Source organism: Eisenbergiella sp. OF01-20 (genome assembly GCF_003478085.1).
Taxonomy (GTDB): Bacteria; Bacillota; Clostridia; order Lachnospirales; family Lachnospiraceae; genus Eisenbergiella.
Window position 1 is genome coordinate 1 of the sequence record NZ_QUES01000012.1, and the last position, 115343, is coordinate 115343.

111 protein-coding genes, 1 tRNA gene and 3 pseudogenes are annotated in these 115343 nt (G+C 49.1%); 95 read left to right on the forward strand and 20 right to left on the reverse strand.

What is annotated here, in order from left to right; translation table 11 throughout:
• The 3 genes from mobV to DXA36_RS15010 all read right to left on the reverse strand — a co-directional run.
• The coding region (mobV, locus tag DXA36_RS15000) for a MobV family relaxase (protein WP_118680483.1) at positions 1-854 on the reverse strand (854 nt) is incomplete at its 3' end.
• Between the two features lie 183 nt (positions 855-1037).
• Positions 1038-1433: a replication initiator protein A gene (locus DXA36_RS15005; RefSeq protein ID WP_118680341.1), complete on the reverse strand. Its 396-nt coding sequence runs from the start codon at positions 1431-1433 to the stop codon at positions 1038-1040.
• Between the two features lie 111 nt (positions 1434-1544).
• Complete coding sequence (locus DXA36_RS15010; protein WP_118680484.1) at positions 1545-1958, reverse strand: cysteine-rich VLP protein; 414 nt, start codon at positions 1956-1958, stop codon at positions 1545-1547.
• A 129-nt stretch (positions 1959-2087) separates the two neighbouring features.
• Between DXA36_RS15010 and DXA36_RS32945 the strand changes: the two genes are divergently transcribed.
• The 8 genes from DXA36_RS32945 (at position 2088) to DXA36_RS15050 (ending at position 8125) form a co-directional block, all read left to right on the forward strand.
• Complete coding sequence (locus tag DXA36_RS32945; protein WP_182479090.1) at positions 2088-2267, forward strand: hypothetical protein; 180 nt, start codon at positions 2088-2090, stop codon at positions 2265-2267.
• Positions 2268-2462: 195 nt separating this feature from the next.
• A complete protein-coding gene (locus DXA36_RS15015; RefSeq protein ID WP_002566029.1) occupies positions 2463-2852 on the forward strand; it encodes a hypothetical protein in 390 nt (129 codons plus the stop codon).
• Positions 2853-2935: 83 nt separating this feature from the next.
• Positions 2936-3736: a helix-turn-helix domain-containing protein gene (locus DXA36_RS15020; protein WP_118680342.1), complete on the forward strand. Its 801-nt coding sequence runs from the start codon at positions 2936-2938 to the stop codon at positions 3734-3736.
• Positions 3737-3774: 38 nt separating this feature from the next.
• Positions 3775-4188: a hypothetical protein gene (locus DXA36_RS15025; protein ID WP_002566031.1), complete on the forward strand. Its 414-nt coding sequence runs from the start codon at positions 3775-3777 to the stop codon at positions 4186-4188.
• Between the two features lie 266 nt (positions 4189-4454).
• Positions 4455-4841 (forward strand): hypothetical protein, encoded by a 387-nt coding sequence (locus DXA36_RS15030; protein ID WP_055080834.1) that lies wholly within the window; start codon positions 4455-4457, stop codon positions 4839-4841.
• A gap of 478 nt (positions 4842-5319) precedes the next feature.
• A complete protein-coding gene (locus DXA36_RS15040; RefSeq protein ID WP_118680343.1) occupies positions 5320-6195 on the forward strand; it encodes a carbohydrate ABC transporter permease in 876 nt (291 codons plus the stop codon).
• 35 nt (positions 6196-6230) lie between these two features.
• A complete protein-coding gene (locus tag DXA36_RS15045) occupies positions 6231-7088 on the forward strand; it encodes a carbohydrate ABC transporter permease (protein ID WP_118680344.1) in 858 nt (285 codons plus the stop codon).
• A gap of 191 nt (positions 7089-7279) precedes the next feature.
• The gene (locus DXA36_RS15050; RefSeq protein WP_118680485.1) at positions 7280-8125 is read left to right on the forward strand and encodes a response regulator transcription factor; all 846 of its coding nucleotides are present in this window, start codon (positions 7280-7282) and stop codon (positions 8123-8125) included.
• A 58-nt stretch (positions 8126-8183) separates the two neighbouring features.
• Here the strand turns inward: DXA36_RS15050 and ftsH are convergent, their stop codons facing one another.
• Positions 8184-10037, reverse strand: coding sequence for an ATP-dependent zinc metalloprotease FtsH (gene ftsH / locus DXA36_RS15055; RefSeq protein ID WP_118680345.1), 1854 nt, complete (start codon positions 10035-10037; stop codon positions 8184-8186).
• Positions 10038-10462: 425 nt separating this feature from the next.
• Between ftsH and DXA36_RS15065 the strand changes: the two genes are divergently transcribed.
• The 25 genes from DXA36_RS15065 to DXA36_RS15195 all read left to right on the forward strand — a co-directional run bounded on the left by DXA36_RS15065 (position 10463) and on the right by DXA36_RS15195 (position 38445).
• Positions 10463-10717 (forward strand): hypothetical protein, encoded by a 255-nt coding sequence (locus DXA36_RS15065; RefSeq protein WP_118680347.1) that lies wholly within the window; start codon positions 10463-10465, stop codon positions 10715-10717.
• 2 nt (positions 10718-10719) lie between these two features.
• Positions 10720-12669: a threonine--tRNA ligase gene (gene thrS / locus DXA36_RS15070; protein ID WP_118680348.1), complete on the forward strand. Its 1950-nt coding sequence runs from the start codon at positions 10720-10722 to the stop codon at positions 12667-12669.
• On the forward strand, positions 12659-14224 hold the full coding sequence (locus tag DXA36_RS15075; RefSeq protein WP_118680349.1) for a glycosyltransferase family 39 protein: 1566 nt from the start codon (positions 12659-12661) through the stop codon (positions 14222-14224). The genes thrS and DXA36_RS15075 overlap by 11 nt, the downstream gene beginning before the upstream one ends.
• A 98-nt stretch (positions 14225-14322) precedes the next feature.
• Positions 14323-14634 carry a DUF1540 domain-containing protein gene (locus DXA36_RS15080; protein WP_118680350.1) on the forward strand — a complete coding sequence of 104 codons (312 nt, stop codon included), beginning with the start codon at positions 14323-14325 and terminating at the stop codon, positions 14632-14634.
• 278 nt (positions 14635-14912) lie between these two features.
• Entirely contained in the window at positions 14913-16271 is a 1359-nt protein-coding gene (locus DXA36_RS15085; protein ID WP_118680351.1) for a substrate-binding domain-containing protein, read from the forward strand.
• 102 nt (positions 16272-16373) lie between these two features.
• Positions 16374-17882: a sugar ABC transporter ATP-binding protein gene (locus DXA36_RS15090; protein ID WP_118680352.1), complete on the forward strand. Its 1509-nt coding sequence runs from the start codon at positions 16374-16376 to the stop codon at positions 17880-17882.
• Between the two features lie 16 nt (positions 17883-17898).
• Positions 17899-19554: a galactose/methyl galactoside ABC transporter permease MglC gene (locus tag DXA36_RS15095; protein WP_118680353.1), complete on the forward strand. Its 1656-nt coding sequence runs from the start codon at positions 17899-17901 to the stop codon at positions 19552-19554.
• Between the two features lie 214 nt (positions 19555-19768).
• Complete coding sequence (locus DXA36_RS15100) at positions 19769-21376, forward strand: response regulator (protein ID WP_118680486.1); 1608 nt, start codon at positions 19769-19771, stop codon at positions 21374-21376.
• Between the two features lie 55 nt (positions 21377-21431).
• Positions 21432-23213: a histidine kinase gene (locus DXA36_RS15105; protein ID WP_243114672.1), complete on the forward strand. Its 1782-nt coding sequence runs from the start codon at positions 21432-21434 to the stop codon at positions 23211-23213.
• A gap of 32 nt (positions 23214-23245) precedes the next feature.
• A complete protein-coding gene (locus DXA36_RS15110) occupies positions 23246-24217 on the forward strand; it encodes a sugar ABC transporter substrate-binding protein (protein WP_118680487.1) in 972 nt (323 codons plus the stop codon).
• 19 nt (positions 24218-24236) lie between these two features.
• Entirely contained in the window at positions 24237-25268 is a 1032-nt protein-coding gene (locus tag DXA36_RS15115) for a galactose ABC transporter substrate-binding protein (protein WP_118680355.1), read from the forward strand.
• 283 nt (positions 25269-25551) lie between these two features.
• A complete protein-coding gene (infC, locus tag DXA36_RS15120; protein WP_118680356.1) occupies positions 25552-26058 on the forward strand; it encodes a translation initiation factor IF-3 in 507 nt (168 codons plus the stop codon).
• A 52-nt stretch (positions 26059-26110) separates the two neighbouring features.
• On the forward strand, positions 26111-26308 hold the full coding sequence (rpmI, locus tag DXA36_RS15125; RefSeq protein WP_118680357.1) for a 50S ribosomal protein L35: 198 nt from the start codon (positions 26111-26113) through the stop codon (positions 26306-26308).
• A gap of 23 nt (positions 26309-26331) precedes the next feature.
• Positions 26332-26688, forward strand: coding sequence for a 50S ribosomal protein L20 (rplT, locus tag DXA36_RS15130; protein WP_009250698.1), 357 nt, complete (start codon positions 26332-26334; stop codon positions 26686-26688).
• Positions 26689-27776: 1088 nt separating this feature from the next.
• Positions 27777-28055 (forward strand): CD3324 family protein, encoded by a 279-nt coding sequence (locus tag DXA36_RS15135; protein WP_118680358.1) that lies wholly within the window; start codon positions 27777-27779, stop codon positions 28053-28055.
• Positions 28056-28242: 187 nt separating this feature from the next.
• Positions 28243-29655 (forward strand): RNHCP domain-containing protein, encoded by a 1413-nt coding sequence (locus tag DXA36_RS15145; protein WP_118680360.1) that lies wholly within the window; start codon positions 28243-28245, stop codon positions 29653-29655.
• Between the two features lie 105 nt (positions 29656-29760).
• Positions 29761-29832 (forward strand) — tRNA-Asn (locus DXA36_RS15150).
• Positions 29833-29989: 157 nt separating this feature from the next.
• Positions 29990-31438 (forward strand): aminoacyl-histidine dipeptidase, encoded by a 1449-nt coding sequence (locus DXA36_RS15155; RefSeq protein WP_118680361.1) that lies wholly within the window; start codon positions 29990-29992, stop codon positions 31436-31438.
• Positions 31439-31492: 54 nt separating this feature from the next.
• Entirely contained in the window at positions 31493-32527 is a 1035-nt protein-coding gene (locus DXA36_RS15160) for a threonine aldolase family protein (RefSeq protein ID WP_118680362.1), read from the forward strand.
• Between the two features lie 360 nt (positions 32528-32887).
• Positions 32888-33442 (forward strand): RNA polymerase sigma factor, encoded by a 555-nt coding sequence (locus DXA36_RS15170; protein WP_118680364.1) that lies wholly within the window; start codon positions 32888-32890, stop codon positions 33440-33442.
• Positions 33439-34305 carry a hypothetical protein gene (locus DXA36_RS15175; RefSeq protein WP_118680365.1) on the forward strand — a complete coding sequence of 289 codons (867 nt, stop codon included), beginning with the start codon at positions 33439-33441 and terminating at the stop codon, positions 34303-34305. Before DXA36_RS15170 ends, DXA36_RS15175 begins: the two co-directional genes overlap by 4 nt.
• Positions 34306-34461: 156 nt before the next feature.
• Positions 34462-34947, forward strand: coding sequence for a hypothetical protein (locus DXA36_RS15180; RefSeq protein WP_118680366.1), 486 nt, complete (start codon positions 34462-34464; stop codon positions 34945-34947).
• A 137-nt stretch (positions 34948-35084) separates the two neighbouring features.
• On the forward strand, positions 35085-35795 hold the full coding sequence (locus tag DXA36_RS15185; RefSeq protein WP_118680367.1) for a 3'-5' exonuclease: 711 nt from the start codon (positions 35085-35087) through the stop codon (positions 35793-35795).
• A 74-nt stretch (positions 35796-35869) separates the two neighbouring features.
• The gene (locus DXA36_RS15190; RefSeq protein ID WP_118680368.1) at positions 35870-36232 is read left to right on the forward strand and encodes a BlaI/MecI/CopY family transcriptional regulator; all 363 of its coding nucleotides are present in this window, start codon (positions 35870-35872) and stop codon (positions 36230-36232) included.
• Positions 36233-36234: 2 nt separating this feature from the next.
• A complete protein-coding gene (locus DXA36_RS15195) occupies positions 36235-38445 on the forward strand; it encodes a M56 family metallopeptidase (protein ID WP_182479091.1) in 2211 nt (736 codons plus the stop codon).
• Here the strand turns inward: DXA36_RS15195 and DXA36_RS15200 are convergent.
• A complete protein-coding gene (locus DXA36_RS15200; RefSeq protein ID WP_182479092.1) occupies positions 38438-40513 on the reverse strand; it encodes a sensor domain-containing diguanylate cyclase in 2076 nt (691 codons plus the stop codon). The genes DXA36_RS15195 and DXA36_RS15200 overlap by 8 nt on opposite strands.
• Before the next feature lie 225 nt (positions 40514-40738).
• On the opposite strand from DXA36_RS15200, the gene DXA36_RS15205 reads away from it, so the two are divergent.
• The 6 genes and pseudogenes from DXA36_RS15205 (at position 40739) to DXA36_RS15230 (ending at position 48191) form a co-directional block, all read left to right on the forward strand.
• Positions 40739-41782, forward strand: a complete 1044-nt coding sequence (locus DXA36_RS15205; protein WP_118680371.1) for a DUF6033 family protein — start codon at positions 40739-40741, stop codon at positions 41780-41782.
• Between the two features lie 72 nt (positions 41783-41854).
• Positions 41855-43162: an EAL and HDOD domain-containing protein gene (locus tag DXA36_RS15210; RefSeq protein ID WP_118680372.1), complete on the forward strand. Its 1308-nt coding sequence runs from the start codon at positions 41855-41857 to the stop codon at positions 43160-43162.
• Between the two features lie 94 nt (positions 43163-43256).
• Entirely contained in the window at positions 43257-43766 is a 510-nt protein-coding gene (locus tag DXA36_RS15215) for a chemotaxis protein CheW (RefSeq protein ID WP_118680373.1), read from the forward strand.
• 17 nt (positions 43767-43783) lie between these two features.
• Entirely contained in the window at positions 43784-45679 is a 1896-nt protein-coding gene (locus DXA36_RS15220; RefSeq protein ID WP_118680488.1) for a methyl-accepting chemotaxis protein, read from the forward strand.
• A gap of 85 nt (positions 45680-45764) precedes the next feature.
• Complete coding sequence (locus tag DXA36_RS15225) at positions 45765-47729, forward strand: methyl-accepting chemotaxis protein (RefSeq protein ID WP_118680374.1); 1965 nt, start codon at positions 45765-45767, stop codon at positions 47727-47729.
• Positions 47730-47991: 262 nt separating this feature from the next.
• Positions 47992-48191: pseudogene (locus tag DXA36_RS15230) on the forward strand (TnpV protein).
• Here the strand turns inward: DXA36_RS15230 and DXA36_RS15235 are convergent.
• The gene (locus DXA36_RS15235) at positions 48115-48414 is read right to left on the reverse strand and encodes a winged helix-turn-helix domain-containing protein (RefSeq protein WP_243114670.1); all 300 of its coding nucleotides are present in this window, start codon (positions 48412-48414) and stop codon (positions 48115-48117) included. The pseudogene DXA36_RS15230 and the gene DXA36_RS15235 overlap by 77 nt on opposite strands.
• 311 nt (positions 48415-48725) lie before the next feature.
• Here DXA36_RS15235 and DXA36_RS34425 point away from each other — a divergent pair.
• The 4 genes and pseudogenes from DXA36_RS34425 to DXA36_RS15255 all read left to right on the forward strand — a co-directional run.
• Positions 48726-48866 (forward strand): annotated as a pseudogene (locus tag DXA36_RS34425) (hypothetical protein); the annotation flags it as partial.
• An 84-nt stretch (positions 48867-48950) separates the two neighbouring features.
• A complete protein-coding gene (locus DXA36_RS15245; protein WP_147366605.1) occupies positions 48951-49631 on the forward strand; it encodes a hypothetical protein in 681 nt (226 codons plus the stop codon).
• Positions 49632-49702: 71 nt separating this feature from the next.
• Positions 49703-50049, forward strand: a pseudogene (locus DXA36_RS34250) (recombinase); the annotation flags it as partial.
• A 227-nt stretch (positions 50050-50276) separates the two neighbouring features.
• On the forward strand, positions 50277-51233 hold the full coding sequence (locus DXA36_RS15255) for a hypothetical protein (protein ID WP_118680378.1): 957 nt from the start codon (positions 50277-50279) through the stop codon (positions 51231-51233).
• A 257-nt stretch (positions 51234-51490) separates the two neighbouring features.
• On the opposite strand, the gene DXA36_RS15260 is transcribed toward DXA36_RS15255, so the two are convergent.
• Positions 51491-53149, reverse strand: a complete 1659-nt coding sequence (locus DXA36_RS15260; protein ID WP_118680379.1) for a flagellin N-terminal helical domain-containing protein — start codon at positions 53147-53149, stop codon at positions 51491-51493.
• A gap of 219 nt (positions 53150-53368) precedes the next feature.
• Here DXA36_RS15260 and DXA36_RS15265 point away from each other — a divergent pair, with 219 nt between their 5' ends.
• Positions 53369-55048: an AAA family ATPase gene (locus DXA36_RS15265; RefSeq protein WP_118680380.1), complete on the forward strand. Its 1680-nt coding sequence runs from the start codon at positions 53369-53371 to the stop codon at positions 55046-55048.
• A gap of 70 nt (positions 55049-55118) precedes the next feature.
• On the opposite strand, the gene DXA36_RS15270 is transcribed toward DXA36_RS15265, so the two are convergent.
• Both DXA36_RS15270 and DXA36_RS15275 read right to left on the reverse strand, forming a co-directional pair.
• A complete protein-coding gene (locus DXA36_RS15270; RefSeq protein WP_118680381.1) occupies positions 55119-56624 on the reverse strand; it encodes a flagellin N-terminal helical domain-containing protein in 1506 nt (501 codons plus the stop codon).
• 91 nt (positions 56625-56715) lie between these two features.
• On the reverse strand, positions 56716-57804 hold the full coding sequence (locus tag DXA36_RS15275) for a site-specific integrase (RefSeq protein ID WP_118680382.1): 1089 nt from the start codon (positions 57802-57804) through the stop codon (positions 56716-56718).
• Positions 57805-58315: 511 nt separating this feature from the next.
• Here DXA36_RS15275 and DXA36_RS15280 point away from each other — a divergent pair.
• A complete protein-coding gene (locus DXA36_RS15280) occupies positions 58316-60013 on the forward strand; it encodes a flagellin N-terminal helical domain-containing protein (protein WP_118680383.1) in 1698 nt (565 codons plus the stop codon).
• Between the two features lie 71 nt (positions 60014-60084).
• Here the strand turns inward: DXA36_RS15280 and DXA36_RS15285 are convergent, their stop codons facing one another.
• Together DXA36_RS15285 and DXA36_RS15290 are read right to left on the reverse strand one after the other, a co-directional pair.
• Entirely contained in the window at positions 60085-60588 is a 504-nt protein-coding gene (locus DXA36_RS15285; protein WP_182479093.1) for a bactofilin family protein, read from the reverse strand.
• 28 nt (positions 60589-60616) lie between these two features.
• Positions 60617-61381, reverse strand: coding sequence for a M23 family metallopeptidase (locus tag DXA36_RS15290; RefSeq protein ID WP_118680385.1), 765 nt, complete (start codon positions 61379-61381; stop codon positions 60617-60619).
• Positions 61382-61559: 178 nt separating this feature from the next.
• Here DXA36_RS15290 and DXA36_RS15295 point away from each other — a divergent pair, with 178 nt between their 5' ends.
• The 38 genes from DXA36_RS15295 to DXA36_RS15480 all read left to right on the forward strand — a co-directional run bounded on the left by DXA36_RS15295 (position 61560) and on the right by DXA36_RS15480 (position 95227).
• Positions 61560-62543 carry a hypothetical protein gene (locus DXA36_RS15295; protein WP_147366606.1) on the forward strand — a complete coding sequence of 328 codons (984 nt, stop codon included), beginning with the start codon at positions 61560-61562 and terminating at the stop codon, positions 62541-62543.
• A 33-nt stretch (positions 62544-62576) separates the two neighbouring features.
• Entirely contained in the window at positions 62577-64391 is a 1815-nt protein-coding gene (locus tag DXA36_RS15300) for a cell division protein FtsA (RefSeq protein ID WP_118680387.1), read from the forward strand.
• A 78-nt stretch (positions 64392-64469) separates the two neighbouring features.
• Positions 64470-64853: a flagellar basal body rod protein FlgB gene (gene flgB, locus DXA36_RS15305; RefSeq protein ID WP_118680388.1), complete on the forward strand. Its 384-nt coding sequence runs from the start codon at positions 64470-64472 to the stop codon at positions 64851-64853.
• Between the two features lie 199 nt (positions 64854-65052).
• Entirely contained in the window at positions 65053-65907 is an 855-nt protein-coding gene (locus DXA36_RS15310) for a tyrosine-type recombinase/integrase (RefSeq protein ID WP_118680389.1), read from the forward strand.
• A gap of 362 nt (positions 65908-66269) precedes the next feature.
• Positions 66270-66584, forward strand: coding sequence for a flagellar hook-basal body complex protein FliE (locus tag DXA36_RS15315; protein WP_118680390.1), 315 nt, complete (start codon positions 66270-66272; stop codon positions 66582-66584).
• A 38-nt stretch (positions 66585-66622) separates the two neighbouring features.
• Positions 66623-68212 (forward strand): flagellar basal-body MS-ring/collar protein FliF, encoded by a 1590-nt coding sequence (gene fliF, locus DXA36_RS15320; protein WP_118680391.1) that lies wholly within the window; start codon positions 66623-66625, stop codon positions 68210-68212.
• Positions 68202-69218, forward strand: coding sequence for a flagellar motor switch protein FliG (fliG, locus tag DXA36_RS15325; protein WP_118680392.1), 1017 nt, complete (start codon positions 68202-68204; stop codon positions 69216-69218). Before fliF ends, fliG begins: the two co-directional genes overlap by 11 nt.
• On the forward strand, positions 69202-69966 hold the full coding sequence (locus DXA36_RS15330) for a FliH/SctL family protein (protein ID WP_182479094.1): 765 nt from the start codon (positions 69202-69204) through the stop codon (positions 69964-69966). The genes fliG and DXA36_RS15330 overlap by 17 nt, the downstream gene beginning before the upstream one ends.
• Before the next feature lie 18 nt (positions 69967-69984).
• Positions 69985-71298 carry a FliI/YscN family ATPase gene (locus tag DXA36_RS15335; protein ID WP_118680394.1) on the forward strand — a complete coding sequence of 438 codons (1314 nt, stop codon included), beginning with the start codon at positions 69985-69987 and terminating at the stop codon, positions 71296-71298.
• 47 nt (positions 71299-71345) lie between these two features.
• Positions 71346-71819 carry a flagellar export protein FliJ gene (gene fliJ / locus DXA36_RS15340; protein ID WP_118680395.1) on the forward strand — a complete coding sequence of 158 codons (474 nt, stop codon included), beginning with the start codon at positions 71346-71348 and terminating at the stop codon, positions 71817-71819.
• A 65-nt stretch (positions 71820-71884) separates the two neighbouring features.
• Entirely contained in the window at positions 71885-73069 is a 1185-nt protein-coding gene (locus DXA36_RS15345; RefSeq protein WP_118680396.1) for a flagellar hook-length control protein FliK, read from the forward strand.
• Between the two features lie 27 nt (positions 73070-73096).
• Positions 73097-73804: a flagellar hook capping FlgD N-terminal domain-containing protein gene (locus DXA36_RS15350; RefSeq protein WP_118680397.1), complete on the forward strand. Its 708-nt coding sequence runs from the start codon at positions 73097-73099 to the stop codon at positions 73802-73804.
• Positions 73801-74181: a TIGR02530 family flagellar biosynthesis protein gene (locus tag DXA36_RS15355; RefSeq protein WP_118680398.1), complete on the forward strand. Its 381-nt coding sequence runs from the start codon at positions 73801-73803 to the stop codon at positions 74179-74181. Before DXA36_RS15350 ends, DXA36_RS15355 begins: the two co-directional genes overlap by 4 nt.
• An 87-nt stretch (positions 74182-74268) precedes the next feature.
• Complete coding sequence (locus DXA36_RS15360) at positions 74269-75120, forward strand: flagellar hook-basal body protein (RefSeq protein ID WP_118680489.1); 852 nt, start codon at positions 74269-74271, stop codon at positions 75118-75120.
• A 53-nt stretch (positions 75121-75173) separates the two neighbouring features.
• A complete protein-coding gene (locus tag DXA36_RS15365) occupies positions 75174-75449 on the forward strand; it encodes a flagellar FlbD family protein (RefSeq protein WP_118680399.1) in 276 nt (91 codons plus the stop codon).
• Positions 75450-75452: 3 nt separating this feature from the next.
• On the forward strand, positions 75453-76265 hold the full coding sequence (locus DXA36_RS15370; RefSeq protein WP_118680400.1) for a motility protein A: 813 nt from the start codon (positions 75453-75455) through the stop codon (positions 76263-76265).
• 45 nt (positions 76266-76310) lie between these two features.
• On the forward strand, positions 76311-77111 hold the full coding sequence (locus DXA36_RS15375) for a flagellar motor protein MotB (RefSeq protein ID WP_118680490.1): 801 nt from the start codon (positions 76311-76313) through the stop codon (positions 77109-77111).
• Positions 77112-77129: 18 nt separating this feature from the next.
• Complete coding sequence (locus DXA36_RS15380) at positions 77130-78176, forward strand: flagellar motor switch protein FliM (RefSeq protein ID WP_118680401.1); 1047 nt, start codon at positions 77130-77132, stop codon at positions 78174-78176.
• A gap of 49 nt (positions 78177-78225) precedes the next feature.
• Positions 78226-78588, forward strand: coding sequence for a response regulator (locus DXA36_RS15385; protein WP_118680491.1), 363 nt, complete (start codon positions 78226-78228; stop codon positions 78586-78588).
• Between the two features lie 12 nt (positions 78589-78600).
• Positions 78601-79035, forward strand: a complete 435-nt coding sequence (flgC, locus tag DXA36_RS15390) for a flagellar basal body rod protein FlgC (RefSeq protein ID WP_118680402.1) — start codon at positions 78601-78603, stop codon at positions 79033-79035.
• Between the two features lie 32 nt (positions 79036-79067).
• The gene (gene fliN, locus DXA36_RS15395; RefSeq protein WP_118680403.1) at positions 79068-80504 is read left to right on the forward strand and encodes a flagellar motor switch protein FliN; all 1437 of its coding nucleotides are present in this window, start codon (positions 79068-79070) and stop codon (positions 80502-80504) included.
• Positions 80505-80516: 12 nt separating this feature from the next.
• The gene (gene fliO, locus DXA36_RS15400; RefSeq protein ID WP_118680404.1) at positions 80517-80858 is read left to right on the forward strand and encodes a flagellar biosynthetic protein FliO; all 342 of its coding nucleotides are present in this window, start codon (positions 80517-80519) and stop codon (positions 80856-80858) included.
• A 2-nt stretch (positions 80859-80860) separates the two neighbouring features.
• Entirely contained in the window at positions 80861-81523 is a 663-nt protein-coding gene (gene fliP / locus DXA36_RS15405) for a flagellar type III secretion system pore protein FliP (RefSeq protein ID WP_118680405.1), read from the forward strand.
• Between the two features lie 15 nt (positions 81524-81538).
• Positions 81539-81802, forward strand: coding sequence for a flagellar biosynthesis protein FliQ (gene fliQ, locus DXA36_RS15410; RefSeq protein WP_118680406.1), 264 nt, complete (start codon positions 81539-81541; stop codon positions 81800-81802).
• 13 nt (positions 81803-81815) lie between these two features.
• The gene (gene fliR, locus DXA36_RS15415) at positions 81816-82589 is read left to right on the forward strand and encodes a flagellar biosynthetic protein FliR (RefSeq protein WP_118680407.1); all 774 of its coding nucleotides are present in this window, start codon (positions 81816-81818) and stop codon (positions 82587-82589) included.
• Between the two features lie 13 nt (positions 82590-82602).
• The gene (gene flhB, locus DXA36_RS15420) at positions 82603-83676 is read left to right on the forward strand and encodes a flagellar biosynthesis protein FlhB (RefSeq protein WP_118680408.1); all 1074 of its coding nucleotides are present in this window, start codon (positions 82603-82605) and stop codon (positions 83674-83676) included.
• On the forward strand, positions 83673-85739 hold the full coding sequence (gene flhA, locus DXA36_RS15425; RefSeq protein ID WP_118680409.1) for a flagellar biosynthesis protein FlhA: 2067 nt from the start codon (positions 83673-83675) through the stop codon (positions 85737-85739). Before flhB ends, flhA begins: the two co-directional genes overlap by 4 nt.
• 15 nt (positions 85740-85754) lie before the next feature.
• Positions 85755-86552 (forward strand): sigma-70 family RNA polymerase sigma factor, encoded by a 798-nt coding sequence (locus DXA36_RS15430; protein WP_118680410.1) that lies wholly within the window; start codon positions 85755-85757, stop codon positions 86550-86552.
• A gap of 19 nt (positions 86553-86571) precedes the next feature.
• Positions 86572-87324, forward strand: a complete 753-nt coding sequence (locus tag DXA36_RS15435) for a flagellar hook-basal body protein (RefSeq protein WP_118680411.1) — start codon at positions 86572-86574, stop codon at positions 87322-87324.
• Positions 87325-87343: 19 nt separating this feature from the next.
• Entirely contained in the window at positions 87344-88057 is a 714-nt protein-coding gene (locus DXA36_RS15440) for a flagellar hook-basal body protein (protein ID WP_118680412.1), read from the forward strand.
• A 14-nt stretch (positions 88058-88071) separates the two neighbouring features.
• The gene (locus DXA36_RS15445) at positions 88072-88692 is read left to right on the forward strand and encodes a chemotaxis protein CheC (protein WP_321012129.1); all 621 of its coding nucleotides are present in this window, start codon (positions 88072-88074) and stop codon (positions 88690-88692) included.
• The gene (locus tag DXA36_RS15450) at positions 88685-89161 is read left to right on the forward strand and encodes a chemotaxis protein CheD (protein WP_118680414.1); all 477 of its coding nucleotides are present in this window, start codon (positions 88685-88687) and stop codon (positions 89159-89161) included. Before DXA36_RS15445 ends, DXA36_RS15450 begins: the two co-directional genes overlap by 8 nt.
• Before the next feature lie 20 nt (positions 89162-89181).
• Positions 89182-90456, forward strand: a complete 1275-nt coding sequence (locus tag DXA36_RS15455; protein ID WP_118680415.1) for an EAL and HDOD domain-containing protein — start codon at positions 89182-89184, stop codon at positions 90454-90456.
• A gap of 3 nt (positions 90457-90459) precedes the next feature.
• Positions 90460-91221, forward strand: a complete 762-nt coding sequence (locus DXA36_RS15460; protein WP_118680416.1) for a ParA family protein — start codon at positions 90460-90462, stop codon at positions 91219-91221.
• A 10-nt stretch (positions 91222-91231) separates the two neighbouring features.
• Positions 91232-91912 carry a late competence development ComFB family protein gene (locus DXA36_RS15465; RefSeq protein ID WP_118680417.1) on the forward strand — a complete coding sequence of 227 codons (681 nt, stop codon included), beginning with the start codon at positions 91232-91234 and terminating at the stop codon, positions 91910-91912.
• A gap of 88 nt (positions 91913-92000) precedes the next feature.
• Positions 92001-94382: a flagellar filament capping protein FliD gene (gene fliD, locus DXA36_RS15470; RefSeq protein ID WP_118680418.1), complete on the forward strand. Its 2382-nt coding sequence runs from the start codon at positions 92001-92003 to the stop codon at positions 94380-94382.
• Between the two features lie 35 nt (positions 94383-94417).
• Positions 94418-94789 carry a flagellar export chaperone FliS gene (locus DXA36_RS15475; RefSeq protein ID WP_118680419.1) on the forward strand — a complete coding sequence of 124 codons (372 nt, stop codon included), beginning with the start codon at positions 94418-94420 and terminating at the stop codon, positions 94787-94789.
• Between the two features lie 15 nt (positions 94790-94804).
• A complete protein-coding gene (locus DXA36_RS15480; RefSeq protein WP_118680420.1) occupies positions 94805-95227 on the forward strand; it encodes a hypothetical protein in 423 nt (140 codons plus the stop codon).
• Here DXA36_RS15480 and DXA36_RS15485 read toward each other — a convergent pair.
• Positions 95215-95922, reverse strand: coding sequence for a C39 family peptidase (locus DXA36_RS15485; RefSeq protein WP_118680421.1), 708 nt, complete (start codon positions 95920-95922; stop codon positions 95215-95217). The genes DXA36_RS15480 and DXA36_RS15485 overlap by 13 nt on opposite strands.
• Positions 95923-96013: 91 nt before the next feature.
• Here DXA36_RS15485 and DXA36_RS15490 point away from each other — a divergent pair, with 91 nt between their 5' ends.
• The 10 genes from DXA36_RS15490 to DXA36_RS15535 are packed head-to-tail and all read left to right on the forward strand — an operon-like array spanning position 96014 to position 104684.
• A complete protein-coding gene (locus DXA36_RS15490) occupies positions 96014-96793 on the forward strand; it encodes a cell division ATP-binding protein FtsE (protein ID WP_118680422.1) in 780 nt (259 codons plus the stop codon).
• The gene (locus DXA36_RS15495; protein ID WP_182479095.1) at positions 96735-97880 is read left to right on the forward strand and encodes a nucleotidyltransferase family protein; all 1146 of its coding nucleotides are present in this window, start codon (positions 96735-96737) and stop codon (positions 97878-97880) included. The genes DXA36_RS15490 and DXA36_RS15495 overlap by 59 nt, the downstream gene beginning before the upstream one ends.
• 45 nt (positions 97881-97925) lie before the next feature.
• Positions 97926-98261: a flagellar biosynthesis anti-sigma factor FlgM gene (locus DXA36_RS15500; protein WP_182479096.1), complete on the forward strand. Its 336-nt coding sequence runs from the start codon at positions 97926-97928 to the stop codon at positions 98259-98261.
• Positions 98248-98691: a flagellar export chaperone FlgN gene (gene flgN / locus DXA36_RS15505; RefSeq protein WP_118680425.1), complete on the forward strand. Its 444-nt coding sequence runs from the start codon at positions 98248-98250 to the stop codon at positions 98689-98691. The genes DXA36_RS15500 and flgN overlap by 14 nt, the downstream gene beginning before the upstream one ends.
• A gap of 15 nt (positions 98692-98706) precedes the next feature.
• Positions 98707-100275: a flagellar hook-associated protein FlgK gene (flgK, locus tag DXA36_RS15510; RefSeq protein ID WP_118680426.1), complete on the forward strand. Its 1569-nt coding sequence runs from the start codon at positions 98707-98709 to the stop codon at positions 100273-100275.
• Positions 100276-100291: 16 nt separating this feature from the next.
• A complete protein-coding gene (locus DXA36_RS15515) occupies positions 100292-101293 on the forward strand; it encodes a flagellin N-terminal helical domain-containing protein (protein WP_118680427.1) in 1002 nt (333 codons plus the stop codon).
• 24 nt (positions 101294-101317) lie between these two features.
• Positions 101318-101935: a DUF6470 family protein gene (locus DXA36_RS15520; protein ID WP_118680428.1), complete on the forward strand. Its 618-nt coding sequence runs from the start codon at positions 101318-101320 to the stop codon at positions 101933-101935.
• Between the two features lie 31 nt (positions 101936-101966).
• The gene (gene fliW, locus DXA36_RS15525) at positions 101967-102410 is read left to right on the forward strand and encodes a flagellar assembly protein FliW (protein ID WP_118680429.1); all 444 of its coding nucleotides are present in this window, start codon (positions 101967-101969) and stop codon (positions 102408-102410) included.
• 1 nt (position 102411) lies between these two features.
• A complete protein-coding gene (locus DXA36_RS15530; RefSeq protein WP_118680430.1) occupies positions 102412-102657 on the forward strand; it encodes a carbon storage regulator in 246 nt (81 codons plus the stop codon).
• On the forward strand, positions 102654-104684 hold the full coding sequence (locus DXA36_RS15535; protein WP_118680431.1) for a hypothetical protein: 2031 nt from the start codon (positions 102654-102656) through the stop codon (positions 104682-104684). The genes DXA36_RS15530 and DXA36_RS15535 overlap by 4 nt, the downstream gene beginning before the upstream one ends.
• A gap of 131 nt (positions 104685-104815) precedes the next feature.
• On the opposite strand, the gene DXA36_RS15540 is transcribed toward DXA36_RS15535, so the two are convergent.
• Genes DXA36_RS15540 through DXA36_RS15560 form a run of 5 tightly spaced genes read right to left on the reverse strand, consistent with a single transcriptional unit; the run spans position 104816 to position 109857 of the window.
• A complete protein-coding gene (locus DXA36_RS15540; RefSeq protein WP_118680432.1) occupies positions 104816-105370 on the reverse strand; it encodes a rubrerythrin family protein in 555 nt (184 codons plus the stop codon).
• 17 nt (positions 105371-105387) lie between these two features.
• A complete protein-coding gene (locus DXA36_RS15545; RefSeq protein WP_118680433.1) occupies positions 105388-106449 on the reverse strand; it encodes a protein-glutamate methylesterase/protein-glutamine glutaminase in 1062 nt (353 codons plus the stop codon).
• A 17-nt stretch (positions 106450-106466) separates the two neighbouring features.
• A complete protein-coding gene (locus tag DXA36_RS15550; RefSeq protein ID WP_118680434.1) occupies positions 106467-107285 on the reverse strand; it encodes a CheR family methyltransferase in 819 nt (272 codons plus the stop codon).
• A 21-nt stretch (positions 107286-107306) separates the two neighbouring features.
• Positions 107307-107744 carry a chemotaxis protein CheW gene (locus DXA36_RS15555; RefSeq protein ID WP_118680435.1) on the reverse strand — a complete coding sequence of 146 codons (438 nt, stop codon included), beginning with the start codon at positions 107742-107744 and terminating at the stop codon, positions 107307-107309.
• 34 nt (positions 107745-107778) lie between these two features.
• Entirely contained in the window at positions 107779-109857 is a 2079-nt protein-coding gene (locus tag DXA36_RS15560) for a chemotaxis protein CheA (RefSeq protein ID WP_118680436.1), read from the reverse strand.
• Between the two features lie 98 nt (positions 109858-109955).
• Between DXA36_RS15560 and DXA36_RS15565 the strand changes: the two genes are divergently transcribed.
• Positions 109956-111377 carry a hypothetical protein gene (locus DXA36_RS15565; protein WP_118680437.1) on the forward strand — a complete coding sequence of 474 codons (1422 nt, stop codon included), beginning with the start codon at positions 109956-109958 and terminating at the stop codon, positions 111375-111377.
• Positions 111364-111669 (forward strand): EscU/YscU/HrcU family type III secretion system export apparatus switch protein, encoded by a 306-nt coding sequence (locus DXA36_RS15570; RefSeq protein WP_118680438.1) that lies wholly within the window; start codon positions 111364-111366, stop codon positions 111667-111669. Before DXA36_RS15565 ends, DXA36_RS15570 begins: the two co-directional genes overlap by 14 nt.
• Position 111670: 1 nt before the next feature.
• On the opposite strand, the gene DXA36_RS15575 is transcribed toward DXA36_RS15570, so the two are convergent.
• The 3 genes from DXA36_RS15575 to DXA36_RS15585 all read right to left on the reverse strand — a co-directional run bounded on the left by DXA36_RS15575 (position 111671) and on the right by DXA36_RS15585 (position 115297).
• Positions 111671-112294, reverse strand: a complete 624-nt coding sequence (locus tag DXA36_RS15575) for a PilZ domain-containing protein (protein ID WP_182479097.1) — start codon at positions 112292-112294, stop codon at positions 111671-111673.
• 146 nt (positions 112295-112440) lie between these two features.
• Positions 112441-113262, reverse strand: coding sequence for an exosortase K (gene xrtK / locus DXA36_RS15580; protein WP_118680440.1), 822 nt, complete (start codon positions 113260-113262; stop codon positions 112441-112443).
• Entirely contained in the window at positions 113249-115297 is a 2049-nt protein-coding gene (locus DXA36_RS15585; RefSeq protein ID WP_243114671.1) for a VIT and vWA domain-containing protein, read from the reverse strand. Before DXA36_RS15585 ends, xrtK begins: the two co-directional genes overlap by 14 nt.
• Positions 115298-115343: the final 46 nt, after the last annotated feature.

The following is a 115343-nucleotide window of genomic DNA, read 5'->3' on the forward strand; positions in this document are numbered from 1 at the left end:
AGCTCGCTTTCCAGCTTTGCCCGTTCCATCGTATCTTTCATCTTGCCTTTTTCACTGGCTTTTGCTCTGGCTTCCAACTGTTCATTTTCTGCTAAAAGGTCGTTTATTGTGGCCTTGTATTTTTTGAGCTGACCGGAGAAATTCTCCATCTGCGGAAACCACTTTTTCAGCAGGGAGAGGGCTTCCTCTTTCTTCTTTCCGGCGTTGAACGGGGTAATACCGTCCAGCGTGGCTTCAATGGCTCTTGCCTGTTTGGAGAGATTGACCGCCTGCTTGAACAAACGGGTGGGGATATGCTTCCTGCCTGTCTTGCTGGCACTTTCCCCACGCTCCAAGTCGGGATATTTCTCCACCATACAGGCGTGGAAATCGTCCTGCCACTTCGTCAGGTTCGCCCGGTTGCCGATGATTTCTTTGGCGCACAGGCGGTTGTCCTTTGTCAGCGGAACAAAGGTCAAATGCAGGTGGGGCGTTTTCTCGTCCATGTGTACCACCGCCGACACGATGTTTTCTTTCCCTACCCGCCCGATTAAGAAATCAGCCGCCCTCTGGAAAAATTCCTGTATCTCCTTTGGGGACTTCTTCTTAAAAAATTCCGGACTGGCGGTAATCAGCGTATCCACAAACCGGGTGCTGTCCCTGCGTGTCCGGCAGCCTGCCTGTTCAATGCGGCTTTGAATGAAGTGGTAATACCGTCCCTCCGGCTTGACGATATGGAAGTTGTACTTGCTCCGGCTGGTGTCAATGTCGGGATTGCTGGCATACTGTTCCTTTTGCCGTTCGTGATGGGCTTCCAACGGTCTTGCCGGATTGCCCTTGTGCTTTTCAAATCGCAAAATTGCGTGTTGTGCCATGAAACTCCTTTCCCCATTCCGTTCCTTTCCGGGACTTCTCCACAGGAAAATCCCGCAGAAAATATCTCGGATAGGAAGGAAATGGATAGAATATAAATCAATATTTTTATCTTTGTATTTCTATATACCGTCTGGTTTTCGTACTTCAAGAGGATTGATTATCGTACTTGTGGAGTGCGGTTTTCAGTCCTCCGGCGTTCCATAACCGGATTTCTTGAAGTCGGTGTTTGGAACCGCTTCGTAGGATTTTGGGTAAATGCAGTTGGGTTTTCCACAGCCCTGCTTCTGGATCTCCACCAGCCCCGCATACTGCAATTCCCGTAGGGTATTGACGGCTTTCTGCCGCCCACAGTGGAGCAGGGCGACCACCTCGCAGATTGGATAATACAGGAAAATGCGCCCGTATTCGTCCGCCCAGCCGTTCTTGCGGGATAGTTCTGTCCGGCGCAGGATAAAGGCGTACAGTATCTTCGCTTCGTTGGACAGTGGCGTGAATGTGGGGGCTTCAAAAAGGAAATTGGGAAGCCGGGTAAAGCTGACCGCCTTTTCCGGCTGATGGATATAAATAGTGTTTGTCATATCGTGTTTTGTGGACGGTTAGAAGCCCGTTTCCGGGGGCAGACGGTAGTTTCTATTGCCTGCCCCTGTTCTGTGCTTGCAAAGCCTTGTAAATCAAGGACTTTTCAGCCCCTAACTGTCCACACAAGACCTCCTTTTCCGTTCACTTTCTGTTTTCTGCCGCCTGTGAACTCTGGCTGCGCAGTCGGGACAGTATTTTGCCCGGTTGGACTTTGGGACGAACACTCTGCCGCAGACCGCACAGCGTTTTAGCTCCTTATCCCGGAAAATCTCCGCTTCCAGCGTTCCGTCCAGCGGCAAGACCGACCAGCGGAACCACTTACAGCAGACCGAGAAAGAAACCGTCTGCGGGCAGGTGCAGGTGTCCCCATCGTCAAGGGAAATGCAGTTGCCGCCCTCACAACAGCAGCACTCCCGGCGTATCAGGCTGTTTGCCTGTTTCCTCTGCGCCGGCGTCATACGGTAGAGGGAGCCGTCCGGTTTGCGCTCTATGGGCGGCAGTCGTTTATATGGGTTCTCTCTCATGTGTTCCCTCCATTTTTCTGTTGCCGTTCTCCCCAAAAAGGCTTCCTGCCCCATTCCTGCGGCGTGTTCCCAACGGGGGCCCCCAAAAAGTCGTTGGACTTTGTGGGGAGAGGAGCCACAGCGGAGCGAGTGAGCTTTCGCCATTTGGCGGAAGCGAATGATACGCAGCTTGTGGCGACGAGGCACGCTCCCCGGACTTCGGGACATTTTGTCCCGAAGTGGCTCGTAGCGGTGCTTCCCCTGCCGGGGTATTCCTTTTCGGACGGTCATTCATTTTTCAAGGTGCGGCTCATCGATGAACTAAGATAAGTCTACACCTAAATGACCGCCCGCCCCGTATATCCATAAAGTCGGAAATCAGCCCGGAAAACTTTCTATTTCCACGCTCTCGGAATTGTGGTAGAATAGAAATAATGAGTGATAAATAGGAGATAGGAAAGCCTTTATAAATGGATATTTGAAAAGATATATTCATTTTCACGATGGAAAAATGGAGGAGGCACAATGAACTTTAACGAAGCAATGCAAATGCTTGGAAACAAGTTGCAAGGAAAGTACGGACATTTAGGCTTTAAGTATAAAAAATCTGACAAAACACTTACGAGGCACAGTAAAAATTTCACCTATATGATTGCGTTTTCCTCATTCGGCGGGAACACAAAGGATAGCATAAGTATAGAGGTTTGCTATATAATCAACACTCGTCCATACGACCCTTATGGTTATGCCAAACCAGACCTCAACACACAACCGCTGTTTTACAGTTTAAGAGACAATGAAATATATCTTGACATAGGAAATGAAGAAAAAATTGATAATACCTTTGAGATTGTTTGTCAGTGGATGGATAAATTACTGATTCCAAAAATGAATGAGCTTTGTGCTACCGAGTAAAATGAGCAGTTGACAATATCAGTGAATTATCTGCGAGAAAATTAGAAATATTTTTGACTATCAAGCAGACAAGGAGGGGGAGCATGGAACTATCCATACAAGAACGATTGAAAGACCTGCGTGTGGAGCGTGGGCTGACGCTGGAGCAGCTTGAGGAACAGGTAAATCTCTCCAAGTCTGCACTGGGCAGTTATGAAGCAAAGGACTTCAAGGACATCAGCCACTATGCCATTATCAAGCTGGCGAAGTTTTACGGCGTGACTGCCGATTATCTGCTGGGGCTGTCCCAAACAAGAAATCACCCAAACGCCGATCTTGCAGACCTGCGTTTGAGTGATGATATGATTGAACTATTGAAAAGTGGGCGGGTGGATAATTCCCTCTTGTGTGAGCTGGCGGTACACCCGGATTTCCCCCGGCTGATGGCTGACCTTGAAATCTATGTGAACGGCGTGGCGGTGAAGCAGGTGCAGGCCGCAAACGCCATAGTGGATGCCATGAGCGCAACCATTATGAAGCAGCACAATCCCGGCTTGTCTGACCCGCAGTTAAGGCAGCTTGTCGCCGCCCATATTGACGATGACAGCTTTTGCCGCTATGTGATACAGCAAGACATAAACAAGATAGCCCTTGACCTGCGGGAAGCCCATAAGGACGATTTTTTCAGCGTTCCGGAGGACAATCCGCTGGAAGATTTCTTGCAGACCGCCGAGGAAACTGCCAGTCCAGACAGCGACCCGGAGCAAGCGGCTTTGGCGTTTATCTGTAAGCGGCTCAAGCTGAATTTGAAAAAGCTGTCCGAGGAAGAAAAGAAGTGGCTGAAAAAGATTGCACAGAAGTCGGACTTGCTGAAAAATCCAAACCCGCAGCGGGGGAGAAAATAAGAGAGCGATAAACAAGAAATCTGAAAGGAGTTATCAATATGAGTTATGATTTGATGGTTTTTGAGAGAACAAAAGCACCTACCACAAAAAAAGAGTTTATGGCATGGTATGAAAAGCAAATGGAATGGGAGGAAGAACATGATTACCAAACGATTAGTGTTTCTTCTCCGGCTTTACAAAACTGGTTTATGGAAATGAAAGAAAAATTCCCGCCCATGAATGGGGAATATGCACCGAATGACGATGCTCTTGATGACGATGAAAATTTGGAGTTGCATATGGTTGATTACAGTATTGGGTATAATGTAATTTACGCTGCGTTTTCTTGGTCGGTGGCAGACGAGGCGTATGAACTTATGCGTAGTTTAGCTCAAAAACACAAGGTTGGATTTTTTGATGTGAGTGGAGATGATGGCGATATTATTTTGCCAGATGGAATTATGATAAAATAATATGATACATACCTATTCCCATTCTCACTTACCGGGAAAATAGCAAAGCCAGCCGAGCCAGTCAACGGTCAAGATGAACGGCGCACAAATGCGCCGCCATTGACAGCCCCGCCCGCCTTTGCTGATGGGCAATCAAGGCGGGAAAGCCCTAAAATGGCTTCCCGCCCATTTCTAAGAACTGATAAGTCAGATTTGCTGAAAAATCCAAATCCACAGCGGGGACGGAAGTAGAGAACAATAAATAAGAATTTACAGGAGGAAAATCAATGGAGAACTTGATTAAGTTTTTAGAAGATAAGATAACGGATAAAATGTCTGTGGAAGAAATAGTTGATGTTTTTGAGCAGATGTGCAGCACACCGCTTGAAGAAGATATGGTTTTATTTGAAACCGGAACATTTACTGCTTTTTCAAAAGAACCATTTTTTCAAATTTCATTAGTTCGACAGTTTTCAAATGATGATGAAGAGTTTTATCAAATCCATGTAGTCATCTTGTATAAGCCAACCGCTGAAAATAAAATTTTCAGCGAAACAACATGGGACGAAGATTTAGACGAAAATATATTTGACTATATCAGAAAATCAGCGTCGTTTGCTTATGCAAGAAATCATGAATACATCGAGGTAAAAATATATATGGACGAAACTTAACTTCTCATTTATCAGGGAGATAGCAAAGCCCTAAAATGGCTTCCCCGCCCATTCCAATTTTGAGAGAAAAATCTGTTTGCTTTTTTGTGAGTGTGTCCACAAGTTCGGGACATTTTGTCCCGAAGTCCGGCGTGGGACGAGGACCGGGGGCTTTCATATACGCCCTGTCTGCTGACGAAACCAGCCCTGCGCTTGCGGCTCCACGACACGCAATCACAGCCCTGTTTTTCTGCTGCTTCAAATGCCCTTGCCCGACCCGGCGGCAACCTCATTTTCGCAGCAACGCCGACAGAGCGTATAACACACTACACTTTGCAAGCAAAGTCGTGTGCCAAGGGGCAAGCCCCTTTGGAAACCCCAGACAACAAAACAGGCTGAATATCTCGCACTTCCCCGGTGCTTGATATTCAGCCTTTATTTGTTGTCAGCAGCCCCCGTTTCGTGGTCTGCGTGTAGTTCCTTGTAAACTGACCTAAATATCTATAAAAATAAAAAACCTGTCTTTTTCTTCCTTTTCCCGGCTTTTCTTTTTCTGGCGCTGTATCTGTTTTACCCGTTTCTCAGAAACATCTTGAACAGCTTCCAGATTATCAAGGATTTGGGAGCGCCTGCAAAAGGATGGAATGACCCGATTTATAAGAATTATGCAAAGCTGTTTACCGATAAAAACATGGGAATCGCCATGAAAAACACGCTTATTATGATAGTGGTAACGCTTTTAGGCCAGGTGGGGATAGCCTTGGTTCTTTCCCTCATGGTGGATAATATCAAAAGGGGAGCCAAGTTTTTCCGAATCGTTTACTTCTTCCCTATTGTGGTATCCGCTACGGCCCTCGGCCTTTTGTTCAACCTGATTTTCCTGTACGACAAAGGAATGCTGAATCAGTTTCTGGAAATGTTCGGAGCAACGAAGTTAACGGACTGGAAGGATTCGGCCCATGCGATGGTGACTATGATGGTTCCGGTAATGTGGCAGTATGTGGGATTTTACTTTATTATCCTGCTGACGGGACTTAACAATATTTCGGATGAATTATATGAATCGGCGGCGATTGACGGCGCCACAACCTGGCAGAAGGTGAGATACATATCCCTGCCCCTGCTGCATAACGTTATCTGTACCTGCAGCATTCTGGCTGTAACAGGCGCGCTGAAGGTATTCGACCTGCCCTGGGTTATGCTTCCCAACGGTATGCCGATGGGTGAGACCTGGCTGACCGGCACCTACATGTACTATTGGGCTTTCCAGGGAAAAGATATTGACTATAGCTGTACGGTAGCGATTGTTATCGTAATCCTGGGGATTATTCTTTCCAAGGTGGTCAATATGATTTTCAGGGAAAAAGATTATTAAGAGTAAGGCGCTGTGACGCGCAGATGGGAGCATAGATGAAAAAGAAGAAGTTTTCCATAGGAATGCCTTTTGTGTATCTGCTTCTTGTTATATGGGCATTGACTACGATTTATCCGCTGGTATGGGTGGTAATGAATTCCTTCAAGGATAAAAAACAGATTGTCTCCAATTCCTTTGCCTTTCCGCTGGGCAGCCTGTTCACACTGGATAATTACGAAAAGGCAATCAATAAATTCAGTATTTTTACGGCGTACCGGAACAGCCTGCTCATTTCCTGTACGGTGGCGGTGGTGGTTATCCTCTTTGCAGGTTTGGCTTCCTATGCGCTGGTACGTTACAAATTCAGAGGCAGTGACCTGATGAACAGCCTCGTGATAGCCGCAATGATGTTTCCCGTATTCGCAACCATCATCCCGGTGTTCCGTATGGAATCCGGTTGGGGAATCGTGAATACCAATAATCTCTGGCTCGCCCTGCTGTCCTGTGCGCTGCCGCAGATAGCCGGGAACCTGGCCTTTGCCATAGTGGTGCTGTCCGGCTATATCAAGGGACTGCCGGTGGAACTGGAAGAGGCCGCCTACATGGAAGGCTGCAACGCCTATCAGATTTTTTTCAAGGTGATCATGCCGCTGACAAAGCCCTCCTTTGCCACGGTTGGTATTTTCAGCTTCCTGTGGAGCTATAACGACCTGTTTACCCAGACCTTCTTCCTGCGTTTCCCCAATCATTGGGCGATAACCAGGCTGCTGAATGAGATTTCCGGCAGGCAGGGTACGGATTACGGCCTGATGGCCGCGGCAGTTTCCCTTATCGTGGTGCCGCTGATTGTGGTTTACGTCTGTCTGCAGAAGTACATCATCAAAGGAATGACGGCGGGTGCTATCAAAGGCTGATGAATGTACATGTGTCAGGACCGGCAGGTCTGTACGGTTAATAAATAAGAAAAATGCGGAAAGTGTTTCTTGTCGGAGCACTTTCCGTTTTTGGCCGTTTATGGTATAATGATAAAGCGTATGGCATGGAACAGTCCAAAACAAAGGCCCGCGGCGGGGCACGGAGCAGAAAGGCTCCGGGGGGAGAAATTATGTATAAGGTTGCAATTGTGGATGATGAACCGGTTATTGTCAGAGGGCTTACCAGGACAATTCCGTGGGAAAACTATAACTGCCGGGTGGTGGGGACAGCCGGGGACGGGCAGGAGGGGATGATGCTGATCCGGGAACAGAAGCCGGATATCCTGATTTCGGATATCTGTATGCCCGGCATCGACGGTCTAACGATGATCGCCGGCATGAAATCGGAATTCGGGCATATGCAGATTACCATACTTACCGGCTTCCGGGATTTTGATTATGCCCAGCAGGCTATCCGTCTGGGGGTGACCCGTTTCCTGTTAAAGCCATCTAAAATGGATGAGCTGGAGGAAGCGATCCGTGTTATGATTGAGAACCTGGAAAGGCAGGGGATTACGGGGCACGAAGAAGAGGCGGACGCGGCAAAGGGAGAGATTCCGAAAACGCAGCCTGTACATACGCCGGAGGAAAACGGCAGGGAAGAAGACGCTTCCGGGGAAGGCAGAGAGGGGGAGGAGACGGACAGCCCGGCCAGCTGTTTTATCGTCAAGAATGCCCTGGCATATATTGAGGCCAATTATACGGAGAAGCTGAAGCTTTCGGATGTGGCGGATCAAATTTATGTGAGCCAGTGGCATCTGAGCAAGCTGCTGAATAAGCATACGGGACAGAATTTTTCCGAAATCCTGAACAATGTCAGGATTGAAAAAGCAAAGGAGCTGCTCAAGGAGCCTGCTTTGCGTATCGGGGATATTGCGGAGGAGGTGGGTTTTCTGGATATGGCCCATTTTTCCAGGGTATTCAAAAAGCAGGTGGGGATATCGGCAAATGAATACCGGAATACGAAGCTGGGATGAGGATATAGAAAGGGCGGCCTGTTTTTTGGTACCATAAAAACAGGCCGCCCTCTCTTTTTTATCCGGGTATTGTTCCGTTGGTTTCAGCAGGGATCCGCCGGGGCGCATTGAGGATTTCCATAAATTCATCCCCGGTAATGGTTTCCTTTTCATACAGGAATTTTGCCAGCTCATGCAGCTTTCCGATATTGCTGTTCAGGATGTCACAGGCTTTGGCATGTTCTTTTTTCACCATACCTACCACCAGCCGGTCGATCTCAGCGGCGGTCTGCTGGGAACAGGCGAGGGAGGAGTCGCCTCCCAGATACTGGTTGGTGACGGTTTCCAGGGCCACCATATCGAAGTCCTCCGACATGCCGTAGCGTGTGATGCAGGCCCTGGCCAGCTTGGTGGCTTGTTCGATGTCGTTGCTTGCACCGGTGGTGATGCTGTGGAAAATAAGCTCCTCCGCGGCACGGCCGCCGCAGAAGGTGGCGATTTTGTTTTCCAGCTCTTCCTTACTCAGCAGGTACTGATCCCCCTGATCCACCTGCATGGTATAACCCAGGGCGCCGGAGGTACGGGGGATGATGGTAATCTTGGTAACCGGGGCGGAATCGGTCTGCTTGGCCGCAACAAGGGCGTGGCCGATCTCATGGTAGGAAACGATCATTTTTTCTTTGTCGTTTAGCAGCCGGTCCTTTTTCTGGTAGCCGGCGATGACCACCTCCACACTTTCTTCCAGATCCGTCTGTGTGACGAATTTACGTCCGGCGCGCACGGCACTCAGGGCGGCTTCATTAACCATATTTGCCAGTTCCGCACCGGAAGCGCCGGCAGCCATACGGGCAATCGCTTTGAAATCCACATTATCTCCCAGTTTTACCTTCTGGGCATGTACCTTCAGGATAGATATGCGGCCGTTCAGATCCGGAAGCTCCACCGGCACGCGGCGGTCAAAACGGCCCGGGCGCAGCAGCGCGGGATCCAGCGATTCCGGACGGTTGGTGGCAGCCAGGATCAGCACGCCGTTGTTACTGGAAAAACCGTCCATTTCCGTCAGCAGCTGGTTCAATGTCTGTTCCCGTTCATCATTTCCGGAAAAACCGCTGCCGTCACGTTTTTTCCCGATGGTATCGATTTCGTCGATAAATACGATACAAGGCGCTTTTTCATTGGCCTGCTTAAACAGATCCCGCACCTTGGCGGCGCCGGCTCCCACGAACATTTCCACGAATTCCGAACCGGATATGGAAAAGAAGGGGACGTTTGCCTCCCCGGCAACTGCCTTTGCCAGCAGGGTTTTACCGGTTCCGGGAGGGCCGACAAGCAAGGCCCCTTTGGGCATAGACGCGCCGATTTCCTGATATTTATTAGGATCGTGGAGATAATCAACCAGCTCGGAAAGCACCTCCTTCGCTTCATCCTCCCCGGCCACGTCCGCGAATTTAATCCCTGTTTCGGACTGGACGTACACCTTGGCATTGCTCTTGCCGAAGGACATGGAATTCATCCCGCCGCCGCTCTTCATCATTTTGCGCATCACGAACTGCCCGATGGCAACCATGACAATAATAGGAAGGATCCAGGTCAGCAGGAAGGTGACGAGGAAGGGCTGCTGCTTTACGATTTCCGTTCCAAAGGTGGCTCCGGATGCATAAAGACGGTCCACAAGGGCAGGATCTTCCATAGGGCCTGTCTTATAATAGCCGGTCGGTGAATTTTTATCCGAAAAGATAATTTGGCTGCTTTCGATCTGCACCTGTGCAATCTCTTTGTTTTCCATCATTTCCATGAACGTGTTATAGCCCACTTCCTCTACCTGGGCCGACATCAGCCGGGGAAAAAGAAAGGCGTTCAGGACCAGCAGGACAAGCATTGCGATGCAGTAATAATATAGCAGTGGTTTCTTGGGAGGTTTTACTTCTTGCATGATATTTCCGCTCCTTTTCGACTGGTAGTATCCGTATATGACAATTATATATACCCTTTTTTGGGGAAGTCAACACGGCACAGGATTATTTCATATAATTTATTCTTTTTTCATATCCGAAGGGGCGCAGGAGGCCGTCTGAACGGTTACCGGCCGCGGGCGCGGGCAAAAAAGTACTTTACATCCGGCAGTAAGTAGACTAAAATACAGCTATATGGCGCTTTTTGTGCCGGAGTTGGAAAGCAATGTAGCGGTTCAGGCATAACGGAACGGTTACGGAACAAAAGGACAATCAGGGCGGAAATGCGGAGTTCGTCCCTTGTATCCCAGCCGGACTGGATAAGATATGGGGGGCGCTTTTTTTAGCCGCCTGCAGCAGGCCGGCGGGAAACAGAGCCGCCTGAAACAAAAAAAGGAGTCGGAATATGCGTGGAATCGGTGAATATGATTGGAACGAAATCAAGAATGTGACAAAGGATGGTGCACAGAAGGTAAAGGAGAAGCTGGATTCTTCCAATGGCCTGTCCAATATGGAGCTGGGACTTCTTCTGGGAATCAGCCTTTTGCTGGGAATCATTATCGGCTTCATCTGGGCGCCCATTAAAAAAGGCCTGGTCATTGCGGGGAATGATGTGTATACCGGAATGGATGAGGAGCAAAGCAAAGGAGAAGAAGCGTAAAAATGAAAATCACTTTAAAGGACGGATCGTTTAAGGAATATACGGAAGGCAGAAGCATTATTGATATCGCAGGAGATATCAGCGAAGGACTTGCCAGGGCAGCCTGCGCCGGAATGGTGAACGGGAAGGTGGAGGATCTGCGTACGGTGCTTACGGAGGATTGTGAGCTTTCTATCCTCACGGCAAGGGATAAAGAGGGGCTTACTGTTGTGCGCCACACAACTTCCCATGTGCTGGCCCAGGCGATGAAGCATGTTTTCCCGGAGGCAAAGCTGGCAATCGGGCCAAGCATTGAAAACGGATTCTATTACGATTTCGGGCACGAACCTTTTTCCAGGGAGGATCTGGACAAGCTGGAAGCGGAGATGAAGAAAATCATCAAAAAGGGAGAAAAGCTGGAACGTTTTACCCTTCCCCGGCAGGAAGCCATTTCTTTTATGGAAGAAAAAGGGGAGCCTTATAAAGTGGAGCTGATCCGGGATCTGCCCGAGGATGCGGAAATCTCCTTTTACAGACAGGGCGATTTCACGGATCTGTGTGCAGGCCCTCATCTGATGAGTACGAAAGGAATCAAGGCATTCAAGCTCACTTCCTCCTCCGGCGCTTACTGGAGAGGCGATTCCAACAAGGACATGCTGCAGAGGATATACGGTACCGCTTTCAACTCCAAGGAGGAGCTGGCGGATTATCTGGAATATCTGGATAATATCAAAAACCGGGATCACAATAAGCTGGGACGGGAGATGGAGCTGTTCGCAACGGTTGATGTTATCGGACAGGGACTTCCCCTGCTGATGCCCAAGGGAGCCAAAATGATCCAGACGCTGCAGCGCTGGATTGAGGATGAGGAAGAGAAGAGAGGTTATATGAGGACCAAAACCCCTCTGATGGCTAAAAAAGATCTGTATATTATTTCGGATCACTGGAATCATTATAAGGAAGGCATGTTCGTGCTGGGTGACGAGGAAAAGGAAGAGGAAGAGGTATTCGCCCTGCGTCCCATGACGTGTCCGTTCCAGTATTATGTCTATAAGCAGAGCCAGAAATCCTACCGGGATCTGCCCTGCCGTTACGGGGAGACCTCCACACTTTTCCGGAATGAGGAATCCGGGGAAATGCACGGGCTTACCCGGGTACGCCAGTTCACCATTTCCGAAGGCCATCTGATCGTCAGGCCGGATCAGATCGAAGAGGAATTCCGGGGCTGTGTGGATCTGGCAAAATACTGCCTGACTACGCTGGGGCTGGAGGAGGATGTGACCTACCGCCTTTCCAAATGGGATCCCAACAATAAGGAAAAGTATCTGGGAGATGCGCAAACCTGGGATTACGTCCAGAATATGATGCGTGACATCCTGAACCATATCGGCATCGAATTTACCGAGGAGGACGGCGAAGCCGCTTTCTACGGCCCGAAGCTGGATATCCAGGCGAAGAATGTGTACGGCAAGGAAGATACCATGATCACCATCCAGCTGGATATGTTCCTGGCGGAGAGGTTTGACATGACTTACATTGATGCCGACGGGGAAAAGAAGCGCCCTTATATCATCCACAGGACCTCCATGGGCTGTTATGAGAGGACGCTGGCCTGGCTGATTGAAAAATACGAGGGCAAGTTCCCCACCTGGCTGTGCCCGGAACAGGTGCGCGTGCTTCCTATTTCCGAGAAATATGAGGCGTATGCACAGAAAGTAAACGCAGCGCTTACAGGTAACGGTATCCTGAGCACGGTGGACAGTCGTTCCGAAAAGATCGGCTATAAAATCCGCCAGGCCAGACTGGATAAGCTTCCTTACATGCTGGTTGTGGGACAGAAGGAAGAGGAAGACGGCACGGTATCGGTAAGGAGCCGTTTTGCAGGAGACGAAGGCGTAAAAGCTCTGGATGTGTTTATCAATGATATTAGTAAAGAGATCAGAACCAGGGAAATCCGGAAAAATGAAGAATGAAGGAAAACAAGGAAGGCAGATAGCAGGGATCTTGCTGTCTGCACTCGCCTGCGGAATGATACTATACAGCCTGTATCTGTGTCTGGGCAGTGATATCTGGTATGATGAGCTTTTTACGGAGGGCTTTATCAGCCAGCCTGTGGGGCGTATGATATCCCTGGCAGCCAGGGATGTGCACCCGCCGCTTTATTATTTTCTGGTAAAAATGGCGGTGGATTTCTGTCAGCTTTTTGTACCCTCCGCCAATGCGGTAATCATAAGCAAGGTGGTGTCGGTTCTTCCCTATATGGGGATTCTGGGGTATTCCTTTGTATTCCTGCGTAAAAAAGGTTGGCTGTGTTCAGGCCTGTTTTCCTTCTGCATTCTTGCCATGCCGCAGATGGCCAATTATACGACGGAAGTGCGGATGTACGGGTTCGCCCTGTTTTTTGTCACCGCTGCTTTCCTGCATGGGGGAGCCATTCTGGAAAACGGCGGGAAAAAGCACTGGGCGGCTTTAACCGTGTATGGGATCTGTGCGGCTTATACCCATTATTTTGCCGCGGTATCCGCTGTGGTGCTGTATCTGGGTCTGGCCGTGCTTCTGTATATAAGAAAAGAGGAAACCCGGGTGAAGTGCCTGCTGACATGGCTGCTGTGCGCGGGGATTTCTGTCCTGGCCTATCTGCCCTGGCTGCCGGCGGCGGTGGAGCAGGTGTCCCAGGTCCGTGAAAATTATTGGATCCTTCCCCTCACCTTAAGCTGCTTCGGAGGCTGCGTGAAGTTTGTACTGAAGCCTTCCACCGGGTATCAATGGATGGATTATGCCGTGGCGGTGCTTCTTTTTGCCCTGCTTGCCGGTATGCTTGCGGCTGCGTTTATCAAAAGAAAAGAAGATGACGGACGGACGGAGGAGGATGCGTATGCCTTTTACGGCCTGTGTATCTTAGCGGGAACCGCCCTGTTCGGAATTTCGGTATCCTTCCTGATGCGTCCGGTTTTTATTTACCGGTATATGCTGCCGTCCATGGGCTGCTTCTGGTACTGCTTCGCTTCCTTACTGAGCAGGCAGAAAAAAAATGCGGTGCTGGTTCCGGCGCTGGCCCTGCTTCTGTTTACAGGGGCGGCGGATTACTCTGCCTTTGCCAGGGGAGAGCTTGTAAAAAAGGACCAGATGGACAGGACGCTGGAGGAGCTTTCCCGGCTGGGAGAGGAGGACGCCGTTTTATTTAATTTTGATCAGGTCCAGGCGGTTGCGGGCTATTATATGGATCAGGAAAGCTATCTGTATGGAAAAGAACCGGAGACTCTGATCAAGGAAATGTTTCCGGACATCCGTGGCATGCAGGATACGGAATGGATCCGCCGGAGGCTTCAGGAAGGGCAGCGGGTATGGTTTATCGGCAGCGGCCTCGCAAGAGAGGATATCCTGAAGGAATGGGCGCAGGAAGGGATTGTTTCGGTGGAAACCGCAGACAGCTGTTTGCTGGAGCGGTATTGGTTTAATATATACCGTTTGGAGCTGGAAGGAAGCGCCGGAACTGCGGAACGCTCAATCAGCCGTGTATTGGATTGAAATCAGCCGTGTATGAATATTTTCCTGAAAATCAGACAAAATAATTCTGGAACCATGTAACAGGGTTAATTTGATATGATTTCAGGAGGCGACCAGAAATGGCAGAATTGAAGTGCGGAGTAGATAATTGTACCTATAACAATGATAAGTGCTGCTGCAAGGGCGATATCATGGTTGGCGGTAAAAGTGCACAGAAGGAAGACGATACTTGTTGTGACAGCTTCAAACAAAGAAGCGGTGACAGTGCATCCAATTCCATGAACCCCTGCAGGACTATCAGCATTGACTGTGAAGCGGTAAAATGTGTGTTCAACACAAATTACAAATGCTATGCGGAGCATGTTGATATTAAGGGCTGCGGCGCATGTGACTGCAGAGAAACTGCATGTGCTACCTTTAAGGAAAGATAAGACTGCATCAAGAGGCAGGTAAAAGCTTCGGAAAGCGGCGGAAAAGTCTGGAAAATAACAGACTTTTCCGCTGCTTTTTTTGTGTGCTTATAAGGGATATTGGAAAAAATGCTGATAAAGTGACCGCAAAAATGTTGTAATTGCAGCATGAATTATTGGAAAAAATAGAAAATTCAATGAAAATCAAAAAATATTCTATATAACATTGCAAAAATATTGTATAAACTATCGATATTAACAAACAACACTGAATTGCGTTAAACAGAAGGGAGAAAAACATGAAAAGAAAATTAGGTAGCATAACAATGGCATTGCTGCTCAGCCTTTCCCTGGCCGCCTGCGGCTCCGGGGAGAAGCCTGCGGATGCGGGGGCATCGGCTGCAGGTTCTGAAACAACGGCTTCAGGGGCGGAAACAACAGCAGCGGCGGAGTCATCGGCTCCGGCGGAAGAAGCAGCGCCGGCTGACGGAGGAACCGTGGCAAATAAGGAGAAACCGCTGGTATGGTTTAACCGCCAGCCCTCCAGCAGTGCCACCGGACAGCTTGATATGACGGCTTTGAATTATAACAAGGATACCTATTATGTGGGCTTCGATGCTAACCAGGGGGCGGAGCTGCAGGGTACCATGGTAAAGGATTATATTGAGCAGAATATAGATGCCATTGACCGCAATGGTGACGGCATCATCGGCTATGTCCTCGCTATCGGCGATATCGGGCATAACGATTCCATCGCACGTACAAGAGGTGTCCGCAAGGCTCTGGGTACAGGCATTGAGAAAGACGGCAATGTTAACAGCGAACCGGTGGGAACCAATACAGACGGAACGGCATCCGCCGTACAGGACGGCACTCTTGAAATAAACGGAAAGAAATATATTGTCCGTGAGCTGGCTTCCCAGGAAATGAAGAACTCGGCAGGAGCCACATGGGATGCGGCTACGGCAGGAAATGCCATAGGCACATGGTCCTCCTCCTTCGGCGATCAGATTGATGTTGTCGTATCCAATAACGATGGTATGGGCATGTCCATGTTTAACGCATGGTCCAAGGACAACGAAGTCCCCACCTTTGGTTATGATGCCAACAGCGACGCGGTGGCCGCTATCGCAGAGGGCTACGGCGGAACCATCAGCCAGCATGCGGATGTACAGGCATACCTGACCCTGCGTGTTCTGCGTAACGCCCTTGACGGAGTGGATATTAACACAGGTATCGCCACGGCAGATGCGGCGGGAAATGTCCTCAGTGATGACGTATATGTTTACAGAGAAGAAGAGCGTTCCTACTATGCACTGAATGTTGCGGTTACTGCAGACAACTATAAGGATTTCACAGATTCCACCATGGTTTTCGCGCCGGTATCCAATCAGCTGGACGAGAGCACAAGCCCTGTAAAGAAGGTATGGCTGAATATTTACAATTCCTCCGATAACTTCCTGGGATCCACCTATCAGCCGCTTCTCCAGAAATATGATAAGCTCCTCAACCTTGATGTGGATTACATAGGCGGCGACGGACAGACGGAGTCCAATATTACCAACCGTCTCGGCAACCCCAGCCAGTATGATGCATTTGCCATCAACATGGTTAAGACAGATAATGCAGCATCTTATACATCCTTGCTTGATCAGTAATATTCATGGAAAGGAAAGCCGGGCAGGTTATCAGGGAGAAGAAATTCTCCCTGATAATCTCTGTTGGGAAGCAGGTATTTTTATAGCAGAGGAGTAAAGAATATGGCAGATAAGAAAGATGATATCGTCTTATCCATACGCGGCATGAGCAAGTCCTTTGGCCGAAACAGGGTTCTGGACCGCATCAGCCTGGATGTAAAAAGCGGAACCGTCATGGGCCTTATGGGAGAAAACGGAGCCGGTAAGTCGACCATGATGAAGTGCCTTTTCGGTACATACCAGAAGGATGAGGGAACGATATTCCTGAATGGTAAGGAAGTGAGCTTTTCCGGTCCCAAGGACGCGCTTGAGAACGGCATTGCCATGGTCCATCAGGAACTGAATCAGTGCCTGGAACGGAATGTGGTCGATAATCTGTTCCTCGGACGTTACCCTGTGAATTCCATGGGGATCGTTGACGAAGGCAGAATGAAAAAAGAAGCCTCCGAGCTATTCCGGAAACTGGGCATGACGGTTAACCTCACCCAGCCCATGCGGAATATGTCCGTATCACAGAGGCAGATGTGCGAAATAGCCAAAGCTATTTCCTATAATTCCAGAGTGATTGTCCTGGATGAACCAACATCCTCATTGACGGTACAGGAGGTTGATAAGCTCTTCGAAATGATGCGGATGCTGAAAAAGCAGGGAATCGCCCTGATATATATATCCCATAAAATGGATGAAATATTTGAGATCTGCGATGAGATATCCGTTCTCCGGGACGGAAACCTGGTAATGACCAAAAGTACCGGTGATGCGAACATGAACGAGCTGATTGCTGCCATGGTGGGCCGTTCCCTGGATAACCGTTTCCCTCCGGTGGACAACGTTCCCCAAGGTGTGATTCTGTCCGTCCAGAACCTGTCTACCAAGTTTGAGCCTCATCTGCAGGATGTTTCCTTTGATGTAAGAGAGGGGGAAATATTCGGGCTGTACGGCCTGGTGGGAGCGGGCAGGACGGAGCTTCTGGAGACAATCTTCGGCGTCCGGACCAGAGCCGCAGGACGGGTATATTTCAACAACCGCCTTATGAATTTCAACAGTGCCAGGGAGGCCATGGAACATGGTTTCGCCATGATTACGGAAGAACGTAAGGCCAACGGGCTGTTCCTGAAGGGGGATCTTACTTTTAATACCACGATTGCTAATCTGGAACAGTATAAGACCGGTCCGGCGCTTTCGGATGCAAAGATGATTAAGGCCACCGGAAAAGAGATCAAAATCATGCATACCAAATGTATGGGGCCGGATGACATGATTTCCAGCCTTTCCGGCGGCAATCAGCAGAAGGTTATCTTCGGGAAATGGCTGGAGCGCGAACCCCGGGTATTCATGATGGATGAACCTACAAGAGGAATCGATGTGGGTGCGAAATACGAAATATATGAACTGATCATCAATATGGCGAAGCAGGGAAAGACGGTCCTTGTTGTTTCTTCTGAAATGCCGGAAATCCTGGGAATTACCAACCGTATTGGAGTTATGTCAAACGGCCGGCTGTCCGGAATTGTCAATACAAAAGAGACAAACCAGGAAGAGCTGTTGAGACTCAGTGCAAAATACCTATAATGGGGGAGATTGTGATATGGATAATATAAATAGTAAAACCCTTACGGCGGAACAGGAAATGCAGCTGCGCAAGCCTATTGAGGACTATGTGGGCGGGATTCAGGAAGAAATAGACAGCCTCAGAGCGGACGGATCAAACATGGTGGTTTCCCTTCAAAATGAAATGGATGCAGTAAAGAGGGACCACGCCCTTACGAAGGAAGAAAAGGCGGTAAGGACTGCCAATATCAGGACATCCCTGAATAAAGCGAAGGCGGTGGAGGATAAGAATAAAGAAAAGATATCCGGGCTGACGGCAAAGGCTGAGGCTTATCTGAAGGCGCATTTTGACAAGGACTATTACCAGGCGGTGAAAGGAAGCTGCGCGCAGGAAAAAGAGCTTGCCCGGAGAAAATATGCGGATAATATGGCGATGCTGGAGCAGGAGCATAGGAATACACTTACAAAGCTATCCGATCGCAAGGAGATAAAAAACGAAAAATATGTGTATAAGAACCGCCGCTTTGATGCCAAAATGGAGCTGGAAAAGGAGCTGGCGCAGATCAAGGACAGAAGGCATGCAGCATATGTCTGGAAATATCATCTGATCGATATGCTGCGTATGTCAAAATTCACGTTTCTGGACAGAAGGGCGCAGAAATGGGAGAATTATAAGTATACCTTTAACCGCAGGACATTTCTGCTGCAGAATGGGCTGTATATCGCAATCATCCTGATTTTTATCGCGTTATGCGTGGCGACACCCATCGTAAAGCACGTTCCTCTGCTTACCTATAATAATATTTTAAATATTCTCCAGCAGGCTTCCCCGAGAATGTTTCTTGCCCTTGGCGTGGCAGGCCTCATCCTCCTTACCGGTACGGATCTTTCTATCGGGCGTATGGTTGGTATGGGTATGACCACCGCAACCATCATCATGCATCAGGGAATCAATACGGGTGCGGTTTTCGGCCATGTGTTTGACTTTACAGCCATGCCTGTCGGCCTGCGGGTGATATTTGCGCTGGTGATGTGTATACTTCTGTGTACCTTCTTTACAGCCATCGGCGGCTTTTTTACCGCTAAATTTAAAATGCATCCTTTTATCTCCACGATGTCAAATATGCTGGTGATATTCGGCCTCGTCACCTATGCGACAAAAGGGGTGTCCTTCGGTGCCATTGAACCGTCAATCCCCAAAATGATAATCCCCAGACTCAATGGGTTCCCCACAATCATTCTCTGGGCGGTAGCGGCTATCGTCATTGTATGGTTTATCTGGAATAAAACCACCTTCGGCAAAAACCTGTATGCAGTGGGCGGGAACCCGGAAGCCGCGGCCGTATCCGGTATTTCCGTATTCGGCGTAACCATGGGGGCATTCATCCTGGCCGGTATTCTGTACGGCTTCGGCTCATGGCTTGAGTGTGCCAGAATGGTTGGCTCCGGATCGGCAGCCTATGGGCAGGGCTGGGAAATGGACGCCATTGCAGCCTGTGTGGTGGGCGGCGTATCCTTCACCGGCGGCATCGGCAAGATATCGGGCGTGGTAGTCGGTGTCCTGATTTTTACCGTGCTCATCTATTCCCTCACCATCCTTGGCATCGACACAAACCTTCAGTTCGTATTTGAGGGCATTATCATCATTACGGCGGTAACCCTTGACTGTCTGAAGTATGTGCAGAAAAAATAGTGGTTTATGCTGCAAAAAGAGCCGGAAGAAGTTCTGGCTCTTTTCGTGCATGACCGGCCAGGGGTATAGATAAAAAAGCGGGTACCGCCTGGCCGGCTCTGACATTTACATAACTTGGGGCATTTGCTATAATCAAGAAAGAAGCGGTACCCGAAATGGGAATTGTTCCGTTTCGTCTGAGCGGTTACCGGATACTAGCATATGGAGAATGGATATGGATACATATACGGTGCTTCTGGTGGATGATGAGGAAGAGGTAATCCAGGCTATCAGGAGGAAAATTAATTGGGAAGGACTGGGCTTCTCCGTGATTGGATTTGCCAATAACGGTGTCAAGGCGCTGGAAATGGTGGAGGAATTCCAGCCGGACGTGGTATTGACGGATATTAAAATGCCATATATGGATGGCATGGAGCTGGCTAAGAACATAAAAGCGGAATTTACCACAACCAAGCTTCTGTTTCTCACAGGTTTTGATGAATTTGAATATGCGAAGGAGGCCGTTCATCTGGAGGTGGAGGAATATATTCTGAAGCCGGTAAATGCGGCGGAGCTCATCAATGTATTCACGCAGCTGAAAATAAAACTGGATCAGGAAATCAGTGAAAAACGGAATGCGGCGGTGCTGCAGAAATACTATATGGAGTCACTGCCGTTTCTGCAGGCCAATTTTTATTCCACGTTAATCGAAGGGCGGCTTAGAGAAGAGGAAATTCCCGGATATCTGTCGGATTATCAGATCGCTTTGGAAGGGCCGTTTTATTGCTGTCTTGTGATCCATACCTCCTCCAGCAGGGTGCCGGAGAATATGAATCCCCTGCTGCTTGCTGCGTCCGTCCAGAAGCAGGCCAGGGAGCATCTGGGAGAAAAGTGGCAGGCGAAATATTTTTCCTATCTTGGGAATACCGTCTTAATCGCGCAGCTGACGAGTGAAAATGAGGTTCCGGAGCTGACGGATGAATGTGACCGTTTCTGCAGATATGCCCAGCGTATCATCGGCGCTGTCGTTACCGTGGGAATCGGACAGGTCTGTGAACAGCTTACCGGGCTGTCCCAGTCCTACAGCAGCGCCAGGGAAGCGGTTTCTTACCGGGTTATCTACGGCGTTTCCAGGGCCATTAACATGAAGGAAATCGCTCCCCAGGAAATAAGCAAGTCCGACGGGACGCAGGATACGGAGCTGTTTACCCTGTTCGGCATGATCCGCCTCAACCCCAGGGAAGATATCATAGAAGCGGTCAAACGGTATCTGAACCACATATCCTATCCGGCCAAATCCCTGCAGCAGTATCATATCGACCTTATGGATCTGATAAGCGCATTGTACCGGTTTGCGGTCAATAATGATATTGATGTCCCGGATTTTTCGGGAAATATCAGGAATCTGTACTTACGGATCCTGGATTTGGAGCCGGAGGGACTTCTGGCCTGGCTTACGCAGGTCTGCCTTCTGTTCCGGGAAACCTTAATCAGCGCGCGGAGCAAATCAACCCAGTCCTTTGTCTTCAGGGCAAAGGAGTATGTGGCCAGCCACTATTCGGATGAGGAATTTTCGCTGGATAATATCTGCGAGATACTGGGGGTGTCCAATTCCTACTTTTCCACTATTTTCAAAAAGGAGACAGGCAACTCCTTTATCGGCTACCTGACGGAATACCGCATGGAGCGGGCATCACGGATGCTGATGGAAACCAATGAAAAAAGTTATATCATAGCCAGGAACGTAGGGTATACCGATCCCAATTATTTCAGCTATGTCTTTAAGAGGCGGTTCGGCGTATCCCCTTCCAAATACAGAATGGAGCATGGCTCATGTGAATAAGAAAAGTTTACGGCATTTTACAAAATTAAAACCCCGCGGGATCCAATCCACGATTATGTTCGTGTTTTCCGTCATATCCATCTCCATCATGCTGATTCTGGGTATCGTTATGTATTCCAGATTTTCCACCCTGTCACGGGAAAAAACGATACAAAGTACGGAAAAACTGATGGAACAGGCCGGGGAAAATCTGGAGGATTATCTGGTCAGCATGCGCCAGATATCCGATGCGGTCTATTATAATGTCATAAAAGAGAATGATTTTTCGGATCAGAGTGATGTCATACAGAGAGGGATGGATCTTCTGTACGAAGCCAACAAAAGTAATCTGCGCAGCATTGCCATATATAACGGCAGCGGGAGCCTGATTGCGGCGGAGCCGGTTGCGCGGCAGAAGGAGGATCCGAACGTCACCAGACAGGACTGGTATATACAGGCCATGGGTGAAATGGAGAATATGCATTTTTCCACGCCTCATATCCAGAATCTGTTTGATGACGGCACCCTGCGGTATTACTGGGTGATTTCCCTGAGCCGGGTTGCGGAGTTCACCAACCATGGGGATCCCCAGATAGGGGTGCTGCTCGTGGATATGGATTATTTCAGCATTTCCCGTATGATGAAGCAGATCAATACCCTGAATAACGGACAGTATTACTATCTGTGTGACAGCAACGGGCAGATTATTTACCACCCGCGCCAGATACAGATCAGCGACGGGATCGCAAGTGAAAACAGTGCGGCCGCTGCAAAGTACCGGGACGGTGTCTGTGAAGAGATTTTTGAAGGGGATCGCAGGACGGTGATTGTTAACACCATCAGCTATACCGGATGGAAGCTGGTGGGGGTGATACCTGACTCCACATTCACCCACGGCATGATTAATGTCCGGTATTTTATTGTGATGCTCATGCTGCTGATGGTAATGACCCTGGTGATTATTTACCGCGTGGTCTCGGTCAGGATATCCAGCCCTATCTGCAGGCTGAACGATTCGGTTATGGGATATGAAGCGGGAGGAAAGCCGGAAATTTATATTGGCGGTTCCTCAGAAATCAGGTATCTGGGGCACTCCATCCAAAACTCTTATGAAAAGATAGAAATCCTGATGATGACAATTGTCCAGGAGCAGACGGAGAGAAGGAAAAGTGAGCTGGATGTGCTGCAGAGCCAGATTAACCCTCATTTTTTATATAACACCCTGGATTCGATCACCTGGATGGTGGAAGGCGGGCGGAATGACGAGGCCGTATTCATGATTTCCCAGCTGGCAAAGCTCTTTAGGATCAGTCTGTCCCAGGGACGTACGGTGATCTGTGTGAGGGACGAGCTGCAGCATGCGGAAAGCTATATGAACATACAGAAGGTGCGGTATAAAAATTCCTTTTCCATCGTATTTGATATCGATCCTGATGTCTGTTCCTATTGTACGGTTAAACTGGTTTTACAGCCGATCCTGGAAAATGCCATTCAGTACGGAGTCAGCGGCATGGATGACTGCGGGGAGATAAAGGTGACCGCAAGATGCCGGGAAGGCAATATCATTCTCGCGGTGGCGGATAACGGAATCGGGATGTCGCAGGAGGAGGTACGCTTCCTGTTTACCGACAGCGGCAGGGTCCGCAAGCACGGCTCCGGGGTGGGGCTTGTGAATGTAAATAACCGGATTCAAATCCTGTTCGGAAAGGAATATGGCCTCCGGGTGGAAAGTGAGCCGGATGAGGGAACCACCATTTCCGTCTTTCTTCCTGCGGTTCCGTATACGGAAGAAAACCGGAAAATTCTGGAGAAGGGGTATTTATTCAACCGTGAGGAAATGAGCGGCAAAGACAGGTAAGGCAACTTCAAATATATATGGGGCAGGTGGAGATGAAGAACAGCAAAAAAATGTTTATCCTGACAGAAACCCTTCTGGCAATTATGGTAATTGCCGTGGCGATTATTATGGTCCGGGAGAATAACGGAAAAGAGCAGGATAAGATATCCGTGATAATCCAGGATTCGGAGGATAATCAATGGGCGGCTTTTCAATATGGGCTTAAAATGGCGGCGGAGGATCTGGAAATCAGAATGTTCCTTGTCAGTACAAGCGGCGCCTTAACGGCGGAAGAGGAAAAGATACTGATAGAGAGGGAGATTGAGAACGGGGCGGATGCGGTCATCGTACAGCCCGCTCCGGGTTCGGAAGAAATGCTCAGGAAGATAGCGGCCCGGATTCCCGTGATACTGATTGAGCATACCGGGGCCAAAGACGGGGAGGAATCCAGGCTCCCTGCCGTGGAACCGGATAACTATGCCATGGGCGCCGCTTTGGCGGAAGAGCTGCTGAGAGATTATAACGGGAAACTGGGCGGTAAGACGCTTGGCATATTTTCAAAAACAGGGGATTCCCGGGCGGTTCTTGAGCGCAGAAAAGGCTTCACGGACACCGTTGCGGACACGGATGCCAATATCAGCTGGTCGGTTGCGGCCCCTTTTTCGGAAGAGGAAGGGGAAGCTCTTCTGGAAACCCAGCCTGCGGTGGATTTTGTGATTGCCCTGGACGACAACAGCCTTACTATGGCGGGAGAATATGCGGCGGCGAATAATCTGCATGGTGCACTGGTATATGGAATCGGGAATTCCACGGAAGCGGTCTATTACCTGGATACAGGGATTGCGGCCTGTCTGGTGGTGCCCGATGGATTTAATATAGGCTATCAGAGTCTGGCGGAGGCGGCGCAGAGCCTTACGCGCTATCTGCATAAAAGGAAGGACAGGACGGTTACCTATCATGTCATCCGCAGGGATACGCTGTTTTCCAAAGAAAACCAGGAAATTATTTTTACAATGAGCCAGTAACAAAGTATGAGGGGGTTACATGAAGATAAAAAAATATATGGCGGGGATGCTTATCCTTTCAGGCGCACTTCTTCTCGGAGCCTGCGGAAAGCGGACGGACGAACCTGAGGAAATCTACGTGGGAGTGGCGTGTTATAATGAAAGTGATGTATTTATCGGGGAATTGATTGACTGCCTCCGGGAACAGCTGAACGGGCTTTCGGAGGACGGTCTGCAAACAACGGTGACGATCCGGGATGCCGCCGGTTCCCAGCGAACCCAGAACGATCAGGTAAAGGCGCTGATAGAGGAGGGAAGCAACATCCTCTGCATCAACCTGGTGGATCGGGCCGATCCGTCGGAGATCATTGATCTGGCCAGGGAAAATAATATCCCTGTCATATTCTTTAACAGGGAGCCTGTTGCAGAGGATATGATGCAATGGGAGCAGCTTTATTACGTGGGTGCGAAAGCGAAGCAGTCAGGGGTGATGCAGGGGGAGCTGGCGGCTGAACGGATACGTGCGGACAGCCGGGTGGACCGCAACCGGGACGGAAAAATTCAGTATGTGGTGCTGGAAGGGGAGCCGGGGCATCAGGATTCCATTATCCGTACGGAGAATGCGGTGGATACCCTGAAAAATGAGGGAATTGAGCTTGAAAAATTGAGTTACGGCATCGCCAACTGGAACCGGGCACAGGCACAGAACCGGATGATGCAGATGATCGGCCAGCATTCCAATGAGATTGAGCTTGTCCTGGCCAACAATGATGATATGGCGCTGGGGGCCATTGACGCCTATGCGAAGCTGAACATTACGGAATCCGCTTTACCTGTATTTTTTGGAATAGACGGCACGGATGCGGGTCTGAAGGCAGTGATGGAATCCCAATTGGCCGGAACCGTGTATAATGATAAGGAAGGACAGGCGGCTGCTATGGCAAAGCTGGCGGTAGCGCTTGTTTCCGGGGAAGGGCTGGAGAAAATGGAGTTTGAGAACGGAAGATATATTTATCTGCCCTATTATAAAGTTACTATTGATAATGCGGCTGATTTCCTGAATTTTTTTTAGGTATTGACATGACAGAAGGGATGTGATAGAGTAATCAAGTACGTAAGTACATTACATGCAAGCAGAGTATCCACTCTCACCCTATAGCAATCGGGCTCATAGGTGTTCATAGGTTCAGTAAACCGGCGGAGAACCGTCCGGATTTAGGGAATTTAGGTGGATAGTCTGACTATTCACTTTTTTTATGTCCGGCGCACAGTGAGCGGCCGGCAGAAGTCATTTATCTTTTAATTGAGGACGCACGGAAAGTGCGGATCCGTTTGTTTCTTAGGAGGGCAAAACAATTAGCGATTTATTAATTAACGAACAGATCAGAGACAGGGAGGTACGTTTAATCGGAGAGGACGGCTCTCAGATGGGCGTCATGACGGCCAAAGAGGCCATGAAGTTAGCAGAAGAGGCGGGCCTTGATTTGGTTAAGATTGCACCTACGGCAAAACCGCCCGTGTGCAAAATTGTTGATTACGGTAAGTATAGGTATGAGCTTGCGCGCAAGGATAAAGAAGCAAAGAAAAAGCAGAGAACGATTGAAATCAAAGAGATCCGTATGTCACCGAATATCGACACCAATGATATGAACACAAAGGTTACAGCGGCGAAGAAGTTTATTACCAAGGGAAATAAGGTAAAAGTCACCCTGCGTTTCCGTGGACGTGAAATGGCCCATATGCAGAAGAGCAGACATATTCTGGATGATTTTGCCGAGATGCTGGCAGATATAGCGGTAATTGAAAAGGCACCTAAGGTGGAAGGCCGTACCATGACTATGTTTTTAACTGAAAAGCGTTAATTCGTACAGTTAAAATAGATTTTCAGGATAATGAGTATAGGAGGATTTTGTTATGCCCAAAATGAAGACAAGCAGATCAGCTGCAAAACGTTTTAAAGTTACCGGAACCGGTAAATTAAAAAGATCCAAAGCTTACAAGAGCCATATCTTAACGAAGAAATCCACAAAGAGAAAAAGAAATCTCAGACAGCCGGCTATTACGGACGCAACCAATGTTAAGAATATGAAGAAGATTTTACCGTATTTATAAGTCGTAAGGAGGAAAATTAAGAGATGGCAAGAATTAAAGGCGGCATGAATGCCAGAAGAAAACATAACAAGGTATTAAAACTTGCGAAAGGTTACAGAGGAGCCAGATCCAAACAGTACAGAGTAGCAAAACAGTCTGTTATGAGAGCTCTTACCTCTTCTTACGCAGGACGTAAAGAGAGAAAGCGTCAGTTCAGACAGCTGTGGATCGCACGTATCAATGCGGCGGCAAGAATGAATGGTTTATCCTACAGCAAATTTATGTATGGCCTGAAGCTGGCCGGTATCGATATGAACAGAAAGATGCTGGCAGAGATGGCTGTTAATGATGCAGAAGGATTCACGACTCTTGCAGAAGTGGCAAAATCCAAAATTGCATAAGACGGAAAACCTGTTTCCGCATAAAAGTAATTGAGGCTCCGGGTAAAACCGGAGTCTTTTTGCTTGTGGGAAAGCCTGGCATATGCTATAATAACAAAAGCGGACAGGCTTACAGGAAACGCCGCAGGCCTGTATCATAGGAATGGATATGGAGGATGTCGATAGATGGAAGTATTGCTTTTAATGGGCGGTATGTTATTGATTATTATTGTTGCAGTAGTTGTTGCAGCGGTTTCTTCCGTTGTTTCGGCTGTTGCGGCAAGCGAGGATGAAGAAGAATTCTGAACAGGAAAACGGTAACGGGGCGGCCATTGCAGGCCGCCCCGATTTTTTCCTTCAGGAGTCTTTTCCGGTTGAAAGGGAATTTTTGTAGATAGTAATAAAAGTCAAAAGAAATTTTCCGCAAACAATTGCTATAATGGCTCCTATGAGAATGCCTGCTGTCATAGTAACCCTCCTTTCTTTATAACGTTTGTATATTTTATATCTGTATTATAGCACTTTTATGGGTAAAAATATGGATTCCGGGGGTTAAGATATTGTTAAGCCTTTGGCGCGGCAGGTGCAGGCGGCAGGAAGCGGGCTGTAACGAGATATGGAAAACCCAGGTACCCAGGTACCGTAAAAAAGAAAAAGGATTGCGGCGCGGACCGGTATTTGTTATAATAAGAGTAGTTTTCAGAAGGAGGTGTGTGGATGTCGTCTGTTCGATAAAATGAGAGACAATAAAACCAGGGACTCTCGGGTTGTGAGGGTTTTTTGTTGTACTTATTTTGCGGATAGATGAATGCAGGGCGCTGTTTGGCAAAACGGCGGGCTTCTTTTGGTATGATCGCTTATAGTAAGCAGAAAACTCTACATGACAGGGGTTTCTGCTTTTTTTGTTGGGAGGAAAAGAAATGGGAAAAATAAAAGGTACCTTGCAAAAACAGGAAAAAGGAGAGAAACCAGCATGAAGAAATTACGTTTTTCCAGTGTGGTGTGTTATGCGTAGCAAAGGCTGTCGTGTAACATTTTCAAAGTAAAAAAAGAAATGATACGGGTATAGCCTTTGCTCAATCCTGAATAAAGAAAAAGGAGAGAGCATAATGAGCTATAAAAAAGCAGCCGATGTGCTGCCGGAAGAAATAATAGATCTGATACAGGATTATGTGGACGGGGAATATCTGTATATCCCCCGTAAGGAAATAAACCGGAAGGCCTGGGGTGAGAATACCAACAGGAAGAAGGAAACACAGGTGCGAAACAGGGAAATCTACCGCAGATACCGGGAAGGAGTGCCGGTTTCCCACCTATCGCAGGATTATTACCTTTCCCCGAAGAGCATACAGAAAATCATTGCGCGATGCAGGGAAAATTCCACATAAAAGCAACCCGCCTAAAGGCGGCAGAAAAAAGAGTCAGCTCCCCTGTCCTTTATGAGAAAAGGGCAGGGGAGTTGGTATTTCAGGGACGCTTTTTCCTTTCTGAAACAGGAAGCCGGTTGCGGACGGTGCCTGGGGATATTTATAATATTCCCATACGGCAGCGGCTTTTCATGAAAGAGAGGAATGGATGATGAAGAATAAAAGAAAAACGGAACCCGGTAACAAAGGGACGGATAGTGTGGGTAAAGGGATGGAAAGCGCCGGAAAGCAGGGAATTGTGGTACGGATCGGAAATAGGCAGGCGCTGGTTTTGACGGAGGGCCGGGAGGAGGCATGTCTGCTGGCCGGTTTCGGAGAAAACGGAAAAGAAGCGGCGGAGGTGGGGGATCAGGTAGTAATTGAGCCGGCGGGCGGGCAGCAGTATAAGCTGGCGGAGATTAGGCCCCGCAAAACGGAGCTTTACCGGGGAAACCGCCGGCAGGGAAACGGGCGGCAGGAGAATAAAAAGACAGGAGGGGAAGAGCGCATACGGATCGCGGTAAACGGGGATTGCCTGCTTGCCATGGTGAGCGCGGAATATCTTCTCCATCAGGCCGGCTATCCGGAAATGGCAATTTTGGCCGCCAGACGTGCGGGTATGGGCGCGGGCCTTTTCATCAGCAAATGGGATCTTGTGAAGGAAGGAGCCGGGGATATTCTCTTGAAAAAAATGGATCTTTACCGGAAAACAGCGGATTTTGTATTCGCAGGTTCCGCCCGGGAACCGCAGCCGGAGCTGTTTCAGGCGGTAAAAGGAAAAAGCGTGGTGGTAACAGGGGACAGAGGCTGCGGAAAAACGACACTGATTCAGGGAATGCTGGGAAAAGAGACGGATACCGGCAGGAGGACGGCGCATTCGGCGGGAACCCATACCGTCTGTCTCCAGGCAGGGCCGGAAGGAACATGGCTGACAGATACACCGGGATTCCGGGATTTTGCACTGGCTCATGTAACACAGGAGGAACGGGAAACTGTTTTTCCTGAAATAGCAGGGCTGGCGGCAGAATGCCGGTATGCGGACTGTACCCATACCCATGAGCAGGGCTGTCGGGTATTGGAGGCTTTGCGGGAGAAACGCATAGAGCGGGAGCGGTATGATGCATATCAGAAAATGGGAAATGGGGAAGAGACGGCCCCTGCTGCGATCAGGCGTCCCCGGGCAGATTACAGACACGAACCCTGTAGGGAGAGTTTTGTATGCCAGGTCTGCGGGAATCCTGTGGCGCCGGAGGGTGCGGGGAGTATGCACAGGAACCATTGCCCTAACTGTCTCAGCAGTGTGCATGTGGACAACGAACCCGGGGATCGGGCGTCACTGTGCAGAGGGATCATGGATCCGGTAAGTGTATGGGTACGTAAAAACGGAGAATGGGCCGTCATTCACAGATGCCGGCTATGCGGAGCCTTAAGCTCCAACCGGATCGCAGCTGACGATAATCCGGCTCTTCTCATGTCCATCGCGGTAAAACCGTTGGCGATGCCTCCGTTTCCTCTGGACAGGCTGGAGGACGGAATCCGGGCGGCAGGCGGTTCCGGTGTGCCGGAAAACGGTGTTTTGTAACAAAGGGCATGAAATGGAGAGAAAAAGTGAATATCTTCTATTGACAAGGGGAATACTGGAAACTATAATCATATCTAGTGGTAGAAATAACCACCAATTTCATATTCCTCGATAGCTCAATGGTAGAGCACTCGGCTGTTAACCGAGTTGTTGTAGGTTCGAGCCCTACTCGGGGAGCTAAGGAACTGTCGCATTACGTAAGCTCAGATGCCGGGGTATCGGAATTTACGCAAGGCGGTACCTGGGATTAAGCGGTTTGATAGAATTCTATCAGGCCGCTTTATCGGTTAACATAGAATGTCTTGCAGAAAGCAGTAAAAGGAGAGTACAGGTTATGAGTAAAGTCAGCCAGCTGGAACCCCAAAACGTATTTCATTTTTTCGAAGAAATCTGCGGAATACCCCATGGTTCAGGAAATGTGGAAAAAATCAGTGATTATCTCGTGGATTTTGCCAGGGAGAGAAAGCTCGCCTGTTTTCAGGATGAATTGAAAAACGTGGTTATCATAAAGGAAGCCACTGCCGGTTATGAGCAGGAGGCGCCTGTGATCCTCCAGGGGCATATGGACATGGTAGCGGTCAAAAATAAGGACTGTACCAGGGATATGACCCGGGAGGGCCTGGATCTGGATGTGGATGGGGATTATCTTTTTGCCAGAGGAACCAGCCTGGGCGGGGATGACGGGATCGCCGTTGCCTATGCACTGGCGCTTCTGGATGCATCAGACGTAGCCCATCCCCGCCTGGAGGTGGTGATAACTGTGGATGAGGAAACCGGGATGGAGGGCGCTAATGGCATCGACCTTTCCATGTGCAGGGGACGCCGGATGCTGAACCTGGATAATGAAGAAGAAGGCGTACTGCTGACAAGCTGTGCCGGCGGAGCCAGGGTTCATGGCAGGATGCCGGTTGAACGGGAGAAAAAACAGGGATGCCGTTTCCGGATCGAAATAAGCGGCCTTACGGGAGGCCACTCCGGAGCGGAGATCGATAAAGGAAGGGCAAATGCCAACTGCCTTTTGGGGAGGCTCATCCATTTTTGCAGAAAAACAGGAGATGTAAGATTCCTTTCCGCAGAGGGAGGAAGCGCGGATAATGCTATCCCGTCCTCTTCCCGGGCGCAGCTTTTTACAGAAAACGCGCAGGCTGCAGTACTGGAAGAGGCTGTCAGGAAACTGGAGGAGATCCTACGCAGGGAATATATTGTGACGGACCCGGGGATCGGTATCCAAATCCTGGAAAAGGAAGAAGGAGAATGGGACGTTTTCACCGAAGAAAGCACGAAGAGGGCGGAAATACTGCTCTTTCTGATGCCTAACGGAATCCAGAGCATGAGCGCCGATATCAGAGGTCTGGTACAGACCTCCCTGAATCTTGGCATTTTGAAGACAAAGGACGGCGAACTGGAACTGGATTATTCGGTGCGAAGTTCTGTAATGAGTGAAAAGGAAATGCTCATAGATAAGGTATGTCTGCTGCTGAAATCGCAGGGAGGAAGCTGGGATATATCAGGGGACTATCCGGCGTGGGAATTCAGGCAGGATTCTCCGCTGCGCGATAAGATGGTGAAGGTATATGAGGAAATGTACGGGAAGGCCCCGCGGATAGAAGCGATCCATGCCGGCCTGGAGTGCGGGATTCTGGCCGGAAAGCTGCCGGGACTGGATTGTGTATCCATCGGACCGGATATGAAGGATATCCATACGCCGGAGGAACGCCTGTGCATTTCATCCACGAAGAGAGTATGGGATTATGTTCTTGAGATACTGAAGAAAAAAGGGTAACTGTGAAGGGACGGAACCGTTACGGCAATAGAAAAATAAGGAGCTTGTATTTCAATGATTTTATTTCAATGTGACTATAATGAAGGCGCCCATCCCCGGATAATGGAGCGTATGATGACTACTAACCTGGAGCAGAATCCGGGTTACGGAGAGGACTCCCACTGCAGCCGGGCTGCGCAGCTCATCCGGGAAGCCTGCGGGAAGGATACGCTTGCCGTACATTTCCTGGTAGGCGGCACCCAGGCCAATATGACCGTAATTGATGCGGCGCTGCGCTCCCATCAGGGTGTGATATCTGCGGCAAGCGGCCATATCAATGTCCATGAGACCGGGGCGGTGGAATCCCTGGGACATAAAGTCCTTGCCGTTCCCCACACGGACGGCAAGCTGACCGCCGCCCAGGTGGAAAAGCTGTGTCAGGACCATATCCATGACAGCTCCTTTGAACATACCGTGCAGCCCAAGATGGTTTATATTTCAAACCCGACGGAGTACGGAACGCTTTATGGCAGAAAAGAGCTGGAGGAATTAAGCGGCGTATGCAGGAAATACGGATTGTACCTGTTTATGGATGGCGCCAGACTCGGCTATGGGCTGGCCTCGCCGGAAAACGAACTGGATCTTCCTTTTCTGGCAGAACATTGCGATGTGTTTTACATCGGAGGAACCAAGGTGGGTGCGCTGTTCGGGGAAGCCGTGGTAATTGCCAGCGAAGAACTGAAAACAGATTTCCGCTATTTTATCAAACAAAAAGGCGGTATGCTTGCCAAGGGGAGGCTGCTCGGCATCCAGTTTGAAACTTTGTTTGAAGACGATCTGTATATGGAAATATCCCGCCATGCCATCCGTATGGCGGAAAAGCTGCGGGATGCTTTCCGGGAAAAAGGCTATCCTTTTCTTGTGGAAAACAGAACGAACCAGATTTTCCCCATAATGCCGGATTCCGTACTGGAAAAACTGGCCGGTACATATGGGTACTGCTATCAGGAGCGCGTGGATGAGACCCACAGTGCCGTCCGCTTCTGCACAAGCTGGGCCACCAGGGAAGAAAATGTAAATAGCCTCATTGAGGATTTGAAAAAATGCTGAAAGACCGTCCTGTAGCTAGTACTTATGGGGAAGGAGAAGAAACGCTCCCTCCCCTTTTTTAGGATATGGGAGAACGTCTTTGCAGGCAGCGGGTTTTTGACTGTGAAATAGAAAACGGCAACCAAAGGCTTTCCTTAGAGAAAATACTTCTTGCATATGAAAAGATGGACCTGGATCCGACTTATCTGCTGACGGGAGAGTATGCTTACAATAAATCGCTGGCGGAAGTTTTCAGGAACTGCCCCAAGGAAAAGTGCACATATTTGGAACAGATCCAGCTAGATCTGAAAATATTGTGTAAATGAGCCCGTCTGACTGAAAAGGGGAACAGGGACAGATACGAAAGAGGATATTGGGCTAATGGAGAATAGCAGAGAGTTTTTCGATAAATTGTACATTACTGAGTTCACTCAGATAGAAAAATACGTCCGTCGTATGCTTTATGACAACAATGCCGTGGAAGATATCGTGCAGGATACTTTCTTTGAAGCGTACAGAAAAAGAGAAGAACTGATGAAACATCCCAACATTCCCGGCTGGCTTCGGGTGACGGCTAAAAATAAGGTGATGAAGTGGGAAGAAAAACAGAGAAAGTATAGCCTGGATTTTGATTTTCTTTTGGATAATTCTGTGGAGGAACGGAATCCTGAAGTGGATGATTTCAGGATGGTGGAGATCTATACTGCGGTAAAAGAAATTTTATCGGAGGAAGAGCTTGAGCTTTTACGCTGTTATTATGAATATGGTTATACATCGCAGGAAATAGCAGAAAAACTGGGCATCAGTGATACCTGCTTTAAGGTACGGATTCTGAGAATGAAGCAGAAAATCCGCGACAGCATGCTGCTGCCGTTTCTGTTTGGTGTGTGCGGGCTGATACATCAGCTGATTACATTCATAGGAGACAAGTTATGACACAGTCAAAAGAGCCTCGAAATGAAAAATTAATAAATGATTTATACGAAAAGCTGAACTGGTATACATTTGAGGCCAGCGACGAGCAATTTGATGAAAAAGAAGTGGATGCCATTGTACAGCTTCTGGATGTGTTGGAACCGATGAAGGAAGATCCCAGATACCCGTCGGATCCGGCAGCTGCCAGGGATCGTTTTTATAAGCGTTTCGGCCTGGAAGAGGAAATGAGTGGTTTGAGGGATTCTGGCTGTGAAAATATGGAAACAGAGCCTGCAGAACAGAAAGGGAAAAAGAAAAAAGTGTTTGTCCGTTTCGTCGCTGGGCTTGCGGCCTGCCTGGTGCTGATGCTTTCAGTGAATGTGGGATGTTATGCTTTGAAGGAGAAATCGTTCTTTGAGGTGGTCAGGGATGGGATTGGGCGGACGAAGGTTACTGTGACGGGAAATGTGGAGGGGATAGATGATAGTGATACGGACATCAATAAATATGATTCTTGGACAGATGTAAAAACGATTGTCGAAGATAAAATACTGCTTCCAAGTTATATTCCAAAAGAGTTTAATTTAGATGAAATAGTTATAAATAATACAATATCCAAAAAGTCTATACTTGCAAAATACACTGCAAATGGAAAAATTCTTACTTATGAGATTAATATCTATCCTCAGAATTATTATGAGAGATATATTCAATATGATGATGATTGGGAACTTATTGACGAAGAGGGTGATAATGATGAGATACAGTACTATTCAAAGGGAGGACAAACGGAAGCATTATTTACGTATAATAATGGTATATACTTGGTAAGAGGAGATGTAACGCTTAGTGAGTTAAAATCTATTGTACATAATTTAGAATAAGGAAAGATATTAATAAATAAGAAATAAGAGGGTGTAAAATCAGCATTATTATGACGCGCTGATTTTGCACCCTTTTGTGTAACTATATTGTAGTAAGTTAGAATAGATAGGCATAAGAATTCACAACAAAGTTTATAGGGATAAAGGAGAAAAAGTATGAAAAAAGTACAAAAGAGAATTTTGATAATGGTCTTATTTACGATTCTTTTTGCAAGGCCATTAACTATTTTTGCATCAGGTTCAGGAAGTGATTTTGTTGAAATACCTAATGTACAAATTAATATTAAATCCTCATCTAATGGTTCTATCAATCCTTTAGCAGAACCATCATTAGGTGCATGTGACTTGGGAATAGGAATTTGTAAGAATGGACTAGGAATCGAATATACAACAAGAACAACTGTTACGGCAACAGAAATTGGTGTTAAAGACTTAGTTCTACAAGAGAAAACAACTTTTGGATGGAAGGATATACCAGTCAAAGACCATAGTACAACAGATTCAGATTATTATACAGGTTCTATTGTATATTTAAAAGCTGAACCTGATAAATCCTATAGAGTTTATTGCACTCATTATGCAATAATAGATGATATAGAATATACACTTTATAATGAAACAAATCCAATAGTTTATAATTAATTTTTTAAATGTGGATTCTTATAGTTTTGATTTTAGTATTGTAATCATGTTGGACTTTAATAAAAAATCTCATATACATTTCTTATAATTATAGTATAATAAACCCATCCCAATAGAAAGGAACAACCACAAAAGAAATGTTAAAATCATACATAGCTTTCGACCTGGAAACAACAGGTTTGGATCCGGAGCAGCATGAAATTATTGAAATAGGAGCCCTCAAGGTGCGGGATGGGAAAGTGGAAGCGAGGTTTATGGAGTTCATCCGGCCCGGCCGGCCGATATCGCGGGTGATAACGAATCTTACCGGAATCAGTAATGAGATGGTGGCGGATGCGGAAAAAAGGGATACGGTGATTCCTGCCTTTCTGGAGTTCTGCGGTGATGAGGTGCTGGTGGGGCACAATATCATGTTTGATTATGGATTTATGTGGAACCAGGCGGCAGCGCTTGGATATGGATTTGATAAGCAGGGAGTGGACACGCTGCGGATTGCGCGGCGTGTCCATAAGGAGATGCCATCCAAAAGCCTGGAGGCTTTGTGCTCCCATTATTCCATAGAAAACCAGGCGGCGCACAGGGCTTACCATGATGCGCTTGCTACGGCAAAGCTGTATCAGACGCTGGCTCATTATTATGAGGAAAAGGAGCCCCGGGTTTTTAAACCGGTTGCCCTTGTTTATAAGGGAAAAGGCAGGGAAGAACAGCCTGCAACGCAGAAGCAGGTGGAATTCCTCATGCGCCTTTCCGTTCAGAAAAAGGTGGCGGTAACCTGGGATCCCAACAGGCTGACCAAAAGTGAGGCATCCGGGTTGATTGAACGTATCCTGTCCGGAAAAAAGGATTGACAAAACAGGTCGGTGATTGTAGACTCAAGGTATAGAGGTCTATAATCACCGACCTGTTTTGCCAGGAGGTATCTATGGAGAATGTAAAACTTTGTGACAGTGATTACCGGTTTATGAGGATTGTGTGGGAATATGCACCGGTGAATTCCGGGGAGCTTGTCCGGCTGTGCAGGGAAGCGCTGGGTTGGAAGAAGTCCACGACTTATACAGTGATTAAGAAGCTTTGCGGGAAAGGCTATATTACCAATGAGAATGCGGTGGTATCCGCGGTGATTCCCAGGGAAAAGGTGCAGAAGGAGGAATCGGAGTATTTTGTGGAACGCACCTTCGGCGGTTCCCTTCCGCAGTTTGTAGCTGCCTTTCTGGGAGGGAAAACCTTATCGGAAAAAGATGCGGAACGGATTAAGGAGATGATTGACGCCCATAAGGAGGGATGAAGATGCCGGAACGTCTGTTTGTACAGCTGGTCAATATGAGCCTGACCGCGTCCTGGGTGATCGCGGTGATTTTGGCGGTGAGGGCTTTATTCGGGAAAATGAGGCTTCCGAAAAAGTACGCCTATTACTTGTGGATTATTCCGGGGTTCAGGCTGCTGTGCCCGGTATCGGTTTCTTCCGTAATCAGTCTGTTTAACTTACGGTTTTTCAAGGGGACAGGGCCGGCGGGTACACCGGCAATGTCCCCGGCTGTGATGGATAGGGGAACGGCAGGAAATCCTGCTTTTGCCGTGGGAGTGTCCGGCTTGGATCGGATGCTGCAGGCATCGCTTCCGGCTGAGACACCTGCGGTCAGTATGAATCCCATGCAGCCGGTACTCCGGGCAGCGGTCATAATCTGGCTGGCCGGTGTGGCGGTGCTCGGGATTGCCGGCCTGGTTTCCTGGCTCCGCTTGAAAAAGATGGTATCTGTGGCAGTGCGCAGGGAAAGGAATGTGTATGAATGTGAGAAGATTCCCTCTCCTTTTGTGCTGGGTCTGTTTCATCCCAGAATTTATATTCCGTACCGGCTTCCGGAAAAAGAGAGGGAGTATATTCTGCTGCATGAGACGTATCATATCAGACGGGGGGACTGTTTTGTCAAGGTGCTGGGATATCTGGTGAGTGTCCTTCACTGGTTCAATCCGCTGGTTTGGACGGCTTATTTCTGTATGGGGCGGGACATGGAAATGAGCTGTGATGAGAAGATCCTGTCCGTTATGGGAATGGAAATCAAGAAAGAGTACAGCCTTTCGCTGTTGTCTTTTGCCGCCAACAAGCGCGGATACTTTGCCGGCCCCTTGTCCTTCGGGGAAAAGGATGCCGGAAAAAGGGTGCTTCATGTGCTTAACTTTAAAAAGCCGGGTTCCCTGGCGGCAGCAGGGGGAATCCTTCTGCTTGTTGTCCTCGCGGCTGTCTGTCTTACGGATGGAAAAAAAGAAGGCGGGCCGGAGGGAGCCGACGCGCCGGCAGGAAAAACGGAGGAAAGCAGGGAAGTGCAGCCGGAGGCGGAAGCGGAGGGCAATGCTTCTCCGGGGAACGAAACGGATGGGCAGCTGCCGGAGTTTGCCCGGGTCAGGGATCGGATAGTGCAGCAGGGACTTCTCCTGAACCAGCCTCTTGCCTTTGGGGAGGCGGTGGATCCGGAGGATGGCGACGCCGTTGTCCGGATGGCGGAATCGGCCGACGGGGTTTATGCGGCGTATGGTTTTATCAGCCCGGAATATGGATCCAGAGGTATATGCCTGCGTAACTACCAGGGAGCGGACGAGCATCTGAATTATGTGGATGCAGGCTGGGTGAATGCTTATGAGGAGCCGCGGCTGGCTGTGGGGGATTATGATGGAGACGGGGAGGAGGAGGTGGCTTTTGCCTTCGTATCCGGAAGCGGGACCGGCGTGTATGTGGAGACCCTGCTTGTTTTTGAAACGGACGAAACCGGCCACATGTATCCCAGTGAAATGACGCAGGAAAGGCAGGAAGAGGAAATCAGCCGTCTGCTGGAGACCCGGGTTAATGCGGATGCGAAAACGTTGGAGCTTGTGGATAAGGGAACCGGGGAAACCGTGATCGGGGGCATTTCCTATGGTAACGGGGAGGAGCAGGCGGAATTCATCGGGATGGATTATAGCAGCCAGATACGTTACAGCGTGGGAGAGGATATATTCCTGTTCGTCGGGGCCGGGGTATTTACGGACATGTCACCCATGCCGGAATTGTCAGAGGATAATGTGGCCTTCCGGGTGCGGTTTCACAATCCGGAGAACGGGTCCGGCGGCCGTTTTACCCTGGAAGATCCGGCGCGGGGCGTTTTCGGCGTTTCTGCGCAGGCGGGAACCGTTTTTGATGAGACAGCGGTTTTGATACCGGGAGAGAACGTTGCCCGGATAGAGATTACTAACGGAAATACAGGAAGCGTCAGTTCCATCACGGACAGGGAAATCCTGGAGAAGGTACTGGAGGCATACAGAGAACTGGATATCCGTCCGAACGGGGAACTGAAGGTACGTTCCGGGTATTCCTACCGTATGGAACTGTTTGATAAAAAAGGGAACCGGCTGCAAAGCGTGGTTCCCTATAAGGACGCGGTGATGATAGATGGACAGATATATGACGGGAGTATGAACCGTACCACTACGGATTTGCTTCTGGCTTTGGCGGAGGCGGTTACCTGAAATATAACTGTTCCAATTCGTCTCCGGGAAGGGGGGAAGCAAAATAATCCCCCAGTCCTTTCGAACAGCCGGTATCGCGCAGAATCTGGTATTGCCCGTTGGTCTGTATGCCGTCCGCGATTACGGTGATATCCATTTTCCGGCAGAAATCCACCAGGGCCGTAATCGTTTTTCTGCATTTACCGTTATCCGATAAATGCAGAAGCATGCGTTTATCCAGCTTCAGCATGTCGAAATCCATGGAAACAAAGAGGTTCAGATTGACATTGCGGATACCGAAATTATCGATGATGATGGAGACTCCCCTGGCTTTCAGGGTTTCTATGGTTTGCAGGAGTGTATCCTGGTCTTTTTTATCTTTTATTTCGGTTTCTATTTCAAGCAGGCTGACAGGCACTGAATATTTGTCGAGAAGGGAATCCAGCAGTCCGGTAAAGCTTTCTATTTCCAGTGTGCTTTTGGACAGCTTTATGGAAACGGGCAGAAGCATGTCCGTTTTCCGGCACCATTCATGGATTTGTCTGCATACCTCTTCCAGAACGTAAAAATCCAGTGTCCGTATCATATGGACTTCCTCCAGAACCGGAAGGAACTGTTCGGGAAGAAGCAGCTTTCCCTCTTCGCCCCTGCAATAGACGACAGCTTCTATGCCGTCAGCTTTTTTGTCCGCCATGGAGAAGCGGGGACGGTACCGGATAAAGAACCGGTTTTCCTGAAGCATCTTCTGCAGCCGCCCGGGCTGAATCATACCATATACATCATCCAGGGTAAAACGATACCGGTCGGCCCGGTCATTGTTCCTGTAATGAAGCTGTTTATCCAGATACATCCTTTCATCGGCCCGGTACAGAAGCTCCTGCATATCCTCCGGATCTTTGTCCCAGCAGCTTCCCAGGGCTACCGTGTAGTTGTTTTTTGAAGCAAACTCCTGCTCCAGGGTATCCGTTATGTGCTGGAATTCCTCCTGGGAAATGTTTTCACAAATCGTGACGAATTCATCGCCGCCCACCCGGTAATTTCCTTTGCCCGGACAGCACGTGCGGATTGTTTTTGCGGTGTCAACCAGAATGGAGTCGCCGTGCTGGTGGCCGAAAAGGTCATTTTTTTCCTTGATCCCATTTACGTCAATGTATATAACCCCAACAGGAAACAGAAAACTTTTTTCCAGATCCCGGACATAGGCGTTACGGTTCATGAGCATGGTAAGAGTATCAAAATAACCGAATTTCTCCAGCTGCCGAATGGACCACTGCCGGTACAGCGCCGAGGAAAGGAAAAAACCGATGGATGTCAGGAGAACATTGGTACCGGTCGTTACCGGCAGAGGAAAATTGTACAATCGCAGACAGCCGACACATTTATCGTCCCACAAAAGGGGCACTATGGCGAGGGTATGGATCTGTCCGGCAGCCAATTGTCTGTATTCCTCAGGAAACTGCAGCCGGATATCTTCAGGGTTATGAAGGATAACGGCTTTTCCGTCCCGGAAACAGGAAAGCAGTCCGGGATCCTGTTTCATGGGAAGTTCCGGATGGGCATCCTTTTCACTATTCCATTCGCAAACCTTTTGAAAATCCCCTTTTATTTCCTGAAACAGGACGGCGTTCTCTGCTTGCAGGTATGAGCCTGTCATGCGCAGGACATCCTTCAGGGCGTTTCCTTCTTTATCCGCCTCTATCAGTTTTTTGGCGCAGGCGGTGATCAGATTTTCCATTTCCAGCTCGTTCCGCAGAGCGGCCTGCTGTTCTTCCTTCTGGGTCATGTCAAAGGCAACTTCAATTTTTACTTTTTTCCCGTTCCAGTCAATAATCCGGTCCTTCAGGAGGAAATGTCTGTCCAGCTTCCCGTTGGAATGCTCCCAGGTATAAAAGGCATCCTCTGTCAGAAAGGCGTTGGGACAAAATTCGCAGGGAGAATCCTTGTCATGGACAAGTTTGTAGCATAATTGTCCTCTGACATCCGTAATCCCGAAGGAATCCCGTCCGGTCTTGTTCATATAAAGCAAATGGTAATTCTCTAAATCCACCACATATATCAGTTCGGACATTTCATCAATAATTTGAAACATAATGCCGGCCTCCTCTTTCATGAAGACAGGAAGGTTGGTTGCGGGCGGAAAATGCGCGGAGGCATTAATAACCGAACCTTATCATCTGTTTGTATTTCTATTATATTCGACATTTTTACATTTATATTTAGTATTTTATACAAATATCAGGAAAGAAATTAATTTCTGGGAAAAACAGCCGAAGTAATACATATGGTATGAAAATTCGAAAAAGGGCTGATAAGTATGATAAAAACAACGGGCGGGCAGTATCTGCCTGCGGGACGGTACGTGTATGAAAGCAAAGATAAGTCATCGTCGTCCACCCTCCCTGCCAGAGAGTATATCCGTAAGCTGTCCTCCCTTTTCCCGGGAAGAGATATCGTGATTGCGGATATAGAGGGGAAGGAGGGGCTGAAGGAGTATGCCCTTTCCCATGAAGGCAGCATGCAGATTGTGATTTCGGGGAAAGCGCTGGAAAAAATGATGACGGATCCGGAGTTTGAGCGCCAGTGTACGGAAGCCCTGAAGCAGGCCCAAAAAGAACAGGCGGATAAGCTTATGCGGCTGCCGGAGCAGGGGAAAAGTCTGGCTGGCTGCGGGATTTATCTGGAGGAAGAGGGGGATGTTTCCCAGTGGGTATTGTCCCGTAAGCAGCAGGAGCAGAAGTTTCCATCCTTCGGGGAAAAGCAGGGGGCAGCGAACGGGGGAAGCTTTGGTACCAGCATACATACGGAAAAGGGAACCCTTACGATAGAAAAAAAGAAAGCAAGTTATGTGCCGGCAAAGGATCTCGTTAAAATTGCCCGATCCAGGAACCGCCAGGATGTGCGGAGGACGATATCAGGGATACAGGCTCAGATTTACCAGCTGAAAACCGGGAGCGGTGACAAGCGGGTAAAAGCGGTTCTGGTAAAGCAGGCGGAGCAGGTGTTGTCAAAGGCCAGAGTGAAGGACAAGCAGCTTAGAAAAGAAGAGTTTCTGAAGTGGCAGCAGAAAAGGGCGGCCCAAAAAGCAGAAATGGAAAAGAGCCTTCAGCTTAAGCTGCTTTTGAAACGGAAGCAGGCGGGAAGGAAAGCCAGAGAGTACGGGCAGATCCGGGATTATTATGAGACGCCTCAGGAGCGCAGGCTGGAAAAAGAGCTTGAAAAATACGAGAATGACGTAAGCGGTGAAAACAGCGGTTATACGGGAAATTATTATGCGCCTTCCCCGGGAGGGCCGGAAGCTGTTCCTGCCGGAAGCATGACAGGAGGTACGGTGGGCATGACGCTTGATATTACCGTTTAGCAGTTTGCAGAGGACAGAATTATATTAACGGGGAAGTAAGAATATTCCCCGTTATTTTCAGGAGGAAGGACCATGAAAATATACGTAGCCAGGCAGCCGATTTTTGATGCTGCCGGGAAATTATTTGGCTATGAATTTCTTTACAGGGACAGTGAAAAAAATGAGTTTAACAAGGAAATGGACGGCAGTATGGCTACCTGTCTGCTTATTTCCAATATGATAAGCGAGTTTGGCCTGGAAAACCTGACGGGCGGGGCATACGCCTTCCTGAACCTGACAGAGGATCTGCTTCGGAGCGATTATGTCAAAATGCTGGATCCCAAATGCTTCGTTGTGGAGATTTTGGAGGATGTAAGGGAAAGCCCCGTGCTGGAGGCGGATTTGGCATCGCTCAGAAAACAGGGTTATATTTTTGCCCTGGATGATTTTACAGGGGTCAATGCCAAGGAGAGGCTGGTGGAAGCGTCGGATATTATCAAGGTGGATTTCCGGCTGACCTGCAGATGGGAGCAAAAGGATATCGCAAGGCGTTTCGGTGACAGCAAAATATTGCTGGCGGAAAAAGTAGAAACGCAGGAGGAGCAGAATTGGGCTTTGAAAAACGGGTATTCCCTGATGCAGGGATATTATTTTTCCAGGCCGGTCCTGTTGTCCAAGGATAAAACGGAGATCGCGCTCGCTACCTATATGCGCCTTCTGAAGGAATTTTCCAGCCCGGATCCTGATTTTGACCGGCTGGCGGATATTATTCTTATGGATGTGAATTTATCCTATAAATTTTTGCTGCGTGTGAATACACTGCAGTACGGAGGAAAATACCGGGTGGATTCCATCAAGCAGTGTCTGGTCCGCATGGGGCTGGAGGAGGTCAGACGCTGGGCACTTGCTATCCTTCTGCGGGACGTTTTCGGGAAAAAGGAAAATGAGGCGGCGAAGAGGGCCCTTATACGGGGGGTATTCCTGGAAAAGCTGGTGGGGCTGATGCGGCTGGAATATCTGGCTGAGGAAGCTTATATGGTAGGTATGTTCTCCACCATCGATATATCGGTGCGGGACAATCTGGAAGGGCTTCTGGAACGCATCAAGATTTCCCGGGAATCCAGGGAGGCGCTGTTCGGAAGGAACGGGACGCTGGGCCAGTGCCTGGATTTTGTGGAAAATTATGAAAACGGCAGATGGGAAAACGCAGATGCTTTTTTAGAAAAGTTCCGTCTGAAGAGAGAGCGGATTACGTTGATGTATTTTGAAGCGGTGAAGTATGCGGAGACTATGTTTGAGGAACAGAACGATAGCCTGAACAGCAATTTTGCTGCCGGCCTTACCGGGAACAGCCCTTTCTCGGATCTGCTGATCCGGCAGAGAAAGAAGCTGGATAAATAATTTTTCGGGTCCGTACTTTATTTTTAGATTCGTTGCGCCGATAGATAGAATAAAAGCGGGGACAGGCCCGCCATAACAGACTGGAGGAAGAGAGATGGAAGAATCGGAAAGGATTGGACAGGAAACAGTACTTTCCGCAGAGCTGGAGAGCACATATCTTACTTTTGTGACAGATGATCAGCTCTTCGGGATTCCTATTGCTGAAGTGGTACAGATTATAGGTATGCAGAAAATTACGGAAATTCCGGAGTTTCCTGTTTATGCCAGGGGAATTATCAACCTGAGAGGGGAGATCATCCCTATTATTGACGTGCGGACAAGGCTTTGCAAACCGTTTATGGATTACAATGACCGTACCTGTATTGTGGTGACGGATATCCAGGGAAAATATTTTGGTTTTGTGGTGGATCAGGTGGATGAGGTGACAGAAATACCGGAAACATCCATAACTCCTCCTCCTCACATGGGAAATGACGTCGCAGCGCGCTACCTAACCGGAGTGGCAAGGATAAAGGATAAACTTGTATTGATCATGGATGTCCGTAAGTTCCTGGGAGAGCAGGAATTTGCCAACCTGGCGGCGAATGCGCAGGAATATGAATGATAGAGGAGAAGAGGCAGATGAAGAACTTCAAAATAGCAAGTAAACTGATAATAACCTTCGGTGTCATTATCATTATGTATCTTTCAACGGTGGTCATGGCTGTTTTCAGCCTGAATAATACGGCAGGCAGCTTTGAAGAATTCTACACGACAGGCTATCCGGTATCCCTTAAGACGGCGGAAATGCGCAGGCAGATCGATGCGACGCTTAAAAATATCAGCTATAGCCTTATGGAGACAGATATGGACAAGGTAGAGGAATATCTGTCCGCTGTCGATACCGAAATGAACGATTTGATGACGGGATTTGATTTTTTACAGGAGAACTACCAGGGCGAAAAAGGCATCATTGATGAGGCATATACGCTGCTGTCGGAGGCAAAAACCTACAGGCTGCAGGTTGTGGAGCTGGCATCGCAGAACAAAAAAACACAGGCGCAGGAAATTTTCTTCGGCCAGTATCAGCCTATACTGCTTCAGGTGCAGGAGTTGATGGAACAGATGGATACGTTGTCCTCCGGACAGGCTGCCGATGATTATAATACATCTATTTTTACCAAAAACATCATAATGGCGGCTATGATTGTCATGTCGCTGTTCGCTCTCATTATCACAGTTATTTTATCTACATATATTACGAAGGGGATTACGCTTCCTGTCAGAGAGCTGGAAGCTGCCATGAAGGATGTGGCGTCAGGTAAACTGGATGTTGCCATAGGCTACCGTTCCCGGGATGAACTGGGAGTCCTGTCGGAAAGCATCCGCAATATGACTGATGTGCTGAAGGGGATTATAAAGGATGAGGATTATATATTAGGATCCATGGCGGACGGGAACTTTAATATCACCAGCACGATGGAAGAAAAATATGTCGGTGATTACAAATCCATACTGGAATCCATGAAAAAAATCAACTATAACCTGAGTGATACGCTCAAGCAGATAAACCAGTCGGCGGAGCAGGTAGCCAGCGGAAGCGATCAGGTATCTTCCGGCGCCCAGGCTCTTTCCCAGGGGGCTACGGAACAGGCCTCGTCCATCGAGGAACTTGCCGCCTCCATCAATGAGATTTCCGAACAGGTGAAGAAGAATGCGGATAACGCCCTGGATGCCAGCAAAAAAGCCACGCAGACGGGATCCCGAATGGAAGAAAGCACAGAGCAGATGCGTGAGATGATCCATGCCATGCAGGAAATCAGCGGTTCTTCCAAAGAAATCAGCAAAATTATCAAGGCCATTGAAGATATTGCGTTCCAGACCAATATCCTGGCCCTCAATGCAGCGGTGGAAGCCGCCCGTGCCGGCAGCGCGGGGAAGGGCTTTGCCGTGGTTGCGGATGAGGTGCGGAATCTTGCAAGTAAATCCGCAGATGCATCCAAGAGTACGGCAGCGTTGATAGAAACCTCCCTGAAGTCGGTTGAAAACGGCACCAGAATAGCGGATCAGACGGCCAAAGCCCTGATGGATGCGGCGGAAGGAGCCAGAATCCTGACGGATACCATAGATAAGATTTCCGAGGCATCCAATTCCCAGGCCATGTCAATCAGCCAGGTAACGCAGGGAGTTGACCAGATTTCCAGCGTCGTACAGACGAACTCCGCCACTGCGGAGGAAAGTGCGGCAGCCAGTGAGGAGCTTTCCGGTCAGGCACAGATCCTGAAAAATCTGGTAACCCGCTTCCGGCTTCGGGATACGGATACCGCATATGGCGCGGATTACAGCCAGGCCGGGGATTATGGTTCCGCATATGGAACGGATTATGGAACCGGTTATGAAACCGGTTATGAACCGGGATATGAGAACAGTTATGCTTCACAGACAGCCGATAGTGTGCCTCAGCAGCCGACCAGTTACGATACGTACAGTTACGATTCCCGTGATACGTATAATACCTGCAGTGACAATAAGTATTAACGGAATAGGCGGTAAAACGACAGAAGGAACAGGGGCTTTGCCGCTCCGGCTATAAACAGGCGCAGGTTGCGCAGAGGGAGTTAAGATGAAACGGATTAGGGATAAAATACTGGTAATTATGATATCGGCTGTAACCGTATCTGTCCTGGTGGTAGGTTTGATTGGCATCTGGCAGAATTATTCGGCTACCATGGCTACACTCCGGGATTTGATGAAGGTAACGGCAGGTATTGCCGCCGACAGGGTGGAACAGGAGCTGCAGGCCAGCCTGAATGTGGTAACGGAGGCGGGCCATATGGACAGTCTTGCCGATCCATCCATAGGAGTGAATGAAAAACAGAAATTGATAGAACAAAGCATGAGTGTCAGTAATTTTTCCAAAGGAGATATCCTTGATACGAAGGGAATCAGTATTTTTGACCGTAAGGATTATTCCGATAAAGAATACTTCCAGCAGGCGCTCCAGGGAAAGGCAGTTGCTGCACCGGCCACGGACGGGGAACTGTATCTTGTGATGGCGGCGCCTTTGTGGGAAAACGGAGTACCGGATTCCCGGATAATCGGAGTGGTCTGCTTTACCTCTAAGGAAGGCTTTTTATGCGATATTGCAGGCTCTATCAATGTAAACGAAAACGGTAAAGCTTATATTCTGGATAAAGAAGGCTATACCATTGCCCACAGCAATACCTCTAATGTAACCGGACGGGAAAATACCACCCGGGATGCACAAAAGGATCCGTCGCTGCAGCCTCTGGCCGAACTGGAACAGAAAATGGTAAACGGAGAAAGCGGGGCAGGGGAATATGACTATGACGGGGTAAGAAAGGTGATGGCTTATGCGCCTGTACCCGGAACAGATGGATGGAGTATTGCGGTAAACGCTCCGAAAATAGATTTTATGAATGCTACCTATACCGGGATATTTATCATTGCTATGCTGGTGGTTGTGGCACTTATTGCCGCTTTTTTCCTGGCACTATTTCTTGCAAACGGTATCGGCAGGCCTATCCGGATATGTGCGGATCGCCTGAACCGGCTTGCCCAGGGGGATTTGGAGTCAGAGGTAGAGGAAATCCTTGCAAAGGATGAAACGGGGCAGCTTTCGGATGCCACAAAGCGCATTGTGGAATCCCTGAAGGGGCTTGTGCTGGATCTTTCCAATGGGCTTACGGCGCTGGCATCCGGAAACCTGGATTTGAAAATTGAGAAAAATGAACTGTATATTGGGGATTTCCAGCCCATAGCCGTAGCTATTAATGAGATTCTTAACAAATTGAACAGCACCATGCATCAGATAAATATTGCCTCCGAGCAGGTGGCAAGCGGAGCTTCCCAGGTGGCGGACGGCGCCCAGGTGTTATCCAGAGGCGCAACGGAACAGGCTTCCTCCGTGGAAGAGCTGGCCGCTACTATCAATGACATTTCCAGATATTCCACGAATACAGCCGCGAGCACGCTGGATGCGGATAAACAGGTCCAGATAGCGGGCAGCAGGGTCCAGGCCTGTGACCGGCAGATGAAAGATATGCTTTCCGCTATGGAAGAGATCCGTTCTAAATCAGTGGAAATCAGTAAAATCATTAAAACGATAGAGGATATCGCTTTCCAGACGAATATCCTGGCACTGAATGCCGCCGTAGAGGCCGCCAGAGCCGGAACAGCCGGAAAAGGCTTTGCCGTTGTTGCGGACGAAGTCAGGAACCTTGCCAGCAAATCAGCGGAAGCTTCTAAGAATACGGCGGCCCTGATTGCCGGAACGGTCCAGGCGGTGGAAAAAGGCTTCGGCTATGCAAATGAAACAGCCGGTTCCTTAGTGGAAATCGTGGATGTGGCAAAATCTGTGTCCGTTACGGTAGGAAAGATATCGGAAGACGCCAAAGAACAGGCAAATGCCATTTCCCAGGTGACAACCGGTATTGAACAGATATCCGGTGTGGTACAGTCTAATTCTGCTACGGCAGAGGAGAGTGCCGCAGCGAGCGAAGAGCTTTCCGGCCAGGCCCAGATGCTTAAGTCTCTGGTAGGAAAATTCAAACTCCGTTCTATGTAAAAATGCCCCCTAATTGTAATGAAGTATAGAGAGAACAGAAACCCCTCCGGGAAGTGAAAGCTTTCCGGAGGGGTTTCTGTGTGGGGGAGAGGGTTAGGTTTTTTGCAACAGGGCAGACGGCTCTTTGTGCCCTGCGGCATCCTGATCTCCCTTCCCATTATTTGAGGAAATGGGCGGCACATACCGCCAGGAGAGTGATTACCTCATTCCCAACCTTGTCCTGCCGGATACCGGCGATTACTAGCTCGGTAAATATGGGCGCATGCGCAGGCGCTATCTGAAGGAACACCACAAGGTGCTTTACACCAAACATCAGGCACTTTGTTCAAGCACCTGGCTGAAATTGACCAGTCCTGCAACGAGCGGATGGAAATTATTGTATCTGCTATGGCGAAGCAGGAGGGTGTGACTGAGGCGCTGAAAGCGGCTGACCAGATAGAATGGGTGCGTCGGTACAATTGATAATGCCTTTTTCTTTAAGCTGCTTCAACCTTTGTGCCACCGTTTTCCTGCTGATGCCCATTTTCTCAGAAAGTTTCGGCATTGTGTAGCCGGGATCTTCTGCAAGAAGCAACAATAAATCACGCTCGTTATCAGTCACCGGATCAGTCACCTTTACAGGCACTCTAGCAGTCACCTTGCCGGAACGAATAACTCGATCCTCCGGTGCTGTAAACTCTATCATAATATCGCCGGGATTGACGGTGTAGGTAGGCTGCGGCACACCGTCATTTTTACAAGCGGAGCAGATTTTCTCAATGCCTCGCCCCCAACTTTCGATAAAGCATGCTCGTCTGTATATTGGGCGATTCCGTTCGGGCAGCTCTCGCTTCCAATCCCCGGTGGAATATCAGCTCGGAGCCGATATTGATGAAATTACGAACGTATATACCCTTGGTGCTACCGCTTTTGCGCTCTTTGACGGGTATAATCGCGCACGAGATAAATGGCAGCTCAGCGACAAGTTGTTTGAGATTGCCACGAGAGCTGTGAGTGATGATCGTACCAAGCGTCAGCAACCAGTCAGACTGTGCACAGCAGAATGGGAGGCGGCACAATAATGAAAGCTACGGCTGGTGCAAAAACTATAACTGTTGTATACTAAAAGGGTTGAACGGTTGTTGGAAATGTTCTGAATTTCCTTGCACCGGATGTATGCTCGATAAGCCCCGTATTCGTGCTTTTGCAGAGTTTGCGAGAAGCTTTCAGATTGGAGAAAAGATGAAAATACAATTAAGCGACAATCTAATAAAGCATTATTTACAAAATGTTTACTTTATAAACGGGCATAGTTATGCGGGTAAATCTACAATGGTCAAGATGTTAGCTGAACGATATGATATGATTCATTGCGGCGAAAACTACCATGATGTATTTCCTCAAAATAAACTTTCCCGTTGGAAGCAACCAGGACTATGCTATTTTGATACCATGAGTGGTTGGCAGGAATGGTTAAATATGACCCCGGAAGAACATTGGAACTGGTATAATCAAGTCTCCAATGAATGTGTAGAAATTGAGATTTTGGAGTTGATAAAACTGGCGGCATCCGGAAGAAAAGTTGTTGTTGATACAAATATTCCTCCCGACGTATTGCGTGAGATCTCGTCCTATAATCGTGTTGCTATCCTCCTCTGTGATCCAGCGGATATATGTGCCACCCGATTCTTTGATCGAGACGACCCCGACAAAAAATTTATGATGGATCAGATCAAAAAATGCCCCGATCCAGAAGCTACTTTAAGGAACTTTAATTCATGGGCGCTATATCATCCTCCAGTAGAGATCGACTGGGAGCATACTGGATTCTTCTCATATACTCGCTCCGATTTTGATACCGACACACGAGAAGAAATGCTGTCGATTTTAGCAAAACACTTTGACTTAGAGGAAGGAAAATAAATGACTATCCACAAAACAACTGCATATGGGGCGACTAATGTCAGAGTGGTACGCAAGGGACATCAGCAAGATGTAGTGAATACGCCAAGGGCAAAGCCAGACACCCTAAATGTCATTCACCGCACCGCGTTAATGTGGATATTGTCATGCAGAACATAGCGGAAGTTTTACGGAAGATAGCAAAGTATTCCTTAGCCGACAGAGCCGGGTTTGAAGCGTTGGTGAAAAACAGCCTTGCCAAAGGACAGAGGACGAAATGAAGAAACAGCAGAAACGTATCCCACAGATAACGCACTGGCTGGAACAAATTGAAAAGGTAATGGATAAGCTGTATGAGGACAACGCCCTCGGAGCCATCGAGCCGGATCGCTATGAACAGCTATCGCAAAAGTACGCAGAGGAATACTTCCCGCTGAAAAAAATCCTCGTTCTACGTCCGTTCCGACTATCCAGACCGTCAAGGACGAGTAGTATTTTTTTGCAAAGGGCGCGAAAAAATCTCCACCCTTAAACCCTTGACCGTCTGGATTTTTGCCGTTGCCATTTCGCTGTCGGAAACGGAGAACAGGATAAGAACTGGATTTATACCGTAAATTATGGTAAAATATGTTGTGATAAAGTCGCATTTTACATCGAGGTTATCTTATGCTTGAACAACTCTTATCAATAAGTGAGCCGTGGCTACAATACGCAATCAGAATAAATCTTCTCAATGAAAGCAGAGAGGATTTATTAGACTTGAAAAATGAAGTATTGAAAGACAGAAAAATCCTCTCATACCTTAACGATATTGCCAATTTCCACAATGCAATAGTTAGCAATCATAAAGACCCCGATTTATCAATACACAAACTGTTATTCCTTCTTGATATTGGGCTTGAAACGGATATACCCGAAATTGAAAGCGCAGTTAAGCAGATAATGAGCCACAAAGACAAGAACGGAGTATATCAGTCAATGACAAACATACCGCCGCACTACGGCGGCAAGGGCGAAGATGTTTTCGGCTGGTGCTTATGTGACGCGCCTTTATTACTTATGGCATTAGTAAAAGCCAAGATTGATTATCAGCAACATATCAAGCAAGGCGTGGAACACCTGTTAAGCCTATACAGAGAACAAGGTTTTCCCTGTTCGGTATCGGAAGAACACGGAACATTCAGAGGCCCCGGACGGAAAAACGATTGTTGCCCGTTTGCAACGCTTATCATGTTAAAACTATTATACGAGATTGAGGAATGTCGAAACAGCGATGTTGCAAAGGGCGGGATAGAGGTTATACTATCTCTATGGGAAAACAGCCTTGAACAGCATCCGTATATGTTTTATATGGGTACAGACTTCCGCAAACTGAAAGCACCCGCCATGTGGTATGACATTGTGAGTGTTGCCGACTTATTAAGCAAGTTTGATTTTGTAAAAACTGATTCACGATTTTGCGAAATGATAGATTTGATACAAGGGAAACAGAACGCAGACGGTATGTTTATTCCCGAATCGGTCTACCAAAAATTCAAAGGTTGGGATTTTGGGCAAAAGAAAACGGTATCGCCCTATTTGTCATATCTATGTATACGACTACTGAAACGGGTAGACGGATAAACGCCTGCTACAATAACGCTTCAAAATTAATGAAGTCACGGTAATTGCGCCGTGGCTTCTTTTAATTTCAAACAGGATATGTAGACATTTAGGGCATTTACATACCCGCAAAAATGGCTTGTATCTTTCAACATGAACAAAATAACGGAAACGTATGCAACTGGGTCTATCCGGCCCATAATAAAAATGACCCCTCTGAAATCATTCAGAGGGGCCGTACTCTTAATAAACTATATTCAGACTACCGATTGGGTATATTACTGTAATAACTGAAGCACGCCCTGCGGTACCTGATTTGCCTGAGCAAGCATGGCCTGAGAAGCCTGAACCAGAATATTGTTCTTGGTGTAAGCCATCATTTCATCTGCCATGTCAACGTCACGGATACGGCTTTCTGCAGCTGTCATATTCTCGGTTGTTACACTCAGGTTGTTGATGGTATGCTCCAGACGGTTCTGGATAGCGCCCAGATCACCACGGGTGGAAGATACTTTATCAATAGCGGATTTAATCAGATCCACTGCGGCTTTTGCACCGGACTGTGTGCTGATATCAACACCAGCAATTCCGAGGGAGTTGCTGTCCATAGCGCTTACCGATACGGTCAGCTGATTGAAATCTGCAGAGGTATCACCAATCTGAAGGGTCAGGCCGCCGCCGTATATTGCTTTGCCCTGTGCTGAAATTCCCAGAGTCTTTGCAGCGGTTCCGCCATCTTTGTCTTCAAATCCGATCTTGATATCTGTGCTGTTATTAATTTCAAGCTGTCCGCTCTTATTGAAGGAAACAGAAATTTTTCCAGCTACTGCGTCATCAGTACCGGTGGTTCCTTTTGCTGTATCATAGTTGCCTAATGCTGTCTGGATAGCTGCATTCAATTTTGTGGCAATAGCATTGCCATCATCACCGGCAGCTAATGCGGTCAAATCAATTTCAATAGATTCCCCGTTAAGGGTCATATTGAATTTTCCGTTTCCGTCTGTGGGGGTGATCTTTAATGTATGGGTAGCGGAAGCCTTGGTTGCAGATGCATCCTGTGCTCCGAGAGAGCCTAATACAGACTTGTCAGTTGTGGGGTCTCCCGTGACAACAATTTCAGAAGCTCCGTTATTTTCCATTCCACTGGTAATCTTGAAGGTCTTACCACCAGTTTGTGCTTCCACTTTTACATTTGCAACATTAGTACCATTCTGTGCATTTGTCTTTGAAATGGACTCATTAATTTTGTTTTGAATTATAGATGCAGCTTTCTTGGATACCGCATCAGAACTATTGCCTGTCCAATCAATTTCCAATGCCGATTTTTCTTCAGCAGTTAATGTGGACCAGTCTACCTCAACATTTACGCCATCTACTGTTATGACATCTTTTTTGGTGTAATCAATGGCGCCTGCAGCAGAAGCATCAATACCGGTTATAGCAGCGGTAGACGCCGGTTTAAAGTTGGCAATGACACCGCCGACAATACCGTTTGCTCCATTGGATCCGCCTTCCAGAGAACCATCCAGCAGGTTGATTCCGTTGAAATTAGTACCCTCGGAAATACGGTCGATTTCATCCTTCAGGGACTGCACTTCTTTCTGCAGGTTTGCACGGTCTGTTTCATTGTCATAGGTACCGTTAGCAGACTGGTCAGCCAGTTCCACCATACGGTTCAGCATGGAGTGAACTTCTGTCAGAGCGCCTTCAGCTGTCTGAACGAGGGAAATACCGTCATTGGCGTTCTTCTGTGCGGTTTCCAGACCTGTGATCTGCGCGCGCATTTTTTCGGAAATAGCCAGACCGGCTGCGTCATCCCCTGCACGGTTGATACGGTAACCGGAAGACAGCTTCTCCAGGTTCTTGGCTACGGCATTGTTATTTCCTGTCAGGTTACGGTAAGAGTTTAATGCTGCGATGTTGTGTTGGATTCTCATATAATTTCCTCCTTGAAAAGTACCCGGGGCTTCCCTGCCCCTTCTGGGTTTCCTTCCGGTTTTTGATCATAGGGAAGGAACTATTAAATGTCCCGTTTACGCCCCCTGTGCCGCCGCCCGCTGGCAGTCCTTGAAGGAATATGATATGATGAAAACAAGCATTACAATTATCATTCCAGCGCCTTATTGATAGAAGCCGTGGCAAGGAGAATACAGGATATGAAAAAACCATTACCCGTCGGTGTAGATGATTTTGGAAAATTAATTCAAAATGGTTACTACTATGTAGATAAAACATTATTTATAAAGGAACTTCTTGATAAAAAAGGGGATGTTACCTTGTTTACCCGTCCGAGACGGTTTGGTAAGACCTTGAATATGAGTATGTTGAAGTACTTTTTTGAAGACAGCGGCAGCCCGGAGCAAAAGGAAAAGAACAAAAGGCTGTTTGATGGGCTTGCCATTACAAACAGCGGAGAAAGCTATCTTAAAAAGATGGGAAAGTATCCGGTTATCAGCCTGTCACTTAAGTCGGCAAAGCAAAAGACCTATCAGTCGGCCTATCATAAATTACGTAGGGAATTAGCAGGAGAATTTGACCGTCACCGGCAAATAACAGAGTCCCTCCATCCGGAAAAAGCAGTAAGATACCGCAGGATATTGAACGAAACCGCATCGGAGGATGAATTTTCGGGAGCGCTTAAATTTTTGAGTGAAGTTCTGCGGGAAAGCACAGGAGAAAAAGCTATCATATTAATAGACGAATATGATGTTCCTTTAGAAAATGCACACTTCAATGGATTTTATGAAGAAATGGCAGGATTTATCCGTTCCTTATTCGAAGCGGCATTGAAAACCAACCCCTTCCTGGAATTCGGCGTAATTACAGGCTGCCTGCGAATTACCAGGGAATCCATTTTTATAGGATTGAACAATCTGAAAATAAACTCTATTTTATGTGGTCAGTATGATGAATATTTTGGCTTTACCCCGGAAGAAACACAGCAGCTGCTTACAGATTACGGAAGGCTCGATAAATTCCATACGGTAAAAGAATGGTACGACGGCTATCGTTTCGGAGAGACAGAAGTCTACAATCCGTGGAGCGTTATCAGCTTTCTGGATGCATCCAGTGAAAATGCAGGTGTAATCCCTTCGCCGTACTGGGCAAATACCAGTTCTAATGATATTGTAAAAAGCCTGGTTGAGCGGGCTGATATTTCTGTTAAAGGGGAACTGGAAATCCTGATTGAAGGCGGTACGATTGAAAAGCCGGTGCATGAAGACATTACCTATGACAATATCTACGATTCCGAGGATAATTTGTGGAATTTCCTTTTCTTTACAGGTTATCTGCGGATGGTATCCAGGAAACTTGAGGCGGAGACAGAATATATTACGATGGCACTTCCAAATGCTGAGGTGAAATATATTTATAAAAATACAATCCGAAACTGGTTCGTTAAGAAAATAGAAAAGAAGGATTTGAACAAACTTATTTCCGCTCTTGAGCAGGGGGATGTCCAGACAATGGCGGAAGAAATTTCTTCCTGCCTGCAGGAGTCCATAAGCTTCTATGATTATGCGGAAAACTATTATCATGGCTTTTTAACAGGATTACTAAAAGTCCAGCAGAAATACAGAGTAATATCCAATCCCGAAACCGGATTTGGAAGGCCGGATATTATCCTGAAAACCGCAAGCATACGCGGTGCGGCGATTATTTTGGAATTAAAGGTGGTAAACGAGTATGGGAAAATGGAAAATGGCTGCCGGAAAGCTCTGGAACAAATTGAAACGCAATGCTATACCATGGAGCCGGAAAAAGAAGGATATCAAACGATTCTGAAGTACGGGATCTGTTTTTACAGAAAAGAGTGTATGGTAATAAAAGGATAATGAAATAGCCCTTCCGGAGGATCCCGGAAGGGCTATACTTAATTTCTTAATTTCAGGTTACCTGAGCTTATTACTGTAATAACTGAAGTACGCCCTGAGGTACCTGGTTTGCCTGTGCGAGCATAGCCTGGGAAGCCTGAACCAGAATATTGTTTTTGGTATAAGCCATCATTTCATCCGCCATGTCGACGTCACGGATGCGGCTTTCTGCAGCTGTCATATTCTCCGTTGTCACACTCAGGTTGTTGATGGTATGCTCTAAACGATTCTGGATAGCGCCCAGATCACCACGGGTGGAGGATACAGAGTTAATCGCATTCTTTATTAAATCTACTGCTGCCTTTGCTCCTGACTGTGTAGAAATATCAATAGCTCCTATTCCTAATGCCACAGAACTCATGTTTCCTACTTTTACTGTAAGCTGGTTAAAGGATTCAGCCGTATCACCAATCTGTAATTCCAGGCCGCCACCAGCTGCAAGACCGGCACCTGCTGTTCCGTCAGCGCCTAACGCATATATACCGTCCGTATCCGTTCCGCCACCCTTTCCGGCAAGAGCGGTTCCTGTTAATGTACCTTCATAGGAAACGGTCATATTAGCACCGGCTTTAGCAAGAATTGCATTCACTTCACTTGCTGTATAAGCTTTAGCTGCATCAAGATTAAGAGCCACATTTCCATTAGCAGCATTTATTGTTGCACCAATAGTACCTGCGGCTGCAAAGGTAAGTGTCCTTGTATCCACTCCGGCACTTCCTGATGTTACCGTTACACCACCCCCTGTTGCTGTCGCATTTTTAGCATCAGCAATTGTGGTAGCAGCTGCAACTGTACCTGCGCCATCATCCTCGAATTTAATATCAGTGCTGATTTCAATCTTCAAACCGGATGCAGATGCAGGAAGCGTAGCATCATTAATCAATTTATCAATGTCTGCCTGTGTATATGTTTTTGCTTTATCACCATCTAATGTAAGAGTAATGTTTCCAGACGCATCAGCTGTTATTGAAGAAGCTGTACCTTTGGCAGCGGCAGCTATTGTAATAGTTTTCCCTGCTTCCAGACCTGATACTGAAAAATCAACGGCATCTACAAGTTTTCCGGCACCTGTTCCAGCGGCTACGCTTATCTTCGCGCCAGTGGTTCCCGTACCCAAAGAACCATCCAGAAGGTTAATACCGTTAAAGTTAGTTCCTTCAGAAATACGGTCAATTTCGTCCTTCAAAGACTGTACTTCTTTCTGCAGGTTTGCACGGTCGGTTTCATTATCATAGGTGCCATTTGCAGACTGGTCAGCCAGCTCAATCATACGGTTCAGCATGGAGTGAACTTCTGTCAGAGCGCCTTCAGCTGTCTGAACGAGGGAAATACCGTCATTGGCGTTCTTCTGTGCGGTTTCCAGACCTGTGATCTGTGCACGCATTTTTTCGGAAATAGCCAGACCGGCTGCATCATCACCGGCGCGGTTGATACGGTAACCGGAAGACAGTTTCTCCAGGTTCTTGGCTACGGCATTGTTATTTCCTGTCAGGTTACGGTAAGAGTTTAATGCTGCGATGTTGTGTTGGATTCTCATATAATTTCCTCCTTGAAATACCCAGAGGCCTCCCTGCCTCCGGTAAATTTCCCTCCATTGGGAAGGAATGATTAAAGAAGGAAATGATATATTACAAATCTTCGTAGTATTGATAAATTTCCTGCAGGTTTTGTGCAAGCTCCGCTTGCCGGTGAGGATATAAATGGCTGTAGGTGTTCAGGGTTGTTTCGATATTCTCATGCCCCAGCCTTTCTGCAATCAGCAAAGGGCTGAACCCACGTTCAATAAGCAGGCTTGCATGGCTGTGCCTGAGATCATGAATGCGGATTTTGGCTACCCCGGATTGCTGACAGGCCTCCGTCATATATTTCGAAATATAATATTTAGTACAGTTAAACAGACGTTCCGAAGGCCTGCTGATTCCTTTTTCTTTTACAAATGATTCCAGCTGTAGCTGCAAAAATTCGGGAAGAGCAACAACGCGTAAGCTTTTGGGCGTTTTGGGCGGCGTTATAAAATCCTGGCCATTAATACGATGATAGGATTTATTGATATTTATAATCCCCTGTTCCTTATAAAAATCAGCCAGAGTTAGGGCCAGAAGTTCTCCAATTCGAATACCGGTATAATAGAGCAGTGAAAATAACAGATGCATTTCCGTATTCTCCCGCAGATAATCCAGAAAAATATGGAATTCTTTTGGACTCCAGAATTGATTTTGTTCTGCCTGTTTTTTCCCCATGCTTCCAGCTGCGTGACATGGATTGGAAGTCAGCTGAAAGTAACGGACCGCGTAATTAAAAATAGCGGAAAGCTGGTTATTCATAGCTTTTAAATATGTTTGGGAATATCCAATGCCATGTGAATCTTTATAGTCCCACATAATATTCTGCCATTCCCGAATGGTATGTGCCCCTATTTGGTTAACAGGAAATTCTCCGAAATAAGGAAGTATTTTCGTGCGTACAAGATGTTCTTTCGTTATCAGGGTGGAGCGGCGCAAGCGATGCCCCATATCATTTGCATATATTGCATACAAATCATTAAAAGTTATATCAGGTCCCCCTTCATTCTGCCTGATAAAAGCACGTTCCCATTCCCTGGCTTCTTTCTGCAGCTTAAATCCTCCCTTTTTCTTTTGCCGATGCCTTCCCATAAAATCTCTGTAATAAAATTTACAGTACCAGGTCTGTGCATTTTCATTGAAATATGTTGGCATATTTCTTTCCTCCTCTTATGTATCGCTAACTTCCATATAGGACAGGATTTTTCTCTTTTTCAGTCTTACATTTTCTTTTCCGCAAGTACTTATCCGGTACTCAAATCGGAAAGGAGAAAAGATAGGATACTGCTTTTCCCTGAAAAAAAGACCTTTATGGAAATAAAGCCGGTACTACTATAGTACTGTAGAAAAAGCTTGTCTAAAAGCCCTATTTTAAGGGATTCTGCAAATATTTTTATTTTTTATTTTTCTCCCCTTATATTTTTTCGGAATACGACGATATCTTAAGTGAACATGATAAATAAACTTCTACATTATGTGCACAAGGCTGAAGTGCTTTATTTATCGGTGTTTGACGCGTCAAGTAACAAACAGGCAGGGTAACATCTGCCACCTTCCTATTCACGTAGGAAAGAAACTTTTAATCATTCCTTCCCAATGATCAAAAACCGGAAGGAAACCCAGAAGGGGCAGGGAAGCCCCGGGTATTTTTCAAGGAGGAAATTATATGAGAATCCAACACAACATCGCAGCATTAAACTCTTACCGTAACCTGACAGGAAATAACAATGCCGTATCCAAGAACCTGGAGAAACTGTCTTCCGGTTACCGCATCAACCGTGCAGGGGATGACGCAGCCGGTCTGGCTATTTCCGAAAAAATGCGTGCACAGATCACAGGTCTGGAAACCGCACAGAAGAACGCCAATGACGGTATTTCCCTCGTTCAGACAGCTGAAGGCGCTCTGACAGAAGTTCACTCCATGCTGAACCGTATGGTGGAACTGGCTGACCAGTCTGCTAACGGTACTTATGATAATGATGTTGACCGTGCAAACCTGCAGAAGGAAGTTCAGTCCCTGAAGGATGAAATTGACCGTATTTCCGAAGGTACAAACTTTAATGGTATTAACCTTCTGGATGGTTCCCTGGCTGGAGGAGCAACTTCTTCAACTGGCAGTGTAACCATAGGAAGAAATATTTCTGATTTCACTTCAGCAAAAGCTACAGGTGCAGCCGGATCAGCGAAAGCAGATTTAAGTGGTGTAAATCTCGTAGCCGGAACCGATAGCTTTGATGTGGACGGACAGACATTGACTATTGACTGGACGAAGGGTGATGCCAAAAAGGTATTCGATAAAATTCATGTGGATTTACAGGCTGGTACTCCCGATACCTTTAAAGGTCTGGCCGAAGATCTTACCACATTGTTTAACGATCAAATGAAGGAACAGGGACTTAGCGGCAGCGTAAAAGTAACTGTAGATGGAGCCGCTGGTACATTCTCTATTGAAAGTCAGAATGAAAGTGCTTCCTCTTCTGTTGGCTGGACCGGTTCTACCAATGCGGTTGCAAGTGTTGATAAATCACTTGGTACCATTCTGTTTTCCGGAACCGCCGGAATTGGCGGAGTAACAGAGGCAGGAAAAACACTTGGCACCGCACTTGCTAATGGTGATTCTTTTGATATGACAATCAATGGAACTACGGTAAAGGTAAGTCTTAGTGCAGGTGTAGCAAAAGATTCTTCCTTAACTGATGTTGCTACACAGTTGCAGACAGATATTCGGACTGCAATTGGAGCTTATAATACTGCAAAAGGTTATGCGGCAGGCGATGCAAACGAATTGACAGCCGCTGATTTTACGGTAACCGCAGATAAGAGCGGCGGTCTTAAGGTGGTATATGGAGGGGATAAAGAAGTACAGTTTTCCTTCAGTGAATCGGATGCCGGAGCTACTGGAAAGCCCGGAAAAACAGCTTCCATTCTCGGACTTGCGGGAAGCAGTTCCTCTGTTGGCGGTTCAGGCGGACTGACGTTACAAATCGGTGATACCGCAGAAGATTTCAATCAGTTAACCGTATCTGTTGGAAATATGAGTTCTTATTCGCTCGGTATTGGCGGCGTAGACGTTTCCACACAGAGTGGCGCAAAAGCAGCGGTAGATAAGATTAAGACGGCTATTAACAGTGTATCCTCCACCCGTGGTGATCTGGGTGCTATCCAGAACCGTCTGGAGCATACCATCAACAACCTGAGTGTAACAACTGAGAATATGACCGCAGCAGAAAGCCGTATCCGTGACGTTGACATGGCCGATGAAATGATGGCTTATACCAAGAATAATATTCTGGTTCAGGCTTCCCAGGCTATGCTTGCACAGGCTAACCAGCTTCCTCAGGGCGTACTTCAGTTATTACAGTAAGCACAATAGTTATTACTTTCATAAAAACAGGCATAAAAAAGTCCGGCTCCGTCAGGAGCCGGATTGTTTTTTTACGGTATCTTCGTATCCATAACTTCCTTCAACCCGGGTAAATCAGGAAGTTCTTCCTTTTTTATTTCTTCTTCCGCCTTCGTCATCGTGCATTTTCCGTCGAATACCGCATTTTCATCCATGATCAGAGTTTTGGTCAAGATATCCCCGTACAGCTTGCCGGTGGATAGGATTTCCGCCTTTCCCCGTACTTTGGCATTCCCGCTTAATTCACCGCCCAGGGTGAAATGCTCCGCGGACACATTTCCTTTAATCAGGCCTTTTTCACTCACCACAACCTTGTTTTCCGAATGGACATCCCCCTCCACAATCCCGTCTATCCGCAGGATGGTTTTGCAGTGGAGAGTACCTACGATCCGTGTTCCTTCACCGATTATGGTATCTATCTGGATAGGCGGTTTCGGAGCCGGGGCAGGAAAAGGTTCCGGCGGCAGGGCCGGGGATACGTCTGCCGGGGGGATTTCCTGATAGGGTTTGGTTTCCTGGTTAGATTTTCCGAACATGATTGCGATCTCCTTTTCTTGTGTAAGATTATCCGTTGATTTCCAGTACATCTTCCGGATTGATATAGGCACCGTTTAAGAGGGTGCAAAATTCCATATGAATCATACCGTCTTTGCCGGTAATGCCGGTATATGCGATGGTTTCTCCCGCCTTAACTTTTTGACCGGAGGAAACAGTTACTTCCTTATTATAATGGTAATCGGAAATATAACCGTTTCCATGGTCAATCCGGACAGACCATCCGTTATCGCCGTCCTCTGCAGCAGACAGAACCGTACCGTCTCCTGCCGCAATGACAGGGGTGGATTCCTCCATCCCAAAGTCCAGGCCCATACAAAGGACGGCGGCACCGTCCCCAGGCATGTCTTCGCCGTACGAATGCAGAATGATACTGCTTCCCATCAGAGGATAAATGGCCCGGAAGTTTTGGGGCTCATCGGGCAGAACGGCAGGCGTTTCCGCCTGAGACTCCGATTCCGGCTCCGTTTCGCGGGGGGCGGATATGCTTTCCTCCAGTTCCCTGATTTTGGACTGGCTGCTGGACAGTTCTTTTTGCAGCGTTTTATTTGATTCGCTGGTATCCGACAGCTGTTTGCCGATAAAGAAATAACAGACGGCTGTAAAAAGGATGGCCAGGAGCAAAAGACAGTTCCGGAAACGAAAAAAGCGCCGGCGTTTTTTGATGACAGGTTTTTCCCGGCCGGCCGGCGAGATCTCGAAGGATATAATTTTTTGATATTCTTCCAGAGCCTGCTGCCGTTTCCTCTGCCGTTCCTGTTCTAAATCATCCATAAACCCGGCCTCCTTTGCTTGGTAGAAGGAAAAACATTTATTTATATATCGGCAGAAAAGAGGATAAAATAAACAAAAAGGAATATTTTCTTTCCTGTCTTATTTTTTTTCGGAAAAAGCCGATATAGGTTGTGTGACACGGGAATGTATATAAGATTAAAGAAGATGGTGGATGGTGATGAAATTGAAAAGAAAAATGTGGATAGGGATAGCGGCGGCAGGTTTTGTTGTGGCAGCGGCGGGCGGTATTGCCGTAATCTGGTCATTGAATAAGAACAGCGTTCCGAAGCCGCCGTCGCCGCCTGTCTATTATTTTGCAAAAGAAGATAACATATCATCGCTGACGGAAGTGGTGGGAGAACGCGTATTTGAAGAAATAAATCCGGTTGATGCCGGGGACGGCGGGGAAAGCACCGGTGCGGCGGAAGAAACGGCTGTCCGGTCAGATACCATGGATCGGGGAGGGGCCGAAACGCAGGAAGAAACCGGCGCACAGGAAGAAACCGCAGGACAGGAAGAAACCGGCACACAGGAAGAAACCGCCGGGGAAGAGCGGGAACAGTACCGCTACTATCCGGCGGAGGATGCTGCTGCGGATTTGCAGGCATATAAAGAGTATCTGATGCAGGAGAAGCATTTTATCGAACCTGCCATAGAGGAAGAGGACGATAAGGGAGAAACAAAGGAAGAGGAAAAGGATGAGGATTCCGGGGAGTTACGCTGCATTCTGGCAGGCCCTTCCTCCGATGAAAACAGCTATCTGGAAATCACGCTGACTGCCGGACAGACGGCCTGTACGGTAACTGCGGTAAAAAAGGAGGAGGCCTGGAACAGCTATGTGGCCCGTCTTTATGAGGAAGAGAAAAAGAAGGTGCAAAAACAGCCGGAAGAGCCTATCAGCACGAGGCAGATAGCGGAGGATACCGTGCGCGGCATGTCCCAGGGACAGCTGGCGCTGTCGGAACCGGTGAAGAATTATGAGTTCATAACCAATCCCGGACTTATTATGGTGGAAGGAACCAACTATTACCGGATATCCGCTTACAAAAAGCAGGAGAATGGCACGCTTTCTTATGAATGTGCTTATCTGATGGATTTTGATTCCGGGGATGTGGGCTATAAATATGATGATGTGACGGAGGCGTTAGAGCCGTTGGGATAACCGGAAACGGACGGATAAAAGGCGGAGGAGTACATGGAAAAGGGATTGCCAAAGACTGCGGTATTTGCGCTGGATATCGGCACACGGAGTATTATCGGCATGTTGGGGGTGCCGGAAGAGGACAAAATGAAGGTGATCGCCATAGCCCGTGCCGAACATTCGAAGCGGGCCATGGTGGACGGACAGATTGAGGATATCGGGGAAGTGGCCCGGGTGGCCGTCCGGGTCCGGGAGGAGCTGGAGGAGCAAAGCGGCTGCCGGCTGGAGCAGGTTTATGTGGCGGCTGCCGGAAGGGCATTGATAACCCAGGCGGCTTCCTTTACCCTGGAGCTTCCCGGGATGGATGTCATTACGGAGGAAACGGTAAGCCGCCTGGAGGCAGGAGCCGTGCAGGAAGCACAAAAGGCTTTCGGGGAAACGGAAGAGGACAGGGAGAAGCAGTTCTTTCTTGTGGGCTATACGGTTTCCCAGTATTATCTGGATGCGTATCCCATATCCAGTATTCTGGCACATAAGGGGAGAAAAATCAAAGCGGATATCGTGGCAACCTTCCTGCCCGGTGAGGTGGTGGAAAGCCTCTATTCCGCCATGCGTATTGCCGGCCTGGAGGTTGCAGGGCTGACACTGGAACCTATTGCGGCAATTAATGTTACCATACCGGAAAAGCTGCGGCTTCTGAATCTGGCAATGGTGGATATCGGAGCGGGAACTTCGGATATCGCGGTCTGCCGGGACGGGAAAGTGGTTGGTTATACGATGGCGACACTGGCCGGTGATGAGATTACGGAAAGTATCATGAAAGCATATCTGGTGGATTTTGATACGGCCGAGGCCATAAAGCAGCAGCTTGGCAAAACGGAGGATGTCATTTTCCAGGATATTCTGGGTTATGAGCAGCGGTATTCCCCCGGTCAGGTGCTTGCCATGCTGGAAGAAAGCATCACAAGACTGGGACAGGAAATCGGAAAACGGATACTGGAGGTAAATGCAGGCCCTCCGTCCGCTGTCTTTCTGGCCGGAGGCGGCAGCAGGCTTCCGGGGCTGATGGAGCAGATTACCGTCGCCCTTGGTATGGACAAGAACCGCGCTTCCGCAGCAGGGCATTATTTTTCCATACATGCCTGTTCCGATATTGTGAATATCGGGGATCCGGAGTATGCCACCCCTCTTGGCATTCTTGTGTCCGCGGGGCTGAATCTGATAAATGACAGCTTTTCCGTGGTACTGAACGGGAAAACGGCTAAACTTTTCAGCAATGGGACTCTGCATATATCCGATGTTTTGATGATGTCCGGTTATACCTATAATGATTTTATAGGCCGGTCGGGAAAGAGCATCCGCATTACCCTGAACGGAATCCCCAGGAATTTCCACGGAACACCCGGGGAGCCTGCGGTTCTTAAAATGAATGGTGCAGACGCCAGGATTTCCGATTTGGTCCATGCAGGGGATCATATTACTTTCGTTCCGGCCGGCAGGGGGGAGGATGCCTGTGCCGCCGTTTCGGATATTATAGGAACGCAGGAGAAGGAAAAGGGGATGCTCCGTCTGCTGGTCAATGGAAAACCGGCAGAGGGGAATGTTTTCCTTTCGAATGGGGATGTGGTGGAAACAAGGGATGACAGGGAAGAAGGACAGCTTACTTTTACCCTGAATGCCAAAACCATTACGCTGCCGGCCAAGGCGGACGGAATGCCTTATTATCTCATGGATTTTCTGCAGTATTCCGGTCTGGATCTGGATCATATAACCGCTCCTGTTATTCTCAGGGTAAATGGTTCTCCGGCATCCTTTCAGCGAGAAATCCGGGAAAATGACATGATTGCTATATATGAAGAAAAAAATTAAAAAAAACGAAGTATCACTCTTAAGTATTCGCAGAGACTGCCGATTAATAAATTATAATACAATTTGGGGGTATTATAGATGAATGGATTATATGGAAATTCGATATCATTAATGAACAAGGCGTTGGACTGTCTGTGGAAAAGACAGGAGGTGATATCCAATAACCTGGCTAATGTGGATACGCCGGGCTACAAGGCGCAATATGTGACTTTTGAGGATGCGTTGAAAAAAAGTATAAAAGAGAGCGCTGTAAAAGGCCGGCAGAATATCCGGGAGGCAATCCTGAATTCACCCTGTGAGGTTTTGGAAACACAGGGCCGCACGGAAAGACTGGACGGGAATACTGTGGATGCCACGGATGAGTTTGTGGAAATGACCCGGGCAACCTATCAGTATCAGTATTTATTGAATGCGGTTAATCAGGATTTATCCAGACTTAGAACGGTTATAAAAGGAAACTGACAAAGTACACTATCTATTAGTTGTAAAGTTTACAGAATTGGTTACAATATCTGTTAGACACCTGAAAATGAAAAAAGGGATCTAGCAGATATTTTTTTGAAATGGAAGGGACAAGTCATGGAAGAAAGAAGCACATTTAACACAATATTAAAAAACAAAATAAAGGATGAACGGAAAGAGAGCGATTGGGAGGTAATAAATGAGACCGCATATATTAACACTTTCACTGATTCAGGAGTATAGAAGTAAACTGTATGAGGAGGAAAAAAGCAAGGCCACGATAGACAAGTATTTAAGGGATATCAGAGCCTTCTATCATTTTCTGCCCGATGATAAAAAGGTAGTTAAGGCAGAGGTCATACATTACAAAGAATTACTTTTGATGAAGTATAAGGCATCCAGTATTAATTCCATGTTAATTGCATTGAATGTTTTCTTTACCCATCAGCATTGGGACGACTGCAGAATAAAACTTTTAAAGGTACAGAAAAGTGCATTCCGTGATTCGGAAGAGGGGATGTCTAAAGATGAGTATGCCAGACTGATAGAGGCAGCGAATGACGAAAACAAGCCCAGGCTGGCAATGGCCCTGCAGACTATCTGTTCTACAGGAATCAGAGTGAGTGAATTGCAGTATATAACAGTGGAAGCGGTAAAAGATGGAAAAGTTGTTGTGAACAATAAAGGCAAAGTCAGAATAATCCTGATACCTCCGGAGCTTCAGAAATGCCTGAAGCAGTACTGTGCGGAAACAGGAAAAAGTAAGGGGATGATTTTTACAACGAAAAACGGCAAACCGATAGACAGAAGCAATATATGGAGAGAAATGAAAAATTTGAGTGCAAAAGCTCATGTGGAAGAAAAGAAGGTATACCCTCACAATCTGAGACATCTCTTTGCGGTCACGTATTATGAAAAAGAAAAAAATATAATATATCTGTCGGATGTTCTTGGACACAGCAGCATGGAAACCACACGGATTTATACCCGGATCAATGATGCGGAACATTTCCGCCGGATATCAGGTATGGGGCTGGTCCTTTCCGAACATTAAAAAAAACAACATAATATGGATTATGTTGTTATACTATATCTGTTATTGAAATCATTATAGTTGTTAGTATAATGGCATATTCCAAAAATTGCAACAATAATACAAAAATTCGACATTTTTTTTCCAGAAATATTATTATTTCCGTACATATCTTTCGTTTGCGTAACATTTTGTTATTTGAACAAATACTTATAATCTTAATTATAAGTATTAATTACATCATTCCATAGTGTAACTTCCATTTCGATAGTATAAGAGCACCACTGCAAATCCGCAGTGGTGCTCTTTCCTTTGGCAAAATCCCGTACAACATAATCCATATTATGTTGTGGATTATCATTATCACATCATGGAGGCTGGTTATGGAAAATTTATTTATCATTCCGCTTACTCCCGGACGTATGCAGGCGGGAGCAGAAGGTATCGGTGAAGAACGTACGGAAGGGAACAATGGGGCAGCTATGTTCAGTGATATTTTTCAGAATATGCTGTCAGAAGCAAGGGAGGCGGAAGAGAATTATTCCGAGCAGCAATACCTTCTTGCAACCGGGCAGATAGAAGATGCCCATTCCGTGACAATAGCGGGGTCCTATGCCCAGCTGACGGTTGATATGGTGGTATCGCTGAGAAATAAAGCGCTGGAATCTTACAATGAACTGATGAGGCTGAATGTGTAAGCTTCAGAAGCTAAAAGGATGACAGAGGGAACATAAAAATGAATACAAAAGAGATATGGTCTAAAATCAGGGAAACCATCGAAAAGATAAACGCGAAAACAAGAAAGCTTATTTTAATTGGGGCGGCTGCCCTGATTATTTTTGCGGTGATACTTGCTGTAGTAATAAATCATAAGAATTATACCGTTCTGTATTCCGGTGTGAATGCAGAGGAAGCCTCTGAAATTGTTACCAGGCTGCAGGAAAGCGGCGTGGCTTACCAGTACAGGGAGAACGGGGATGTGCTGGTGGACAGAAGGGCGGCAGATCAGGTCCGTGCCCAGTTAGCCCAGGAGGGGTATCCGAAAAGCGGTTTTTCCTATGATCTTTTTATTGATAACGCGGGGGGAATGACCACGGATTCCGACAAACAGACCTACAAGCTGTATGAGCTTCAGAACCGGATTGGAGCGACGGTAGGGCTGTTCGACGGGGTACAGGATGCAAAGGTTACCATTGCCCTGGGAGAGCAGCAGAAATACGTGCTGCAGGAGGATTCCCGGGAAAATGGCTCCAGTGCTTCCGTGGTGGTTCTTATGGAAAACGGAGGCTCTCCCACGAAGGAACAGGCATCCGCCATCCAGCGGCTGGTTGCAGGCAGTGTGGCCGGAATGCAGATGGAAAATGTATCCGTATTCGATGGAAACGGAATGGAAATAACCGCCATGGCGGATTCCGGGGAAAGCAGCAGCACGAGCGGGGAGCAGATAGCCCAGATCGTGGAAGGGCAGATTACCGCAAAGGTGATGAATCTGCTGGGGGCCATTTACGGGACGGACAATGTGAGGGTTTCCGTAAAATGTAAGCTTGACATGGAAGAGTTGATCCGGGAAACGCTGACCTACTCCACACCGGACAAAATAGACGAAACGGATAAAACGGGGATCATATCCAGTGAAACCGTTAGCGAAGAGACCAGTGACGGGATTTCCGGGACCGGAGGTGTGGCGGGCGCAGAAACCAATGCGGATGTTACCCAATATGCAGGGACCGAAAACGGAAGCAGCAGCTATTACAGCTCCGGCGCAACACGGGAATATGTGATTAACCAGGTGAAGGAACAGGGACAGGTGCCCGCCGGTGCTTTGGAGGATCTGACTATCTCTGCCGCCATTAACGGCAGTGATTTCGGAGAACTGAACCAGAACCAGTTAAAGGCCTTAATCGGGAATGCAGCCGGTATCCTTCCGGAGAACCAGAATGACAAGATAACCGTGGTCAGCACACCTTTCTTCAAGTCGGAGGGAAGCAGCCCGGATACAGGAAGGCTGCTGGAAGGCATACTGGAAGAATTAAGCAAGGAACCTCTCCTGGTGCTTATCGGAGCCGGCGTATTGTTCCTGTTGTTCCTTCTGCTGTTTGTGTTCTTCCTTATCCGGCGGAAACGGAAAAAGAAGAAACGGGTTATGCAGGGGAGCCGGGAGGTTGAGGTGGTTATCCCCGAACACAATCCGGAAATCGACAAGATACAGAATGAAAAAGCCCGCGGTTTGCGGGAGGATGTGAGGGACTTCACGGAACAGAATCCGGAGATATCGGCACAGCTGCTGAAAAGCTGGCTGAGTGGAGGAGGTCAAAATGGCGGCTGATACTTCTAAGAAACTGACGCCTGAACAGAAGGCCGCAGCGGTCATCATATCGCTGGGCGCGGATAAGGCGTCTAAGATATACAAATATCTGGGTGAAGAGGAAGTGGAGAAAATTACCGTGGAGGTGGCCAAGCTGGGCCACCTGGACGCGGAGCAGTCGGAGGAAACTCTGGACGAATTCTACAAAACCTGCCTGACCCAGAAAATCGTTACGGACGGCGGACTGGAATATGCCAGAAGCGTCCTGGAGAAAGCGTACGGGGAATCCACCGCCAGCGAGCTGCTGTCGAAGGTTGCGAAATTCCTGAAGAACCGTTCCTTTGAATTTGTCAGAAAGGCCGACAGTAAAAACCTGTATTCCATGCTCCAGCATGAACGGCCCCAGACAATCGCCCTGATTTTATCCTATACCGATGCGGAGCAGGCGGCCCAGGTGATCGCGGAGCTGCCGGAGGATAAGAAAATACCGGTGGTGGAATGCATCGCCCGGATGGAAAGCGCTTCCCCGGAAGCCATCAAGCTGGTGGAGTCACAGCTGCGTAAGAAATTCGACAATATCCTGACAACGGATTACACCGTAATCGGCGGTGTGGATTATATCGCGGATGTAATGAACCATATGGACCGCAGCAACGAAAAAGCCATTTTCGACGAAATGGGAAAAGACGATCCGGATTTGGCGGATACCATACGCAAGAAGATGTTTGTTTTCGAGGATATCGCCACCATGGACGAACGTTCTATCCAGCGTTTTATCCGCGATTGCGATATGAAGGATATTGTATATGCGCTGAAAAATGCTTCGGAAGAAATGTCGGGCCTGTTTTACCGGAATATGTCCTCCCGTATGGCGGAAACCATACAGTCCGATCTGGAGATTACGGTCAACGTAAGGCTGCGTGATATCGAAGAGGCACAGCAGCGTATTGTAAACACAATCCGGCGGCTGGAAGAGGCCGGAGAGCTGATCATTAACAAGGGTGGTAAGGATGATATCGTTGTTTGACAATACAGCACTGAAGAAAAAAGAACCGCAGATCCGGCCGTTTGATTCCTATCCGGATCTGCGGGAGAAAAAGCCGGAGGAGCCGGAGCCGGAAGAAGACCCGGGGGAAGAAAAAGAAGAGGAAACCCTGAGCTATATATTCGAAAAGGAATATCAGAAAAAAATCCAGAAGGCCGAAACCATCCTGAATACCGCCCGCACGGAAGCTGAAAAAATAAAAGAAGAAGCGTTTGCGGAAGGAAAGCAGGAGGGTTATGAAGCCGGTTACAAAGACGGCGAAGCAAAAGCGTATGCGGACCACAGACAGGCCTATGAAGCGGAGCTTGACAGCCTGCGTCAGGAAATCTTCTCCCTGATCCGGGATATGGGGAACAAGAAGGACAAGGTGCTCGAAAAATATATGGATGATCTGAAGGATATTGCTTTGGCAGTGGCGGAAAAAATCATCCATACGAGTCTGAAATCCAGCAGTGAAATCATAAAGCGTATGATCATTTCCAACACGGAAAAGCTGAAAAAAACCGCATGGGCCAAGATTTATATCGGTAAAGAAGAACCAGGAATCAGCATACAGGGCGACTCGGAGTTTATCCGGGAACTTTCCAAGCTGTCGGACAATGTGAAAATTGTGGTTATGGAAGAAGAACCCGGTACCTGCATTATAGAACTGCCAAGCGAGATTATCGATTTGAGCACGGGCACCCAGCTGGAAAATATCCGCGGAATCCTGGAAAATGCCCGCCCTTAAAGGAAGGAGGCGGTTACGGTGCTTAAGAACCTGCCCGGACTGATTTCCGGATCGGAAACAGTCAGCCACATAGGAAAAATAGAAAACATCGTGGGAATGGCCATGGAAGCTTCCGGCGGCATGGGAAGCATAGGCGATATCGTCATGATTTATAACGAGGACTTGAAAAAACAGGTTCCGGCGGAGGTCGTGGGCTTCCATGAAGATATGCTCCGTCTGATGGCTTATGACGATATGAGCGGAATCGGGGCGGGAAGCTTTGTGAGAAACACCAGAAAGCGGCTGAAAATACCGGTGGGAGAGGCGCTGCGGGGAAGGGTTATCGACTCCCTCGGACAACCCATGGATGATTTGGGGCCTGTGGAATCCTCCCGGTATTATTATGTGGAAAGCCCGAAAATCAATCCCCTGAGCAGGCCGATTATCGAGGAAAAGCTGGATTTCGGCATCAAGGCCATTGATGGGCTCAATACCATCGGCAAGGGACAGCGGATTGGGATCTTTGCCGGAAGCGGGGTGGGGAAAAGTACCCTGCTGGGGATGATTGCCAAAAATGTGAAGGCGGATATCAATGTCATTGCCCTTGTGGGAGAACGGGGCAGAGAGGTCCGGGAGTTTATTGAAAAAGATCTGGGGGAAGAAGGGATGCGCCGTTCCGTCCTGGTAGTGGCCACTTCGGATCAGCCGGCTATGCTCCGGATGAAATGTCCTCTGGTAGCTACCACCATTGCGGAGTATTTCAAGGATCAGGGAAAGGATGTGCTTCTGATGATGGATTCCCTGACCCGTTTTGCCATGGCTCAGAGGGAAATCGGTCTTGCTACCGGGGAACCTCCCGTTGCAAGAGGTTATACCCCTTCCATATATGCCGAATTCCCCAAACTGCTGGAACGCAGCGGGAATTTTGAAAAGGGATCCATCACCGGAGTATATACCGTACTGGTGGAAGGGGATGACACCAACGAGCCTGTGGCGGATACGGTGAGGGGTATCCTGGACGGCCATATCGTGCTGACCAGAAAACTTGCCAATGAAGGACATTTCCCGGCTATCGATATCGGCGCCAGCATATCCCGTCTGATGACGAGTGTTGTCTCTAAAGAGCATGAGGAGGCGGCGTCGGGTATCCGGAATATACTCAGCATTTACGCCCAGAATGAGGATCTGGTATCCATAGGCGCTTATAAAGCCGGTACCAATCCCAAGCTGGACTATGCGATTTCCAAAATCGGTCAGGTGAACCGGTTTCTGGTACAGAAGGTGGATGAGAAATTCACTTACGGGGATATCCTGACGGAAATGAACCGTATTCTGGACAAAGCGGCAAAATAACAAGAGGGGACGAACGGAAGAGTTCCAATTCCGGATGAGGAAGGGACATGAAAAAGTTTGTTTTTACATTGGATAAGGTTCTGGACTACAAAGAGCAGGTGGAAAATAACCTGCGCAGTGAATATTCACAGAGAATGGACCGGGTAAAAAAGCAGGAACGGTATATTGACAGCCTGAACGCCGAATTTGCCGGCGTCAGAAATGAATTTGAAGCCAGGAAGAAGCAGGGCTGTACGGTGAATGTCATGGTGGCTTATGACGGCTACCTGAACAATCTCCGGAAAAACACGGAAAAGGAAAAAGAGCAGCTTGCCGTATTAAAGAAGGAAGCGGAACAGAAGCGGAAGGAAATGGTAGCCGCAAAGGTGGAAACCTCCTCCTTTGAAAAGCTGAAGGAGAAGAAACAGAAGGAATATGAGAAAACGGCCCTGAAAAAGGAAGAACAGTTCATTGATGAGTTTGTCTCCAATACGGCAAGTCTTGTAAAACAGGGACAGGAGAGCATGGCCGGCAGGGCATAAAGCAGGGTATTACTGTGAAAGCAGTTTGCCAAATACATAATCTTACAGGAAAGGAGGGAAGTCACATGGCAGTAGATTTTACCGCAATCCCGTCTTCGGGAAGCCAGGGAACGGTACGTTCCGCCGGAGAAAGCGCTTCGGCTTCGGATAAATACCGGGAGATGATGAAGGACATCATGAATTATGCAGCAAACAATAAGACAGGAAGTTCTTCCGGCAGAGATACCGGAAAGCCCGGGGATGCGGATAAGGCCGTGGAAAACAGCGCCGGAGAAGAAAAAGGCATGGAGGAGTCCGGAAAGATAACGGACAAAACAGCAGCCTGGATGTTTCCGGAGGCGGCTCTGAGCGCCATATTGTGGATGCAGCTGCCGGGCCGGGAGAATATGGCTTGTATGGGATTCGGACAGGAAGAAGTCCAGGCATTGCAGCAGGCTGCGGCAGCAGACGGTACGCCGGGGCTGCTTACCGGGGAAGATACCGGTACGGCGGCTGTGGGGAATACCGGAATAACGCCTGAAACAGCGGCGGAGGAACCGGGCTTTCTTGCGTCGGGGATGGATCCGGCGCGGACGGAGGCCAAGACAGAGGTACAGGAACCGTTTGTCCCGGATTCGGCAGTTTTGCACGCAAAGGATCCGGCGGGCCGGGAAACCATGCAGGAGACTGAAAAAAAGGGGACCGGACAACCGGAAATTACCGGAGATACCAGGAAGGCTTCCGAAAAAACACAGGAAGGGGTACCGGAACAGGGTATGCAGGCAAATAACGGCGTATGGGACAGCATGGCCGGCATGCGGCCGGATGCAGCAGCCGGGGAACAGCCTGTAAACGGTACGTTAAAAAACAGCGGAGAGATCGCCGGAAAGCTGCCCGGAGAGCTTTTCAGCAGACTGGCGGCGGGGGAAAAGGATTTTACCCTGCAGCTTGAGCCGGAAAGTCTGGGAAAGCTGGTAATCAAAGCATCCTATGAGAACGGCAGGGCTATGGTATCCATCCAGTGTACCAATGAAAAGACACTGGAACTGCTTTCGGGACATGCCAGGGAGCTGGGTTCCATACTGGAAGGAAATCTGGGAACGCCCACCAATGTATACCTGGAACGGACAGACCATAACTATCTGGATCAGGGACGCAGCGATCAGGGCGGACAACAGAATTATCCGCAAGAGGAGCAGGACAAAAAGAAACATTCCGGAAAGGAAGACAGTATGGATTTCCTGCAGCAGCTCAGGCTTGGGCTGGTTTAAGAAAACAGAAGAAAGGAGGGAAAACAGATGCCGGAAGTAAATGATGCGACAAGCGCGGCCTCCGGGCAGGAGTCCCAGTGGAGTACTGCAAGGGCAGTGAGCGGCTCCGGGAATGCGGGCCTGTCGATAGAGGATTTTTACAAACTGCTGGCGGCACAGCTGAGATACCAGGATGCGGACAACCCCATGGATACCAGTGAAATGATGGCGCAGATGGTACAGACCCAGATGATTGAAACCATCAACCAGATGAACCAGATTTCCCTTATTACCTATGCCTCTTCCATGATTGGGAAGGAAGTGACGGTAGCCCTTATTGATGAAAAAACAGGAATGTTAAGCGGTAAAACGGAAACCGGGACAGTAACCGGCGCTTCTATTTTCGGAGAATCCCCCATGCTGTTTGTGGATGGTAAAAGTTATTACCTGTCCCAGGTGACCATGCTTGGAAGCCGGGCGGAAAAGCCGGAGGGTGACGGCGGAGATAAAGATTCGGGAGAGGACGATAAAGGCCCCGGTCCCACAGATGGTCCCGGAGAGGATGGCAAAGGCCCCGGTCCCACAGATGGAGCGGAAGGCGATGATACCAAACCGCCGGAAGTCCCCGGAGAGGGAGGATCCGCTACTCAGCCGCCGGAGGGAGAGGGCGGTAATGACGTACCCCCGTCCGGAGAAAACGGCGGAACGGGAGACGGTACACAGAAGCCGCCGGAACAGGGAGATGAAAGCTTATGACAGACATAAGAAATCCGGTTTCCGGAATCGGCGGATTTCAGCTTAAGCATGAGATAGAAGCCCATCGCCGGAACCAGGATACCGCATTTTCGGATGTCCTGCGTAAAACACTGAATCAGGAAAGCAGCGTACAGTTTTCCAGGCACGCGGCGGAAAGGATTACGCAGCGGGGCGTGGAGATGGATGCAGGATTGCTGGAAAGCCTTAACAGGGCCGTGGATACCGCCAGGCAAAAAGGATCCAAAGATACGGTTATCCTGCAGGGAAGGGACGCTTACATCGTTAATGTCCCCAACAATATTGTGGTAACGATGGTCCCGTACCAGGAGATGAAAGAAAACATTTTTACTAATATTGACAGTGTTGTTTTGATTTAGCCGGACCGGTTGCCGGGCGCTAATCCGTCTGCCAGACAGACAGCGGAGGGCAGCAGTTATTTATACAAAAGAAAGGAAGTACATAAAATGGTTGGTTCAATGTTTGCTGCGATTTCAGGTTTGAAAGCGCATCAGAGCAAGATGGATGTTATCGGAAATAATATCGCTAACGTGAATACATGGGGATTTAAGTCCCATTCCGCAAACTTTGCGGACGCTACTTACCGTACCAGTATCGCCGGAGGGGCGGGGACAGCGACCACCGGAGGCGGTGTCAACCCTTCCCAGGTCGGTTATGGTGCCAATGTGAATTCTATTACGGTTAATTATACGACAGGGAACCGGAATCCTACGGGATGGGGATCGGATTGTATGATTGACGGCCCGGGATTTTTTGTGGTGACAACGGCACAAGACCTGGACGTTTCGGGTGGTTTGACAGATATAAGTAATGCAAACGTGATGCTGTCCAGGGTAGGTATCCTTAAAATCGATAATCAGGGTTATTTGACCGATGATAAAGGGAACTACATCGTAGGCGCCGACGGGAAGACAATAAAGGTGGGAGCCGGGGAGACCTATTCCTCCCTTACCGTGCAGACAGACGGAACGATTACAGGCGTAAGGTCGGACGCTGGTAATGAGGGTGATGTGACACCGATCGGCCAGATAGGCGTAGCCAGTATCCAGAATCCCAGCGGTCTGGAAAAAACACAGGGTTATTATTACCGGATCGGTCCCAACGCGGGAAAGGTTTCTATGGGGGCTGCCAACAAAGCCACCGGCGAAATCCTGGGAGGTTATCTGGAAATGTCCAATACCGACCTGTCCACGGAAATGGCCAATATGATCACCACCCAGCGTGGTTTCCAGGCAAATACGAAAATCATTACCGTAACGGATCAGATGCTGGAAGAGCTTGTGAACATGAAACGATAACTTTCAGCGCGGAGGGGTAACTCCCTCCGCGCCAGGAATGAGGGGTAAACAAAGTGATTGAGCTGACAAAAATTAACGGTGAGCTAATTATAATCAACAGCCGCCTGATTGAATACATCGTTGCCATTCCTGAAACCAAAATCATTATGCTCAACGGCAGATACCACATAGTGAAGGAACCTGCCGAGGAGATAGTCGGGAAGGTAATCGCTTATGAACAGAAGGTGGCGGAAGGCTTTAACGGGTTAGGGGATCAGTTGCTGAAGAACATTGCAGGCCTTTGTAATCCGCTGGAGGCGGAGCCTTCGATTGAGGAGGAGGAGGTTTAACCCATGGATATTACAACACTTCTCGGCATTATTTTAGGCTTTGCCGTAATTGTCTGGGGGATCGGCACGAAATCCCTGGGAAACTTTATAGATATAGACAGCGTGTTAATTACGGTGGGAGGTACCCTATGTGCTGTCCTGGCATCCTTTTCCTTCAGACAGCTTGCGAAAATCGGGGTGCATTTCAAAATACTTCTGTTCGGCAGTAAATATAAGCCGGAAACCGCTATCAACAAGCTGGTGGAGCTTGCCCAGCTGGCCAGAAAGGACGGGCTTCTTGCACTGGAAGAAAAAGCGGCGGAAATCAAGGATCCGTTTTTCCAGCGGGGAGTGCTTCTGGTGGTGGACGCCATGGAAGCGGATAAGGTACGCAGCCTGCTGGAAGGGGAAATTGAAGCCATGGATCAACGGCATGGTGCCGGGGCAGAGTTGTATGAAAAGGCGAGTATTTACGCCCCCGCCTTCGGTATGATCGGAACGCTGGTAGGACTGATAAAAATGCTCGCAGAAATGAACCTGGATGAAGGGGCCTCCTCCTCGCTGGGACTGAGCATGGCGACGGCCCTGGTAACGACCTTCTACGGCTGTATTCTTGCAAATCTGCTTTTTCTGCCCATGGCCAAAAAGCTGCATATCCGGAATGAAGAGGAAATCCTTTACCGGCAGATAATTGTGGAAGGCGTGGTAGGCATACAGTGCGGGGATAACCCCAAGAACCTGAAAGAAAAGCTGGTATCCTGCCTGAGCCAGAAGCAGCAGAAGAAGCTTTTGTCCGATAATGCCGGGAAAAAAGGCGGCAAAGACAAAGGACAGTAAACGGACAGACAATAACGGCTTATGAGAGTGACGGCGGGTGTCTATATGAAAAGAAGAAAAAAGGGATCGGAAGAGGGCGGCTGGCTTAATACCTATGCGGATATGGTAACACTGCTTTTGTGCTTTTTTGTCTTACTTTACAGCATTTCCTCGGTTGACAAAAGCAAATGGGAAAACCTGGTTATAAGCCTGAATCCTGATGCCGCAGAAGCGCTGAATGAACCCCATTCCGACGGGACAGAAACGGAAGGAACCCTGGAAAAACTTCCGGATGCGGATGCTTTTGAAGAAATCTATGATTCCCTGATGCAGGCGGCGCAGGATCTGGGAATTGAAAACCAGGTGAGCATTACCCAGGGGGACGGCTATACCTTCATTTCTTTTAAGGATAAGGTTTTCTTTGACGGGGACAGCCCTGTTCTGAAGGAAGAAGGGAAAAAAGTACTGGATATGTTTGCGGAGGCTATCGCCCCGGCAGCAGAGGAGATAAAGGAAATAGAAGTGCTGGGACACACTTCCCAGGGAGATCCCAATATCCCCAATGAGGTGATCACGGACCGGGTGCTTTCGGCGGAACGCTCCGCACAGATAGTGGCTTACATCCAGGAAAAGGATATTATTGAGCCGGCCAGACTGATCAGTATGGCTTTCGGCCAGTTCCGGCCTATAGATACCTTCCAGACCCAGGAGGGAAGGGCACATAACCGTAGGGCGGAAATACTGATTACCAAAAACGGTTCCGTGGAACGAAGCTTAAGCTATTACTACGAACAGGTGTATGGAAGCGAAACCTACGAAGAGTGGGTGGATGGCCAGAATTCGCCGGAGGAAAAAAATGAGGAATAAATTAACAGGAGTAGGCACATGGCTGAGGTATTGTCGCAAAGTCAGATAGACGCATTGTTAAATTCCATGATGAGCGGGGGCGGGGAAGAGGAGCCGGCAGTGGAAACGGATGAGAAAACCTTCCGTTATTACGATTTTAACAGCCCCAAGAAGTTCACCAAGGATAAATTGAAGCTTTTGAAGGGTATTTATGATAATTACTGCCGGATAGCCTCTTCCCAGATAAACAGCCTGTTCCGGGTCAATTGCGAAGTAGAGGCGGTCACCGTGGAGGAGCAGCGCTACTATGAGTTCAGCAATGCCCTTGGGGATAACGATATTCTGACCCTGGTGGATGTGAAATGCGCCGACAGCACAAGTAAATATCCGCCGCTGCTGATTCATATCAGCCAGACGCTGATGGTCAATATGATTGACCGGATGCTGGGAGGGAATGAGGACACCACTGATATCGATTCCTCCTACATCTACACGGAACTGGAAATGCCCCTGTACCGTAAAATCATGGACTATTTCATCGTGATTCTGCGGGATGCATGGAGCAGCTATATCAAGATGCAGCCCCGGCTGGAACGTATAGAGGAAAACCCCAGCCTTTTCCAGGACATCACTGTGGATGAGACTGTGGTAATTATCCTGCTGAATGCCCAGATGCAGGGAGGCTCCGGAAAGATCAGTTTCTGTATTCCGGAGAATCTTCTGTCCGGCATATTCGATATCATCGATAACCGGAAACGGACGGAGGATGAATATGAAAATGTTCTTCCGGATGTCCACGAGACAATTATGAATAAAATAAGAGGCTCCGTAATGACAATGAAAGCGGATCTGGGAGAAGCGGAGCTTGACCTGGCGGATATCTACAATCTGCAGGTGGGAGATGTCATTGATTTGAATAAACCTCATGATTCTGAGGTGATGCTGTATGTGGAGGAACAGCCCTGGTTTTCAGGAAAGCTGGGCGTGAGCAATAAAAAGATAGCTGTGAAAATCAATAACCGTCTGGATCAGACGGAGGCGGAAAGAAAAGAAATACAAGCGGATGATTTCACATCTGTTATGTAGATAGAACCTGAAGCGTTCAAAGATGTTAAAAAAAGCGAGGTATGCAGAAATGGCAAAAATTCTGGTAGTTGATGATGCGGCATTTATGAGAATGATGGTGAAGGATGCGCTTTCCAAAGGCGGCTATACGGATGTGTATGAAGCGGAGGATGGAGCGAAGGCTGTGGAGGAATTTGAACGGCTGCTTCCGGATTTGGTGATCATGGATATTACCATGCCCAATATGGACGGGCTCCAGGCTCTGAAAAAAATCAAGCAGACCCATCCGGACGCCACCGTGGTAATGTGTTCCGCAATGGGACAGGAGAGCATGGTAATTGATGCGATTAAATCAGGGGCAAAGGATTTTATTGTTAAGCCCTTCAAACCGGACAGGATACTGAAAACCGTATCAAGTATCGTGGATGCATAAAGGAGGAAGGCAATGTCTTTTCTGAATTCATTAAATATAAGCGCCTCCGGGATGGCTGCCCAGAAGCTGCGCCTCGATGTGGCGGCGGAAAATATCGCCAATCAGGAAACCACGAGAACGGAAGGCGGAGGCCCTTACAGGCGTAAAATGGTAGTTCTGCATGAGGCTGGGGAAAACAGTTTCCAAAAGGCACTGACGGCGGCAGGAACCCGGCAGCCGGCAGGCGTACAGGCGACCCGGATAGCCGAAGATGAAACCGCTCTGAATCCGGTTTATGATCCCACGCATCCGGATGCGGATGAAAACGGCTATGTCCAGATGCCCAATGTGGATTTGGTGAAGGAAACTATAGACAGTATGTCTGCAACCAGATCCTATGACGCCAATATAACGGCCTTCAATGCCATGAAGCTGATGATGCAGAAAGCATTGGAAATTGGAAAATAAGCATAACAGGACCAGAAAGAGAGATTGGATAAATGGGTGCGAATAGTTTTAGTCCGGTAGAAATAGACGCCATAGGCGAAATACTCAATATCAGCCTCGGCGCTTCCGCAACTGCCGCATCAACAATGCTTGATGCCAGAGTGGACATCACTACTCCGGTAGTGCATGTGGAAAAGAGGGAAGAATTCAGCTTTTCCAATCTGGAGCCGGCGGTAGGGGTGGAAATTACCTATATTGACGGTCTTACCGGGGACAATGTGATGCTGCTGAAAAGGCAGGACGTGAAGGCCATAGTGGAAATGCTGATGGGGATGGAGATAGCGGATGAGGATTTCGAACTGAACGAAATGAACATCAGCGCGATCTGCGAAGTGATGAACCAGATGATGGGAGCTTCAGCAACCGCCCTTTCGGAGCTTTTGGGAAAGCCTGTCAATATTTCCACGCCAAAGTCATTTGAAATAACAAGTGATGAACAATTCAAAGATAAATACTTTACCGAAGGCAACGCGGCAATGGTGGTCATCAGCTTCCGGCTGAATATTGCGGAAAAGCTGGAAAGTGAATTCATGAACCTGATGCCGATTACGCTGGCTAAAGAGCTGGTATCCGGGTTCTTCCCGGATGGGATGCTGGAAGAACTGCAGGAAGATATGCAGGAAGAAGAACAGACGGTTCCGGCGAAAGAGGCAGGAATGAGCAATGCCCCGCAGAACCAGACGGCAGAACCGGAGGAATATACGGTACATAACCAGATGCCGGTACCGGAAGAATATGCACCGCAGGGCCAGTCGGCAGTACCGGAAGAATATACCGCGCAGAGCCAGACGGCAGTACCGGTGGAATATACCGCGCAGAGCCAGACGGCAGTACCGGGGGAATATACCGCGCAGAGCCAGACGGCAGTACCGGGGGAATATGCCGTGCAGAATCAGATGCCGGTACCGGGAGAGTATGCGGCGCAGAACCTGGCATCGGTACCGGGAATGGATACCGCGCAGAACCAGGCGGTGATGCCGGCACAGGCCGGGGCCGTACAAGCCGATGCATCGGTTTTTTCCAAAGAAATACTGGAAATCCAGCGGATGCAGATGGAGCTTATGGAGCATATGAGACAGATGGAGACAGCCAGACAGGAACGAAAGCCCAAGCAGATACGGGTGCATTCCTCCGTAGAGCCCACCCTGCGGGAGGAAAACGGCGGGGACAGCGATCCGGACAGCAATCTGGATTTGATTATGGGCGTACCGGTGGAGGTTTCCGTGGAAATCGGAAGGACCAGAAAGCTGGTTAAGGATATTCTGGAATTGAATAAGGGTTCCCTGGTGGTGTTAGATAAGCTGGCAGGGGAGCAGGTGGATTTATTTGTCAACGGGCAGTGCATTGCCAGAGGCGATGTGGTGGTGGTAGATGATAATTTCGGCATCCGGATCACGCAGATAGTGAGCGAAGATATCCCGGTTGCATAAGGATGGGAGAGCATGTTGGAAGGGATTGTCTCGGCAGCCGGTACGCTGCTTCTGGTTGTAGTTATCCTGGCGCTTTGCTATGTTGCCACGCGGAAAATAGGAAAGATACAGCTGGGAATGGGAGCGGGCGGCGGAAAATATATAAGCATTCTGGACAGGCAGGCCCTGGGCCAGGATAAGGCGGTTGCACTTGTAAAGGTGGGGGACCGGTATCTGCTTCTGGGGATTGCCGTTTCCCAGGTTTCCCTGCTTGCTGAGGTTCCCTGTGACGAGGTTACGGAGGAAGGTTCTGCAAAGCAGGAAGCTATTGATTTCAATTCCATTATGGAAAAGCTGAAGGACAGGAAAAAATAGGTATGGAAGAAAATTCGTTAATCAGTATAAACGGCGGGGAAACCCCCACGCTGGAAATCTTGTTGTTGATGACAATCATTATGCTTCTGCCGTCCATAGTAATCATGATGACCTCCTTTACCCGGATTATCATTATCCTGTCATTTACACGGAACGCACTGGGAATACAGCAGACTCCGCCCAACATGGTACTTGTGGGCCTGGCCCTTTTTTTAACCTTGTTTATCATGCGGCCGGTGCTGGATGAGATCAATACCAATGCCTATCAACCCTACCTGGAGGAAAAAATCACCCAGGAGGAAGCACTTTCGCAGATGCAGGAGCCTCTGAAGCGTTTCATGCTGCGGCAGACCGACGTGAGTGCCGTGGAGCTGTTTACGGATTTATCAGGAACAGAAGAGGTGGAGGAACCGATGGATCTGCCCATGACGGTAGTCATCCCTTCATTCATGACCAGCGAGCTGAAGAGAGGGTTCATGGCAGGTTTTGCCATATATGTTCCTTTTCTTCTGATTGATATCATCGTTTCCAGCACCCTGATGTCCATGGGTATGATTATGCTTCCGCCGGCTACTATAGCCCTTCCCTTCAAGCTGCTGTTGTTTGTGACGGTTAACGGCTGGGAGCTTCTGTTCTCCAGCATTGTGAAGGGATTCAATTTTTAAGGGAGGTCTGCGGAAATGACAAACGGGGAAGTAACAGATTTAATGTACAAGGTTTTTCTTATGACGCTTCAGCTGGCCGGGCCGATTCTGGTGATAAGCATGGTGGTGGGAATCATTATTTCCATCCTGCAGGCAGCCACACAGATTCACGAACAGACGCTGACCTTCGTGCCGAAGCTTTTGGTTATTGGGATTATCCTGGTGGTCGCCGGACCGAACATGCTTCAGTCCCTGCAGGAATTTACCAGTGATATCTTTGCCATGATAGCCGCCGGTTAACAGGAGGGCGAGGATGAGCGGCGAACTTACAAGACAGGTGGTGCTGTTTTCCCTGATTTTAATGAGGATGTCCGGTTTCATACTGCTGAATCCCGTCCTGGGACGCAGAGGGATACCGGGTATGGCAAAAGCGGGGATGATAATGGCCCTTTCCGTTATGATCTATCCCACGGCGGTGCTGGAAGGCGGAGAACCTGCTTCCACGCTGGCCCTACTGGTATTGCTGCTGAAGGAATTTGCCTTCGGGTATCTCATAGGCTTTACCATGCAGCTGTTTGATTATGCGGTAACCTGCGCGGGGGCTATCCTGGACTTCCAGATGGGGCTTTCCATGGCGACTGTGTATGATGTCCAGAACGGAGCGCAGACAGCGCTGTCCGGCTCCATAATGAATCTTTATTATCTGCTTCTTTTTTTTGCGGTGAACGGCCATCTGGCCCTGATGAAGATTCTGACCGCTTCCGGACGGGTCGTCCCTTACGGGCGGATTGCTTTCGGGACGGGGTGCTGGAATGCCATGCTGGAGATATTTATCCGGTGTACGGAGCTGGCTGTCAAAATGGCCTTTCCCCTCATTGCCATAGAGTTTCTCACGGAGGTGGGGGTGGGGATTCTGATGAAAATCATTCCCCAGATTAATTTGTTTGTGCTGAACATCCAGCTGAAGGTACTGATAGGGCTGCTGGTCCTTTTGTTCCTGATATCGCCCATAGGGGATTATTTCAGCGGGATGATTACGGAGATGATGAATACCATACAGGAAGTAGTAAGGCTGGCGGCAGGATAAAGGAAGTGAGAGAATGGCGGCCGATTCCAAAACCGAAAAAGCCACACCCAAAAAGCGGCGGGATGAACGGAAAAAAGGAAATGTATTTTTAAGCAATGAAGTGACGGTTATATTGGGGCTTCTGGGAATGTTCGTTCTGCTGCGTATGTATTTTCCGGTACTTTTGCAGGTGATCGCCGGGTATGCCAAGGAAATGTTTGCCGCATCCAGCCTTCTGACGGATTTTACAGCAGGGGGCCTGGGAAACATGGCCTACCGTTTTTTTATAAATGTGCTTAAGGCCGGGCTGCCGCTGCTTCTGACAGCTATGGCGCTGCCGGTCATCGCGGTGGGGATCCAGACCCGGTTTTTATTTACCGCCAAGAATTTCACACCCAAATTTAACAGGCTGAGCCCGCTGGAGGGAATTAAAAAAATCATTTCCCTCCGCAACATGGTGGAGCTTATAAAAAACATCCTCAAGACGATTATCCTGATTCTTATTTTATACACCGTTTTAAAAAAGGATTTTCTGGAGATCGTCAAGACCATGGATATGGATTTGGCCCTTTCCTCCGCTTTTATGCTGAACATGGTATTTGACATGATCATGACCATCGTCCTGGTGTTTACGGTGATCGCCGGCTTCGACTTCTTATACCAGAAATGGGATTATGAACGGCGTATCAAAATGAGCAAACAGGAGGTAAAAGAGGAATTTAAGGAAACGGAAGGAAATCCGGAAATCAAGGGGAGAATCAAAACCCTGCAGCGCCAGATGGCGCAGAGGCGGATGATGCAGGCCGTCCCGCAGGCCGATGTCATTATCCGTAACCCCACCCATTTTGCGGTAGCCCTGCAGTATGATGCCGAAAAACATGCCGCGCCGGTGGTGATAGCCAAGGGGCAGGACGAGCTGGCGCTCAGGATTGTGGCAACAGGAGAAGAGCACGGCGTAACGGTGGTGGAAAACAGGCCCCTTGCCAGGGCGCTGTATGCCCAGTGTGAGCTGAACCGTCCCATTCCGGTGGAGTTTTACGGTGCGGTTGCGGAAGTACTGGTCTATGTCTTTAAGATGAATCAGAAGTGGAGTAATAACGGTCAATGAAAAAGCTAACCAAATATGCGGTATCCTTATTTGTCATTTTAATAGTCCTGCTGTTGATCATACCGCTGAATCCCTTTTTGCTGGACGTGTTTATTATCATGAATATTTCCATCTCCCTGGTAATCCTGCTGATAAGCATGAGCATCCGTGAGCCTTTGGAATTTTCCATTTTCCCTTCCTTACTTCTGATTACCACCCTGTTCCGGCTGGGAATCAATGTTTCTTCCACGAGGAACATATTGATGAATCAGGGACAGGCGGGGCAGGTAATCAAATCCTTCGGTACCTTCGTGCTGCAGGGGAATCCTGTCGTAGGTTTTATCATTTTCCTGATTATCGTGTTGGTGCAGTTCATCGTTATCACGAAGGGAGCGGAAAGAGTAGCGGAGGTTGCCGCCAGGTTCACCCTGGATGCCATGCCGGGAAAGCAAATGGCTATCGATGCCGATCTGAGTTCCGGGCTGATTACGGAACAGGATGCCCGTATGCGCCGGCAGAAAATACAGCGCGAAGCGGATTTTTACGGCGCCATGGACGGTGCCACCAAGATTGTAAAGGGCGATGCTGTGATGTCACTTATCATTACTGCCATCAACCTGATCGGCGGTACCGCCATCGGTATGGTGATGTCGGATATGGCTTTTACAGAGGTCCTTTCCATGTATTCCATCGCCACCATTGGTGACGGCCTGGTTTCCCAGATCCCTGCCCTGCTGATATCCACGGCGACCGGCATGATAGTAACCCGGGCGGTTTCCGAGGGAAGCCTGAATGACGATGTGTCAAGGCAGTTTATGGCCCAGCCACAGGCGGTTATGATTACCGGTTTCATCATGCTGATACTGATGCTGGTTCCGGGGATGCCCAAAATCCAGATGCTTGTGCTGGGAGGCGCCCTGATTGCCGCCGGGTATACCCTTTCCCGCAAAACCCGGGACGCGGCCCGTCTGCAGGAGGTGCAGGCGGTGAAGCAGGAGGAAGAGCAGCAGCGCAAAACGGCAGATGAAGGGGAATATTTCAAGGATATCAACAATGTGTATTCGATGATTGGCGTAGACCCCATCGAGATGGAATTCGGCTACAGCCTGATCCCCCTGGTGGATGAGTCCAGCGGCGGAAAGATGATTAACCGAATTGTCATTTTCCGCCGGCAGTATGCCCAGGAGATGGGCGTGGTCATCCCTTCCATCAGTCTCCGGGACAGCAGCAGCCTGAATACCAACCAATATATTATCAAGATAAAAGGGGAAGAGGTCGCCCGGGGAGAAATCCTGGTAGATTATTACCTCGCTCTGGAGCCTGCCGATCCGGCAGGGGAGGTGGACGGTATTGAAACGATAGAGCCGGCATACGGCATACCCAGCAAGTGGATCCTTCCGGATAACAAGGAGATGGCGGAAATATACGGTTATACGGTTATCGATCCCCTCTCCGTCATGATTACCCACCTGTCAGAGACTATCAAATCCCATGCATATGAGGTAATAAGCCGACAGGAGGTTATGCATTTGCTGGAAAATGTGAAGAAGTCCTCCCAGGAACTGGTGGATGAGGTATTTCCGGGTATCATGACCTACGGAAGCTTCCAGAAGGTGCTGGTCAGCCTGGTTAAGGAAGGAATTCCGGTGAAGGATATGGAAACCATACTGGAAACCATAGCGGATGTGGGGGCCGCGGTCAAGGATCTTACCCAGGTAACCGAAGCCGTCCGGGTGGCCCTGAAGCGTACCATTACCAGAAGGTTCTGCCAGGGCGGGCAGATGTGTGTGCTGACACTGGATGCGGATTTGGAAAAAACCTTTGTAGCCAGCCTGACCAAAGGCGAGCAGGGGGTATACTCCGCTCTCAGCCCTGACATCATGCAGCGGCTTATCACCCAGGTGGATGAGGGCGTTAAGAAATTCAATGAACTGTCCCAGGATGCCGTCATACTGACGAGCCAGGTAATCCGGGTGTATCTGTACCGGATGCTGGAGCAGTTCTATCCCAATGTTTACGTTCTTTCTTTTCAGGAAATTGCCAACAATGTACAGATTCAGTCAATTGGGAATATTACATTATAACAGCCGGGGGAAGAAATGGTATCAGAAGTGAAAACGGTAAAAAACGATTATCAAAATTGGACGGATGAAAAGCTTTGGGAGGCATATGCGGCCACCGGCAGCATGAAGATAAAGCAGGAGCTTGCGCTGCGTTATCTGTATATTGTGCGCAATGTGGCAATCCAGATGCGTAACGTATATGTCGGCTTTGCCCAGCTGGATGATATCGTCAATGAAGGCGTGATAGTGATTATGAACGCCATCGATAAGTTCGATATCCATATGAACGTAAAATTCGAAACCTTTGTTTCCAAGCGGATCCGGGGAATGATTATAGACATGGCGCGAAAGCAGGACTGGGTGCCCCGGACGGTAAAGAAAAATGCAAAGGATATTGATGAGGCGGTCATGAAGCTCTACGGCAGGAACGGCAGGATGCCCACGGCGGAGGAAACCGCGGAATATCTGAATATGCCTCTGGACAAATATGAAAAAACCCTGAGCAAGGCCAGCCTGTTTTATATTTTATCCCTGGATATGCTGATGGAAGAAAAGACAGAAAACGGGAATCCCAAAAATGTGCAGATCCCTTCCATGAATGCCGGTGAACAGCCGGAGGAAAGTTATCTGGGCAATGAGTTTAAGGAAATCCTGATGGATGGGATAAAGAGCCTGAAGGAAAATGAGCAGACAGTGATTTCTCTTTATTATATGGAAGAATTAAGCGCCCGGGAAATTGCCAGGATCCTGGAGGTCAGCGAACCCAGGATATCCCAGATACACTCCGGTGCCATCCGTAAACTGAGAATGTACATAAATGAAAAATTGAAGTAAAGAAAGAGAGGAAATTGCAATGTTTCAGGGGTTTTACAATCTTACTTCGGAAATGCTGAGCCAGACCAGAAATCTGAATGTAATCAGCAACAATATGGCGAACGTGGCTACTCCGGGCTTCAAAAAGGATGATTTCCAGGCAGTCACCTTCCGGGAGGAGCTTATGGCGAGATACCGGGGAAGCGCAGATAACTCTCCTGCTTTGCTGGGAGAACTGGCAATGATCCGTACGGCGGACGAAACCGTTACGGATTATACCAGAGGAGCTATCCGGGAGACGGACAGCCCGCTTGATTTTGCCCTGGAGGATGCGGGTTTCTTCTGTATCCAGTCGGGAAACGGCACCGTTTATACAAGGAACGGCTCCTTTTCCCTGGATGAGGAAGGCTATCTGATCCTTCCCACGATTGGCAGGGTCCTGGGGGAAAACGGCCCTATCCAGCTTCCAACGGATGCGGTGACGGCAGACCGGCAGGGAAATATTTACAGCAGCGACGGGCAGCAGCTGTACGGAACGCTGCGGATAGTGGATTTCCAGGACTATGGGAACACACTGGTGAAAACCACGGGAGGCGTGTTTTCTTCCGGGGAGGAAGGGACTCCCGCAGCGGCAGCTGTCCACTGGAGGGCTGCAGAAGATTCCAATGTCAACCCCCTGAATGAGATGACGGCCATGATGAGCGGACAACGTTCCCTGCAGAGCGCCGCCCAGGTGCTGAAAATGTACGATCACCTGATGGACAAGACAGTTACCCAGCTCGGGCCGGTATAAGCCGGAAAGGAGAAAACCTATGAATATGTCATTTTACACGGCGGCCCTGGGAGCCATGGGGCAGCAGGAAAAGATGAATGTAATAGCCAATAATATCGCCAATGTGAATACGGACGGCTACCGCGCCAAAAACGCCGTATTTTCCGACCTGATGTATTACAACATGCAGAGTGAGCCGGAAGCGGACAGCCGCGTGAAGGCCGGCAGCGGCATCGCCATGGGGCGGACGGATACCAACTTTTCGGAATCGCCCATGAACCCAACGGGCGGGGCATATGATTACGCCATCACCGGAAGAGGTTTTTTCATGCTTCAGAATCCGGCGGACGGGTCTCTTACCTATACAAGAAACGGAAAATTCAGCCTGTCTCTGCGTGACAATGCGTTCTATCTCGTAAATGATTCCGGCAAGCTTGTGCTGGATGAGAACCGCAACCCCATCCGTCTGGATGAGGAGGGATCCATGGGAGAGACAAGGGTAGGCGTCTTTGCCTTCCCTATTGAAAACGGGATGCGCAGTGTCGGGAACAATGAGCTGGAAGCCGTTTTGGGGAACGGGGAACCGCAGCCGGCGGCGGACGCCAGGCTGAACCAGGGGTATCTGGAACAGTCCAATGTGGATTTAAGTGATGAAATGAGTAAGACCATAGAAGCCTCCAGGGCATATTCCTATGTGCTGAAAATGATTCAGACCTCAGATGAAATCGAGCAGGTTATCAACAGCCTGCGGTAAAGGTGGGAATGAAGATGAAAAGCTATGATGATATGAATTATATGGAAATGGATGTGATTCGGGAGGTGGGCAGTATCGGGACCGGGAACGCGGCCTCCGCCCTTTCTTCCCTGCTCGGGACACAGGTGCGTATGGTGCTTCCCCAGGTGACGGTCCAGGATTTCAACACCGCATTGAATACGGTGGGAAATCCGGAATCCATCGTCGCTGCGGTCATGGTGAAAATGAGCCAGGAAATTAACGGAATCATGCTCTTTATCCTGAAGCTGGATTTGATTAATGACATAATCGGACGTCTTTTGGATCATCAGATAGAGGACTATACCATGCTGGGGGAAATGGATATATCCGCGGTGAATGAAGTGGGAAATATTATGATTTCCTCTTTTGTCAATGCCTTATCCGGCCTGGCGGATGTGGAGGTATCCCTTTCCGTCCCGGAGATTGCGGTCAACATGCTGGGAGGAATCCTGAGCGTACCTATGGCGGAGCTGGGCTATCAGACGGATAAGCTGATGATGATCCGGGGGAAATTCATTATAGAGGGCAAGGAACTGGACAGCGACCTGCTGATGCTTCCGGATGTGGAGTCCTTAAACTATCTTATGAAAAAGCTGGTAAATAATAATGGATAAAGAAATCAAGGTCGGTATTGCCGATTTAAAGGTGGCCAGAAGGCAGGGGCTTCTGATCACCTATGCGCTGGGATCCTGTATCGGGGTAGCGCTGTATGATCCGGTGATCAAGCTGGGAGGGCTGCTTCATATCATGCTTCCTTCCGCAGAAAATATAGCAGTGGACAATACCTATAAATTTGCGGATACGGGGATACAGGAAATGCTCCGTAAAATGCAGATTTTCGGCGGGATGAAAAGCCGGTATATCTGCAAAATTGCCGGTGGGGCCAAAATGTTCGAAATGCAGGGAAGCCTGGGGAATATCGGACAGAGGAATATAGAAAGCGTACAGAATACCATGCGCCGTGAAGGTATCCGTATTGTACGCCAGGATGTGGGCGCCAACTATGCCAGGACCATGTCTGTGGAGGTGGAAACCGGGATAGTTAAGATCAGGTCCTACGGCAGGCCTGAGATTGTTTTATAAGCAGAAGAGGAGGGCATAAAATGGACAAATGTGTAGTTAGACAAGCGATTAAGGAGGCCGGCAGCCAGAACGTCATAGGCTATGAGATTCTGTTTCAGGCAAGCAGCGACGACCTCTATTCCAAGACGGAATATTCTTCCGCAGACACCATCATCAATTTCATGATGCAGAACAGCAGCAAGATATTTTCAGAACTGCCTACATTTCTCACTTTCACACCGGCTTTGCTGTTTCGGAACCTGCCGAAAATCTTTGAAAAGGATAAGCTGGTTATCCAGATAGAGGATAATCTGATCGTCCATCCCCTGGCATTGCCAATGATCAAGAAATATAAGGGAGAGGGTTACCGGCTGGCTATCAACGATTTCCAGTTTTCCCCCAAATATCTGGACATGCTGGAATATGCGGATTTCATCCGGATATCGGTAAACGGCAGGCAGCAGAAAGAGAAAGCCTCCCTGGATAATGTGGTAAAGATGGCACAGGCCTTCGGGAAAAAATGCATAGCCACAGGAGTGAACAGCAAAGAGGAATTCCAATTGGCTGCGGATCTGAAGGTGGAATACATGGAGGGCAATTACATCGCGGAGACTCTGGTGACGAAAGCCAACAAAGTGGAGTACCTGCAGGGGACCTTTTTCCAGCTGGTTATCGCCATATCCAAGGACGAGCCGGAAATTGACGAGCTGGAAGATATTATATCCAGGGACGCCGGCCTGACCTATGCCCTGCTGAAACTGGTGAACTCCGCCTATTTCGCCCTGCGTAAACGGACCGCGTCGGTCAGGCAGGCCATTATCACCATGGGTATCGGGCGGCTGAAGGAATGGGTGTACATGCTCAGCCTGGATGAGGAAAATGCCACGGGAGGTTCGGAAGAGGTCCTGAAGATGTCTTTCCTGCGGGCGAAATTCGCCCAGGATCTTACAGGCCTTATCAACCGGCGGGATTTCCCCATCAACAAAGCGGAAGCTTATATGATGGGAATGTTTTCGGGACTGGAATATATGGTGGATGCCACCCTGGAAGAGCTGCTGGAGGAAATCCCCATCAAGGATGAGGTGAAGAAGGCCCTTACCAGCCATGAAGGGGAAGCCGGAAAACTGATGCTTCTGATCCTGGCTTATGAAAAGGCCGACTGGAAGGAAAGCAAAAAACTGGCAGGGGAGCTGGGGATTGCTTCCAATACACTGGCCCAGATATATATGGACTGCATACAGGATGTCAATACGATCTGGGAGGCGCTCACCACAGATTTCAGGCGTAAGGATGACGGAGCCACAGGGAGGGAATAAGCTTTGGCGGTTAAAATCGTGCTGACCAACCAGAAGGGCGGCGTGGGAAAAACAACGACGGCGGCTTCCCTCGCTGCAGGTCTGGTACTGGAAGGAAAAAAGGTGCTGGCCCTGGATCTGGATCCCCAGGGGAATCTGGGCTTCAGCCTGGGTCTGCCGGGGGAATCGGATGGAACCATATATGATTTGATGAAGGGGAGGGAACGGATCCAGGATATCATCTGTACGACCGAATACGGGGATATCATTCCTTCCGACATCACCCTGAGCGCGGGGGTGAAGGAATTCTACGAGCAGGGCAGGCAGCTTTTGCTGAAGGATGCCCTGGCTTGCGTGGAAAAGAGTTATGACTATGTAATTATTGATACGCCTCCGGCGCTGAATATTCTCACAATCAATGCTTACGCTGCGGCCGATTACCTGATTGTCCCCATGTCCTCGGAGATCCTGAGCCTGGTAGGTCTGGCCCAGCTGAAGGATACGGTGGATTCGGTACGGAACGCGCTGAATCCCGGCATAGAGATACTAGGCATCCTTCTGACCAAGTTCAGCCGCAGGACAAGGCTGGCCGGGGAAGTGAAAGAAATGGCGGCAACAGTGGCAAAGCAGATGGGCACTACGCTGTTTGCGAATGAGATCCGAAGCGGAGTGGCCGTATCGGAAATGCCGGCCCATGGCATGAGTATCTACCGGTATGCGCCCCGATCCAAACCGGCTGAGGATTATCGCGGGTTTGTGAAGGAAGTTATCGAAAGGATCGGTTAAAGGGGAAGAAATGACCAGAAAAACAAATAAGACGGATCACGTACTCAGTATACTGACGGGAGCGGAGGGGGAAACCCTGGAAAATGGCGAAAAAAAAGAACCGGAAGCGCCGTCCGTGAAGCACCAGGGGAATGTCCATGTGGTAATGGCAACAGGGGGTAACGGCGATCCGGTTGCGGAAACGGTAAAAGAAAAGCTGCAGTCAGAGCTGGAGCAGCAGGAGGAGAAGGAGCGCAGAGAGGAAGCAGCCAGAGAGGAAGCCGCCAGACAGGAAGCTGCCAGGCTGGCTGCCGCCGAGCCTGAACAGCCCGTGGCGGAACCTGCGCCGGAACAGGAAAGTGCGGCGGCACCGGAACCGGCGCAGGCAGGAGCGGAAACTCCGGAAGCAGAACCGGAGCCGGATGAGATGGAAGGTTATGTTTTCTATAATATCATGGAAAAAATCGTACAGGACAAAGCCATGAAATATATGAAGCAGTTCGGAAACTGCACCTGTAAACGGTGCGAAGCCGATACCATCGCCCTCGCGCTGAGCATGCTCCCTCCTAAATATGTGGTGGTAAAAAAGGACTCCGTTTCCCCTCTTCTGAACTTTTATGAGGATCACTATGCAGGGCAGATTATTGTGGAAATAACCAAGGCCTGTATCACGGTAAACAGGAATCCCCGACACAACAGGGAGTGGATTTAATTCCGTCTTTTTGTTAAGTTTGGTTTCCTTCGGCCGATACTATTAGTAGAAAACCAACTGACATACGACAGAGAAAAGGAGTGTACATATGGCTACAATCGGCGGATTAAGCAGTAGTTCAAGCAATGCCTCTTCAATCAGGGGCTATGGCGGGCTGGCCAGCGGCCTTGACCGGGACACCCTGATTGAAAATATGACTTATGCCACCACAAGTAAAATCAAACAGAAGCAGCAGGCGAAACAGAAGGTCGCCTGGACACAGGAGGCTATGAGAGGGATTACAGATAGTGTCTATTCCTTTAATCAGAGCTTTATTTCCTATACCTCCTCCAAGAGCCTGCTCAGCAGCAAGCTTTTCCGGGCAGGCAGCGTTACTCCAAAAGGGGTAAACAGCGGCTGCATAAGCGTTACGGGAACCTCATCCACAGCGGATTCCATGACGATCGTGGGAGTGAAGCAGCTGGCCTCCAATGCGAAGCTCAGCTTTTCCGGAAATGCATCCGACAGGAAGCTGGAAAGCGGCGGCATCCCTGATGATTTATCCACAGAGAAGGATTTCAACGCCATTGCCGGCACCAGCCTCACCATCAAATACGGAAACAAATACTACAGCGTATCCCTTCCCGAGGATAACAAGGACTACAGCTATGATAATCTGACCCAGGTTACAGAAGCCCTGAACAAGGCGATGGGAGAGATTACCATAGGAGAGGACAAAACGCTGGCGGATGTCATATCCGTAACCGAAAGCGGGGGGAAACTCACCTTCAAAAACACGGATACCGCGGGCAATACCATTAAGCTGGCGGGAAGTACGGGGAAGCTTCTTACCAATCTCGGTTTTACGGAAACTACCGGCGGAATCGAGATCACGGACACCGGCGTTGAGGCGGCAAGTGCGGCCACACTTACGGAACATAAATCCATAGCCGCCCAAATCGGCGGGAAACAGATTGCGGTGAGCTATAACGGAAAGACAGAGTGGATCACCCTGGCGACGGAAGAGGAACTGAGGGAAAGCGCCAAGGGAAATACCCTGGAATCCCTGACGGACGACCTGCAGGCAAAGCTGGACAAAACCTTCGGAAAAGGCAGGATTAAGGTGGGACGAAACGCAGCCGGGACAGGGGAAAGCAGTCTGTCCTTTATGACAACCGATCCGAAAACCGGACTGGAGGACAAAAGCTCGGTGCTTGCCATCGGATCGGGAGAAAGAGGGCTTCTGGGCAGATACGGGGCCCTGACCGGCCTGAGCGCCGGAGATTCCAACCGGCTGAACCTGGATACAGCCCTGTTAAAGTCCGGCCTGAAAACGGCGGAAGGAAAGACTTTTCCCACCGGCGGGAAACTGACGATCAACGGCGTGGATATTGAAGTGAAGGAGGAAAGCACCCTTCGGGAAATCATGGATGCCGTCAACAGCTCGGAAGCGGGGGTAAAGATGAGCTACCTTTCCGATGCGGATAAGTTTGTGGTAACCTCCACACAGGACGGTGCCAGCGGTTCTATTTCCATTGAAGGGGAAATCGGGGAACTGCTCTTCGGAAAGGAAGCCGACGGGGACTATACCATACAAAGGGGCCAGGATGCCATTGTGGCAATCAAATACGACGGATCGGACGAAGCGGTGGAGGTCACCAGAGGAAGCAATTCCTTCGCCGTAAACGGCCTTACCATTACGGCAAAGGGGCTGTTCGGATATGCTGCGGACGGGACGCTGGATACGTCTGCCGAAGGGGTAACCTTTGATGTAAAAATGGATACGGAGCCTGCCACTACGGCGGTAAAGGAAATGATTGAGGCTTTCAATGAGATGGTGAAGCTGATAAACGATGAGGTATCCACCAAACCAAACCGTAAATACGCGCCGCTGACTTCCGAGCAGGAAGACGATATGTCGGAAAGCGAAATCAAGGCCTGGAACGAGAAAGCTAAGGCGGGACTGCTTTTTAACGACAGTGATGTCCGGGGCCTGGCGGATGGCCTGCGTTCCATGATCAGCCAGGACGCGGCGGTTATGAAGAAGATGGGCATAACGGTTTCCACCAGCTATGCCGATAACGGGAAGCTGGTTTTTGACGAAGAAGCCTTTAAGAGCGCCCTGGAAACGGATCCGGAGGCTGTGCTTGATGCCTTCACCCGACCTGAATCCACGAATGACGACGGAAAGACCGTTGATAAAGGCGGACTGATGGTACGTCTCCAGACACTGGTGAACAAATATGCCTCCACTACAGGGGCTACGAAAGGCATTCTGATCGAAAGGGCGGGTTCCCAATATGCGCCTACCTCAATCCTCACCAATTCCATGCAGAAGCAGATGGATGAGATCGACGATGAGATTGACCGGCTGATGGATAAGCTGGAAATGGAACAGGACAGATATATTTCCCAGTTTACCACCCTTGAGACATTGATTTCACAGATGAACAGCCAGAGCAGCTGGTTATCCAACGCATTTGGCGCGTAGCTTCATTTTGACAGAGAAAGAAAAGGAAAAGGGAAATGAACAGGAACGGATACCAGCAATATAAAGAGCAGTCGGTATATACCATGACACAGGGGGAAATGCTGCTGCTGCTGTTTGATGAATTGCTGAAAAGGCTTATGCGGGCGGAGCTGGCATTGAATCAGGAGGATTACACAGCCTTCGGGGAAGCGGTGACACGCTGCAGGGATATTGTCTGTTATCTGCAGGACTGCCTGGATCCCCAATATGCTATTTCCAATGAGCTGCGCAGGATGTATGAATTCTTTTTATACGAACTCAGCCGGCTGGAGGCAGGCAGGAAAAAGGAGATTATCCGGGAGATAAGGCCGTTGGTGGTCCAGCTTCGGGAAGCCTTCCAGGAAGCGGATAAAATGACACGTTATTGAGACGGGGCATGAAAAATGAATGAAGAATTGTTGTTGGAAATACTGAAGCAGTACAGAAAGCAATACAATCATGTGAATGAGATCAGCCGTATCACCAGAGAGCTGGAGACGGCTCTTCAGCGTAACGATACGGTATCCGTCCAGCTGCTGCTGGGGATGCGGGGAGAAGAGATGGCGGAGGCAGACGGCTGCAGGAAAAATATCCGGATCCTTTCAGAAAATGTACAAGAGGAAGATCGGGAGCGCATGGAGCGGCTGCTGTGTGCCGAGCCTGAGGTAATCCGCATGGAGGAGGGGCTGACCAGACAGGAAAGCTCCTTCCTGAACCAGATTTCAGACATGCATCAGAAAATAAAGGGGATATTAAAGGCTGTCGTAGAGGTTGATAAGGTCCTCAGTAAAAGGCTGGCAGGAGAAAAGTCCTATTATGTATCATAATGGGACTGTTTCTCTTCCGGCGAAACGTCGGGGGAAATGACCCAGACCGGCCCTCCCGCAGAGGCGTTTTCGGACAATTCCTCCAGGAGCAGCTCAGGCGGCCAGCCCACCCGGTTGTTTTCTTCGTTGAAGGGATCGGCCACGCGGATATTTCCCTGGGAGTCCACGCCTGTGAGGATAATGAAATGCCCGCCTCTGGTGAAATGTCCCGGACCCATGAGAAGGACAACCAGCTTATCGTAGTACAAAGGCATAGTCAGGGCTTCCGGGGAGCGGATGGAAAGGCTTTCCACCTTCAGGCCGAAAGCGGCCGCCCCTTCCGGGATCAGTTCATGCCGGCTGCCGCCTCCGGGGCTGAAATAGCCATGCTGCGCGGCCCAGTCCGCCATTTCCGGAGGAGTTGGCGTATCACCGGTCAGATTTGCCACAAGCATTGCAAGTACGGTGGGACCGCAGCCGTATTTGGACATGGGATCCCTTCCTCCATACAAATAATTCTTCCATTCCGGATCGATCTGGCTGTAATAACAGAAAGACAGGGCGGAAGGGGAATGAAGGGAAAGGAACAGGCCGGAAACCTGTGTATTGTTTTTTTTCAGTTTGCTGCAGGGGGCTGCATGAAAAGGAAAGGCCCCTGCGGTAAGGATCAGGGACAGCGCCAGGGCTGCCGGGATTATTCGGATTTTTTTTTGCATGCAGCTACTCTCCTTGTTAATCAATTACATATAAATTATCGGACGGATTGTGAAATAAATAAGACAGGGCACCGGGAAAGTAGAAGGAAGAATGGCAGAGATACGTTTTGTTAATGTAAGCAAGGTGTTTGATGAAGATGTCATTGCGCTGGAGCACGCTTCCTTTGAGATAGGTCAGGGGGAGTTTCTCTTTTTTATAGGAAGAAACGGCGCGGGAAAAAGTACGGTATTCAGGCTTTTGATGGGACAGGAGGCAGCTACCTCCGGCGAAATCTACATAAACGGCATTTCCGTCAATGCCATCCGGCGGCGGAAGCTTCCCTATTTCCGCCGGCAGTTCGGTATTATGCGGCAGGAGCTGGGGCTTCTTTCCGACAGGACCGTGTGGGAGAATCTTATCTTTTCCCTTCGTGCGACGGGGCACTGGGGAAGAGCGCTTAACCGGGTGGCGGGAGGTGCTTTGGAAATGACGGGGATGTCCCATAAAAGGGATGCCTATCCCCGGGAACTGTCCGGCGGGGAAACGGCGAAGGTTTTGTTGGCAAGGGCGATATCCGGGAGTCCCCGGATTCTGGTGCTGGATGAACCTACGGCCAATCTGGACGGGGACAGCTCCTGGGATATCATGTGCCTCCTGGAGGAACTGAACCGGCGCGGCATGACGGTTCTGGCGGCCAGCCATGACCGGGAGATGGTAAGCGTTATGCGAAAGAGGGTGATAACCCTCTCAGCGGGCAGGATTGTGGCGGATGAGCGAAGAGCCATTTATAATACGATGGCATCAGACATATTGGAAGAGAGAAGAATACGGAATGAAAGGCAATTATCCGGAAGCAGAAAAACTGATCGACTGCTTAAAGGCAGTTATTAACCAACAGAAACTACCCTCCAACGATGTGGGCCTTAACTGGGAGCTGTTTTATAAGACTGCCGATTTCCACCACATCTCCAACATGGTATATTATGCGGCACTGGGAATACACCCGTCCCTTCCCCGGGAATGGACGAGGCAGTTTGCAGGCAGATACCGGAAAGCGGTCATACTGGAGGAGCAGTACAGAAACCTGGTGGAGGCGATCCTTTGGGACTGTGAACAGAATGGGCTGCATATCATGGCTCTGGAAAACGCCATTTACCCTGCTTTTTATCCCATGCCGGAGATGCGTCTTACGGACAGGGCCGAATTCTGGGTGGAAGGCAGGCAGCGGGATAAAGTGGATTTGATGATGTACCGGCTGGACTTCATACCGGAGGATAATCCGCAGCCGGGGGTTTATCTGTATACCAGAGCCGGCCTGCGGATCGTGTTCTATGAAAAACTGCAGTTCGGAAACCGCAGGCTGTCACACGGCTACCGCATGCCGGTGAAGTCACTGCCCAAAGCGGAGGGAAAATACTATGTCCATAAAATGGAAGAACCGGGCCTGTTTATTTTCCTTATGTGCAGCAAGGCCCAGCGGTTTACGGACAGGGAATTTGATCTGCGGGATATGGTGGATATCTGGCTGTATTACCGGGCCGTGGTCAGGGGGGATTCCTGGAAATATATTATAAAACGTCTCAGCAGGCTTGGCGTGTGGAATTTTACCAGCAAAATACTGATGCTCACCGATTTCTGGTTCGGCGGCGGAGGCGTGGGGGAAGAAACGGAATTCTATGAGGAACTTGAAAAATATATCTTTTTCAAGGGGACACAGGGTGTGGAAACCGCTATGCGGATACTTCCGCTGCTGAAGCAGAAGATCCGCAGGAAAAAGAAGGTCCAGAAGAGGGAAAAAAGGAAAAAAATACAGAGATGGATATTCCCCGCACAGGAATATATGCTTCTTCTTTATCCCAGGATGGGGAAATACCGTATTTTGCTTCCCTTATGCTGGCTGAGGAGGCTGGTGCGCAGCTTTTTTATCTGTCTGAAGACCAAACTGGGAAATAAAAGAAAAACGGAAAAGATATCTTAACATTTAACGGAATATGACGATATGTAAAGCAAAGGAGTGATGGATATGAAGATATCAATGGATAATATTCTTACTATATACCGTCAAAACGCCGCTTCACAATCTGTTAAGAGGGAAGATACCTTGCCGGAAATGAAAAAAGAAAAAAACTTTGATGAAATAAAAATCAGCCCGGCAGCGGAGTCTGCTCTGGAGGAGACCGAATTGGCCAGAACGCTTTCGGCAAAGCTTTCTGCACAGATACGTCAGGAAGTATCCGGGGAAAGGCTTGTATCTCTGAAAGAACGGATACAGGCGGGGGACTACGGGATTGACGCCGCGGCGATTGCTGAAAGAGTGATGCTTACAGGCAAAGGAGAGATGGCGGATGATGGAACTTAAGGAGATAATTCTGGAACTGGACGATGTGCTGGAGGGATTGATTCCCATAGAAGAACGGAAGCTTTCGGCCGCTGCCAATTATAATGTGGTGGAGCTGGAAGAATGCATGAAAAGAGAACAGGCCGCCGTACTGCAGATACGCGGACTGGATCAGAAAAGGGAAGCCTGGCTGGCCCAAAAAGGCTGGTCGGACAAAAGCTTCCGTCAGATTCTGGAATTCCTGCCGGGGGAGGAGAGGGGCCAGCTGGAGCCTTCCTTTGAACGGATGACGGAAAATTTCCGGATGTTCCGGAAAGTGAATGAAGACACCAATATGGTGCTCAAGACCAATCTGCGTGTGGTGGAGAATCTGACAGGGAAGAACGGCCCGTATTCCCCTGAAGGGACACAGCAGGAAAAAGAAAGACACTTTACAAGCCGGAAGGCATAAAGGAGGAACTATACTATGCGGTCAACCTTTTCAGGCCTGAGCATGGCTCTTCTGGGACTGAACGCCAGTCAGAAGGCCCTGGATGTGACAGGACAGAACATTACCAATATCAATACAAGCGGCTATACAAGACAGCGGCTGGATCAGTCCAGCATCAGTCCCAGCGGGGCCAGCTATTTCAACATGGTCTACGGAGCGAAGGTAGGACAGGGGGTTATGGTGACGGGAGTCAGCCAGATACGGGATCCTTTTCTGGATATCCAGTACCGGAACCAGCTGACCAAGGTAGGTACGGAAGATGCGAAAAACGAGATTCTCAAAGGGATTGGGGATGTCTTTGACAATGTGGATGTCTCCACTATACAGGATGCCCTGGATGATGTGGTGGATCAGCTTCAGGTTCTTTCCACCAAGGTGGGACAGAAAGGCAACGACAATCTGGTCCGTTCTTCCTTTGAAGTGCTTTTGTCCTATATCCATCAGAATGCCACGGATTTGAAAAAGGTGCGCACGGAACTGGAAACCAAGATGGGCACAACCGTGGTTCCGGACGTAAACCAAATCCTTTCTTCCATCCAGAAGCTGAATGATTCCATCAAGGCCAGCCAGGTGCAGGGGAATCCGGCACTGGAACTGAAGGATCAGCGGAATGCCCTGCTTGATGACCTTGCCACGTATCTGCCTATCGATGTGGTTTACGGGACGGAGAATGTGGGAGGAGGCTTTAACGTGGAAACCCTGAGCGTCAAGCTCAGAGGGGTGACGAATGGCGGAAATGATATCTATTTGATAAAGGATGGGAAAAAAGGGGAATTCTCCTATTCTACCGTGGATGGAAAAGGAAAGCTTGAATATACCGGGATTGATGGGATGACGACTCTGGATCTGACGGATAAGCTGCCGTCCGGTATTCTCAAGGGCAACCTGGATATGTTGAATAAGGAAGGGGCATTCGACGGTTCCACAGTAAAGGGGATTGGTTATTATGAGAAAGTGTTCGATTCCTTTGTAAATACTCTCGCCACAGAAATGAATAAACTAAATAGCCAGTATACCGGCGTAACCGGTGCAGGAAACCTGTTTGAGGCGACTGGCGGAGGCGTGATTACCGCTTCCAACATCAAAATATCCGATGGCTGGATGAACGGGACAGTCAAACTGATCGCTTCCGAGCATGCCGATGTGGAAGGAAACACGGATCCGGATAATATACTGGAGATGAAAGCCCTGCTTTCTACGGATACCATTACGTTTTACGCATTGGATAAGGATGGAAACAGGCTTCAGGATGCCGCCCACAATGATATTGTCGTGTTCGAAGGAACGATGCCCGCCGCATATGCCAACATCCAGGCGGAGCAGGGAATTGAGAAAAAGTCCACCCAGGCAATCCTAAACAACCATACCACGGTGCTTGCCAACGCGGCGGATGCCAGGGATTCCGTCATGGGCGTAAACCTGGACGAAGAGGTGATGAACCTGATGCGCTATCAGCAGTCCTACGGTGCGGCGGCAAGGCTGATGACGGTTATGGATGAAGCGCTTGACAAACTGATTAACGATACAGGTATGGTAGGAAGATAACAGGAGGTATTGACAGATGCGCATAACTACAAATATGCTGATGAGAAATTACCAGAATAGTCTAAGCAAGAGTATCGGCGGCCTGTCGGATTCCCGTAATGCGGTACTTACCGGGCGCCGGTTTACCAAAGCGTCGGAGGATCCCAGCGGAGCCTTGTCGGCTTCTTCCCTGGAACGCAAGTATGTGAGGAACAAGTCTTATCTTACCACGATAAAAGAGGTTCAGTCCCGTCAGGATGCCCAGGAAGATGCAGTCATGCAGATGAATAAGATATGCCAGACCATTGACCGCGATTATTCGGTCAGTGCCATGAGCGGGACAAATATGGAGCAGAGCATCCGTAAAACCTATGCCACCGCGATGCGCGAGCTCCAGAATTCCATGGTCAGCAGCCTGAACGCCCAGTACGGGGAGGAATTTGTATTTGGCGGGGCGATGGGGATGAAGGTTCCTTTTGAGCTTAAGGAGGACGGAACCCTTACCTACCAGGGGATTGATGTCAATTCCACAGATCCGGCGGATCAGGCCAAGCTGAAGGAATTATCCAAAGAAAGCACTTTTGTGGATATTGGCTTCGGGCTCAGCTTTGAGACAGACGCATCCGGTAAGAAGAGCGTGGTGTCCTCCAGCGCCTTTGATACCTCGCTGCCCGGAATCAATGTGATTGGTTACGGCGATAAAAACCTGATAACCACAATTGGGAAAATGGCAGATCTTCTGGAAGCGGAAACGTTTGACAAAGATGCCTATTCCGCCCTTTGGACCGATTTCCGGGAAGGGGCTACCGCGCTCACGGATGTGTCTACCAAGCTGGGAACGAAAACCACTCTTCTGGAATCCACCCAGACAAGACTGACCGATTTGGATCTGGCTTTGTCCACGCAGATTGACAGTATTGTAAATGTGGATCCGGCGGAGGCGCTGATGAATTATTCCTGGGCGAATTATACCTATACGACAGCGCTTAAAGTAGGCACGAACATCATTTCGGCATCATTACTGGATTTTATAAGCTAGTCAGGTGTAAGGAGGCATTGTGTCATGGAACAGCTTTTACAGATCAAAACGGTACCCATCAGCTATGAGCTGAAGGTGGAGAATGCAAGGCTGGAACGAAGGAACGGGACGGCGGAGGTTGAAATCAGCCGGGACAAGGGAGGTATGCATATCAAAAGCCGCCCTGTAAAGGTAAATATTGATTCTTTTGAGGCCAGGAATTCCATCCTGCCAACCACGGCCACCAGCATCAGGCAGGCGGCACAGAAGGGACAGATGGCTTCCTATCAGGCGACGGCCCAGTATGCGGCGGAAGGAAAACTGATGCTGAAAGCACAGATAGGGCAGGGAAATGAGATGCTGAATCAGATTCTGGAACAAAGAACGGCACAGCCCACAGGAGATTTCGGAATGACCTTTCTTCCCACCGCACAGGCACAGCTTTCTTGTGTGCCCCCTTCTCTTACCATCGAATATGAGATGGATAAGCTGAATTTTGATTTGAAGGTGGATAAGGGCCAGGTGGAATTTATACCGGGAAATATTGAGCTTTCCATAGAACAATATCCGGATGTGATCATTCAGTATGTAGGTAAGCCGATATATGTACCCCCCAGTGTGGCGGAGCATTTTAACGGGGAATTTATTGATGTGAAAGCATAAGGATGAATTATCAGAAAACGGAGTGGAACGTATGAAGGCTGATACCATGTATTTTGGCAGGATAGAGTTCGATAAGAAGGAACTCATCCGGTTTGAGGAGGGTCTTTTTGGTTTTGAAAGCCAGAAAGACTTTCTTCCTGTTCCCTTTGAGGGGGAGGAGGATGCGGTTCTCTGTCTGCAGAGTATTTCGGACAGGGATATCTCATTTCTCATTATGAATCCTTTCCGTTTGTATCCTGCGTATGAACCCAAGCTTGGCAAGGTGGATTACCGCAAACTGGGTACGGCAAAGGAAGAAAACCTTTCTTATTATGTCATCTGTGTGCTCCGGGATACGCCGGAGGAAAGTACGGTAAACCTGAAATGCCCGGTGGTGGTGAATACGGTTACCAGAAGGGCCGTGCAGGTGATCCTGGAAAACAATACTTACGGATTCCGGCATTCCCTTTCGGAATTTGCAGGAAAGGAGGCCTGATATGCTGGTACTTCGCAGAAAAAAGGAAGAAGCCATCCGGATAGGCCCTGACATAACGGTGACCATAACGAATATCGGGCAGGATTATGTGAACCTGGCAATTGACGCGCCGCGGGAAGTCAATATCCTGCGTTCGGAACTGGCGGAGGCGGCGCAGGCAAACCGGGAAGCAGCCAAGGCCGATCCCCGGTCGGTAAAGGCGCTTACAGGTATGCTGCAGAAACAGAAGGAAAACCAAGATCAATGATACGGAAGAAACCTACGATTTTTACAGGAATACTCATACTGCTTACAGGCGCTTTCCTTTTGGGGAATTTGTCCGTACTGGCACAGAACCGCTCTTCCGGAGATTTGAAGGTGAGCGGAGGAACCTACGGCAAGGATTACCGTTATGAGGAAAATACCCTTGTCATACTGACGGATACGGCGCTTACCGTCTCGGGAGAGAGCAGGAAGGACCGGATACAGGTAAAAAGCGGGACAGACGCCAGGATTACATTAAAAAATGTGGACATCAGGGTAAGCGGCTGTGCGCTGGATGCGGGAAGCGAGACGGCGGTCATAAAGCTAAGCGGGACCAATTATCTGAAAAGCGGGGCCAAATATCCCGGCATCCTGGTGCCGGAGGGCACAAGTGCGGAAATCTCCGGCGGCAGGAAGGACAGCGTTACCGTGTTCGGGGGAAGCCAGGCTGCCGGAATCGGCAGTGAAAAGGACAAAGCCTTTGGTGAAATAAAAATTACAGGCGGCACGGTTACGGCTACCGGCGGCGCAAAAGCGGCGGGCATCGGTAACGGCTTCCAGGGATCCGGCGGCAGGATCCGGCTGGAAGGAGGCAGAGTCAGTGCCTATGGAGGTGCCGGAGCTGCGGATTTGGGCTGCCCGCAGGAAGGAAACGGGACGGCAGGAATTACCCTTTCCGGGAACGGAATCCTTTCTGCTGCGGAGGTTATCGGCAACAGCACCTATGAAGAGGGAATCCTTTTTACGGAAAAAAGCGGTGTGGTTTACGGGTCGGTAATTCTGTCTTATCCGCTGGAAATCGCTTCGGGACAGACGTTTACCATCCCTCCGGAAAGTGACCTGGAAATCCCGGCAGATATCAAATGCGTGAACAAGGGTGATATGTATGTCTACGGAACGCTGAAGACAGCGGGAGTATTTGACAATAAGGGACAGATATATGATTATGGGGAACAGCTGGCAGATGAGGTGGGAATTACCGGGAATCCGGTAGTTTCCCGTGATATCCGTGATATTTACCTGGCGAATGGAAGCGTCCGCTTCACTAAGGAAGGCTATGAACAAAGCGGGATGCTTTTTCCGGACGACAGCGGCTTTGGCAGCTATACCATTTTCGGGGAAGGGGAGGAAAGCGCCGCTTCTATCGATGTGGAGGCAGGACTTTCACTGACCTGTACTCTGAAGGAGGTGCTCCTTAACCCGGAGACAGGTAAGAGTGCGCTGACTCTTGGGGAGGGCGCTTCGGTACAGCTGCTTCTGGAGGGGGATAACCGGTTCGGCGGAGGCAGTGCTTCGGATCGGATCGTACTGGACAAGGATGCGGATCTGGAGCTTTCCGGAAGCGGGACCCTGGCCCTGGAGGGCGGAAATGGAAGCAGGCTGGTCCTTCAGGGAACCGCAGGAGCTTCTGCATCCTCTGCATCGGAAGAGGAGGAAGCGGACGGCGGAGACGGAGAAGAACAGCCGGCGGAAGATGTTTCCGCAGACGGAGAGGTGAGAACGATCCCGGTTGAGGAGACGGAAAACATAATGGAAGCCGTACTCACCTATGATATGCTGGAACAGATGACGGAAGAAAAACAGGATCTTGCCATAGAGGGCAGGATGGTACAGATAGCTATGGACTGGCGTGCGGTGAGGGAGCTGTACCGGGAAACCAGGGGGGATGTGACGATACGGGTGCGTCCGTTTACCATAGGCCCCGCTTTTCCCCTTGCTGCACAGTACATAGCGGACAGGCCGGTGTATGATATCCAGATCGTGGAAAAGGACGGGGGAAAAGAAACCGTGCGCAGCGTTTCCTTTGAGGATGGGACGGTTCAGCTGATGATCCCTTACAGCAAACCCTCTGCAGAAGATGCCAGAAAGCTGTATCTTGTCTACGTGGGGGCGGATAACACGCTGGACTGGATTAAGAATTCCTATTATGATGCCGGTAAAGAACGGATGGTATCAGAGGTCAGGCACTTTTCTGTATATGGAATCGGCAGCCAGGCGGCACCGGCGGCGGTGTCGGGAAACGGTGTCTGACGGGATGGACTTTAATAAATAACAGGAGAACTTTGGGATAGGAAGCAAAGCCTTCCAGGAAAAGAAGAGAACCGGACAGCGGCATGTCCGGTTCTCTTCTTTTCCTGGATATTATTATGCGGAGAAAATAATTACGTTTCTTCCGGAATCGGTTCAAAGGAGCCGATGGCTTCGCACACGTCGCACACATCCATAGGTTCCTGCCGCATCGCTCCGCAGAACATACAGCGGTAGCCGGGCCTGGGGGGCGCAGGCTGTGCGGATTCCTGTTCCTCAGCCGCTGCCGGCTGGCTTTTCAGCTGGATCAGCGCCCGTAAAAAGGCTTCCTCATGATTTTTTTCTATGGCGGCTACCTTCTCAAACATGCCGGCGATCTCTTCAAAACCCTCTTCTCTTGCCACGGCGGCAAAGCCGGGATACATGCTGCGCCACTCCGAATTTTCACCGGAGGCGGACTCCATGAGATTGCCGGAGGAATCTGACAGGGGGCCGTTGAGGAGACTGTACCATATTTTGGCATGATAGGTTTCATTGCGTATCATCTGTTTGTAAAGATCGGCCACACGATAAAGCCCTTCCTTTCTGGCAGCTTCCTCATAAAAGGCATATTTGGAACGGGCGAGGGATTCCCCCGCGAGAGCGGCCTTCAGGTTTTCTTCTGTTTTGGTGTTTTTCAGTTCTTTCATTTCCGTTATCCTTTGTCTTATTTTTTATTCAGGTAATTCATAAGTACCCTGGGAATATTGGCGCAGGAGGACTGGACACATACGCCGCCGATATTATGGGCGACCATAGGCATACCGTACACCACACAGGACTCCTTGTCCTGGCCGATGGTATAAGCGCCGGCCCTGCGCATCTTCAGCAGACCGTCGGCGCCGTCGTGTCCCATGCCGGTGAGGATGATCCCCACGCCGTTGCTCTGGACAGCGTCGGCCATAGAATGGAACAGGACATCCACAGAGGGCATATGGCCGTTTACCTTTTCCCCGTTAAAGCAGGAAACCGTATACGAAGTACCCAGGCGCACCACTTTCATCTGCTGGCTGCCCGGGGCTATCAGCACTTTTCCTGGTTCTATCCTATCGCCGTTAGCGGCCTCCTTTACCTGCAGCCTGCAGAGCCGGTCAAGACGCTGGGCATACATCTGGGTAAAGCCCTCCGGCATATGCTGGGTAACCACAATGCCGGGCATGTTTTCCGGAAGCTCCTGGAGGATCTGAAGCGTGGCCTCTGTCCCTCCCGTGGATGCGCCGATAGCTATGACCGTGGATTGCAGGACGGCGGAGTTTATGGGAGACAGCCGGGGGATTAAAGGCGACAGGAACTCCTTTTTCACGGGAGTCTGGCCTGCCACATGCACCTTCGAACGGGAAGCAATGACAATTTTGGATGCCAGGCTGTCAATAAATTCCTGGCGTCCGTAATTCCCTGCGGTGTTCGGTTTCCTGACAAAATCCACGGCGCCGTTGGAAAGCGCCTCAAACACGTTCATATTCACTGCGGATACCATGATTACCGGAATCGGATGTCTGGGCAGCACCTGCCTGAGAAATTCGATTCCGTTCATTTTGGGCATTTCCACATCCATGGTGATGACATCGGGAGAACAAAGAGGGATTTTTTCCATGGCCTCATAAGCATTGGCCGCATAGCCCACGATCTGGATCAGCTTGTTTGCCTGAGGAAGGCTGCTGGTGAGAAATTGGCCGAAAACCATGGAATCGTCCACCACCAGGACTCGGATTGTAGCATTTAGAAGCATTTTTTCATCGCCTTTCTTTAACTGCCGGACTGTTTACGGTAGGTGGCCGGCATAATATAGTCATATCGGGTGGAGGTTTTGTTCAGGCTTTCCGAATGGCCGATAAGGAGATAACCTCCCGGGGCAGTGGCATCGTAAAAACGATCCACAAGGCTGTCTTTGGTCGCCTGATCGAAATAAATCATCACGTTCCGGCAGAATATCACATCGAATTTCAGCTTGAACCGGATGGGATCCATCAGATTGAAGGTTTTGAAAATGACGTTGGACTGCAGGGACGGCTTAACCGTCCACAGTCCGGTGTCCCTGGAATGCTCAAAGTATCTGGTTTTCCAGGCCGCAGGAAGCCTGGAGAGGGACTCCTCGTCATATTGGGCATTCTGGGCAGCGGTCAATGCGTTCTGGGAAATATCGGTGGCCAATATCCGGGTATCCCAGTATCCCTTTCCTCCGAAATATTCCTTTAGCAGCATGGAGATGGTATAAGGCTCCTGGCCGGTGGAACAGCCTGCGCTCCAGATACTGAGCACGTGATCCTTCTTTTTCTGCTCCAGATAAGGGAGGATGGTGTCCCGGAAGAAGGTGAAATGCTCTTCTTCCCGCATAAAAAAGGTATAGTTTGTGGTAAGCCGGTTCAGCATGCCGTCAATATCCGACGGGGTGGCTTTTGTGAGGATATCATTTACATATTCCGTAAAGCCGGGATAGCCTTTTGCCATAATGTCGTTGGACAGCCTTCCCATGATGAGCTGTCTCTTCTGGGAAAGATCAATTCCGTAATTTTCCCTGATAAAAGTATATAAGCGTTTAAAATCGTTATCACTGATTGTTAACATCCTGTTGACTCCTGTTTTTGGTTATTCAATGAGGGCTTCGTAATTCAGCAGGAGGATCACGGTCCCGTCCTCAAGGGAAACCATGCCGTTGGTCAGTTCCTGCCTGTTTTCCACAGGGATGGGGGAAGCATCGGACAGATCGATGTCCAGTACCTGGGACACACTGTCAACCATCATTCCGATTGTGGTGGACAGAATCTGCAGGATCACGGTACTGTGGGATTCCGGGCTTTCCATTCCGCCCACACGCAGACGGAAATCGATGATGGGGATGATCTGTCCCCTGAGATTGATGATTCCTTTAATATAATCGGGAACCATGGGCAGGGGGCGGACGGAATAGTCGGTTATGATTTCCACCACATTCATGGTATCCACGCCGTAGGTCAGGCCGTTGGCGATAAAGGTAAGGTAGCTCTTTGTTTTTTCATTCTCTTCGTTGGTCTGGATTTTAGCCATTGTCAAAGCCTCCGTATTCGTTTCAGGCAGGGGGTCAGAAAAGGGCCTGTGCCGCCTGGTATACATTTGATATTTCCAGGATGATGCTGATATTTCCATCTCCCAGGATCGTACATCCGCTGATGCCGGAATTCTTGATGTTGAAATTGTTCAGGTAGGAGGGGAGCGGCTTGACCACCACCTGCTGTTCTCCTAACAGTTCGTCGATAAACAGGCAGTAGGATTTGTCGCTGGCTTCCACCCACATAAGCAGGCCCTCCGTGATACCGGTAATCGCCGAATCAATTCCATAGAGCTGATGGAGGCGTACCAGAGGATAAAAATCCCCCATACAGCGGATGAGTTCATGCCCTTCGGAATCATAAATGATATCCTCAGGCAGAGCCTTGAAGGATTTGCGGATATTGGAAATGGGGATAGTGAAAATAGTGCCTCCCACGGAAACCTCCATTCCGTCCACGATAGCAAGGGTGAGCGGTATGCGCAGAGTCATGCAGGTACCTTTGCCGTATTCGCTGGATATACCCACCGTACCGCCGATCGCTTCCACATTCCTCTTTACCACGTCCATTCCCACACCTCTGCCGGAGTATTCGGTAACCTCTTTATTGGTGGAAAAACCGGGAAGCATCAGCAGGGAAAGGATTTCCTTCTGGCTGTATTCTTCCTCCGGCTTTACCAGCAGCCCGTTCTCCCTGGCTTTGGCCAGGACGGAGGCAGGGTCGATTCCGCGGCCGTCATCGGTTATGGTGATGATGACCTCGCTGCCGGTATGGCGCGCCGCCAAGACGATCTCACCCTGCGGGTTTTTCCCGGCCCGGACACGGTCGTCCGCGGCTTTTTCAATCCCGTGGTCCATGGCGTTTCTTACTATATGCATGATGGGATCGCTGATGTTGTCCACGATACTTTTGTCTACTTCCGTATTCTCGCCTTCAATGGTCAGCCGTACATCCTTATTCAGCTCCTGCTTCATATCCCGGACAATCCGGTTCATTTTCTGGAAGGTGCCGGAGATAGGCACCATCCGCAGGGACATGGCGATATCCTGCAGGTCGTCGGTGAGCTTGCGCAGCTGCCTTGCGGATTTGAGGAAGCTGTCCAGCTTCAGGCCGTGCAGCTCCGGGGAGGAAATCACCATGGATTCGGTGATGACGATTTCCCCCACCACCGCCATCAGCATGTCCAGCTTGGTCAGGTTCACGCTGATCAGGTTCTGTTTCACCGGCGCGTTATGGGCGGCGCCGGGAGCCGCCTTTTGGGCGGGAGAAGCCTTCGGAGTGTCGGGCGCTGTGCCGGATGCCGTGGCCTGCCGTGTTTCCGGTTCCCGGTATTCCGGGTTGTCCAGCAGTTCGTAAGAATGGAGATTGTTGATATCCTTGATGACCGCAATGGCGGTTTCCGCCATTTCCTTCGCGTCAAAGGCGAGAAAAAAACCGTCCCGTATAATGAGTTCAGCCGTGCCGCTGTTGTTCTCGATGTCCGCCGGATAAAAACGGAAATCCGTGATGGCATCCTTCAGGGAGGTTACCAGCATGAAAGCTCTCAGGTTTTCCATGCCGCAGCCCTCATCAAAAAAGACACGCAGGAAGCAAATCCCCGGATCCGGGGGAAGTGAGGCCCCGTTCCGGGATTGTACGGCAGGGGAGGGAGCGGGGGCGGCGGCCTGCGGGGCCGCGGAAGCCTTTTTTCCTCCGCCGTCTTTACTGATTTTATCCAGAAAACTATTAATTTCTTGAATTATACTGTCGATATTAGTACTGAGTGGTTCATTTTTTTCCACCTTGCGGACTTCTTCCCGCAGTTTATCGGTGGATTTAAACATGAGGTTAAACAGCTCTGATTTATGGGAACTGCTCAGACTGCTGATTCCATTCTCCCGTATGAAAAAGAAAACGTCCTCAATATGGTGGGCAATGGTCATGAGGGAAGAAAATTCAAGCATGGCAGAAGAGCCTTTGATCGTATGCATGATACGGAAGATTTCATTCACATCATCCGAGGTAAAATCCGCATTTTTTTCTGCATTGATCAGCAGTTCATCAAGCTGTTCCAGAAGGGAATTGGTTTCGAATAAATAAGTATCCAGTAGGTTATCCAGAGTGTTATCCATAATTCTTTTACACCGCCTTATCTGATCAGATATTTTATGTTTATGACATATTTTATATATCGGCTAAAAAATACAGAAAATAATTGGAGTTGCAAAAAATGTCTAATATTTTGAAGGTCACCACGCCCGTCGGAGGGTATGAAAACAAGAATAATATGAAAATGAATCCGACCTCAAGCGGGGAGCTGCAGCGCGTCCAGGCCCCCATTGAGCCGCAGAAGGTACTCAGGCCGGATGCCAGGAATGACGCCGGACAGGATAAAAATACACAGCTGAAGCTCAATTATGAGTCCAATTACAATAATTTTATCAAGATGCTGCAGTCCACCGGGGATCAGGTGGAGGATCTGACCCGCATTCTGATGCAGAAGAGGGAGCTGCTGATCCAGTCCGGCATGGACGGGAATACGGCGGAGGAAATAGCGCGTTTCTTTTCCATGATAGGGCTGAAGGAAGGAGATATGGCTCTTTTCCTGAAGCAGCAGGCGGATATGGGCGTGCGCTTTAAGGGGCCTTTGTTCGACCTGCTGCGGCAGGTGATGGAGCAGACGGATTCCGTGGATCTGAAAGCTTCTATCCTGGATTTTGTCAGGCGCTACGGCGATATGGCATCCGGGGGACATATCATGCAGACGATTGTGGATGCCCTGCACAAAGCCGGAAAATACATGTATTCAAAACAGGCAGGGGAGCTGGAACAGATGACCGGCCGCCTTGCTTTCGGAAAACAGCATGCAAACGGAGAAACACAGAAAAATACAGCCCTTTTAAAAGAAAAAATCCTTCCGCTTCTGAACCGTTATATCTCCGCGACCCATGACAGGGGGGAGCTGCGCAACTTTGCGGCCCATATCTCGTACCAGCTCGCCCGGTATGAAAACGGCAGCATGGAGGGGCTGATGCAGAGCTTCCGTAAGCTGCTGGGCTATCAGGGGGTTAGGAAGGTTTTCGGGGATATGGACGAATCCCTGGTGGAATCGGTGCTTCACAAGGCGGCAGGAGAAAAGGCGGACTGGAACAGAGGCTTCCTGGACATCCTGCGTTCGGGCATGAACGGCGACAGCAGTATGGAAGCGAAGCAGATAAGCCGGAATGTGATCCAGTCCATCCTGCTGAATGAAAGCGTGTACATGCCGGTGCTCCATCTCATGCTTCCTATGGTGGTGGAGGATAAGCTGATGTATTCCGAACTGTGGATTGACCCCGATGACAGGGGAAACGCCGCGGAGGAAGAGGACGGGCCGGCGGTGAGGGCACTTATTAAATTTGATATCGAACAGCTTGGTTTTTTTGATATGTTTCTGCTTTACAGGGACGGGAAGATGGAAATGCAGCTGGATATCCCGGACAGCCTGCTGGAGAAAGAAAAGGAAATCCGGCAGAATGTGGGACGTATTTTATCGGAAAACGGGATACGTCTGGAGAATCTGGTGACCGGATCCAGCAGGGAGTCCATACCCATTACGGAAGCATTTCCCCAGATTACAGAAAAAAGGAGTGGAGTTAATGTCCGAGTTTAAGGAGACCTTGAATAAAAAAGCGGTGGCCCTGACTTATGATGAAGAAAGGCAGGGTGCACCGGTTATTGTCGCTTCAGGCATGGGATATATGGCAGAAAAGATCGTGGAGGTAGCCTCCCAGAACGGCGTGCCGGTCTATGAGGATGATTCCCTGGCAACCATCCTCACCCAGATGGAGCTGGGAAGCCGTATACCGGAGGAACTATACCAGGCCGTTGTGGATATCTACGCGTATTTCCTTCATTTCGTCCCCGGAAAAGAACGGGAAACGGAAGAAGAGGATAAAGAATGAGTTAATTTTTAGGCCGGGTTTCCATCTGAAAAATATAACCCCGCAGCATGCTTTCCGCATTGGAGGAAAGATTCTCAAAACAGCAGCCGTAGCCGAACCGTTTATTCCCCAGTTCATTCTTGCGCAGAACCCGGGCCTGAAACACAAAGGGAAGGATGTTATGGTAAAAGCGGATCTGGAAGGAAGGAACAGGCAGAGGCTCTGCGGTAATAAAATAAAGCCCTCCTGCGGAAAGATTCGTCGTAATACCGGCCACCGTTACCGGCTTCTTCCCCTGCGCATCGGAATAAGTCACACGGATGGACAAGGATATGGAAAGCCGGAAATCCTCATGCCGGTTTACCAGATCCTGTATGCTTTGTATCCGGCACAGGGCCTTGTGATAACCTTTCTTCTCCGGATCCGGACGGATATCCAGCAGGTCGCAGGTACAGGTTACCAGCCCGTTTACGGAATCATAAAAAAGCACGGCCTGCCCGCAGATGCTTTTCTTTCTGGGGTTCCAGTCCGTAAAAGAGAGTGTGATTTCCTCATCGCCGGAAAATTCCACGTCAGCCTGACAGAGAAAGGAATTGTTCTTGGGATGAAGAAGGTAGCATTTTCGGCAGTTTTTAATTGGCAGCACTTTCGTTACCTCCGGAAGTATAAATTTTTACAATCCTGTTATTCTATCGGCTGTCTGCCGGCAAATATTAAGTCCCGAAGTAAAAAAAGTTCCGCCTGTGCGGTTGAGAACCGTCCGGTGTAAATACGCCGGGCGGTACCAGGGGGTTACCCCCGGCCGGGCGAATCCCCTTCTTTTTTATGCCTGCGGCCCGGAAACAGGGTGGCGAGGCCGGCGGGAAGCAGGAGCAGAAGGCCTGTGCCTGCTAGGATCAGGGCATATTCTGTAAATGCCTTTTGGTTATTCCCAAAGGCTCCGTTCAGAAAAGGAATGCCCAGAGCGATGGTGAAGTACCAGAATAGCGGCGGGAGGCATCTTCGCAGGAAAGTGAGGACGGGGGCGGAGGCCGGAACGCAGCCGGAACGGGCCGGCTGTCTCGTAAGCGGGGGCTGTCCGGTGAACGCTGCAGCCAGGCGGTAAAGGATAAAGAGGGCGGTGAAATAGACAACGGCCCCCGTAATCGTATGAAACCTGTCCGGCGTCAGCCATCCCCCGGAAAACAGCTCCCGGGGAAGGGAAAGGGGCAGATAAAGGGAAAGGACAATCCGTATCCCGTTTGCCAGCACCGTATATACATAAGAAAAGAGAAAACTGCATGCCGTCCAGCACATCTTTTTCCCCTTTGTGGGCATACGGTGTACGAAGGAATAAAGAAGCGTGGCAAAGGCAATGAGCAGGAACTGTACACCGGAGCAGGAAGCGGCAATGAGGAACCGGAAGGAATGGTTTACATACCCGGCTCCGGGTTCGTATACAAAAGGAATCCCGCTCAGGATCCTGACCCACCCTGCGGTGGGGGCCAGGATCCATCTGAGATCCGAAACAGCGGCTCTGCTGTAAAAATATTTTATCCCAAGAAGAAGGAAGAAGCCGGTCAGATAGAATATCCCGTTTTTTTGTACCATGGATTTGATGTCAGCTATTGTCATGCGTGTTCCCTTCCGCGATTGCAGGTTTCTTTTTTCCCGCCTGATACAAGGTATTCAGGAGCAATACCCCGGCCATGAGGAGAACCAGAAGGATGCCTGCCGGTTCGGAGCCTACGGTATACCCGCCCCCCACAGCCAGCTCCGAAACATTCATGGGAAGCGGAAGCGGCTGTTTCACATCCGTGCTTTTGCCTTCCGTATTGCGGACCTTTTCCGTTACGGCAATGAAGGAAGTATAGGGGGTCATCATACTGTATCGAAGGCCTAGTTCGGTTACTTCTTTTTTGGCGGCTCCCTCCAGATTTTCTGTAATCCCGTAGTCGGTAAGCCGTTCCACCCTGGTGCGCGCCCACAGGTACTGAATGATATTGTTTGCTTCCGCTGGCACGGCGGCGGATACCGGAATATCCTCTGCATAATCGCGGCCCCCGGTTTTCCCGGTGATGTGTATGGTCCCCGACGGCTGCCCCTTCCATTTCCCGAAAAGAATGACAGGCCTGCTGGCGAAAAGGGTGGAGAGCGCAGGCGGCTCTATATCATAAACCTCAAAGCCGTCATAGGTTACCTGGATGTCCGTCAACACAGGAGACTGTATATACGTGCGGAACCGTTCCGCCGCCGCAGCCGCCTCGCTGGTTTGTGTTACCACGAAGGATTCACCCAGCCCCGTCTTGGCTATGCCGTCTATCAGATACCGGTTGACCGAGCTTCCGATGCCGAAGGAGAAAAAGCTGGCAGCCCCGCTGTTGCTGCGGATAATATCGAAAATCTCCTGTTCCCCGGAAATGTAACCATCCGTGATGGCGATAATGCTTCTTGCGGCTCCCGCAGCGGCAGGAAGGGACAGTGCCGTTTCCATCGCAGGGGCCAGATCGGTTCCGCCTCCGCCCTCTTCCTGATCGATGAGGGCAATCGCTTTTTGTACATTGGCGGCGGTGGCGGGTACCGACGCAGGGGCCATCTGCTGTAAGGTATCGGAAAACAACAGGACATTAAAACGGTCGGTTTCCCGTAAGGTTCCGGCCAAATCCTTTATGAGCGCCTTTGCGGTATCAAGAGGAAAGCCGTACATGGATCCGGACACATCCAGGATAAATATATATTCCCGGGGAGGAATGGATTCCGGTGTAAATCGTTCCGGCGGCTGCACCATCAGCATAAAGAAATTCTCCGATTCCCCGGTGCCCAGCATAAGCCCGCTGCTTATTTCCTGGCCGGTTAGTTTATAATCCAGGATAAAATCCCGGTTTCCCGCAAATTCCTCCGGATGGGAAAGACTGACCTTCGCGCGGGTTTGGTTATCCCATGCCACGTCAATATCATGGGAAGTACACTCCAGCTGTGTAATGGGGAGGCCGGCGGAAAGGCTGACATCAATCGTATATTTCTCCGGCGACGTATCCCCGAATTTCAAAAAAGGGCTGGCAATCCACTTTTCCGTATCCAGGCTTAAGGGAACCGACGGGCTGGTATACCGAGGCCCTGCCACCGTGGGGAAAACGAACTGGTAAACACCGTCCGTGGGAGTGAGCAGTTCCGTATAATGCAGCTCAATGCGGATCGTATCCCCCGGCATGACATTTGCCACATCCATGGTAAAGACATTGGGCCGCTGCTGTTCCAGCAGGGAAGCGCTTTTCCCTTCGCTTTTGGCCTGTTCGAATTCCTGCTTGGCCTCTTCCTTTTCTTTTATCTTTGCCGTGATTATCTCATCGCCGATTTCCATTTTCATGCCGTGTACGGTCACTCTGGAGGAAGCCGGGAAAACATAGCTGGCGTTGATCGGTTCCTGTCCTTCGTTGGCGTAGGTCTGGGTGACGAAGGTTTCGGCAAAGACGCCGTTGATAGTGGTGGATACATTGGTTTCCTTCAATGGGAAGCGTTCTGTGGAGGACTCCATACCGTCGATAAGAAAGTAGGGAGCAAGGGCGGCGTCCGGATCCCCATCGTATTCCGATGCACGGACAACCATGGCAGGTGCGCCTAAAAGCAGCAGCAGGGACAGGATACAAAACCGGTATTTCTTTTTTTTCATGATGATTACCCCTCATTCGTTCCGACGGATCCTTGCGCAGGAACCG

Bases quoted from the DNA above. Each gene is read 5' to 3' on its own strand.
- DXA36_RS15005 (WP_118680341.1), bottom strand. From the start codon at position 1,433: ATGACAAACACTATTTATATCCATCAGCCGGAAAAGGCGGTCAGCTTT.
- DXA36_RS15010 (WP_118680484.1), bottom strand. From the start codon at position 1,958: ATGAGAGAGAACCCATATAAACGACTGCCGCCCATAGAGCGCAAACCG.
- DXA36_RS15015 (WP_002566029.1), top strand. From the start codon at position 2,463: ATGAACTTTAACGAAGCAATGCAAATGCTTGGAAACAAGTTGCAAGGA.
- DXA36_RS15020 (WP_118680342.1), top strand. From the start codon at position 2,936: ATGGAACTATCCATACAAGAACGATTGAAAGACCTGCGTGTGGAGCGT.
- DXA36_RS15025 (WP_002566031.1), top strand. From the start codon at position 3,775: ATGAGTTATGATTTGATGGTTTTTGAGAGAACAAAAGCACCTACCACA.
- DXA36_RS15030 (WP_055080834.1), top strand. From the start codon at position 4,455: ATGGAGAACTTGATTAAGTTTTTAGAAGATAAGATAACGGATAAAATG.
- DXA36_RS15045 (WP_118680344.1), top strand. From the start codon at position 6,231: ATGAAAAAGAAGAAGTTTTCCATAGGAATGCCTTTTGTGTATCTGCTT.
- DXA36_RS15050 (WP_118680485.1), top strand. From the start codon at position 7,280: ATGTATAAGGTTGCAATTGTGGATGATGAACCGGTTATTGTCAGAGGG.
- ftsH (WP_118680345.1), bottom strand. From the start codon at position 10,037: ATGCAAGAAGTAAAACCTCCCAAGAAACCACTGCTATATTATTACTGC.
- DXA36_RS15065 (WP_118680347.1), top strand. From the start codon at position 10,463: ATGCGTGGAATCGGTGAATATGATTGGAACGAAATCAAGAATGTGACA.
- thrS (WP_118680348.1), top strand. From the start codon at position 10,720: ATGAAAATCACTTTAAAGGACGGATCGTTTAAGGAATATACGGAAGGC.
- DXA36_RS15075 (WP_118680349.1), top strand. From the start codon at position 12,659: ATGAAGAATGAAGGAAAACAAGGAAGGCAGATAGCAGGGATCTTGCTG.
- DXA36_RS15080 (WP_118680350.1), top strand. From the start codon at position 14,323: ATGGCAGAATTGAAGTGCGGAGTAGATAATTGTACCTATAACAATGAT.
- DXA36_RS15085 (WP_118680351.1), top strand. From the start codon at position 14,913: ATGAAAAGAAAATTAGGTAGCATAACAATGGCATTGCTGCTCAGCCTT.
- DXA36_RS15090 (WP_118680352.1), top strand. From the start codon at position 16,374: ATGGCAGATAAGAAAGATGATATCGTCTTATCCATACGCGGCATGAGC.
- DXA36_RS15095 (WP_118680353.1), top strand. From the start codon at position 17,899: ATGGATAATATAAATAGTAAAACCCTTACGGCGGAACAGGAAATGCAG.
- DXA36_RS15100 (WP_118680486.1), top strand. From the start codon at position 19,769: ATGGATACATATACGGTGCTTCTGGTGGATGATGAGGAAGAGGTAATC.
- DXA36_RS15105 (WP_243114672.1), top strand. From the start codon at position 21,432: ATGTTCGTGTTTTCCGTCATATCCATCTCCATCATGCTGATTCTGGGT.
- DXA36_RS15110 (WP_118680487.1), top strand. From the start codon at position 23,246: ATGAAGAACAGCAAAAAAATGTTTATCCTGACAGAAACCCTTCTGGCA.
- DXA36_RS15115 (WP_118680355.1), top strand. From the start codon at position 24,237: ATGAAGATAAAAAAATATATGGCGGGGATGCTTATCCTTTCAGGCGCA.
- rpmI (WP_118680357.1), top strand. From the start codon at position 26,111: ATGCCCAAAATGAAGACAAGCAGATCAGCTGCAAAACGTTTTAAAGTT.
- rplT (WP_009250698.1), top strand. From the start codon at position 26,332: ATGGCAAGAATTAAAGGCGGCATGAATGCCAGAAGAAAACATAACAAG.
- DXA36_RS15135 (WP_118680358.1), top strand. From the start codon at position 27,777: ATGAGCTATAAAAAAGCAGCCGATGTGCTGCCGGAAGAAATAATAGAT.
- DXA36_RS15145 (WP_118680360.1), top strand. From the start codon at position 28,243: ATGATGAAGAATAAAAGAAAAACGGAACCCGGTAACAAAGGGACGGAT.
- DXA36_RS15155 (WP_118680361.1), top strand. From the start codon at position 29,990: ATGAGTAAAGTCAGCCAGCTGGAACCCCAAAACGTATTTCATTTTTTC.
- DXA36_RS15160 (WP_118680362.1), top strand. From the start codon at position 31,493: ATGATTTTATTTCAATGTGACTATAATGAAGGCGCCCATCCCCGGATA.
- DXA36_RS15170 (WP_118680364.1), top strand. From the start codon at position 32,888: ATGGAGAATAGCAGAGAGTTTTTCGATAAATTGTACATTACTGAGTTC.
- DXA36_RS15175 (WP_118680365.1), top strand. From the start codon at position 33,439: ATGACACAGTCAAAAGAGCCTCGAAATGAAAAATTAATAAATGATTTA.
- DXA36_RS15180 (WP_118680366.1), top strand. From the start codon at position 34,462: ATGAAAAAAGTACAAAAGAGAATTTTGATAATGGTCTTATTTACGATT.
- DXA36_RS15185 (WP_118680367.1), top strand. From the start codon at position 35,085: ATGTTAAAATCATACATAGCTTTCGACCTGGAAACAACAGGTTTGGAT.
- DXA36_RS15190 (WP_118680368.1), top strand. From the start codon at position 35,870: ATGGAGAATGTAAAACTTTGTGACAGTGATTACCGGTTTATGAGGATT.
- DXA36_RS15195 (WP_182479091.1), top strand. From the start codon at position 36,235: ATGCCGGAACGTCTGTTTGTACAGCTGGTCAATATGAGCCTGACCGCG.
- DXA36_RS15200 (WP_182479092.1), bottom strand. From the start codon at position 40,513: ATGTTTCAAATTATTGATGAAATGTCCGAACTGATATATGTGGTGGAT.
- DXA36_RS15205 (WP_118680371.1), top strand. From the start codon at position 40,739: ATGATAAAAACAACGGGCGGGCAGTATCTGCCTGCGGGACGGTACGTG.
- DXA36_RS15210 (WP_118680372.1), top strand. From the start codon at position 41,855: ATGAAAATATACGTAGCCAGGCAGCCGATTTTTGATGCTGCCGGGAAA.
- DXA36_RS15215 (WP_118680373.1), top strand. From the start codon at position 43,257: ATGGAAGAATCGGAAAGGATTGGACAGGAAACAGTACTTTCCGCAGAG.
- DXA36_RS15220 (WP_118680488.1), top strand. From the start codon at position 43,784: ATGAAGAACTTCAAAATAGCAAGTAAACTGATAATAACCTTCGGTGTC.
- DXA36_RS15225 (WP_118680374.1), top strand. From the start codon at position 45,765: ATGAAACGGATTAGGGATAAAATACTGGTAATTATGATATCGGCTGTA.
- DXA36_RS15235 (WP_243114670.1), bottom strand. From the start codon at position 48,414: ATGATAGAGTTTACAGCACCGGAGGATCGAGTTATTCGTTCCGGCAAG.
- DXA36_RS15245 (WP_147366605.1), top strand. From the start codon at position 48,951: ATGAAAATACAATTAAGCGACAATCTAATAAAGCATTATTTACAAAAT.
- DXA36_RS15255 (WP_118680378.1), top strand. From the start codon at position 50,277: ATGCTTGAACAACTCTTATCAATAAGTGAGCCGTGGCTACAATACGCA.
- DXA36_RS15260 (WP_118680379.1), bottom strand. From the start codon at position 53,149: ATGAGAATCCAACACAACATCGCAGCATTAAACTCTTACCGTAACCTG.
- DXA36_RS15265 (WP_118680380.1), top strand. From the start codon at position 53,369: ATGAAAAAACCATTACCCGTCGGTGTAGATGATTTTGGAAAATTAATT.
- DXA36_RS15270 (WP_118680381.1), bottom strand. From the start codon at position 56,624: ATGAGAATCCAACACAACATCGCAGCATTAAACTCTTACCGTAACCTG.
- DXA36_RS15275 (WP_118680382.1), bottom strand. From the start codon at position 57,804: ATGCCAACATATTTCAATGAAAATGCACAGACCTGGTACTGTAAATTT.
- DXA36_RS15280 (WP_118680383.1), top strand. From the start codon at position 58,316: ATGAGAATCCAACACAACATCGCAGCATTAAACTCTTACCGTAACCTG.
- DXA36_RS15285 (WP_182479093.1), bottom strand. From the start codon at position 60,588: ATGTTCGGAAAATCTAACCAGGAAACCAAACCCTATCAGGAAATCCCC.
- DXA36_RS15290 (WP_118680385.1), bottom strand. From the start codon at position 61,381: ATGGATGATTTAGAACAGGAACGGCAGAGGAAACGGCAGCAGGCTCTG.
- DXA36_RS15295 (WP_147366606.1), top strand. From the start codon at position 61,560: ATGAAATTGAAAAGAAAAATGTGGATAGGGATAGCGGCGGCAGGTTTT.
- DXA36_RS15300 (WP_118680387.1), top strand. From the start codon at position 62,577: ATGGAAAAGGGATTGCCAAAGACTGCGGTATTTGCGCTGGATATCGGC.
- flgB (WP_118680388.1), top strand. From the start codon at position 64,470: ATGAATGGATTATATGGAAATTCGATATCATTAATGAACAAGGCGTTG.
- DXA36_RS15310 (WP_118680389.1), top strand. From the start codon at position 65,053: ATGAGACCGCATATATTAACACTTTCACTGATTCAGGAGTATAGAAGT.
- DXA36_RS15315 (WP_118680390.1), top strand. From the start codon at position 66,270: ATGGAAAATTTATTTATCATTCCGCTTACTCCCGGACGTATGCAGGCG.
- fliF (WP_118680391.1), top strand. From the start codon at position 66,623: ATGAATACAAAAGAGATATGGTCTAAAATCAGGGAAACCATCGAAAAG.
- fliG (WP_118680392.1), top strand. From the start codon at position 68,202: ATGGCGGCTGATACTTCTAAGAAACTGACGCCTGAACAGAAGGCCGCA.
- DXA36_RS15330 (WP_182479094.1), top strand. From the start codon at position 69,202: ATGATATCGTTGTTTGACAATACAGCACTGAAGAAAAAAGAACCGCAG.
- fliJ (WP_118680395.1), top strand. From the start codon at position 71,346: ATGAAAAAGTTTGTTTTTACATTGGATAAGGTTCTGGACTACAAAGAG.
- DXA36_RS15345 (WP_118680396.1), top strand. From the start codon at position 71,885: ATGGCAGTAGATTTTACCGCAATCCCGTCTTCGGGAAGCCAGGGAACG.
- DXA36_RS15350 (WP_118680397.1), top strand. From the start codon at position 73,097: ATGCCGGAAGTAAATGATGCGACAAGCGCGGCCTCCGGGCAGGAGTCC.
- DXA36_RS15355 (WP_118680398.1), top strand. From the start codon at position 73,801: ATGACAGACATAAGAAATCCGGTTTCCGGAATCGGCGGATTTCAGCTT.
- DXA36_RS15360 (WP_118680489.1), top strand. From the start codon at position 74,269: ATGGTTGGTTCAATGTTTGCTGCGATTTCAGGTTTGAAAGCGCATCAG.
- DXA36_RS15370 (WP_118680400.1), top strand. From the start codon at position 75,453: ATGGATATTACAACACTTCTCGGCATTATTTTAGGCTTTGCCGTAATT.
- DXA36_RS15375 (WP_118680490.1), top strand. From the start codon at position 76,311: ATGAAAAGAAGAAAAAAGGGATCGGAAGAGGGCGGCTGGCTTAATACC.
- DXA36_RS15380 (WP_118680401.1), top strand. From the start codon at position 77,130: ATGGCTGAGGTATTGTCGCAAAGTCAGATAGACGCATTGTTAAATTCC.
- DXA36_RS15385 (WP_118680491.1), top strand. From the start codon at position 78,226: ATGGCAAAAATTCTGGTAGTTGATGATGCGGCATTTATGAGAATGATG.
- flgC (WP_118680402.1), top strand. From the start codon at position 78,601: ATGTCTTTTCTGAATTCATTAAATATAAGCGCCTCCGGGATGGCTGCC.
- fliN (WP_118680403.1), top strand. From the start codon at position 79,068: ATGGGTGCGAATAGTTTTAGTCCGGTAGAAATAGACGCCATAGGCGAA.
- fliO (WP_118680404.1), top strand. From the start codon at position 80,517: ATGTTGGAAGGGATTGTCTCGGCAGCCGGTACGCTGCTTCTGGTTGTA.
- fliP (WP_118680405.1), top strand. From the start codon at position 80,861: ATGGAAGAAAATTCGTTAATCAGTATAAACGGCGGGGAAACCCCCACG.
- fliQ (WP_118680406.1), top strand. From the start codon at position 81,539: ATGACAAACGGGGAAGTAACAGATTTAATGTACAAGGTTTTTCTTATG.
- fliR (WP_118680407.1), top strand. From the start codon at position 81,816: ATGAGCGGCGAACTTACAAGACAGGTGGTGCTGTTTTCCCTGATTTTA.
- flhB (WP_118680408.1), top strand. From the start codon at position 82,603: ATGGCGGCCGATTCCAAAACCGAAAAAGCCACACCCAAAAAGCGGCGG.
- flhA (WP_118680409.1), top strand. From the start codon at position 83,673: ATGAAAAAGCTAACCAAATATGCGGTATCCTTATTTGTCATTTTAATA.
- DXA36_RS15430 (WP_118680410.1), top strand. From the start codon at position 85,755: ATGGTATCAGAAGTGAAAACGGTAAAAAACGATTATCAAAATTGGACG.
- DXA36_RS15435 (WP_118680411.1), top strand. From the start codon at position 86,572: ATGTTTCAGGGGTTTTACAATCTTACTTCGGAAATGCTGAGCCAGACC.
- DXA36_RS15440 (WP_118680412.1), top strand. From the start codon at position 87,344: ATGAATATGTCATTTTACACGGCGGCCCTGGGAGCCATGGGGCAGCAG.
- DXA36_RS15445 (WP_321012129.1), top strand. From the start codon at position 88,072: ATGAAAAGCTATGATGATATGAATTATATGGAAATGGATGTGATTCGG.
- DXA36_RS15450 (WP_118680414.1), top strand. From the start codon at position 88,685: ATGGATAAAGAAATCAAGGTCGGTATTGCCGATTTAAAGGTGGCCAGA.
- DXA36_RS15455 (WP_118680415.1), top strand. From the start codon at position 89,182: ATGGACAAATGTGTAGTTAGACAAGCGATTAAGGAGGCCGGCAGCCAG.
- DXA36_RS15465 (WP_118680417.1), top strand. From the start codon at position 91,232: ATGACCAGAAAAACAAATAAGACGGATCACGTACTCAGTATACTGACG.
- fliD (WP_118680418.1), top strand. From the start codon at position 92,001: ATGGCTACAATCGGCGGATTAAGCAGTAGTTCAAGCAATGCCTCTTCA.
- DXA36_RS15475 (WP_118680419.1), top strand. From the start codon at position 94,418: ATGAACAGGAACGGATACCAGCAATATAAAGAGCAGTCGGTATATACC.
- DXA36_RS15480 (WP_118680420.1), top strand. From the start codon at position 94,805: ATGAATGAAGAATTGTTGTTGGAAATACTGAAGCAGTACAGAAAGCAA.
- DXA36_RS15485 (WP_118680421.1), bottom strand. From the start codon at position 95,922: ATGCAAAAAAAAATCCGAATAATCCCGGCAGCCCTGGCGCTGTCCCTG.
- DXA36_RS15490 (WP_118680422.1), top strand. From the start codon at position 96,014: ATGGCAGAGATACGTTTTGTTAATGTAAGCAAGGTGTTTGATGAAGAT.
- DXA36_RS15495 (WP_182479095.1), top strand. From the start codon at position 96,735: ATGAAAGGCAATTATCCGGAAGCAGAAAAACTGATCGACTGCTTAAAG.
- DXA36_RS15500 (WP_182479096.1), top strand. From the start codon at position 97,926: ATGAAGATATCAATGGATAATATTCTTACTATATACCGTCAAAACGCC.
- flgN (WP_118680425.1), top strand. From the start codon at position 98,248: ATGATGGAACTTAAGGAGATAATTCTGGAACTGGACGATGTGCTGGAG.
- flgK (WP_118680426.1), top strand. From the start codon at position 98,707: ATGCGGTCAACCTTTTCAGGCCTGAGCATGGCTCTTCTGGGACTGAAC.
- DXA36_RS15515 (WP_118680427.1), top strand. From the start codon at position 100,292: ATGCGCATAACTACAAATATGCTGATGAGAAATTACCAGAATAGTCTA.
- DXA36_RS15520 (WP_118680428.1), top strand. From the start codon at position 101,318: ATGGAACAGCTTTTACAGATCAAAACGGTACCCATCAGCTATGAGCTG.
- fliW (WP_118680429.1), top strand. From the start codon at position 101,967: ATGAAGGCTGATACCATGTATTTTGGCAGGATAGAGTTCGATAAGAAG.
- DXA36_RS15530 (WP_118680430.1), top strand. From the start codon at position 102,412: ATGCTGGTACTTCGCAGAAAAAAGGAAGAAGCCATCCGGATAGGCCCT.
- DXA36_RS15535 (WP_118680431.1), top strand. From the start codon at position 102,654: ATGATACGGAAGAAACCTACGATTTTTACAGGAATACTCATACTGCTT.
- DXA36_RS15540 (WP_118680432.1), bottom strand. From the start codon at position 105,370: ATGAAAGAACTGAAAAACACCAAAACAGAAGAAAACCTGAAGGCCGCT.
- DXA36_RS15545 (WP_118680433.1), bottom strand. From the start codon at position 106,449: ATGCTTCTAAATGCTACAATCCGAGTCCTGGTGGTGGACGATTCCATG.
- DXA36_RS15550 (WP_118680434.1), bottom strand. From the start codon at position 107,285: ATGTTAACAATCAGTGATAACGATTTTAAACGCTTATATACTTTTATC.
- DXA36_RS15555 (WP_118680435.1), bottom strand. From the start codon at position 107,744: ATGGCTAAAATCCAGACCAACGAAGAGAATGAAAAAACAAAGAGCTAC.
- DXA36_RS15560 (WP_118680436.1), bottom strand. From the start codon at position 109,857: ATGGATAACACTCTGGATAACCTACTGGATACTTATTTATTCGAAACC.
- DXA36_RS15565 (WP_118680437.1), top strand. From the start codon at position 109,956: ATGTCTAATATTTTGAAGGTCACCACGCCCGTCGGAGGGTATGAAAAC.
- DXA36_RS15570 (WP_118680438.1), top strand. From the start codon at position 111,364: ATGTCCGAGTTTAAGGAGACCTTGAATAAAAAAGCGGTGGCCCTGACT.
- xrtK (WP_118680440.1), bottom strand. From the start codon at position 113,262: ATGACAATAGCTGACATCAAATCCATGGTACAAAAAAACGGGATATTC.
- DXA36_RS15585 (WP_243114671.1), bottom strand. From the start codon at position 115,297: ATGAAAAAAAAGAAATACCGGTTTTGTATCCTGTCCCTGCTGCTGCTT.